This is a genomic window from Flavobacterium terrigena, assembly GCF_900108955.1.
Classification (GTDB): domain Bacteria; phylum Bacteroidota; class Bacteroidia; order Flavobacteriales; family Flavobacteriaceae; genus Flavobacterium; species Flavobacterium terrigena.
In genome coordinates, this window is record NZ_FNYA01000003.1 from 1 (window position 1) to 115,343 (window position 115,343).

The 115,343-nt window shown below is 32.1% G+C and carries 90 protein-coding genes and 1 tRNA gene (1 of these 91 running past the window's edge); 39 read left to right on the forward strand and 52 right to left on the reverse strand.

Going from position 1 to position 115,343, the window contains the following annotated elements; translation table 11 throughout:
• The 3 genes from BMX42_RS06630 to BMX42_RS06640 all read right to left on the reverse strand — a co-directional run.
• Positions 1–1,790, reverse strand: a 1,790-nt coding sequence (locus BMX42_RS06630) for an OmpA family protein (RefSeq protein WP_091310947.1), incomplete at its 3' end; no start/stop codon positions are given.
• Positions 1,791–1,814: 24 nt separating this feature from the next.
• Entirely contained in the window at positions 1,815–2,735 is a 921-nt protein-coding gene (locus BMX42_RS06635) for a PorP/SprF family type IX secretion system membrane protein (protein ID WP_091310950.1), read from the reverse strand.
• A gap of 66 nt (positions 2,736–2,801) precedes the next feature.
• A complete protein-coding gene (locus tag BMX42_RS06640; RefSeq protein WP_091310953.1) occupies positions 2,802–9,017 on the reverse strand; it encodes a choice-of-anchor L domain-containing protein in 6,216 nt (2,071 codons plus the stop codon).
• A gap of 160 nt (positions 9,018–9,177) precedes the next feature.
• On the opposite strand from BMX42_RS06640, the gene hflX reads away from it, so the two are divergent.
• Positions 9,178–10,431, forward strand: a complete 1,254-nt coding sequence (gene hflX, locus BMX42_RS06645; RefSeq protein ID WP_091310955.1) for a GTPase HflX — start codon at positions 9,178–9,180, stop codon at positions 10,429–10,431.
• A 59-nt stretch (positions 10,432–10,490) separates the two neighbouring features.
• Here the strand turns inward: hflX and BMX42_RS06650 are convergent, their stop codons facing one another.
• The 18 genes from BMX42_RS06650 to BMX42_RS06735 all read right to left on the reverse strand — a co-directional run bounded on the left by BMX42_RS06650 (position 10,491) and on the right by BMX42_RS06735 (position 34,543).
• The gene (locus tag BMX42_RS06650) at positions 10,491–10,994 is read right to left on the reverse strand and encodes a DUF2480 family protein (protein ID WP_091311735.1); all 504 of its coding nucleotides are present in this window, start codon (positions 10,992–10,994) and stop codon (positions 10,491–10,493) included.
• Between the two features lie 86 nt (positions 10,995–11,080).
• Positions 11,081–11,404 (reverse strand): SUF system Fe-S cluster assembly protein, encoded by a 324-nt coding sequence (locus tag BMX42_RS06655; RefSeq protein ID WP_091310958.1) that lies wholly within the window; start codon positions 11,402–11,404, stop codon positions 11,081–11,083.
• 50 nt (positions 11,405–11,454) lie between these two features.
• Positions 11,455–11,874: a SufE family protein gene (locus BMX42_RS06660; RefSeq protein ID WP_091310961.1), complete on the reverse strand. Its 420-nt coding sequence runs from the start codon at positions 11,872–11,874 to the stop codon at positions 11,455–11,457.
• Positions 11,874–12,374: an uL22 family ribosomal protein gene (locus BMX42_RS06665; RefSeq protein WP_143055611.1), complete on the reverse strand. Its 501-nt coding sequence runs from the start codon at positions 12,372–12,374 to the stop codon at positions 11,874–11,876. Before BMX42_RS06665 ends, BMX42_RS06660 begins: the two co-directional genes overlap by 1 nt.
• Positions 12,375–12,453: 79 nt before the next feature.
• Positions 12,454–13,674: an aminotransferase class V-fold PLP-dependent enzyme gene (locus BMX42_RS06670; protein WP_091310967.1), complete on the reverse strand. Its 1,221-nt coding sequence runs from the start codon at positions 13,672–13,674 to the stop codon at positions 12,454–12,456.
• A 270-nt stretch (positions 13,675–13,944) separates the two neighbouring features.
• Positions 13,945–14,544, reverse strand: coding sequence for a lipoprotein signal peptidase (locus tag BMX42_RS06675; RefSeq protein ID WP_091310969.1), 600 nt, complete (start codon positions 14,542–14,544; stop codon positions 13,945–13,947).
• Between the two features lie 82 nt (positions 14,545–14,626).
• A complete protein-coding gene (locus BMX42_RS06680) occupies positions 14,627–15,007 on the reverse strand; it encodes a TraR/DksA family transcriptional regulator (protein ID WP_091310973.1) in 381 nt (126 codons plus the stop codon).
• An 8-nt stretch (positions 15,008–15,015) separates the two neighbouring features.
• Entirely contained in the window at positions 15,016–18,417 is a 3,402-nt protein-coding gene (gene ileS, locus BMX42_RS06685; protein ID WP_091311739.1) for an isoleucine--tRNA ligase, read from the reverse strand.
• 170 nt (positions 18,418–18,587) lie between these two features.
• On the reverse strand, positions 18,588–19,202 hold the full coding sequence (locus tag BMX42_RS06690; protein WP_143055612.1) for a hypothetical protein: 615 nt from the start codon (positions 19,200–19,202) through the stop codon (positions 18,588–18,590).
• Positions 19,203–19,409: 207 nt separating this feature from the next.
• The gene (locus BMX42_RS06695; RefSeq protein ID WP_091310981.1) at positions 19,410–23,315 is read right to left on the reverse strand and encodes a PQQ-dependent sugar dehydrogenase; all 3,906 of its coding nucleotides are present in this window, start codon (positions 23,313–23,315) and stop codon (positions 19,410–19,412) included.
• A gap of 212 nt (positions 23,316–23,527) precedes the next feature.
• On the reverse strand, positions 23,528–24,241 hold the full coding sequence (gene recO, locus BMX42_RS06700) for a DNA repair protein RecO (RefSeq protein WP_091310984.1): 714 nt from the start codon (positions 24,239–24,241) through the stop codon (positions 23,528–23,530).
• The gene (porZ, locus tag BMX42_RS06705) at positions 24,241–26,502 is read right to left on the reverse strand and encodes a type IX secretion system anionic LPS delivery protein PorZ (RefSeq protein WP_091310988.1); all 2,262 of its coding nucleotides are present in this window, start codon (positions 26,500–26,502) and stop codon (positions 24,241–24,243) included. Before porZ ends, recO begins: the two co-directional genes overlap by 1 nt.
• Before the next feature lie 61 nt (positions 26,503–26,563).
• Positions 26,564–28,297 (reverse strand): BatD family protein, encoded by a 1,734-nt coding sequence (locus tag BMX42_RS06710; protein ID WP_091310991.1) that lies wholly within the window; start codon positions 28,295–28,297, stop codon positions 26,564–26,566.
• A gap of 1 nt (position 28,298) precedes the next feature.
• Positions 28,299–30,008, reverse strand: a complete 1,710-nt coding sequence (locus BMX42_RS06715; RefSeq protein WP_091310995.1) for a VWA domain-containing protein — start codon at positions 30,006–30,008, stop codon at positions 28,299–28,301.
• The gene (locus BMX42_RS06720; RefSeq protein WP_091310999.1) at positions 30,008–31,009 is read right to left on the reverse strand and encodes a vWA domain-containing protein; all 1,002 of its coding nucleotides are present in this window, start codon (positions 31,007–31,009) and stop codon (positions 30,008–30,010) included. The genes BMX42_RS06715 and BMX42_RS06720 overlap by 1 nt, the downstream gene beginning before the upstream one ends.
• Positions 31,002–32,600, reverse strand: a complete 1,599-nt coding sequence (locus tag BMX42_RS06725) for a BatD family protein (protein ID WP_091311003.1) — start codon at positions 32,598–32,600, stop codon at positions 31,002–31,004. The genes BMX42_RS06720 and BMX42_RS06725 overlap by 8 nt, the downstream gene beginning before the upstream one ends.
• On the reverse strand, positions 32,600–33,466 hold the full coding sequence (locus tag BMX42_RS06730; protein ID WP_091311006.1) for a DUF58 domain-containing protein: 867 nt from the start codon (positions 33,464–33,466) through the stop codon (positions 32,600–32,602). Before BMX42_RS06730 ends, BMX42_RS06725 begins: the two co-directional genes overlap by 1 nt.
• 72 nt (positions 33,467–33,538) lie before the next feature.
• A complete protein-coding gene (locus BMX42_RS06735) occupies positions 33,539–34,543 on the reverse strand; it encodes an AAA family ATPase (protein ID WP_091311011.1) in 1,005 nt (334 codons plus the stop codon).
• 167 nt (positions 34,544–34,710) lie between these two features.
• On the opposite strand from BMX42_RS06735, the gene BMX42_RS06740 reads away from it, so the two are divergent.
• Together BMX42_RS06740 and BMX42_RS06745 are read left to right on the forward strand one after the other, a co-directional pair.
• Complete coding sequence (locus BMX42_RS06740; RefSeq protein ID WP_091311015.1) at positions 34,711–35,580, forward strand: aldo/keto reductase; 870 nt, start codon at positions 34,711–34,713, stop codon at positions 35,578–35,580.
• 2 nt (positions 35,581–35,582) lie between these two features.
• Positions 35,583–36,713, forward strand: a complete 1,131-nt coding sequence (locus BMX42_RS06745; RefSeq protein ID WP_091311019.1) for an ATP-binding protein — start codon at positions 35,583–35,585, stop codon at positions 36,711–36,713.
• Here the strand turns inward: BMX42_RS06745 and BMX42_RS06750 are convergent.
• Complete coding sequence (locus BMX42_RS06750) at positions 36,710–37,384, reverse strand: SCO family protein (protein ID WP_091311023.1); 675 nt, start codon at positions 37,382–37,384, stop codon at positions 36,710–36,712. The genes BMX42_RS06745 and BMX42_RS06750 overlap by 4 nt on opposite strands.
• A 110-nt stretch (positions 37,385–37,494) precedes the next feature.
• Here BMX42_RS06750 and BMX42_RS06755 point away from each other — a divergent pair, with 110 nt between their 5' ends.
• From BMX42_RS06755 to BMX42_RS06775, 5 genes are all read left to right on the forward strand, one after another.
• Positions 37,495–40,869, forward strand: a complete 3,375-nt coding sequence (locus tag BMX42_RS06755; protein ID WP_091311027.1) for a T9SS type A sorting domain-containing protein — start codon at positions 37,495–37,497, stop codon at positions 40,867–40,869.
• Positions 40,870–40,954: 85 nt separating this feature from the next.
• Positions 40,955–43,042, forward strand: coding sequence for a M13 family metallopeptidase (locus tag BMX42_RS06760; protein WP_091311032.1), 2,088 nt, complete (start codon positions 40,955–40,957; stop codon positions 43,040–43,042).
• A gap of 57 nt (positions 43,043–43,099) precedes the next feature.
• Positions 43,100–43,474 carry a ribonuclease P protein component gene (gene rnpA, locus BMX42_RS06765; RefSeq protein WP_091311744.1) on the forward strand — a complete coding sequence of 125 codons (375 nt, stop codon included), beginning with the start codon at positions 43,100–43,102 and terminating at the stop codon, positions 43,472–43,474.
• Positions 43,475–43,538: 64 nt separating this feature from the next.
• The gene (locus BMX42_RS06770) at positions 43,539–45,173 is read left to right on the forward strand and encodes a S41 family peptidase (RefSeq protein ID WP_091311036.1); all 1,635 of its coding nucleotides are present in this window, start codon (positions 43,539–43,541) and stop codon (positions 45,171–45,173) included.
• Between the two features lies 1 nt (position 45,174).
• Complete coding sequence (locus BMX42_RS06775; RefSeq protein WP_091311039.1) at positions 45,175–45,996, forward strand: OmpA family protein; 822 nt, start codon at positions 45,175–45,177, stop codon at positions 45,994–45,996.
• Positions 45,997–46,037: 41 nt separating this feature from the next.
• Here the strand turns inward: BMX42_RS06775 and BMX42_RS06780 are convergent, their stop codons facing one another.
• From BMX42_RS06780 to BMX42_RS06795, 4 genes are all read right to left on the reverse strand, one after another.
• On the reverse strand, positions 46,038–46,481 hold the full coding sequence (locus tag BMX42_RS06780) for a GNAT family N-acetyltransferase (RefSeq protein ID WP_091311043.1): 444 nt from the start codon (positions 46,479–46,481) through the stop codon (positions 46,038–46,040).
• Entirely contained in the window at positions 46,482–47,459 is a 978-nt protein-coding gene (locus BMX42_RS06785; RefSeq protein ID WP_177169134.1) for a DUF4837 family protein, read from the reverse strand.
• Positions 47,460–47,546: 87 nt separating this feature from the next.
• Positions 47,547–49,274: a lytic transglycosylase domain-containing protein gene (locus tag BMX42_RS06790; protein WP_091311050.1), complete on the reverse strand. Its 1,728-nt coding sequence runs from the start codon at positions 49,272–49,274 to the stop codon at positions 47,547–47,549.
• A gap of 224 nt (positions 49,275–49,498) precedes the next feature.
• The gene (locus BMX42_RS06795) at positions 49,499–50,686 is read right to left on the reverse strand and encodes a phosphoglycerate kinase (RefSeq protein WP_091311054.1); all 1,188 of its coding nucleotides are present in this window, start codon (positions 50,684–50,686) and stop codon (positions 49,499–49,501) included.
• A gap of 102 nt (positions 50,687–50,788) precedes the next feature.
• On the opposite strand from BMX42_RS06795, the gene BMX42_RS06800 reads away from it, so the two are divergent.
• From BMX42_RS06800 to BMX42_RS06810, 3 genes are all read left to right on the forward strand, one after another.
• Positions 50,789–51,946 carry a DNA polymerase III subunit gene (locus tag BMX42_RS06800; RefSeq protein ID WP_091311059.1) on the forward strand — a complete coding sequence of 386 codons (1,158 nt, stop codon included), beginning with the start codon at positions 50,789–50,791 and terminating at the stop codon, positions 51,944–51,946.
• Between the two features lie 60 nt (positions 51,947–52,006).
• The gene (locus BMX42_RS06805) at positions 52,007–52,384 is read left to right on the forward strand and encodes a DoxX family membrane protein (protein WP_091311061.1); all 378 of its coding nucleotides are present in this window, start codon (positions 52,007–52,009) and stop codon (positions 52,382–52,384) included.
• A gap of 105 nt (positions 52,385–52,489) precedes the next feature.
• Entirely contained in the window at positions 52,490–52,996 is a 507-nt protein-coding gene (locus BMX42_RS06810; protein ID WP_091311064.1) for a hypothetical protein, read from the forward strand.
• On the opposite strand, the gene BMX42_RS06815 is transcribed toward BMX42_RS06810, so the two are convergent.
• The 6 genes from BMX42_RS06815 to BMX42_RS06840 form a co-directional block, all read right to left on the reverse strand.
• Positions 52,993–55,272 (reverse strand): helix-turn-helix domain-containing protein, encoded by a 2,280-nt coding sequence (locus tag BMX42_RS06815; protein WP_091311066.1) that lies wholly within the window; start codon positions 55,270–55,272, stop codon positions 52,993–52,995. The genes BMX42_RS06810 and BMX42_RS06815 overlap by 4 nt on opposite strands.
• 59 nt (positions 55,273–55,331) lie before the next feature.
• Positions 55,332–55,883 carry an OmpH/Skp family outer membrane protein gene (locus BMX42_RS06820; protein WP_091311748.1) on the reverse strand — a complete coding sequence of 184 codons (552 nt, stop codon included), beginning with the start codon at positions 55,881–55,883 and terminating at the stop codon, positions 55,332–55,334.
• Between the two features lie 297 nt (positions 55,884–56,180).
• Positions 56,181–57,029: a class I SAM-dependent methyltransferase gene (locus BMX42_RS06825; RefSeq protein ID WP_091311070.1), complete on the reverse strand. Its 849-nt coding sequence runs from the start codon at positions 57,027–57,029 to the stop codon at positions 56,181–56,183.
• 119 nt (positions 57,030–57,148) lie between these two features.
• Entirely contained in the window at positions 57,149–59,020 is a 1,872-nt protein-coding gene (gene mnmG / locus BMX42_RS06830) for a tRNA uridine-5-carboxymethylaminomethyl(34) synthesis enzyme MnmG (protein ID WP_091311752.1), read from the reverse strand.
• An 81-nt stretch (positions 59,021–59,101) separates the two neighbouring features.
• Positions 59,102–59,521 (reverse strand): rRNA maturation RNase YbeY, encoded by a 420-nt coding sequence (ybeY, locus tag BMX42_RS06835; RefSeq protein ID WP_091311073.1) that lies wholly within the window; start codon positions 59,519–59,521, stop codon positions 59,102–59,104.
• Positions 59,514–62,828, reverse strand: coding sequence for a DUF4175 family protein (locus BMX42_RS06840; RefSeq protein WP_091311077.1), 3,315 nt, complete (start codon positions 62,826–62,828; stop codon positions 59,514–59,516). The genes ybeY and BMX42_RS06840 overlap by 8 nt, the downstream gene beginning before the upstream one ends.
• 204 nt (positions 62,829–63,032) lie before the next feature.
• Between BMX42_RS06840 and gltX the strand changes: the two genes are divergently transcribed.
• On the forward strand, positions 63,033–64,535 hold the full coding sequence (gene gltX, locus BMX42_RS06845; RefSeq protein WP_091311081.1) for a glutamate--tRNA ligase: 1,503 nt from the start codon (positions 63,033–63,035) through the stop codon (positions 64,533–64,535).
• Between the two features lie 40 nt (positions 64,536–64,575).
• On the opposite strand, the gene BMX42_RS06850 is transcribed toward gltX, so the two are convergent.
• Both BMX42_RS06850 and BMX42_RS06855 read right to left on the reverse strand, forming a co-directional pair.
• Positions 64,576–65,097, reverse strand: coding sequence for a hypothetical protein (locus tag BMX42_RS06850; protein ID WP_091311085.1), 522 nt, complete (start codon positions 65,095–65,097; stop codon positions 64,576–64,578).
• 80 nt (positions 65,098–65,177) lie between these two features.
• Positions 65,178–65,828 (reverse strand): hypothetical protein, encoded by a 651-nt coding sequence (locus BMX42_RS06855; protein ID WP_091311088.1) that lies wholly within the window; start codon positions 65,826–65,828, stop codon positions 65,178–65,180.
• Between the two features lie 98 nt (positions 65,829–65,926).
• Here BMX42_RS06855 and BMX42_RS06860 point away from each other — a divergent pair, with 98 nt between their 5' ends.
• Complete coding sequence (locus BMX42_RS06860; protein ID WP_091311092.1) at positions 65,927–66,904, forward strand: SPFH domain-containing protein; 978 nt, start codon at positions 65,927–65,929, stop codon at positions 66,902–66,904.
• A 31-nt stretch (positions 66,905–66,935) separates the two neighbouring features.
• Here BMX42_RS06860 and BMX42_RS06865 read toward each other — a convergent pair whose 3' ends face one another.
• The 6 genes from BMX42_RS06865 to BMX42_RS06890 form a co-directional block, all read right to left on the reverse strand.
• Complete coding sequence (locus BMX42_RS06865; protein ID WP_091311095.1) at positions 66,936–67,190, reverse strand: DUF6327 family protein; 255 nt, start codon at positions 67,188–67,190, stop codon at positions 66,936–66,938.
• A gap of 3 nt (positions 67,191–67,193) precedes the next feature.
• Complete coding sequence (locus BMX42_RS06870; protein WP_091311099.1) at positions 67,194–67,544, reverse strand: competence protein; 351 nt, start codon at positions 67,542–67,544, stop codon at positions 67,194–67,196.
• Positions 67,544–67,873 (reverse strand): YtxH domain-containing protein, encoded by a 330-nt coding sequence (locus BMX42_RS06875; RefSeq protein WP_091311756.1) that lies wholly within the window; start codon positions 67,871–67,873, stop codon positions 67,544–67,546. The genes BMX42_RS06870 and BMX42_RS06875 overlap by 1 nt, the downstream gene beginning before the upstream one ends.
• A 419-nt stretch (positions 67,874–68,292) precedes the next feature.
• Positions 68,293–69,684 (reverse strand): RCC1 domain-containing protein, encoded by a 1,392-nt coding sequence (locus BMX42_RS06880; RefSeq protein WP_091311102.1) that lies wholly within the window; start codon positions 69,682–69,684, stop codon positions 68,293–68,295.
• Between the two features lie 108 nt (positions 69,685–69,792).
• Entirely contained in the window at positions 69,793–71,169 is a 1,377-nt protein-coding gene (locus BMX42_RS06885; protein ID WP_143055613.1) for a tetratricopeptide repeat protein, read from the reverse strand.
• A gap of 239 nt (positions 71,170–71,408) precedes the next feature.
• Positions 71,409–73,094, reverse strand: coding sequence for a glutamine--tRNA ligase/YqeY domain fusion protein (locus tag BMX42_RS06890; RefSeq protein WP_091311109.1), 1,686 nt, complete (start codon positions 73,092–73,094; stop codon positions 71,409–71,411).
• 108 nt (positions 73,095–73,202) lie between these two features.
• Here BMX42_RS06890 and folB point away from each other — a divergent pair, with 108 nt between their 5' ends.
• Positions 73,203–73,559, forward strand: coding sequence for a dihydroneopterin aldolase (gene folB / locus BMX42_RS06895; RefSeq protein ID WP_091311113.1), 357 nt, complete (start codon positions 73,203–73,205; stop codon positions 73,557–73,559).
• Positions 73,560–73,619: 60 nt separating this feature from the next.
• A tRNA-Cys gene (locus BMX42_RS06900) sits at positions 73,620–73,690 on the forward strand.
• A 212-nt stretch (positions 73,691–73,902) separates the two neighbouring features.
• Here BMX42_RS06900 and BMX42_RS06905 read toward each other — a convergent pair.
• From BMX42_RS06905 to BMX42_RS06930, 6 genes are all read right to left on the reverse strand, one after another.
• Positions 73,903–75,879, reverse strand: coding sequence for an LTA synthase family protein (locus tag BMX42_RS06905; RefSeq protein ID WP_091311119.1), 1,977 nt, complete (start codon positions 75,877–75,879; stop codon positions 73,903–73,905).
• Between the two features lie 118 nt (positions 75,880–75,997).
• Entirely contained in the window at positions 75,998–77,005 is a 1,008-nt protein-coding gene (locus BMX42_RS06910; protein WP_091311123.1) for a helix-turn-helix domain-containing protein, read from the reverse strand.
• A complete protein-coding gene (locus BMX42_RS06915; protein ID WP_091311127.1) occupies positions 77,005–77,691 on the reverse strand; it encodes a LysE family translocator in 687 nt (228 codons plus the stop codon). Before BMX42_RS06915 ends, BMX42_RS06910 begins: the two co-directional genes overlap by 1 nt.
• A gap of 105 nt (positions 77,692–77,796) precedes the next feature.
• Complete coding sequence (locus tag BMX42_RS06920) at positions 77,797–78,465, reverse strand: head GIN domain-containing protein (protein ID WP_091311131.1); 669 nt, start codon at positions 78,463–78,465, stop codon at positions 77,797–77,799.
• A 23-nt stretch (positions 78,466–78,488) separates the two neighbouring features.
• Positions 78,489–80,666, reverse strand: coding sequence for a ribonuclease R (rnr, locus tag BMX42_RS06925; protein ID WP_091311135.1), 2,178 nt, complete (start codon positions 80,664–80,666; stop codon positions 78,489–78,491).
• Positions 80,667–80,826: 160 nt separating this feature from the next.
• A complete protein-coding gene (locus tag BMX42_RS06930) occupies positions 80,827–82,089 on the reverse strand; it encodes a leucine-rich repeat domain-containing protein (RefSeq protein ID WP_091311139.1) in 1,263 nt (420 codons plus the stop codon).
• A gap of 658 nt (positions 82,090–82,747) precedes the next feature.
• Between BMX42_RS06930 and rpiB the strand changes: the two genes are divergently transcribed.
• The 5 genes from rpiB (at position 82,748) to BMX42_RS06955 (ending at position 89,194) form a co-directional block, all read left to right on the forward strand.
• Complete coding sequence (rpiB, locus tag BMX42_RS06935) at positions 82,748–83,179, forward strand: ribose 5-phosphate isomerase B (RefSeq protein WP_091311143.1); 432 nt, start codon at positions 82,748–82,750, stop codon at positions 83,177–83,179.
• Positions 83,180–83,527, forward strand: a complete 348-nt coding sequence (locus BMX42_RS06940) for a hypothetical protein (RefSeq protein WP_091311148.1) — start codon at positions 83,180–83,182, stop codon at positions 83,525–83,527. It abuts the gene before it with no gap.
• 2 nt (positions 83,528–83,529) lie between these two features.
• The gene (locus BMX42_RS06945; protein WP_091311151.1) at positions 83,530–84,438 is read left to right on the forward strand and encodes a cation diffusion facilitator family transporter; all 909 of its coding nucleotides are present in this window, start codon (positions 83,530–83,532) and stop codon (positions 84,436–84,438) included.
• A 164-nt stretch (positions 84,439–84,602) separates the two neighbouring features.
• Positions 84,603–88,049, forward strand: a complete 3,447-nt coding sequence (locus BMX42_RS06950; RefSeq protein WP_091311155.1) for a pyruvate carboxylase — start codon at positions 84,603–84,605, stop codon at positions 88,047–88,049.
• Between the two features lie 95 nt (positions 88,050–88,144).
• Complete coding sequence (locus BMX42_RS06955; protein WP_091311159.1) at positions 88,145–89,194, forward strand: hypothetical protein; 1,050 nt, start codon at positions 88,145–88,147, stop codon at positions 89,192–89,194.
• 14 nt (positions 89,195–89,208) lie between these two features.
• On the opposite strand, the gene BMX42_RS06960 is transcribed toward BMX42_RS06955, so the two are convergent.
• Positions 89,209–89,811 (reverse strand): trimeric intracellular cation channel family protein, encoded by a 603-nt coding sequence (locus BMX42_RS06960; protein ID WP_091311162.1) that lies wholly within the window; start codon positions 89,809–89,811, stop codon positions 89,209–89,211.
• Positions 89,812–89,861: 50 nt separating this feature from the next.
• Positions 89,862–90,122 carry a DUF1294 domain-containing protein gene (locus BMX42_RS06965; protein ID WP_091311166.1) on the reverse strand — a complete coding sequence of 87 codons (261 nt, stop codon included), beginning with the start codon at positions 90,120–90,122 and terminating at the stop codon, positions 89,862–89,864.
• A 55-nt stretch (positions 90,123–90,177) separates the two neighbouring features.
• Between BMX42_RS06965 and BMX42_RS06970 the strand changes: the two genes are divergently transcribed.
• The gene (locus tag BMX42_RS06970; protein WP_091311168.1) at positions 90,178–92,310 is read left to right on the forward strand and encodes a Tex family protein; all 2,133 of its coding nucleotides are present in this window, start codon (positions 90,178–90,180) and stop codon (positions 92,308–92,310) included.
• Positions 92,311–92,392: 82 nt separating this feature from the next.
• On the opposite strand, the gene BMX42_RS06975 is transcribed toward BMX42_RS06970, so the two are convergent.
• Positions 92,393–93,154, reverse strand: a complete 762-nt coding sequence (locus tag BMX42_RS06975) for a GLPGLI family protein (RefSeq protein WP_091311171.1) — start codon at positions 93,152–93,154, stop codon at positions 92,393–92,395.
• On the reverse strand, positions 93,154–95,943 hold the full coding sequence (locus tag BMX42_RS06980; RefSeq protein ID WP_177169135.1) for an outer membrane beta-barrel protein: 2,790 nt from the start codon (positions 95,941–95,943) through the stop codon (positions 93,154–93,156). The genes BMX42_RS06975 and BMX42_RS06980 overlap by 1 nt, the downstream gene beginning before the upstream one ends.
• 473 nt (positions 95,944–96,416) lie before the next feature.
• Between BMX42_RS06980 and BMX42_RS06985 the strand changes: the two genes are divergently transcribed.
• From BMX42_RS06985 to argH, 8 genes are read left to right on the forward strand one after another with little or no spacing between them, the layout of a single operon-like run.
• Positions 96,417–96,989 carry an N-acetyltransferase gene (locus BMX42_RS06985; RefSeq protein ID WP_218141442.1) on the forward strand — a complete coding sequence of 191 codons (573 nt, stop codon included), beginning with the start codon at positions 96,417–96,419 and terminating at the stop codon, positions 96,987–96,989.
• On the forward strand, positions 96,958–98,169 hold the full coding sequence (locus tag BMX42_RS06990; protein ID WP_091311178.1) for an argininosuccinate synthase: 1,212 nt from the start codon (positions 96,958–96,960) through the stop codon (positions 98,167–98,169). The genes BMX42_RS06985 and BMX42_RS06990 overlap by 32 nt, the downstream gene beginning before the upstream one ends.
• The gene (gene argC / locus BMX42_RS06995) at positions 98,156–99,121 is read left to right on the forward strand and encodes an N-acetyl-gamma-glutamyl-phosphate reductase (RefSeq protein WP_091311181.1); all 966 of its coding nucleotides are present in this window, start codon (positions 98,156–98,158) and stop codon (positions 99,119–99,121) included. The genes BMX42_RS06990 and argC overlap by 14 nt, the downstream gene beginning before the upstream one ends.
• Before the next feature lies 1 nt (position 99,122).
• Positions 99,123–100,271: an aspartate aminotransferase family protein gene (locus BMX42_RS07000; RefSeq protein WP_091311184.1), complete on the forward strand. Its 1,149-nt coding sequence runs from the start codon at positions 99,123–99,125 to the stop codon at positions 100,269–100,271.
• Entirely contained in the window at positions 100,268–101,215 is a 948-nt protein-coding gene (locus tag BMX42_RS07005; RefSeq protein WP_091311188.1) for a Rossmann-fold NAD(P)-binding domain-containing protein, read from the forward strand. The genes BMX42_RS07000 and BMX42_RS07005 overlap by 4 nt, the downstream gene beginning before the upstream one ends.
• Before the next feature lie 2 nt (positions 101,216–101,217).
• On the forward strand, positions 101,218–102,000 hold the full coding sequence (gene argB / locus BMX42_RS07010) for an acetylglutamate kinase (protein WP_091311191.1): 783 nt from the start codon (positions 101,218–101,220) through the stop codon (positions 101,998–102,000).
• Between the two features lie 4 nt (positions 102,001–102,004).
• Complete coding sequence (locus BMX42_RS07015) at positions 102,005–103,087, forward strand: M20 family metallo-hydrolase (RefSeq protein WP_091311763.1); 1,083 nt, start codon at positions 102,005–102,007, stop codon at positions 103,085–103,087.
• A complete protein-coding gene (gene argH / locus BMX42_RS07020; protein WP_091311195.1) occupies positions 103,068–104,378 on the forward strand; it encodes an argininosuccinate lyase in 1,311 nt (436 codons plus the stop codon). Before BMX42_RS07015 ends, argH begins: the two co-directional genes overlap by 20 nt.
• Before the next feature lie 4 nt (positions 104,379–104,382).
• Here argH and BMX42_RS07025 read toward each other — a convergent pair whose 3' ends face one another.
• Positions 104,383–104,844, reverse strand: a complete 462-nt coding sequence (locus BMX42_RS07025) for an Lrp/AsnC family transcriptional regulator (protein ID WP_091311198.1) — start codon at positions 104,842–104,844, stop codon at positions 104,383–104,385.
• Between the two features lie 35 nt (positions 104,845–104,879).
• The gene (locus BMX42_RS07030; RefSeq protein WP_091311201.1) at positions 104,880–105,083 is read right to left on the reverse strand and encodes a Sec-independent protein translocase subunit TatA/TatB; all 204 of its coding nucleotides are present in this window, start codon (positions 105,081–105,083) and stop codon (positions 104,880–104,882) included.
• 129 nt (positions 105,084–105,212) lie between these two features.
• Here BMX42_RS07030 and BMX42_RS07035 point away from each other — a divergent pair, with 129 nt between their 5' ends.
• The 10 genes from BMX42_RS07035 to BMX42_RS07080 form a co-directional block, all read left to right on the forward strand.
• Positions 105,213–106,070: a murein hydrolase activator EnvC family protein gene (locus BMX42_RS07035; RefSeq protein ID WP_091311205.1), complete on the forward strand. Its 858-nt coding sequence runs from the start codon at positions 105,213–105,215 to the stop codon at positions 106,068–106,070.
• A gap of 1 nt (position 106,071) precedes the next feature.
• Positions 106,072–107,556 carry a GH3 family acyl-acid amido synthetase gene (locus tag BMX42_RS07040; protein ID WP_091311208.1) on the forward strand — a complete coding sequence of 495 codons (1,485 nt, stop codon included), beginning with the start codon at positions 106,072–106,074 and terminating at the stop codon, positions 107,554–107,556.
• A gap of 93 nt (positions 107,557–107,649) precedes the next feature.
• The gene (locus tag BMX42_RS07045; protein WP_091311212.1) at positions 107,650–109,335 is read left to right on the forward strand and encodes a DUF6909 family protein; all 1,686 of its coding nucleotides are present in this window, start codon (positions 107,650–107,652) and stop codon (positions 109,333–109,335) included.
• A gap of 4 nt (positions 109,336–109,339) precedes the next feature.
• Positions 109,340–110,296: a hypothetical protein gene (locus BMX42_RS07050; protein WP_091311215.1), complete on the forward strand. Its 957-nt coding sequence runs from the start codon at positions 109,340–109,342 to the stop codon at positions 110,294–110,296.
• Complete coding sequence (gene rfbB / locus BMX42_RS07055) at positions 110,296–111,306, forward strand: dTDP-glucose 4,6-dehydratase (protein ID WP_091311219.1); 1,011 nt, start codon at positions 110,296–110,298, stop codon at positions 111,304–111,306. Before BMX42_RS07050 ends, rfbB begins: the two co-directional genes overlap by 1 nt.
• A 29-nt stretch (positions 111,307–111,335) precedes the next feature.
• Complete coding sequence (rfbA, locus tag BMX42_RS07060) at positions 111,336–112,193, forward strand: glucose-1-phosphate thymidylyltransferase RfbA (RefSeq protein WP_091311223.1); 858 nt, start codon at positions 111,336–111,338, stop codon at positions 112,191–112,193.
• A 43-nt stretch (positions 112,194–112,236) separates the two neighbouring features.
• Positions 112,237–112,788: a dTDP-4-dehydrorhamnose 3,5-epimerase gene (rfbC, locus tag BMX42_RS07065; protein WP_091311227.1), complete on the forward strand. Its 552-nt coding sequence runs from the start codon at positions 112,237–112,239 to the stop codon at positions 112,786–112,788.
• Positions 112,782–113,681 carry a dTDP-4-dehydrorhamnose reductase gene (gene rfbD / locus BMX42_RS07070; protein WP_091311231.1) on the forward strand — a complete coding sequence of 300 codons (900 nt, stop codon included), beginning with the start codon at positions 112,782–112,784 and terminating at the stop codon, positions 113,679–113,681. The genes rfbC and rfbD overlap by 7 nt, the downstream gene beginning before the upstream one ends.
• Positions 113,678–114,526, forward strand: coding sequence for an NAD-dependent epimerase/dehydratase family protein (locus BMX42_RS07075; RefSeq protein WP_177169136.1), 849 nt, complete (start codon positions 113,678–113,680; stop codon positions 114,524–114,526). Before rfbD ends, BMX42_RS07075 begins: the two co-directional genes overlap by 4 nt.
• Positions 114,505–115,343, forward strand: partial view of an ATP-grasp domain-containing protein gene (locus BMX42_RS07080; RefSeq protein WP_091311239.1) — the 5' portion only. 139 nt of this gene lie beyond the right edge of the window; only the first 839 of its 978 coding nucleotides appear in the window; it begins with the start codon at positions 114,505–114,507; the stop codon falls past the right edge of the window. The genes BMX42_RS07075 and BMX42_RS07080 overlap by 22 nt, the downstream gene beginning before the upstream one ends.

Genomic DNA, 115,343 nt, shown 5'->3' on the forward strand with positions numbered 1-115,343 from the left:
GGTTGCGTTTCTCCCATTCCGCTTCCTGTAATTCTGTTTTTAGCAATTCCTTTTGAAATGATGTATTGAACCGTAGATTTTGCTCTTCTGTCCGATAATCTTAAGTTATAGTTATCTGATCCACGACTATCCGTATGCGATTTCGCATCGATAACCATGTTTGGATGTTCGTTCATTACTCTTACCAATTTATCTAACTCTTCTGCACCTTGAGCCGTGATGTTAGATTTGTCGTATTCAAAGTAAATAGCTTGTAAAATAACTTCTCTTTCTGTAATGATTGGTTTGATTGGTGTTAAACTAACCACAATCGTTTTTGGTCCGTTTTGAGATTTCTCCATTGAAGCCGTTCCGTTTTCATATCCAGATCTTGAAGCATTGAAATTATAAACTTGCTCACAATCCATACCGAACTTCGTTTCTCCCATTTCGTTTGAAACTTGGTTTCCTTTTTCGATTCCTTTGTTGTTTACTAAAGTAACACTTGCTCCAGAAAGTAATTTTCCTGATTCAGCATCTTTTACAACAACTGTTCCATCTACTCCACAAACCGCGTTAGCTTGGAAAATATCATCATTTCCATCTCTGTTACTTGAGAAGTAACCTACATTCTTTTGTAAGTTATATGAAAACGCGAAATCATCTTTTTGTGAGTTAACTGGCGCACCAAGATTGCTCGCTTTTTCGTTTGTATTGGTGTTGTATTTGAACGTATCGTATCCACCAAAACCTTGTCTTCCGTTTGATGAGAAGAATAAAATGTTATCATCTTGGATCGATGGAAAACTCTCGTTTGCTTCTGTGTTTACATTTGCTCCTAAGTTTTCTGGTGTTCCATATGTATCACCATCCACGCTTACTTTCCAAATATCTTCTCCTCCTAATCCACCTGGCATATCAGAAGAAAAATATAATGTTTTTCCGTCTTTGCTGATACTTGGGTTTCTTACTGAATACTCTTTGCTGTTAAATGGTAATGGTTTTGAATTCCCCCATTTATCTCCTTCTGCTTTTGTTGCTTTATACAAATAAATTTGACCGAATTTTAACTTTTTTGCTTTGTCCTTTTGGAATTCACTTTCGTTAAAACTTTCGCTTCCGTAGTACATTGCTGTTCCATCTGAGGTGATAGCTGCTGGTCCGTCATGCCATTTTGTATTTAGTTCTGTAACTTCTGTAGCTTGACTTAATGTTCCGTCTGCGTTTCTTGTTGCTTTGTATAAATCTAAATACGGTTGGTCGTCCATACCACTTTCTCTTCTTGCTGTGTTTCTAGCACTGGCAAAAAACACTTCGTTATTATTCGTTAAAACCGCTCCAAAATCAGCTTTATCACTACTTACATCTGATTTCACAGCCTCGTATTGCTTACTCTGATTTTTTAATTGTGCTAAATAGTTCGGATTGTTTTTAAACGCTTTCGCTCTAGCATCGTTTGGTTGCATTTTTGCAAATTGCTCCATTTGTGCATCGGCTGCTTTAGTGTTCCCTTCTGCTTTTAGCATTTGAGCATATCTAAAGTGTGTTTCTGCATCTTGTTGTGTTTCTACAGCTTTTGCATACCACGTTACCGCTTCTTTTGTATTAAAAACATTGAAGTAACTATCTCCTAATTGTTTGTATATGTATCCATCGGCTTTGCCTTTCTCAACTAATTTCGAATAAGCCTTAGCTGCATCTACATACTCCAATCTGTCGTATAATTTGTCCGCTTCTTTAGTGTCTTTATTTTGTGCCATCAATCCTGTTGAAAGAAATAACGCACCTGCTAGTATATATATATTTTTCATATGTATTTTTCTTGGTTGGATAGATTAAAAATAACGTGGTGAACGTGATACTTTTTTACTAAAGTTAACATCAAACAACAAGATTACCTCGTGAGATGATGGTGTAGTTACTTTTAAATCTGAAACGATATGATCGTATGCGTAACCAATTTTTAATGATGGTGTGATGGCATAATTTACCATAGCTCCAAAACTGTCATCTAACCTATAAGTTGCGCCAATTTCGAATTTATCATAAAACATAAAGTTTGTTGAAACATCCCAAGAAGCTGGCGCTTCAAACGATGATTTTGCCATAAAAAATGGTTTGAATTTTATGTTCTGACTGATGTCAAACACATAACCTCCTGTGAAAAAGTAGTGGCTAGTTTCATTACCGTATGATCTACCTTTATAATCTAAATGGCTAGCTTTTAACATATTAGGAACTGATAATCCAAAATAGTATTTATTAGTATAATAAAAAGCTCCTGAACCAAAATTAAAATAACTATTGCTAATATTTGATAAAAAAGCATCATCCCCAGGATCTGGTAATGTACTTGCAATTTTTGTTTGAAAATCAACATTATGCAAAGTTAATCCGGCTTTTATCCCTAAGGCTAACTTGTGCTCGCCTCCTAATTTTAAAGTGTAAGAGAAATCACCGTAAATATTGTTTTCTTCAACTGGTCCAATCTTATCTGAAATTACAGACAATCCTAAACCTACATTCTTTCCTACTGGACTATGTCCGAAAAAAGTACTTGTTGTGGGTGCATCCTCTAATTCTATCCATTGTTTTCTGTGTAAAAGCCCTAATGATAAGCTTTCTTTACTACCAGCATATGCAGGATTCATTACACTCATATTATACATGTATTGTGTATAATGTGGATCTTGCTGCGCAGATACTTCTGAAAAGAATCCAATGCTCAACAATAAACCTAAATATATTTTTCTCATATTGATGTTGTTTAATAAAAACTACTCTTTTACCGCCTTGATAAAAGAGTAGAATTATTCTCTTTCTTATTTTTGCTCTCTATTAATGTAAATCCAACCCGTTCTCATATCTCCAGATGCTAACTCAATAACATAGTAGTATGTTCCGTCTGGCATCTCGCCTCCGCCCATAAACTGACCATGCCAATCGTTATTGTAATTCGTTTTACTATAAACTTCCTTACCATATCTGTTGAAAATCTCAACCTTATTAGCAACTAACTCTAAATAATCATTAGAACCATCACCATTTGGTGAAATACCTTTTTGGATGTCGCAAGTAACATTGTTAAATAACTTAGATACTTGTGTTGAACAAACAAAACCAGATAAATTAGTAATCGTACAAGAATAAGTATCAGGACTACTTATTGCAAGTGTGCTTGAATTTGTTCCAACCACTATGTTTGAACTATTCATCCATACGAAGCTATAGTTTTGAGGATTACTAATACTAACAGATAAAACATATTCATTTCCTTCACATTGTCCTGTTATATCAAAATCAGGAGAATTAACAATTGTTACATCGAAATCACTTTGATCTGTACAGTTTGGTGTAGTAGCAGTTTGAGCAAAGATATAAATAGTTTGAGAACTTGTAATAACATCACCAGCATTCAATTGAGTTCCTAATCCATTTGCAGCAGTATGATATGAATTTCCAGGACTTAATGCTGGTAATACATATTGATCACAATAATTTACATCTGATAAAACATCAGCAACAGGCATTGCGATAGAATTTACCACACAAGTTTGAGTACTAAAACAAGTTTGCGCAGTAGTTACAGTAACACCATAAGTACCCGATTGATTAACAACAATTGAAGAAGTAATATCTGGTAATGGGTTGTTATTAAATGTCCATGCATAAGTCACATCACTTAAATTAAAGTTAATAGGATTAACAGAAATTGTATTTGATGCTCCTGCACAAAATGTTAAATTAGCAGGAATAGTAAATTGTGGCAGTGGATTAATTGTAATAACTACAGTTCCAGTTAAAGCTTGTGTACAATTTCCTAAAATTACATTAACTAAAGAATATGTTTTAGTTCCACCAGTATGGTTAAATGTTGCATTACCAGTAGTGGCATCTAAAAATATAGTTTGATTTGAAGTCCCATCATTATAAGTTACAGTAGCACCAGGAGTACCAGAGAATGTAACCGCAATAGTACCAGAACTACCTTCACAAACAGTAACGTCACTACTTGTAAATGCCGCAGTTATTGGAGCATTTATGTTTATAGTAAATGAATCATTTGCAGAACATGCTCCAGAACCAATTGCATAATCAATTGTATATGATCCTGGGGTAACTTGGTCAGTCCAAGTTATTGTTCCATTACTATCAATTGAAATATTTAGTGGATTTCCAGCTATTGAAAAACTTCCACCAGCAGCACCAGTTAGTGTAACGTTTGCAACTCCATCATTAAAACAGTAAGGAGCACTATTGTAAGTAATATCAACTGTAGGAGGTGAAACAACTTCAATTTCGAAATTTTTAATTCCAGCACAAAACGTAATTGTGTTATAAATTCTCACCCAAATAGTTTGTGGGTTAGTTACATTAGTATATGTACTTGGGTTTGGAATTACGTTTGTTCCAGCAGCAGCATCTGCTTCAGTTAAATAATAAGTAACTTGATAATCTGACGGTGTAGTAAAATTAGCCGTAACAACAGCAGTATTTTGGGTTAAATCAAATACTGGGTTTGCCGTACAAATTGTCATGTCATTTGGTTCTGGTGTTAAAAGACCTAAATCTGGGTAAAATTCTACCACGATTGTATCCTCACCTACACAAGATGACCCTACGTATTGCGCTACTAATTTGTATTCTCCTGGTAACGTAACATTTAATGTTGGCCCTGTTTGACCAGTAAGTTCAACAAATGTTGAAGTAGAAGGAGCCATGTAATACCATGTAAATCCATATGGTGGTGCTGTTAATCCACTATTAATAGTATAAGATTGACCAGCACATAAAGCACTGTTTCCATTAACTGTTAAATCAGTTCCTAAATCAACACTTCCAATATCAAATTTACTTAAGAAAACCGCACTATCAAATAATCCATCATTTCTATCACCTACAACGAATTTCATATGATAAGTTTGACCTGGTATAACCGTTCCTGTCGCAGACATTGGTATTGTATAACCTTTAAAGTTAGTTGGGTCAATTACATCTGGTAAACCATCTTGTGGGTTTCCATCACCATAAAACTTATCAAAATAAGTAGGATTAGCAGAACCACAACCTGAGTTATAATCCGTATTTCTAATTGTTGTTACTGCCACTGGAACTGGTGGAGTTGTACCAGGAATAACAGCTAAATTAGTAGTTGTACCTGTTGTTGTATTTGTCAAGAAGAACGCAAAAGCATCAGAAAATGAACATTGGTAAGTTCCGTATTCATCAGAAGCAAAGATGAAATCAAATTTTATTTGATCAGCAATTGGCACAAAATCAAATTCTAAAATTGAAGAGTTGTTATAACTATTTAACCCTGGATCTATTCCTAAAGATTGCATATAAGAAAGTAACTGAGCGTCACCTGGCCATCCAGCAGGAGCATCATTATTTCCATCATTTGGTCCATCACATTTATTTGCTTCACGTGTTGCTAAAATAATACCCTCATCTAATCCGAATGATGAACCATTTTTATTAAAATATCCAATACCATTTTGTTGACCAAAATTTGAACCTGTAGAAGACGTAATGTTTGAAACAATTCCACATGGTGAAGTAACCAAGACATCCGTTACAAGCTGTGCCACTGTATATGTTGTAGGCGCGGCGACAGTTGATGAATTTTCTGCAAAAATTGGAGGTCCCACTCTATTAATACAAACATTGAAATTAACAACTTGATTTGGAGCTGTTGGTTCAGACCAAACTCTTATATAATAGGTTTGACCGATAACAAATGCATTGTTATAACTAAAATTATTTGTATCACAGTAGAATAATGTCAATGCACCACAAGAACCAGAATAAACAGCATGACTTAAATCTGTAGTTGTACCTACAATATCATTAAAGTTTATGATATGTGTTGCCGAAGTAGCTGTAAATGAGAACCAAGTATCATCATCAGTAGTACCTCCACATGTTGAAGTAGGTAAACCCGAATTTGTAGCTCCTGTAATTGTTCCAGCTGTAGCAACTGTACAAGCCATATCAGCATTTACTGGCACAGTTAATGGTGTAGCACAATTATCATTTGTTGGTCTAGTATAAAAATTGGCTCCATTTGACCAAAAACTTGCATCTGTTGGAGAACAAATTGCTCTAACAAAGAAAGTATATGCAGTACCTGGTGTTAATGGTGTCCAAGTAAAAGGATTCGTACTAACTAAAGTTCCTGGAGTTCCTGGAGCTGGTACAGGTGAACCTAATGGTAATACCAATATTTCCCATTGTGTTGCAGTTCCTGCTTCAGTCCAGTTTAATTGAACTGATGTAGTAGTAATATTTGTTACTGTTAAAGTAGTTGGTTTTGGACATGTGATTGGTGGTGTACAATAAATTGTAGCATCCCATCCAGGACTAACTATCGTAGCATTTGACGTAAATGTAAATGTTAAACACCCACTAGCATTAGTTGCCGTAAATGAAGGTGGTAAAGTAGTTCCTGTATAAGTACCAAGAACTGGTGAAGTTGGTAAATTACCATTTCTGATCACTAAAACATCTCCAGCAGCTACATTAAACTGATTGAAAATTACTGTTACAACATCTCCTGCATTATCAGGACAAACTGTTGTAGTAACGTTGTTCTGATTGTTTGTATAATCTCCTGCTGCTCCTCCATTGTCATAAAAATGATCTCCTGCACAAAAGTGTGGAGTTGTACAGAAAGTAGCAACTGTAGACCAGAAACTAACTTCTGTTGGAGAACATACTGCTCTTACATAAACATCATAACATGTTACAGAAGTTAATCCTGTAATTATAAATGGATTTGTTCCGGCTGGTACACCCACAGAACCTGCAGTTGGTGCTGGTGAACCTGTTGGTAAAACTATAACTTCCCATTGCGTTTCTGTGGCACCATTTGCCCAGTTAACTTGGGCGTTATTATAATTAATATTAGTAATTGTCGGATTCAATGGTTTCGGACAAGGAACTAAATTTAATTTTATATTATCAATTGCAGCTGGAGGTTGATTTCCAAGTGTATTATTATTTCTCCATTCAAAAACTACACGCATCGTACTGCCAGCATAAGGAACAGCATTAAGTGTATAGTTTTGTGTTGTAAAAGTTGAAGATGAAGCAAAATCATTACCAACCTTGATTTTATTTGGAGTTGCTGGAGCTGTTGTAATTTGAGTTCCGGCAGTAATCACTGTAGAAGTTGGAACAGTCCAAACTCTAAAATAATCTGCACCAGTTTCTCCATTTGAACGCCAATCAAAAGTAAAATCTAATTGAGTAGCTCCGGCAGGAATTATAAAATCTTTATAAGCATGAGCTGTAGATGTTGCGGTAATATTATAAGTGTTTGTTGTTCCATTGGTATCAGTAACATATAGTGAATGTGTTCCTCCATTATTAATACCAGTACCTACGGCCCATTTATTTGATTGAGTTCCGTTGTTTAATGTCCAACCTGTTAATGTTTCAAGGCCATCTGTAAAGTTTAAAGCAGTAGCAACTTGAGGTAAAACAAAAGTAAATGGTCCAGCCCATGGGCTAAAATTACCATCATTACAATCTGCTCTTACATAGTATTGATAAACAACACCTGGTACTAAACTTGTAGCTAAATATGGATTAGCAGCAGGTACTCCAGGTCCAGTTGGTACACCATAAGGCGCAGGTGCTAATGCTACTTGCCATGCTATAGTCCCTGGGTTATTTGCCCATGACAAATCTGCAGAGGTAGTAGTAATATTTGTAGCCGTTAAAGCAGTTGGTTGGTTACAAAAAACGCGTTCGATATTTAAAGTATATCCAACCGTTTGATTTGCCGAACTTGAAGATATAATGATATAATATGTAGTATTCGCTACTACTGGAAATGGAAGAATAGTTCTAGGATTAGAATTATTATTTGCAACTCCAGCTAAACAAGTTGCACCAGGAGATCCTGGACACGCACTGTAAACATGTATACTTGAACTGGTATTAGTTGGTGATAATGTTATAGCAATATTCCCTGTAAATGTTGGAGTAAATGAATAAAAAACATCATTTCCTTGCATGAAATTAAGTGCCGATCCACTACAAGTTAGTGGTTGCTGAATATCATTAGAATCGATATAATTCGCCGTGTTATCATTTGTTGCATAAGGTAATAATCCAGGAACAAATGTAGCTGGGTCTAGTGGATCTGTAAGACCTCCAACTATAATTGGACCCGCACAAGTATCTCCAAAAGATGCTGTTTGAAAACTTCTTGGTCCGAACCAATCACTTGGATAATTATTTAAAGCGCCTGTACAAACTGAACGAACTTGAAATTTATATAATGTATTTGGTAATAAACCCGTAGCTAAAAAGTTAACGTTAGTATTTGCTATTGGTTGATTCGGAATATTATCAAATGTATCTGCAAAAGGAACGATTTCAACTTCCCATTGTGTAATTCCAGGAGGTGTACCCCAACTTAAATTTGCTGTTGAAGTAGATTCATTCGCTGTAGTTAATGGCCCAATTGGAGCATTACATTTTTGTACAATGTTCATATTATCAATTAACCACCTGTCACCATTGTCATTTGTCATAACAAATGCAATATAAATTTGTTGTCCTGCATAAGCTACTAAGTCAACAACTTTTTCCTCATAAACATTGGCAGTTGAAGTTAACGAAGATTCGTCCCAAGAAATAACATTGGTAAAACTTGTAGGGTTAGTTTGAGAAGTAGTTGATACTTTTATATCAAATAAACTTAATTGATTTCCACTTTGGACCGTTTTTGTAAAAAAACGTAATTGTCCATTTGCAGGAACAGTAATTAGGTTAGTAACCAACCAGTCAATAGCAAATGTCCCATCAGTAACATTTTCTCTATTAAGATATGCCGATTTACCAACACCACCATAAGTTAATGTTGCTACACTTGTTTCTGCCCAACTTGGACCGGTAGGTGATCCTGCACCTGTTTCAAAAAATGTCCATCCAGTTGGCGGGAATGTTCCTCCTTCAAAATTTTCTTGACCGAAAACATTCAAACCAGCGAACATAAACAATAATAATAGTAGTACTTTTTTCATTATATTTGTGTTTGTTTAAGTTTATATATTCATTAACAAATGTAATGAGTATATGTCCCTAAGCTAAATTAATCGATAAAATACAGTAAAAATCGATAAAAAACAGCATTGTTATTTATTGAAAATTATCGACTATTTTTGTTAATATTTTATATTTTCTATGTTAGAAATCGAAAAACATACCTTTGAAAGGACCGCTATTGTTGGGATTGTTACACAAAACCAAAATGAAGAAAAACTAAACGAATACCTGGATGAGTTGGAATTTCTGACATTTACGGCTGGTGGAGAGGTCGTTAAACGGTTTTCTCAAAAAACCGATAAACCTCATCCAAAAACATTTGTTGGAACCGGAAAATTAGAAGAGATTAAAACATATATTAAAGAACACGATATTAATTCTGTGATTTTTGATGACGAATTAACGCCTTCACAACAAAAAAACATTACAAGAGAATTAGATTGTAAGGTTTTAGACCGAACGAATTTAATCTTAGATATTTTTGCACAACGTGCCGAAACTTCTTATGCAAGAACTCAAGTAGAATTGGCGCAATGTCAGTATTTATTACCTCGATTAACAGGAATGTGGACTCACTTAGAACGTCAACGAGGTGGAATTGGTATGCGTGGACCTGGGGAAACGGAAATTGAAACGGATAGACGTATTGTTCGTGATCGAATTTCGTTACTAAAAGAAAAAATTAAGGTTATCGATAAACAAATGTCAACGCAACGAGGCAATCGTGGTGCTATGGTTCGTGTGGCTTTGGTAGGTTATACGAATGTTGGAAAATCGACTTTGATGAATGCCGTTGGAAAAAGTGAAGTTTTTGTGGAAAACAAACTTTTCGCAACACTTGATACTACAGTTAGAAAAACGGTAATTAAAAATTTACCTTTCTTACTTTCGGATACGGTTGGATTCATTAGAAAATTACCAACGCAATTGGTAGACTCATTCAAAAGTACACTAGATGAAGTTAGAGAAGCCGATTTACTATTACATGTGGTTGATATTTCACATCCAGAATTTGAAGATCATATTGCTGCGGTAAATAAGATTTTACTAGACATAAAAAGCGCCGACAAGCCAACGATAATGGTTTTCAATAAGATTGATGCTTATAAGTATGTAAAGATTGATGAAAACGATGAAACTATTGAAAAAACCACTAAGAATTTCTCACTTCAAGATTGGGAAAGAACGTGGATGAGTAATTTAGGAGAAAACAATACATTATTTATTTCTGCAACAGATAAATTAAACTTTGAAGCTTTTAGAGAAAAAATTTATAGTGCAGTAAGAGAAATTCACATCAGTCGTTTTCCTTATAATAAATTTTTATATCCAGATTATAAAGATGTTATTGAAAATGAAGACGATGAAGACGAAAATGAAGATATCGAATAAAATAAAAAAAACCAGTCAAATACTAAAATTGACTGGTTTCTTTATTTTATCCTTTAGAATTATTTCTTCTTATATAATGGAACCGCTGAACACGCTTCGCCAAACATAATACTTTTAGATACTTTCATTAGTTTTTGAATCGCTAAAGTGTAGATTTCATTTGGTACATCTTTCTTCGAACAACCTTTTAAAATTAATGGTTTCTCGAAAAATTCTGTGTAATCTAATTTGTTTAAAATGTCTTGATACCAATCGATAACCGCTATTTTCTTATCACCATGAATGACTTTTAAAGCAAAAGGCGCTAAATGAACCGCAACTAAAGTATATGCCCAAGCTGGTAATATCGCATCTTCCGAACAATATAAAGCTACATATTTATCTTCGTACAAAGACCAATCTGTATTTTTCAATTGTTCTCTAAATTCCGTTTCTTTTAAAATAAAACCACCAAACAACCATTGCGAAATGTCTAATGCAATCACATGATCATCTGGATAATAATCTTCTAAATCGAAAACTATTAACTTACTATTGGCAACTTTATTTACTATTTCACTCATTTTAGTCTCAGTTTTAACTTCGTTCCGTTCGCATTTGCTTGGGTCAGTTACAGTTTGCAATTAATTACTGCTTACCGTAAACTGATTTAAAGCATTCCTAATTCTAATTTTGCTTCTTCACTCATTAAATCTTTGCTCCAAGGCGGATCAAAAGTAATTTCTACTTCACAAGATTTAATTGTATCAATTTTTTGCACCTTTTCTTCCACTTCTTTTGGTAAAGATTCGGCAACAGGGCAATTTGGAGAAGTTAATGTCATTAAAATTTTAACTTCATTGTCTTCGTTAATCATTACATCATAAATTAAACCTAGTTCGTAAATATCAACAGGAATTTCTGGATCATAGATTCCTTTTAATGCTTGTACAACGCTTTCGCCTAAGTTTATTTCGTCTTTAAATTCTTCCATTTTTATTTTATTTTGCCACAAAGGCACGAAGGCACTATGTGTTTGTTGTTTTAATTTTTTGCTTCGAATGCCAAAGCGTACATTTTTATTTTTTTAATCATCGAAACCAAACCGTTGGCACGAGTGGCAGAAAGATGTTCTTTTAATCCAATTTCATCCACGAAATCAGTATTTGCTTCTAAAATTGCGGCTGGAGTTTGGTTGGAAAAAGCACGAATTAATATCGCAATAATTCCTTTCGTTAAAATAGCATCACTATCAGCTGAAAAAACAACCTTTCCATCCTTTTCTTCAGCATGAACCCAAACTTTAGATTGACAACCTTTAATAATATTATCTTCTGTTTTGTACTGCTCTTCAATTATGGGTAAGCCCTTACCTAATTCAATAATGTATTCGTAACGTTCCATCCAATCGTCGAACATTGAAAATTCGTCAACAATTTCGTTTTGTATTTCTTTAATATTCATTACTTATCTTGAACTAAACTTAAAATTTTATTAACTAACTTCTCCACTTCTACTGGCGGATAACCATGATCAAAACCATTGGCTGGATATTTTACACCTTTAGATTCAAAAATAATATTAGCATGTGGCGCACCATCATAATATCTTTTTTCTGTTGGCCATTTCATGTCTTTTACTTTTTCTAAATCAACAGCATTCGCTAAAGCAGAAATTTCCTTCCAATCTGCATCTGAAATTTTCATTTCACTTGAATAGGCTTTAAAATCTCTTTCTTTAGAGGTGTATAACAATTGATTTTCTACCTTAACAGCCATAAAAAACCCTCTAGTGTTTGCTTCGTAATAAATAGTTGGCACAGTGCTTTGTGTTTTGTTGTTTATAACTGCGTTTTTTACCTCTGAGCTATTTGTCGCAACACCAGAAGAATCTGTTGCTTTTTTTTGACAGTTGCAACTCGTAATTGTAATGGCGATAGTTGCTAATATTGTAAATACTTTCATATCTGTAATTTTTTTAAACATATAAGTCATATAAGTTTTTCTTTTACGAAAAGTATATGTTATGTGTTGATTAGTTCATTTAAGACAACATCATTTTTGCTTTTTTAACGGCTTCTACAAATATATCAATTTCTTCTTTAGTATTATAAAAAGCAAAACTAGCTCTTATCGTACCAGGAATTTTGAAAAAGTCCATAATTGGTTGCGCACAATGATGTCCGGTACGCACCGCTATACCTAGTTTATCTATAATCGTGCCAATATCATATGGATGAATATTTTCGATATTGAAAGAAATAACCGAAGCTTTTTTATTTAAATCCGTTGGACCATAAATCGTTACACCTTCAATTTCTTGTAATCTTTTTGTGCCGTAAATCAATAATTCGTGTTCATGTTTAGCGATATTATCAAAACCTACTTCATTCATATAATCAATCGCCGCTCCGAAAGCAATTCCACCACAAATATTTGGTGTTCCGGCTTCAAATTTATGAGGCAAATCAGCATACGTCGTTTTTTCGAAAGTCACAGTAGCAATCATTTCTCCACCGCCTTTGTATGGTGGTAATTTTCGTAACCATTCTTCTTTTCCGTACAACATTCCAACTCCAGTTGGACCACACATTTTGTGTGCAGAAGTCGCATAAAAATCAACATCCAATGCTTGAACATCTGGTTTAATATGTGGACAAGATTGCGCACCATCAATTAGAACTGCTGCTCCAACTGCATGCGCTTTTGAAATAATTTCTTCAATAGGATTTAGAACACCTAAAGCATTTGAAATATGATTGCAACAAACTAATTTGGTTTTGTTTGATAATAATTTATCGTATTCTTCCATAATTAATTCACCATGAATACTCATAGGAATTACTTTTAAAGTTGCACCAGTGTGTTCACATAACATTTGCCAAGGCACAATATTACTGTGATGTTCTAATGCCGAAACAATAATTTCATCTCCTTTTTGTAATAAAGAAGCAAAACCATTCGCAACTAAATTGATACTTTCTGTTGTTCCAGAAGTCAAAATAATCTCGTAAGAGTGTTTCGCATTAAAATGTCTTTGAATTTTGAAACGCGCTTCTTCATAAGCATCCGTTGCTAATTGACTCAACGTGTGAACTCCACGATGAATATTAGCGTTATATTTTGAATAATAATCGACAATACTATCAATTACTACTTGAGGTTTTTGCGAAGTCGCACCGTTATCAAAATACACTAATGGTTTTCCGTTTACGGTTTGTGACAATATTGGAAATTGTGCTCTTATTTTCTGAACATCGAACATATCATAACTATTTGTGGCAAATTTACGATATGATTATTTAAAATAGGAATAAATAAAGATTAAAATCTAGTTAAAAATGCAATTTTTGAATTTACTTAAACAAACTAAACGCACAGTTTGTCATTTCGCCGTAAAGGAGAAACGTAAGTTCAGCGAAGCTAAATCTCATAAAGTATTTAGATTGTGTGATTTCTCCTTAGTCGAAATGAAAAAACAAAAAAACCAGTTAAACACTTAAATTTAACTGGTTCTATTACTATTATATTGTTCTTATGCTTCTTTAAAACATCTTTTATTAAATACGATCAAAATACCAAATCCTGTTGAAATGGCTACATCGGCAATGTTAAAAATGGCATTGAAAAAAGTAAATGGTTTTCCTCCAATAAGCGGCACCCATTCTGGCATTGGAATATCTTTAATAATTGGAAAATATAACATATCTACTACTTCACCGTGAAACCAAGTTCCGTAAGGTTCGTTCGAAAACATTGTCGCAACTTGACTAGAACTATCGTTAAAAATTACTCCGTAAAATACCGAATCGATAATATTTCCAACAGCTCCCGCTAAAATTAAAGTAATCGCGAAAGTTAAATAATTAGATAGACCTTTTTTGATAGAATCATTTAACCACCAAGAAATTCCTCCGACAGCAAAAATTCTAAAAACAGTTAAAAACAATTTTCCATATTCACCTGGAATTTCTGCACCCCAAGCCATACCTTCGTTTTCCACAAAGTAAATTCTGAACCAATCGAACACCTTTACTTGTTCGTTAAGATAGAAATTCGTTTTTATATATAATTTACTTACTTGATCAATTAATAAGATTAGAAATACAAATAAATAGGCTTTTTTTAAGTTCATTTTTTTATGGTTTGTGCAAAAGTAGGAATTTTAACTAATAAAAAACGCCCCATAAGGAGCGTTTATATATTTATTAACGTTTTTAACGCTGTAAATTTTTGGCTTCGATGCTCATAGTGGCGTGAGGAACAATTTTTAATCTTTCTTTATTGATCAATTTTCCTGTTACTTTACACAAGCCATACGTTTTGTTTTCAATACGTATTAAAGCGTTTTTTAAATCGCGAATGAATTTTTCCTGACGAATAGCTAATTGCGAGTTCGCTTCTTTACTCATTGTTTCACTTCCTTCTTCGAAAGCTTTAAACGTTGGCGAAGTATCGTCAGTTCCATTATTTGAATCATTTAAATAAGCACTCTTTATCAAATCTAAATCGATTTTAGCTTTATCTAATTTTGAATTGATTAGCTCTCTAAATTCTGCTAATTCTGCATCTGAGAATCGTATTTTTTCATCTACCATAATTTCGATTATTTTGAAATTAATATTATTGTTTTTAGCTCATCAAACTCAATTTCCGTACCATTATTGATTTCTGATACAAAAATTAGTTCATTTGTAAGTGTTTCTGATTTTATGTACGATAAATTTGCGGTTACGGCTTGTTCAATGATATCATTATTTTGAATCTGAACTTTAATCTTATCTGTAACTTCAAAACCAGAATCCTTACGGATATTTTGAATTCTATTGACTAACTCTCTCGCTATCCCTTCTTTACGTAATTCATCAGAAATTGTAATATCTAATGCAACTGTAATTCCGTTCGAATTGGCTACTAACCAACCTGGGATATCTTGAGACGAAATCTCTACATCTTCGATTGTTAAAGTAATACTTTTTTCTGAACTAACAATTGTTATTTCGCCCGTTTTATCTAATTCATTTATCTGTTCTTGCGAAAAAGCTTGTATCTCTTTGGCAATCAAGCCCATGTCTTTACCAAAACGTGGTCCTAAAGCTTTAAAATTTGGCTTAATTTGCTTCACTAAAACGCCAGAAGCGTCTTCTAATAATTCTATTTCTTTAACGTTAACTTCCGCCTTAATTAAGTCTTCAATCGCTAAAATTTCCGCTTTGAAAGTCTCATCAAGTACTGGAATCATTACTCTTTGTAAAGGTTGACGTACTTTAATCATTTCCTTCTTACGTAATGATAAAACTAATGAAGAAATCGTTTGCGCCTTCTGCATTCTGCTTTCTAGTGATTTATCAACAAAGTTTTCAACTGAAATAGGGAAGTTTGCCAAGTGAATACTTTCAAAACTTTCCTTGTTAGTCGTGGCATTCAGGTCTTTATATAGCCTATCCATAAAGAATGGCGCAACTGGTGCCGATAATTTAGCAACCGTTTCTAAACAGGTATAAAGCGTCTGATAAGCTGCAATCTTGTCTTGTGCGTACTCACCTTTCCAGAATCTACGGCGACATAAACGAACATACCAGTTACTTAAATTCTCTTGTACGAAGTCGGAAATAGCTCTTGTTGCACGTGTTGGTTCATAGTCGGCATACGCTTCATCCACAAGTTGAATTAAAGTATGTAATTCCGATAAAATCCAACGGTCAATTTCTGGTCTTTCTGCTAATGGAACTTCCGCTTCACTATACGTAAAACCGTCAATATTCGCATATAAACCAAAGAAAGAATACGTATTATACAAAGTTCCGAAGAATTTTCTACGAACCTCAGCAATTCCTTCTAAATCGAATTTTAAGTTATCCCACGGATTGGCATTTGAAATCATGTACCAACGTGTGGCATCTGGACCATATTCTGCTAAAGTATCAAACGGATCGGCAGCATTACCTAAACGTTTCGACATCTTTTGTCCGTTTTTATCTAACACTAAACCATTAGATACTACATTTTTATACGCTACTTTATCGAAAACTAATGTCGAAATAGCGTGTAACGTATAAAACCAACCACGAGTTTGGTCTACTCCTTCTGCAATAAAATCGGCAGGAAAATCTTTGTTTTCGTCAATTTTATCTTTGTTTTCGAAAGGATAATGCCATTGTGCATAAGGCATCGAACCAGAATCAAACCAAACATCAATTAAGTCGCTTTCACGGTTCATTGGTTTGCCTGAAGCGGATACTAATACGATTTCATCAACTACATTTTTATGTAAATCAACCAAATCGTAATTTGATTCTGCCATGTTTCCAATTTCGAATCCTTTGAATGGATTTTCGGTCATGAAACCAGCGGCAATTGCTTTTTCAATTTCGTTATATAACTCTTCTACAGAACCGACACAGATAGTTTCCGTTCCTTCTTCATTTCTCCATAACGGTAATGGAATTCCCCAATATCTTGAACGAGATAAGTTCCAATCGTTTGCGTTTTTCAACCAATTTCCGAAACGACCTTCACCAGTTGCTTTTGGCTTCCAGTTGATGGTTTCGTTTAAGTCGAACATTCTATCTTTAACCTCAGTTACTTTAATAAACCAAGAATCTAACGGATAATATAAAATTGGCTTGTCTGTTCTCCAACAATGTGGATAACTGTGCACATATTTCTCCACCTTAAAGGCTTTATTTTCTTCTTTTAATTGGATGGCGATTTCAACATCAACTGAACGTTCTGGCGCTTCTCCATCATTATAATATTCGTTCTTTACGTATTTTCCAGAATATTCACCTAAATTTTGGATAAATCTTCCTTGTAAATCCACTAAAGGAACTGCATTTCCATTTTCGTCTAAAACCAACATTGGTGGTACTTCTGGTGTAGCTTCTTTAGCTACTTTCGCATCATCAGCTCCGAAAGTTGGGGCAGTGTGAACTACTCCAGTTCCATCTTCCGTAGTAACGAAATCTCCAGAAATTACTCTAAATGCATTTTCAGGCGTTTGATATGGTAACGCTAATGGCAATAATTGTTCGTAACGAATTCCAACTAAATCAGCACCTTTTGCTTCAGCTAAGATTTGATATGGAATGTTTTTATCACCTTCTTTGAAATTTTCGAAATCAGAAGCTTCAATTGAAGCAAAAAATCCTTTTCCGAATTGTTTTCCAATTAAATTCTTCGCTAAAATTACTTTTACTGGTCGGAATGTATATTGATTGAAGGTTTCAACTAAAACGTAATCGATTTTTGGTCCAACCGTTAAAGCCGTATTACTTGGCAATGTCCAAGGTGTTGTTGTCCAAGCTAAGATATGAACCTCTCCAAAATTCTGTAAGAAACTTGGAAGCGTTTCATTTTTGGTTTTAAATTGCGCTACAACAGTCGTATCCGTAACATCACGATAAGAACCTGGTTGATTGACTTCGTGAGAAGACAAGCCTGTTCCTGCTTTTGGTGAATACGGTTGGATAGTGTAACCTTTGTACAACAAATCTTTATTATAAATTTGTTTTAGCAACCACCAAACCGATTCCATGTATTTAGATTTGTAAGTCACATACGGATCTTCCATATCGACCCAATAACCCATTTTTTCGGTCAAGTCATTCCACACGTCTGTATAACGCATAACGGTTTTTTTACACGCTTCGTTATATTCTGTAATGGAAATGGTTTTTCCGATATCTTCTTTGGTGATGCCTAATTCTTTTTCGGTACCTAATTCTACAGGTAAACCGTGAGTATCCCAACCTGCTTTACGCTTTACTTGGAATCCTTTTTGAGTTTTATAACGACAAAAAATATCTTTAATCGCACGCGCCATCACGTGGTGAATTCCAGGTAATCCGTTTGCCGAAGGTGGTCCTTCAAAAAACACATACGGTTGGTTTCCTTCACGAGTAGTTACACTTTTTTCAAAGATGTTATTTTTTTTCCAAAAATCAAGAACTTCTGATGCTACTGTTGGCAAGTCAAGTCCTTTGTATTCAGTAAATTTTGTGCTCATTTTGTCGCTTTCTAAAATCAATCTGCGAAAGTAATGATTTAAAGATAAAAGGCAAAAGGTAAACGATAAAAGTTGCTTATACAGGAATAAAAAAAACCATCACTTTTGAGACAAGTAATGGTTTTTAAAAAATTTGTTCGATAAAATAGTTCTTCTTGACTAATTCCATTTTAATTTCTGATGTTAATTACAATCCATTTTGCTAAAGTTCCATCATATACTAACTCCAATGTACCTACTCCAGAAGTGGCTGTTGCAGAACCTAAGGTATCAATAGTATTTGCAGGTATTGAAGAACTCATACTGTTGATGGTAAGATTTACGGGGTTGGAATTATAAATTATAATATGTCTTCCGTCTGTTCCACCTGAAATGCCTGAAATCGTAAAATTATGAGCAGCGGCTAATCTGAAAATAACCACATCAGCATTTGCGCCATTTAAGTCATAATTCATGTTGTCAAAATTTTGATTGGGAGCAGTTGTTGTGATTGGAATGTTGGCAATTTTATATCTTGTTGGGGATCCAGCTCCAGTAGCAGATAACTCATTGTCTTTTAATAACAATCCGTCTCCGACTTTTATTGAAGTGACATCGCCTTGAGCACAATTTCCCAATAACTGAGTTGAAGTAGTGGTGTTGTTAGTATTTGTGACACGTAAATTTCCTTGTACGTGTAAAGTTGCTTGAGGATTAGTAGTTCCAATACCAACTTGTGCAAAATTGAATTGTGTGAAAAGTAATAAAATGATGCAAGGGGCTGTTAGGGGGAGTTTTTTTATCATAATCATTATTTTTTAACGTTTATGATATGAAATTAATAATATTATGTTAAAAAAACATTAATTGTTCGGTACAAAGCATTTAAAATAGTTAAATGTCAACAAACAGAGTTAAACGTTAATAAAAAATCGACAAATAGCACACAATCATCTGTTTTACAGTATTTTAATAAAAATAAAATCCCCCAATTGTAATTGAGGGATTTAAAATTATTGAACATGTTTTTTTGTGAGCACTTTTCCAGAACTTAAAACGACCCTAATTAGTAGGGTTTGAGTTTGAGTAGTTAATTTATTGATCTGAAAAGTATTTAGGTTAATGTTTTGAAAATCGTATAGTTTCCTTCCTAAAACATCAAATACCAATATTTCTTTAATGTTTTCATGGGAAGATTTTATAACGGTTTCATTTGAATTGGAATACACTAAAATATCACTTTCATCATTAATTGATAATAAGTCATTTTTATAAACAACTTGAAATCTATCTGAAAAATCTCCAGATTGAGAAGTAAAACTATAAGGGCTTTGTTTCAAATCATGAATTGTTGCTGTATAATTGTCTTTTAAGTAGATGTTTTGGGATGTGAAGATTCCATCTGCATTTTCAAACGATATAGAATATGTTCCGCTTTGATTAATTTTCAAACCTAAAGGAACCACATCAGTATCTATAAAAGGCAATTCTCGACCTTGAATAACATATTTCAGATTATTAATAAGATTATATAGTAGCGACTGAGATGCATCCAAAATCAAACCATCTGAAGCATCAATGGCGTTTGTAGCACCGTCAATATAACCCAACAAAATTTGGTTGTAATTATTGTTTTCATCGTTTAGATTTAACCAAATTCTATGTTTCTCTTCAGCAGTATTTGTTTTAAAAAATTGTGGACTTGCAGAACCAAAAGTGCGCTGACTGTTATTAAAATTTGCTGTTCCACCAGTCGCGGTGTTTACAAAAAATCCTTGTCCAACTTGAATATAATCTAAAGGAATGGCGCCTCCAGCTGCTGATGCAACTCCTCCTAAAACAGTAAAAGCTGCGTAATTATTAACTAAATATAAACCTCCAACCGCTGCCGCTGTATGTGTCCAATAGTAAAGTGTATTGATATTTGAATTGTTTGATAAAAATACTCTCGCATTTAAAGGTGAAGGATACGGATTTCCTAATAAATTATAACCTATTCCAAGTGTTTGTGAAACATTGCCGTTAAACGGAACGCCATTAAATTCTCCATTGTAAACAGTTGGAATTATTGACGACCAATTGTTATCTACACGAATCATATAGCCTTTTCCTTGCACAAAATTATTTGTTGGTACAATGGATTGATAAGCAGTTGCAGTGGTCATACCTGTTGAAAGATATTCGTAAAATCGTGTTGGCAATGTGTTTGGAGAAAACGCTAGTAATTGTTGGTTTATAACTGGAGATGACCAAGCGGTATAATCTTGTCGGATTTGCGGTGTAGAATTTCTCTTAATTTTAATATTTCCTGTATTGGCACTCGAATTAATTTGAAGTAAACTCGCATTGTTTTCAAAAGTTAAACTCGCACCAGGAGCAACCACTACGGCATTAGTGACTTCCAATGTGTGATTGGTTCTAAAAACCACATTAGCGGTTCCGCTTACATTCACACTACAAGCTTCCACAATTCCGTTTGAAGAATAATCACCTGTAAAATTTACTTCTTTATTGCTTGATGGTAATCCGTTACTCCAAGTAGTTCCGTTCCAAGTAGTTGATAAATTTCCGCAAGGTAAAACCAAATTAATGGTATAATCTTCTGCTTCTGACGGATTTGAAGCATGAATTGCTCCACAAAAAACAGTTGGAGTTCCGGTTTGCATACATTCCACTCGCATTCTAGTAGCCCCAATTGTGATGGTATTTGGAACTGTAAAATTGAGTACACAAGTTGTTGCACTTGCTGCTATTAAAGAGGAAGTAAATGCTACTCTTTCACCCGAATCAGCAAAATCACCATCTCTATTATAATCTATCCAAACAGAAAAACCACAAGTTCTTGCCCCATTTCCAATAGAAGGTTTTGTAAAAGTGATATTATATGAAGTTCCTGCTGAAAGTGAAGTTGAAATTCCTGTAAAATCGGAATACGAATTATTTCCTGAAGCGTTGTTAATTGTATTTAATAAAACATTAGAAATATAATTATGTCCGGCTGTACTAATTCCACTGACTGCACAATAGGAATTGGAAGCCGTCGTAAAATTTACAAGTAAGGAATAAAGCGAAACATTTTCTAAACACACTCTTCGTATTTGGGTTTCATAGTTTGTGCCTGGTAATAAATCGGTAATAACAATGGTATTAGAAAGACTTGTAACATGTGTCCAATTTAAAGTTCCAATTGGTCTGTATCTAATTTCAACTGTAGCTAAAGTTGGATTGTTCCATTGCAAAGTTGCTGTTGTATTTGTTACTGTTGGAACCGACAATCCAGTTGGCGTTATAAATGCAGGATTGTTATTTACGGTAACGGTTGCCGAACAACAACTTTCTCCACCTTGGTTGTCAACTACAGTTAAATAGACCGTTTGAGGTGAGCCAACATGCGAACAATTAAACGTATTTTTATCTAAAGTGTATGAAACAATTGTACCATCATCTGTAGAATTATTATTGACTTGACTTGGTAATATTGCAACCGAACCGTTTACATCTAAAACCGCATTTACATTCTGACAATTCGCAATTGGTGGACTTGTAACGGTTGGTCCGGTATACTGAATTTTTACAATAACACCAGGATTTACAATAGTTACAGCTGTTGAGCCGGAAGGTCCAGAAGTGCTACCAGAATTATCAGTTATTGCATAAAAAGTTACGCCATCTGGATCAAGTGCTACATCTCTGTATCTATCATTGGAAGAATGGAAAATTTCATACGTATCACCAACAACAGAATTACCATCTGGTGCTAATTTTGCTCTATAAATTGTTCCTTTCTTTAAGGTCGGAATTAATAATGATCTTCCCCAATTTGGGATTTTATTTAATTCGTAAATATCAATACTTGCTGGTGCAACAGTTGGCCAACCCAAAAAACCACCAGTAGGAACAACCGAAACGGTGCTATTATAGGTTCCAATTGGAGGCATAAAATTAGCTGACGGTCCATTTGGATAGGAATTATATTCCGTAAGTGGAGTGACACCAGCCGCACAAACATCATCTGAAAAACTTCCAGCATTACATGGTGAAGCGGTGCTCCAATTGCAATAGGTATAAGCCATATTATCATAATAACCTGCAATTTGTGGCCATCCATAATTTTTTGCTGGAATAATTTTATTCAATTCGTCATCAACTTTTGCCCCGTGTTCAGAAGAAAATAAAGTTCCGTCTTGCGCAAAAACAAGTCCTTGCGGATTTCTATGTCCATAAGTATACACGTGACTTTTAACACCTGCTAAAGTTGGATTATCTGTAGGAATAGTTCCATCTGTATTTATTCGTAAAATTTTACCCGGATAATTGGCATAATCAGTAGTAGATGTAGGTAGGTTTTGAGCTAAAATAGGCGAACATGCATTGGCAAATTGATTGTTTCCCTGATCTCCAATAGAGTAGTATAATTTTAAATCGGGTCCAAAAATTAATCTTCCCGAATTATGATCATTACTGGCTGGCATTCCTTGTAATAATGTCAATTCACTTCCCAATGTTTTTGTCGCATTATTAAAGGTAAATCTAGAAATTCGCAATTTTCTTCCACCACTGTTATAAGTGTAAGCAATAAAAACATAGTTATTGGTTGTAGTGGCAATATTGGTGTAGAGTTCTGGATGAATAGCAAAACCTAAAAGCCCATCTTGACCACCCGCTTGATATACTTGAGCCGACAAATCTATCATAGTAAAAATGGCGCCAGTAGTTTTATTCACCCGAACCATTTTTTTTCCAACTCTTTCCGTAATCCACAAAAAACCATCTGGTCCGTAGGTAATTTCTGTTGGAAAATTCAGAGCATTGTTTGGTGTTAAATTTGAAACTGACCAATTTGAACCACTAGTAACTGGCGGTTGAGCAAAATTGTAACTTGTGACAAACACAAATAAAAAGAAGTAGATTTTTCTCATAGATTTAGGATTTATGAAGAAAAGCGGGGCTGATTTAAACTATAAAAAATCCCATAGCTTAAACTTTGAAATAAAGTTACTTCTTTTTTTTAATTTATCAACAAAAATTTAGTTTACTTGAAATTATTTCACAAATAACCTATAAAATATGATTTTTATTTAAGTTTTTAAGTTTTTGTTAAGAAATAACATTTTAAGAATTTAGAGTGTTTTTAACTGAAAATTTCCTTTAATACTTCTAATGAATTTGGTCTTTTAAAACCCTGTAAATGAATCGAATAGTAATCTAATAATATCTTTAAAAGCACTTGTCTTTCTTCTTTATGAAAGTTCTTTTGTGTGTCTTCAAACCTTAAATTGATCAATTTCTTCAATAAAAGCGTTTCGTGCTCGTTTAAACAACTTGTGCCTTGAAATGGTGAAAAAACACCATCAATCATTTCAAAATAAGCCGCTTCGGTTTCTTGCATTTGAGGATAGAAACCTAAAAACTTAGTTAATTGCAACAGAAAAATAAGGTGAAAATTTGAAATGGTATCGTGCGTATCTAACCACATTAAAGAGGTTTCTATGAAAGAGAATAGGTTTTCATTTTTCTCTTCTTCAAAAATACTATTATGTAAGACTTCCGACAGAAAAAGAACCATCGAACTTTTAACAATATCTGTATTTATATTTTGATAATTGTAAGCGAGTTTAACTTCTTTAAAATGTTCTAAAGTGCCTTTATTTTTATGATTGGCTTCTATTTCTAGAATATTTAAAGGTTGGAAATAAGCTATTTTTTGATTCGATTTTTTAGAAGAAAAAGCACTTGGAATGAAGTACGATTTTAAGCCATCAGATTGGGTAAAGCATTTTACAATTAAACTTTTTTCTTGATACTTAATCGCGCTTAAAACAATGGCTTGCGTTTTAATTTGCATTATCTAATTACCATTATTTTTTTCACGGTCGTTTCTGCAGCATCACTAGAAGTAACAAAAACCATGTAGACACCAGAAGCCACTTTATATTTCCCGAAAGCCGTTGTATCCCACTCTACAGTTCCGCCAGAAGAAGTGGTTTCGAAAACTAAATTTCCCTCAATATCTGTGATTTTTAGATTGACTTTATCCATCAATCCTGATATTTTCACTGTTCCTGAATATCCTGGACGAACTGGGTTTGGATAAGCATAAACATTTTGTAGATCGTCATCCCCTTTTGTAGAAGTACCTAAAAAGGAAACCAAACCTTTATCTGTAGCGAAAAATACTTCTCCAGAAACCTCATCAATTTCAATATCTAAAACATTATTACTAGGCAATGGCGAATTATCTTTCGTAAATCTTCGCAATGTAGTTTGTCCGTTTGGACTCACTTGAAACACTCCAGCATCGGCAATGGAAACCCATTTATTATTTGAACCATCCACTTTAATATCTTGAATTACTTGCTGATAAAATAATTCTTGAGCTAAATCGCCTTCTTGAATTACAATATTCGTTGTTGTGAGTTCACTTTCAGAAATAAATCTATCTACACTATTTAAAATTCGTAAACCTGTAAAAGTACCAATCCATAATTGGTTTCTGTTATCCACAGCCACACAACGCACGTCATTACTTGGTAAATTGCTTTCTTCTTGGTTAATTACAATGTACTTATTGTTATATTTTTCGTTAAAAGCGATGACACCACGACCATAAGTTGCTACCCATTTTGTGCTATTTTTGTCGATATCAATATTTCCATATTGAACATATTCTGGACTTTGTACAATTGTGCTTAAATCAAACGATTGCCAAGTATTATTACTTTTTAAAACCTTGATACCTTTATTGACTAAGGCGTTTGTAAGCCATAAATTTCCGTCTTTATCATATTTCATTCCGTTTATTCGAACTGAAATATAACCCGGAGCCCAACCAACTGATTCTAAAAAATTAGTTTGGTTATATAGAAAAGCATTGGCTTTATTTGTAAACTTTAACATACCGCTATGACCAGAAGCTACAAAAACTTCATTCAAATTTCTAGGATTTTGGGCAACAGCTGCTAAAGAAACAGCACCTTGAAGTTCTGTCGTTGGTATTTTTCCCCAACCATTGTTTTTATTGAAAATACTAATGCCTTGAAATTTATAATTTGGATCATAAGTTCTATCATATGCCCCATGAGTTAGCCACAAATCATTAGAGGTTTTTGTGACTTTAAAAGCATAATCTTCAATAGGTCCGTTTGGTGAAATATTTGTAAAAACGGTTGGATTAACAACAGTAGTTTCAAACAATCCGCTTTTTTTTGTGCCAATATATAATTTATCGTTTTTAGTAATAGCACAAGTAAATGAATCAGGGAAATTAGGAATTTGATACACAATACTAACTAAAGCAAAACTCTGATTATAAACCAAAATTTGCCATTGATTACTAATAGTTAAATAAGTGTTATCCGTTCTTAATTTTAAACCTGAAGCAACCTGATTTGAAAATTGTTGTGGCGTGTTTCCTAAAAATCTGTAGGTGTATCCATCCGTATTCATAGCTGCTAATTGATTGTTAAACGTAACAATACTTAGCCAATTTGATGAGTTAAAAACAGACCATTGCGAAAAATTATATAAAAAAGGATTGCTCAAAGTGGCTTTTTTAATTCCTTGATTTCTAGTCACGGCATAAATTTCGCCGTTAAGAATAGTGGTTTGCAAAACGTCAATATTCTCACCCGTATTACCAATGTAAAAACTAACTTCTATTTCGAAATTAGACAGTTTAATCACGGTAATTCCGTACTGTGTTGAAACGTATACTTTCCCATTAAACTCGTAAAAATCATTTATTCTTTTACTGTTGGCCGAAACTTGTACTTCTGAAATAATATCTACTTTGTTTAAAGTTGTCCCATCCGGTTTAATGATAATTATTAAACCGTTTTTATTACCAACTAAAGTATACTTGTTTGAAGTTTGAAAAACGGCCGTAATTTCATCTGGTTTTACATCATTTACCGAAGTAAAAGTGGTTAAAATATTAGTAGAAACATCTTTGTTGAAAACCGAATTTTTAGTACTAGAATGCACTTTACTAGGCGAAATACAGACATCTGTAATTTCATTATACGAAAAATAACCTTTCCATAGTTTCTGTTGTGAAAAAGAAAATAGCGTAACGCTTAAAAAAAAATAGGAAAGTAATTTTTTCATTTTTAATAATAATTTGAACTACAAATATACAATAAACGTAAATATCTGAATTATATTGGATTTACACACCAATAACTTTTACTAAATGTTGTAGCTTTTCAAAATCTAATTGCATGTTAGCGTCAGAAGTTGGCATATATCTTGCCTTTTCACAGCTTTGCAACAAACCAATGAAATCCGTAGTGTTTTCAGGAGATACGTTATGTTCTTGAAACTTTTGAATGATATTTTCCTTATTGAAATCGGCTTTTTCCAATGAAAATTTATGTTGTAAAAATTCCGCTATTTTTACTTCCATTTTCTGATAAAACAATTCTTTATTCGAAATAAAATCTTGAATTTCAGTTACAGAAAAATCTTTTTTTACCGGTTTTACTTCCGTTACAACTTCTTCTTCTACAGTTTTCTTATTTCTCTTTAAAGCAAAAAATAATAACGCAAATCCAGCTAAAGATACAGCACCAATAAAATGCATAAATGTAAATTCAAAACCAGATTTTGCTTCTTCTTTCTGTGCTGCAACTACCGATTTTGATTTTGATGTAGCTGCAATATTCGCCTGATTTTCGCCTTGTAAAACATTCAAATCAACAGCATCCGAAGAAATCGTTTTATACGATTTTGATTGCACATCAAAAAAAGAAAACTGCTGAGGTTTAAGTTTGAAAACGCCTTTTTCTTGTGGGATTACGGTATAACTATCCATAATTTTACCTGAAATTCCTTTCATGTTTTCACTAATAAATTCTTGGTGTTTTGGTTCGAAAATTTCAAAATTGGATGGTAAGCTTGGCTTCGGGATTTCGAATAATTTTAAATTTCCATTTCCAGAAACAATTAAATCCAATTGTAGAGATTCTCCCGATTTCAATTCGCTTTTTTGAACGTTTACATTGAATTCGAATTTACCAACAGCTCCTGTGAAATTATCTGGTTTTCCTTTTTCAGGCAATGGGTTGACTTGAATGTGTTTAGTGTTCGAAACCACTTCTCTTCTCGCCATGCTATATTCTGGTTGTCCAAAAAAATCGTAATCACCTGTTGGATAATTGATGTTTAAATCGAGTGTAATAGGTGTAATTTCTAATTTTCCTGTTTTTTGTGGATACAGAATAGCTTTCTTGAAAACCTTCGATTTAAATACATGATTATTTACAACAGAACGTTCCCAACCGCCTTGTATGTCTTCGGTTTGACTCCAGAAATTATTGAATTTTGTAGCAATTTTTTTGTTCAATTCTACATCTAAATTTGGTGCCAAATAAATTCTGTAATACACCTCAACTGGTTCGTTTACAAATGCCGAAGTTTTATTTACTTCAACATCAACAAACAATAAATTATTAGAACCGGCAATTGTTTTACTAGTAGCCGTTTGCTTTGGAATTGGTGGTGGATTTTGATTTCGTTGTATAACTTCAGAAACTTTTTCTTTAGAAACTGAAACCAAAACTGGTTTGGAAGAATAGACTTTCCCGTCGAATCTAATATTCGCTGGTGAAATAGTTACTTTTCCAGCTTTTACCGCTTGAATTACAAAAGTATAAACTTGTTGAATTGAATAAACGCCATTATCATACACTTCGTTAGACGAAACATAAGAACCGCCTTTGTTAAAGCCAGCAAAACTTGGTGGCACAAAGTTTTTCCCTTCTTCATTAAAAACATAATTAACCTGAGTAACTTCACCTAATTTTAAGTTTGTTTTCTCTATTTTAACTTCTAATTTAACTTGACTCAAAGCTAAAAAAGGAAGCAATATAGCGGTTAATACTATTTTAATTATCATTTTCATTTTACCAGTCTTTTTCTGTAACTTTTGTATTTGTTTTGGTTTTGTTTGCGTTTATTTTTTCTTGAACTTTCTTCTCGTCATTTCCAATGGCTTTTAACACATTGTCCATTCGTTGTTTGTTCGCATTTGGTTTCTTTTGTTGTTCTTTATTTTTGTCTTTATCCTTCTTTTCTTTGTCGCCGTTTTTATCTTTATTCTTCTTGTCTTTATTATCTTGATCTTTGTTTTTCTGATCGTCTTTTTTGTCTTTATTCTTGTCTTTATTTTTGTTTTTAGGCTTAGGTTTTGGTGGATTTTTTTCCAACATTTTTTTCGCTAAAGCTAAATTATATCTTGTTTGTTCGTCTTTAGAATTCGCTTTCAATGCGTTTTTATACGATTCTACAGCCGATTTATAATTTTTATCTTGCATGTATGCATTTCCTAAATTGTGGAATGCTTTGTGCTTTTCAACGTTTGTTTTAGCCAATTGCGAAGCGTTTTTATAATTCGTAATTGCTTCACTATATTTCTTGTTTTTATAAATCGTGTTTCCTAAATTATATTCTGCTTTTACTTTTTGGTCTTTTTCTTTAGATTTTACGATACGTAACTGCTTTTCTTTTTGCTGAGAATTGCTTGTTTTCTCTTGTGCAAAATTAGTTGCCGAAACAAAAAGAAATACTAAAACCAAGTTAAATCTTTTAGAAATCAACCATTTTTTAGCGTGAAACCCTTTGAAACTCTGATTCACCATGAAGAAATCAATCAACAACAACAAAAAGGCAATTCCTAAAAACCACTGAAATTGCGATTGTTTTTGAGCCAATTGTTGGGCTTTAAATTCTTGTTGTTCCACGTTGGATAAAGCGCTTTTTATACTAGAAACCGCTTTTGAAATCTGGTTTTCGTAAACATAAGTTCCTTTAGATTCTGAAGCTATTTTTTGTAAAACTTCGTCGTTTAATTTTGTAATTACAACTTGTCCGTTTTGGTCTTTTTTAACTTGTTGAAAGCCGAATTCGTCCACAAATTCAATGTTTCCACCGTTTGGAGTTCCAATTCCGACTGTTATAATTTTTACGTTTTTCTCTTTGGTTAATTTCGACACATCAAAATTGGCATTTTCATGATCTTCACCGTCTGAAAACAACACAATTGCTTTTCCAGAAGTTGGATTGTCAAAGAAATCCACACTCGTTTGAACCGCGCCTTCAATGGCAGTTCCTTGTGAAGAAATTAAATCGGTATTGACGCTTTGCGTGAACATTTTTGCCAATTCGTAATCGGTTGTCATCGGTAAAACTGGATAAGCACTTCCAGCATAAGCCACAATTCCGATTCTATCACTTCCAATAGAATTGATGATTTGCGTGATAATTTGCTTGGTTTTTTCTAATCGATTTGGAGCAACGTCTTTACACAACATACTTTTCGAGACATCGATAGCGAAAACAATTTCAACACCTTTTGCATTTACGGTTTCTAGTTTTGAACCTAATTTCGGATTCACTAATGCTAAAACAATGAAGAAAACCGCCATTAATTGCAGCATAAATTTCAACCTTTGTTTGTTATTGGAAGCGTTAACAATTAGTTTTTGAACGGCTTTTTCGTTACCAAATTCAGCTTGTTTTTCCGTTTGCCATTTGACATACTTATTCTGTGCTACTAAACCAATTGGAATCAGCAACAGCAAAATAAAATAATATGGATTCTCAAATTCAAACATTAAATAAAACTTTTAAAAATGGTGCGGCTTAAAATCATTTCTAAAGCCAATAAAAACAAACCAATTAACAACCAAGGACGAAATTGCTCGTCGAACATCATGAATCTGTTTTCTGTAATTTTAGATTTTTCTAATCTATCAATTTCATCGTAAATTGCTTCAAGCTTCTTATTATCAGTCGCTCTAAAATATTTTCCGTTGGTTGTTGCCGCGATTTCTTGCATTAATTTTTCGTCAATTTCTACTTTTTGAGGTTGAAAAACGATATTTCCGTTGGCATCTTTTGCTACTGGGAAATTCGCCATTCCGTTTGTTCCTACTCCAACTGTATAGACTTTTATACCATACGCTTTGGCAATTTCAGCTGCAGAAATCGGATCTAAACTTCCCACATTATTCACACCATCAGTCAATAAAATAATAATTTTAGATTTCGTTTTGCTGTCTTTTAATCGGTTAATTGCTGTGGCCAAACCTATACCAATTGCGGTTCCGTCTTGCAAAACCATTCCGTTATATTGTATTTCTTTTAACGAATTCAACAACATCGCTTTATCCGAAGTGACTGGTGTTCTGGTATAACTTTCACCAGCGTAAACCACCAAACCAATTCTATCGTTGACTCTTTTTTGAATAAAAGAGTGCGCTACTTCTTTTATCGCTTCTAGCCTATTTGGTTTAAAATCTGTTGCCAACATACTTCCCGAAACATCCGTCGCAATCACAATGTCTATTCCACTTGTGTTGTCGGTATAACTCGATTTTTGCGTATTTCTTGGTCGAGCTAAAGCAATAATAATAAAACATAAAGCCAATAATTTCAAGACATACAAAAACGGTCGTAACTTAATTAAAAGCGTTTTTTTGGTTGACAAACCTTCTGTTGTGCTCATTTTTAAAGCGACATCTTGTTGGTTTTTGATAAAATAATGCCAAAACAACGCTATCGGAATCACCAATAACAACCATAAAAAGTGCGGATGCATAAACGAACTATTCATCTTCTTCTTGGTTTATTTGTTCGAGACTATTGGTAACGCGTTCAATGAAATTTTTCGCGAATTTATCTTTGGATTCGTGCGTAATTCGAATCGTTTGCAAACCATAACTATCCGAAATAAACACGGTTAAAAAGCGCATTGGTTTGGTTTCAGAACCGTCGTTGATTTCGTAAGTTCCTTCTAAAATATCGCCAGAAAGATCTTTTACGTTTTTGAATTTTCTTGCTGTTGTTTTGATTTTTTTGGCTTGCAATTGCATTAAGTTTCCTAATTCGTCATTAAAAATTTCTTTTAAATCGGGTTTGATAGAATCTTTATACGCAACCGTTTGTATAGAAATTGACAATTTATCCGACACTTTTTGCCAAGAAAATTGAGAAATGTTTTTAATGTTTGGATTTTTCGATGTTACCGAATCACGAACTAAAATTTCAGGCGTTTCAATTTGTAAAATTGGCAAACCGTATTCGGAAACCATCCATTCTTTTTTTAAGTAATAATCGGCATCTTTTCCGTTGATTTTCGCATTGAAATAATTTGTTACATTTTCCCATCCGAAAAAGAAAACTACAGACACAATTGAGACTAAAAACGTCACAATAAAAGCCGTTTGTCTGATGTTTTTATATTTATGTTGTTTTTGTTCTTCGACTAATTTAGCTAAAGCGAAACGTTGCTCTTCGGCTGAAGTTGGTAAGGTTTTATGAAATACACTGATTATGTTTTCTGACACTAATTTATCAGCATTTTGTTCTTCTTCCGAAACAGAAATCTTCGCAAATTTTACCAAATCGGCCTTCGTAAATAGTTTTTCAATTTGAGAAATGGTGGTTTCTGAAATTTCAAATTTCTTTTCCGCAACGGCGTTTTTCAACTTGAGAATAAATTGTTCTGTTGTACTTTCTAAAGCAGAAAATTCTAATGTTTTTTCAAAATACGATTTAATAATTTCGGTTAAACCCGAATAATATTCTTTAGAATTCGAATGCTTGTTTACTTCTGAAAAGCGTAAAAAAGCTTTGTTATAAGGCGAAATATATTGTTCCGCTTTCTTTTTATTGCGATGTTTTAGTCTTAGAATAAGATAAAATATAGCTCCTAAAACCAAGGCAAAAAGAAAACCTAAAATAACATCTTTATCTGTTAATTCATTACTTTTTTCTTCGTTTTTAAAGTTGACAACCTCATCTTCTTTGATGTCGTGCATTTTTTGTTTCGTGGTATCAATAGCTACATCAACTACTGAAATTTCTATGCTTTCAGAATTAATTTTCTTTTTGTTTACGACAACTTCTAATGACGGAATTTTATATTTTCCAGCATCAAATTGCGTTAAATTATATTTTTTAATCCATTCAATTTGATTGGCTTTTTTTGTTTTTTTTGGCGGAAATGATTCCACAACTTCTAATTTTCCAATAGAATCTAAATCAGGGAAAACTACCAAATCTTTTTCGTTCACTTTTGTTTTTAAAGTCAACTGAATTTGTTCTCCAATTTTAATTTCATTTTTAGAAACAGTCGTTCCAACCGTTTGAGAAAATCCAACGGAAATCGAAAAAATAAGTAGAAATAAGAATCTAAATTTCATTACGTTCTACTTTTAAAATAGGTTAATAATTTCGTTACGTAACTTTCGTTCGTTTCTGTTTCTACTAATCCTGCGGCGCATTTGCTAAACATATTTTGGCAGTTTTCCACTTTCGATTTGTAGTTTCTTTCGTATGCCATTCTTGTCGATTGTGTTTGCGTATCAATCCAAACCAATTCACCTGTTTCGGCATCTTGCATTTGAATAATTCCCACATTTGGAAGGTTTTTTTCACGAGCATCGTAAATTCTAATTCCAGTAACATCATGCTTTTTTGATGCGATTTGTAACGGCTTTTGGAAATCGGATGTCATGAAATCGGAAATTAAAAACACAATGGCGCGTTTTTTAATAACGCTTGATAAGAATTCTAAAGCGCCAGAAACGTTGGTTTTTTGACTTTTCGGTTGAAATTCAATCAATTCACGAATGATTCGTAACACGTGAGATTTTCCTTTTTTAGGCGGAATGAATAATTCGATTTCGTCTGTAAATAAAATCAAACCAATTTTATCGTTGTTTTGTGTCGCTGAAAAAGCCAAAGTTGCAGCAATTTCAGTCACAATATCTTTTTTATTTTGTTCCGAAGTTCCGAAATTTTGAGAACCCGAACAATCCACCATCAACATCATGGTTAATTCGCGTTCTTCTTCAAATATTTTTACGAAAGCATCGTTATTTCTTGCGGAAACATTCCAATCAATTGCTCTAAAATCGTCGCCGTATTGGTATTGTCGTACTTCGGAGAAAGTCATACCGCGTCCTTTAAAAGACGTGTGATATTGGCCCGAGAAAATATGATTGCTCAATCTTCGGGTTTTGATTTCAATTTTCTTGACTTTCTTAAGTAACTCTTTGGTTTCCATTTATCTTTCAGTCGCAGTATTCAGTCGCAGTATTCAGTCATAAAAAACTGAGAACTGAGACTGAGAACTGAATTACGGTACTTGAACCTGATTTAAAACTTTATTGATAATGTCTTCTGAAGTAATATTTTCGGCTTCAGCTTCATAAGTAATTCCAATTCTGTGACGCAACACATCGTGAACCACGGCGCGAACATCTTCAGGAATGACATAACCTCTACGTTTTATGAAAGCGTAACATTTCGCTGCTAACGCTAAATTAATACTTCCACGAGGCGAAGCTCCGAAACTAATTAAGGGTTTTAAACTGTCTAAACGGTATTTTTCTGGATAACGAGTGGCAAAAACAATATCTAAAATATATTTCTCTATCTTCTCATCCATGTAAACTTCTTTTACCGTTTCCTGAGCTTTGATAATTTGAGCAATACTCACAACAGGATTTATGGTTTCCGCACTTCCTTTTAAACTATTACGAATAATCAATTGCTCTTCTTCCATTTTCGGATAATCAACAATAGTTTTTAGCATAAACCTGTCCACTTGCGCTTCTGGTAACGGGTACGTTCCCTCCTGCTCTACAGGATTTTGCGTTGCTAAAACTAAAAATGGATTGTCTAATTTGTATGTCGTTTCACCAATGGTAACTTGTTTTTCTTGCATCGCTTCTAACAACGCCGATTGCACTTTGGCTGGCGCTCTGTTTATCTCATCTGCTAAAACAAAATTGGCGAAAATTGGTCCTTTTTTTACGGTAAATTCGTTTTCTTTGAAATTATAAACCATTGTTCCTACAACATCTGCAGGAAGTAAATCTGGTGTAAACTGAATTCTATGAAAACTTCCATGAACCGCTTTTGAAAGTGTATTAATCACTAAGGTTTTGGCTAAACCAGGCATTCCTTCTAACAAAACGTGACCTTGTCCTAATAAACCAATTAGTAATCTTTCAATCATTGATTTTTGACCAACGATGACTTTGCTTAATTCTGAAGTTAGTAGGTCGATAAAAGCACTTTCTCTTTCAATCTTTTCATTGATAGCACTAATGTCGATGCTTGTATTATTTTCTTGCATTTTGTTTGGAATTATTTGGGTGTAAATTTTAAAAAAATACTTTAACAATGCAAGATGGTTTATAAAAATATTTTTTGTTGTTAATTGTCCGTTAAATTATAAGCAAATCGTGAAATTTTAGTGAATAATTAAGAAATACTTATTATTTTTAATAAAAATTTATAATTATGTCTATTCAAACATCATCGATTATTGCCGGAACCATGAATTGGGGTGTTTGGGGAAAAAGCTTCAATCAAGCGGAAATTCAACAACTCATTGCCACTTGTTTGGAAGAAAAAATCTGTTCTTTTGATCATGCTGATATTTATGGTGGTTATACTACGGAAGCAGATTTTGGAAAGGCTTGGGCTGCGATGAATGTGGACAGAGAAAGCGTTCAATTTATTACGAAATGCGGCATCAAATACGTTTGTGATAAAAAAGAGTATGGCATAAAACATTACGATTATAGCAAAAAATATATTATTTCGAACGTTGAAGATTCGCTAAAAAATCTAAAAACAGAATATATTGATGTGTTATTGTTGCACCGACCAAGTCCGTTAATGCAAACAGAAGTCATTGCTGATGCGATAACAGAACTTAAAATTTCTGGAAAAATAGTACATTTTGGTTTATCGAACTTCACACCAGCACAAACCGATTTAATCCGAAAATTTACAGCGGTTACGTATAATCAAATTCAATTTTCGGCTACACATTTGCAGCCGATGGTGAATGGCGAATTGGATTATATGCAATTACACGGCATCAAACCGATGGCTTGGAATCCGTTAGGTTCAATTTATAAAGAAGAAGTTCCGCAAACTATTCGGTTAAAAGAATTATTAAAAAAACTAACTTTAAAATATAATTTACCTGAAGATATTTTGCTTTTAGCTTGGATTTTAAAACATCCTGCGCAAATTAAACCTGTAGTCGGAACAACAAGTGTGGAACGCATCAAAACCTTGCAAAAACTAGAAAATTTCGAGTTAGATTTAGAAGATTGGTTTGCGATTTGGACAGAAAGTATTGGAACTAAAATTCCTTAAAAATGATTAATAAACGACTCCTTATTAAAAATTTATTGGCTCATAATAACGAAAACAGTTTTTATGATAAAAAGCGCCAATTAAATTTGCATTCCAAAGAAGGAAAAGGGAAGTTTTTAAAACATATTTGCGCGTTATCCAATTCCAATCCGTTTAACAATTCGTACATTGTGGTTGGTGTGGAAGATGATGATAATGAAATTGTTGGTGATGATTTTTTTGATGATAGTCGCATTCAAAATTTAGTCAACGCCTATTTAGAAAATCCACCAAAAATAACCTACGACAACATTCCGTTTCCTAATTTACCTAAGGAAAAAGTGGTTGGTTTGGTAACTATAAAACCTAAAAACAAGGTTTCTTTTTTTAAGAAAAACATCTACACTATTTACACGGGAAACACTTTTATTCGAATTGGGAGCAATACTTCGCCTACAGAAGAAAAAATTTCTGCTTCGAAATCCAATGTGGAAACGGTAATTAGTATTGAAAATAATTCGAGAAACAGTATTCAACATACGTTAGATGGTGTGTTGGATTTTATCACGGTTCGACACAAAGATTTAGACAATCAATACCAAGTTTTTAAAGAAAATTTTGTGGTGTGTTGGGCTGGAAAAAAGAATATGGTTCGAAATGAAACCTATTATTCTCGTGTTGATATTGAATTAGTAAACGAACAAATTAAATTGTTTTATTCCAATCAAGATGAAGTGATTGTAAGCTTTGATGAAGATAGTTTTACGATTACCGAATATGTGAAATTAGGCTTAAATGACAAAACCAGTTATTATCCTTTAGAAAAAATAACCTTCTATTTTTACGATAATGGCTATTATAAAATGGAAACCCAAATGTTGTTCGAACCACCACAATACAATAAGAAATTACTACATCATATTTATAATTCGGTGTTAATTACGATTCAGAAATTACACAAAAACAAAGACGTTTCAGAAATAGAAGTGTTGAGAATTCCGCACACTTTAATGATTTGCTATTTGAATGATTTTAGAGACGCCAAACACAGACTTATTGAAGCCAAAAGCGTTTTAAAAGCGTATAAAAATCCGTTGGCGTATATTTATTTTAAAGACAGTTTGCGAATTTTGAGGAAGATGAAATACAACTAATCTTTTTCAGAAAGAAACTCAATATCTTCAACTAATTGCGTCAAGTTTTTCTCGTCTTTCACATTTTTATCGATGTTTAATCCGTTGTAAAAACCTCTAATTCTTCCTTTTTGATCGACTAAAACAAAATTCTCGGTATGCACCATATCGTACATTTCTTCTGGTTTTCCTGTTTTCACTACCAAATAGGATTGACGTGCAATTTTATAAATCTCCTTCTGATTTCCGGTAACTAAATTCCATTTTGAATCGATAACTCCGCGTTCTTTCGCATATCTTTTCAAAACGGCAACCGTATCTTCATCAGGAAAAACAGTATGAGAAAGTAATTTCACTTTCGGATTGTCTTTAATTTTATCTTGTAACCAAACCATATTATCGGTCATTTTCGGACAAATCGTTTGACAAGTTGTAAAAAAGAAATCGACCACATAAATTTTACCTTCATAATCTTTATTCGTAACTGTTTTGCCATTCTGATTTACAAATGAAAAAGGCGCAATCTTATGATTATAACCAATGTGTTGTACCAAAGTATCAACCAATTCAGGATTTACATCTCTTGGCTCAATAACGGGTAAATTTTTTCTATTAATTAAAGTATAAATAGAAAAAAAAATAGCTATCAATAAACTTATAAAGAAAACGGTAAAGATTTTACTTTTGAACATCTTGGAAATTTTGTTGCAAAAGTATAAAAACTTGCTGTTAGAATTAAAGTTTTTAACAATTCATAAGAAAAAATTACTATGTTTGTGTAACCAAACAAATAACTAACACAATGAAAAACACCTACTTATCATTGTTTTTGCTTTTTTCTGTTATTGGATTTTCACAATACAATAATAATTCCCCATGGAAAAGCAAAAACCCAAATTCAAAAAACAATAGTTTTCAAAATGATGTTGATGCTTTTAACGAGTATTGGAGAACACATGACAAAAACAAAAAAGGAAGTGGTTACAAACCCTTTAAACGTTGGGAAAACAAATATGAAAATCAGTTAAATCCTGATGGAACTCTTATGACACCTCAACAGCTTTGGTCGGCTTGGCAAGAAAAAAACAATGCCAAAGCCAACAAAAACAATTTACAATTTTCTTTACCGCCGAGTAACTGGCAACCCGTTGGTCCATTTACACATACCAACACAGGTTCTTGGTCATCTGGACAAGGAAGAACGAGTGCGGTTGCTGTAGATCCATTCAATACAAATATTATTTATGTGGGTACGCCAGCAGGAGGAATTTGGAAATCTACCAATTCTGGTTCTACTTGGACGCCACTATCCGATCAATTGCCTCAAATTGGTGTTACAGGAATTGCCATTGACCACACCAACTCTAACAACATTTTTATTGCAATTGGAGATAAAGATTCTTCTGATTCTTATTCAATTGGTGTTTTAAAATCTACAGATGGTGGCTTAAATTGGGTTACAACCGGATTAACTTTTACTGGAACTGGAAATCAGACTGGTGATTTAATCATGCATCCAACAAATAATCAAATCATAGTATGTGCTACTTCATCTGGTTTATATCGAACTACGAATGGAGGAACAACATGGGTAGTTGAACTAGTTGGTGATTTTTCTCAAGGATCAGTGCGTTTTAAACCAAATGACCCAACAGTAGTATACGCAACCACAAATAGTAGTTTTTATAAATCGACAAACACAGGAGATACATTTTCAAATATTATAGACGGATTATCAGCTTCTGGATCAACAAGTAGAATGATTTTAGACGTAACGCCAGCTGATAATACTTATGTTTATGTTTTAAGTATAAATAACAGTAGTGCATTAAACGGAATTTATCGTTCTACTGATAGTGGTACTAGTTTTAGCATCACTTCTGGCACTACAGATTTTTTAGAATCTACACAAGGCTGGTATGATTTGGCTTTTGCTGTATCAAACACCAATAAAGATTTACTTTTTACAGGTTGTTTAAATGTTTGGAAATCTACAAATGGTGGAGCTGCAGTTTCAAAAGTAAACAACTGGAGTAGTCCAGCTTCTGTAGCCTATACACATGCAGATATTCATCATTTACAATATCTTAATGGTAAACTATATTGTTTAAGTGACGGAGGAATTTATGTGAGCACGAACGACGGTGCTAGTTTTACGGATTTAACTGCAGGACTTCAAATTAGTCAATTTTATAAAATATCTGTTTCAAAATCAACTGCAAGTAAAATGGTTGGTGGATTACAGGATAATGGTGGACACGCGTTTAGTGGTGGAGCTTGGAAAAATTATTATGGTGCAGACGGAATGGATGCAGCTGTGAGTCAAGCAAATAGTAATTTATACTATGGTTTTATTCAAAACGGTTCATCATTATATATTTCTAATAATGGAGGAAATGGAATTACAGGAAGTGTTGGCTCACCTAATGCAATAGATGGAAATTGGGTAACGCCTTTAAGAGGTGATAGCCAAGGAAATATGTATGCAGGTTATGATGGATTATATAAGTTAGTTAATGGAGCTTGGGTACAACAAAATACAAATTCTGTTGGATCTGGAAACTTAGAACTAATTTCTATTGACCCATCTAACGATAATATAATTTATGTTGGAAATGGTACTTCTTTATACAAAAGTATAGATGCTGGAATAACTTTTTCTCTGGCTTCAACACTAACATCAACAATTACTAGTATTACTGTTCATTCTTCAAATAGCAATATTGTTTATATTACTAGAAGTGGAACTAGCGGTCAGGCTATGGTTTCAACAAATGGCGGAACATCATTTACAAATATTGCATCTGGTTTACCATCGATTTCGAAAAACTGTATTGTTCATCAAGGTAGAAATACGGATAATCCTTTATATGTTGGAACATCATTAGGGGTTTATTACAAAGATGATACGATGACAACATGGCAACCATTTGATACAAACTTGCCAAATGTTTCTGTTTCAGATTTAGAAATCAATTTAGAAGATTCAAAAATTATTGCAGCTACTTATGGTCGTGGTATTTGGCAATCGGATATTCCAATTCAAATTCCTCCAACAGATTTAAAATTTGTATCTATAAATAATCCTACACTTAACATTAATTGTGGCACTTCAGTTACACCGCAAATAGTTGTAAAAAATGGTGGTATAAACGCCATAACAAATGTTACGGTAAATTATACCGTTGACGCCACTCCATATGTTTACAATTGGTCAGGAAACATCGCAGCTTCACAAAATCAAACAATAGATTTACCAGCTGTTACTGCTTCAAGAGGTGCTCATACTTTAATTTTTAACACCACTACAACGGGTGATGCTTATTCAGACAATAATACTGGAGCAGCTACTTTTTACAATAATGATAATGGTGCAATTGGATCCGTTAATAATTTTACTGCTGCTTCAGACGAATTAATAGTAATAGGCGCGGGCTGGGTAAGAGGTAACAGAACTGGTGATGCCTTACAAACTTCTGGAAATTCGGCATATTTAACCAGTTTATCTGGTAATTATTCAAATTCTGTGCAATCTTATTTAGTTTCACAATGTTATAATTTATCAAACGTTTCAAATCCACAAATTAGTTTCAAAATGGCTTTTGATTTAGAACTAAATTGGGATATTGCTTATGTGGAATATTCTACAAACTTCGGGGCAACTTGGAGTGTTTTGGGAACAATGGGAACAGGTTGGTATAACAGCAACAGAACGCCATTAACAAGTGGAACAGATTGTGATAATTGTGTTGGAGCGCAATGGACTGGAATCAATACAACATTTTTAACAAAGTCATATAGTTTAGCTGCTTTAAATACAGAAACAAATGTAATTTTCAGAATTGTGTTCATTTCTGATGGTGGTGTAACTAAATTAGGAATAAAAGTAGATGATTTTGTAATTAACGGTGTGTTATCTGCTGAAAGCTTTGAAGCCAATCAAATAAATGTTTTCCCAAATCCTTCAACTGGAATTTTCAATATTGGCTTTGGTAACTTAAATCCAAATAAAATTGAAGTTTACGACATTAGCGGAAAACTAATCATGCAAAAAAACAAACTACAAGTGAGTGATAATCAAACTAATATTGATTTATCCAACGCTTCAAATGGTGTATATTTTGTGAAAATTTCAACAGAAAACAATACCATTACAAAAAGAATAATCAAAAATTAAATTTATAAAATCGTTTTATCTGAATTCATATTTGTCGTATGTTTGAAGATAAAACGATTTTTTTATTCAAAAAACATTAAAAATTATGAAAAAAAACATTCTACTTGGTAGTTTCTTGCTGCTTTCTTTATCCACATTAATCCATTCTTGTAAAACCAAATCGGTTAGTACATCAAATAAAAATGAAGTAGTTAGCACAAAAAAATACGGAATTCATCCAGAATACATGGATACTTCAGTGAAGCCAAATGAAGATTTTTTTAGATATGTAAATGGAACTTGGTTAGACAACACTGAAATTCCTGCTGATAGAACACGATGGGGAAGTTTTGATGAATTAAGAAAAAACACAGACGATGATGTAATGGCTATTTTGAACGAAGCTGTTGCGAACAAAAAATTAGACCCAAAATCGGATCAAGCAAAAGCCGTAAACTTATACAAATCTATTTTAGATACAGTTTCTAGAAATAAATTAGGAATTACTCCTATTCAACCCTATTTAACAAAGATAAACGCGGTTAAAAATAGCACAGATTTAATGAATCTTTTAGTAGATGTAAAAGCAGAAGCAAGCTTAGGTTTCTTTGGAGCTTTTGTTGGAGCTGATGCTAAAAACAGTAATAAAAATGTAGTTTATGTAGGAACTGGAAGTTTAGGTTTACCAGATAAGGATTACTACATGTCTGACAAACCAGACACTAAAGAAAAAAGAGAAAAATACGTTGTACATATTACTAAAATGTTTGGTTATTTGGGAATGGACGCTAAAACTGCTTCTGAAAAAGCAGCTAGAGTTTTGGCTTTCGAAACTTCATTATCTGAACCAACTTTAGATAGAGTGGAAAGACGTGATCGTCGTAAAACTTACAATCCAATGTCGGTTACCGATTTACAAAAAATCGCACCTTCAAACAATTGGGCAAACTATTTTACAAAATCTGGATTTATAAGTTTAGATTCTGTTGTGGTTTCGCAACCAAAATACATGACGAAATTAGATGAAATTCTTAAAGAAAATAAAGTTGAGGATTGGAAAGCTTACATGACTTGGACGCTTTTACGCACAAATGCCGATGAATTAACAACTGATATTGAAAAAACAGATTGGGATTTTTATAGCAAAACATTATCAGGCGCTTTAAAACAAAGACCTGCAACAGAAAGAGCTTTAGCAACCGTAAATGGTGTTTTAGGTGAAGCTTTAGGAAAATTATACGTAGAGAAAAAATTTCCAGCAGAAGCAAAAGCAAAAGCAGAAGCTATGATAGCTAATGTGTTTAAAGCGTATGAAAATCGTATTAATAAATTACCTTGGATGACTCCAGAAACTAGAGCCAATGCTATTTTGAAACTAAAAAAATTCAGAGTAAAAATTGGATATCCTGATACTTGGAAAGATTACAGCGGTTTACAAATTAAAAGCCCAGAACAAGGTGGAACTTTACAAGAAAACTCATTAGCCATTAGCAGATGGAGTAATGCAGAAAACGTGGCAAAACTTGGAAAACCAGTAAATAAAGAAGAATGGGGAATGTCGCCTCAAACGGTAAATGCTTACTATAGTCCAACTAACAACGAAATTGTATTTCCTGCAGCCATCTTACAACCTCCATTTTATGATTACAGAGCTGATGAAGCGGTGAATTATGGTGGAATTGGTGGTGTTATTGGTCATGAAATTTCTCATGGTTTTGACGATTCAGGTTCAAGATATAATGCAGAAGGAAACTTAATCAACTGGTGGAGTGATGAAGATTTAAAACAATTTACCACTTTAGGAACAGCTTTAGCAGATCAATATTCTGCTTTACAACCTTTACCAGGAATTTATGTTGATGGAAAATTTACTTTAGGAGAAAATATTGGTGATTTAGGTGGAGTAAACGCAGCTTATGACGGTTTACAAATCTATTTGAAAGAAAAAGGAAATCCCGGATTAATTGATGGATTTACTCCAGAACAACGTTTCTTCCTTTCATGGGCAACCATTTGGAGAAGTAAAATGCGTGATGAAGCTATTAAAAATCAAGTGAAAACAGATACACATTCACCTGGACAATACAGAGCGTATGTGCCACTTCAAAATATTGAATCTTTCTACAAAGCATTTAGCATTAAAGAAGGAGACAAAATGTATATCGCTCCAGAAAAAAGAGTAAAAATTTGGTAAAAAATCTAAAGCCGTCTTGCTAAAAACAAGATGGCTTTTTTTTTATACATTTGCGTTATGCAATTTTCTTATCCCAAAAACGAAAAACTTAAAAGCCATAAAACAATAGACCGCTTGTTTTCTGAAGGAAAATCCGTGTCTAAATATCCGTTACGTTTGGTTTATGTAGAAAATACCGATGAAAATAATTCGGAAAAAATAGTAATGGGTGTTTCTGTTTCAAAGAAATATTTTAAAAAAGCTGTTGACCGAAATTATTTTAAACGCGTTTTAAGAGAATGTTACCGTTTAAACCAACATTTATTGAAAGAAAACCTGCAGAAACCTTATGCATTCATGTTTTTTTATCAAACCAAAGAAAAACTTTCGTACCAAGAAATTGAAGAAAAAACCATTCAACTATTTCAAAAATTTAATGAAACCGTTAAGTAAATTATAACTTTGGATTGGTTTTTGAAGATTTTAATTAAATTCGTAAAAAATTAAACAACAACTCATGAGTTTTCTAAATAAAAAAAAGGTAATTATTCCAACACTTGTGGCTGGATTTTTATTTATCGCAGTAAGTTTTCAAAACGATTTTTTTGCCTTAGCGAAACAAATTGAAATTTTCACCAGTTTATATAAAACTGTAAATCAGAACTATGTAGACGAAACTAACGCTGGAAATTTAATGGACGTGGCCATAAAAAGCATGTTAACGGAGTTAGATCCGTACACGGTTTATTTTGACGAGCAAGATGTATTGAAATTTAAAATCAACAACACAGGAGAATACACGGGAATCGGAGCCATTATCACTCGAAAAGACGATAAAATAATCTTAAAAGAAGTGTACCAAAATATGCCTGCCGACAAAGCGGGTTTCCGAGCTGGAGATATTATCACTCAAATTGGCGATGTGCTTTTAAAAGATTTTAAAGACGATGCTTCTCAACTACTAAAAGGCGCAAAAAACACCAAAATTGATATCGTGTATTTCAGACAAGGTGTGGAGAAAAAAGGGCAAATTGTTTTAGATGAAGTGGAAATAAAAGCCGTTCCTTATTTTAAATTATTAAGCGATAAAACAGGTTATATCGTGTTACAAAAGTTTAACGAAAAAGCTTCTACTGAAACTAAAGCGGCTTTATTGACTTTGAAAGAACAAGGTGCTACAAAAATCATCTTAGATTTAAGAGATAATCCGGGTGGTTTATTACACGAAGCGGTAAATATTTGTAACTTATTTGTGGCAAAAGACGAAGTAATTACAACTACAAAATCTAAAAATACGGCTCACAATCATACCTACAAAACGAAAAACGAACCAGTTGATACGGAAATTCCTTTAGCAATTATAGTAAACGACAGAAGTGCTTCTGCTTCAGAAATTGTTTCTGGTGCCTTACAAGATTTAGACCGTGCGGTAATTGTTGGAAACAGAAGTTTCGGAAAAGGATTGGTGCAACGTCCGTTTAATTTATCTTACGGAACGCAAGTAAAAGTGACCATTTCAAAATATTACACACCTTCTGGAAGATGTATTCAAGCTACAGATTATAGCAAAAAAGATGCGAACGGAAAAGCTATTAAAACTTCTGAAAAAGAATTTAATGCGTTTAAAACCAAAGGCGGAAGAACAGTTTATGATGGTGGCGGTGTTTTACCAGATGTTGAAATTGCCGACATGAAAAAAAGCAATATCAGTTTAAGTATTGCGAATTCTGATGCGGTTTTTGAATTTGCGAACATTCTATTTTACAGAAATCCGAATGCAAAAAGTGTTTCTAGTGTTTCTGATGCGGATTACAATGAATTTAAAGCGTATTTAAAGAAAGAAAAAGTGGAAATAAATACAAATATTGATAAGTCTTTAAAAAACCTGTTAGAAGCTGCTAAAAAAGATAAAATTGATGGCGATTTAACTGTCGAAATTAAACAACTGGAAACGGCTATAGAAAAATCAAAAGACAAAGAATTAGATAAAAATAAAGAAGAAATTAAACGTTTGCTTTTACAAGAATTATTGTTGAGATATGGTTACCGAACAGCGTTTTACGATTATGTTTCAACAAAATATTCTGATGTTTTAAAAGCACAACAAATTGTAAACAACCCAACTGAATATAATAAAATCCTAAAAAAATAAAATGAAGAAGTTAGTATTTGCCCTATTATTACTTTCAACATTTCTTGGTTTTTCTCAAGAGCAAACTGTTCACTCTATTTATTTCGATACCGATGTTCGCGAAATAAAACAACTACAATCAGATGCAGTTGTTCATTTTTTAAGCTTAATTGACACCACTCGTTTAGAAAGTGTTTCCATTTACGGATATTGTGACGATGTGGGAAAAGTAGATTACAACTACAAATTATCGCAAGACAGAGCCAATAGTGTCAAAAACATGTTGGTTAAAAAAGGCGTAAAATATAAAATCATCGTTAAAATTGAAGGAAAAGGAAAAGTCATGATCGACGAAGATTTGGAAGAAAATGTTCCAGAAGCGCGTTCAAAAAACCGTAGAGTAGATGTGGTTTTAAATTTTAAACCTTTCGTGGTGGAAGATTTAAACATTCCTGGTTTATATTCTACCATTAGAAAAGATGCTCAAGAAGGTGATCGTGTGTATTTAGACAAACTTTTATTTGATGCTGGAAGTAGTAAACTAAAAGAAAGCGCTAAAAAAGAACTAGATAAAATTACCATTCTTTTAAAAAGATATCCAAAAATAAACATTGAAATTCAAGGTCACGTTTGTTGTACACCCACTTTTCATAAAGAAGCGATTGATAGCGGCACTCGAAAAAGAGAACTTTCTAAAAACAGAGCAGAGCGAGTTTATAAATATTTGCTAAGCCGTGGAATTGGTAAAGCCAGACTAACTTTCAAAGGTTACGGAAACACACAACCTCTTGGAAAAGGTTCAGAATATGACCGAAGAGTAGAATTAGTGATTACGAAGATTTAATAAAAAACCCAGTCAATTTGATTTGACTGGGTTTTTCTTTTTTATGCTTTTCGCATTTCAATATGCGGAATATCGTCTTCTAAATAACTTTCACCAACGATAACAAAACCATGACTTTCGTAAAATTTTTGCAAATACAATTGTGCAGAAATGGTAATGTTAGTTTCATGAAATAAGTCTTTTACGGCATCAATTGAAGCTTTCATTAAATCGTGACCTAATTTTTTATCTCGGTGAGATGGTTTTACAATCACCCGACCAATAGAACTTTGGGTAAAATAATCATTGGGTTTAAAAAGTCGAGAATACGCCGCCAAAACGCCTTCGTAATAGCCTAAAACGTGAATTGCTTTCTCGTCTTTGCCATCAACGTCTTGATAAACGCAATTTTGCTCCACTACAAACACTTCTGAACGCAATTGTAGTATTTGATATAGTTCTGTTGTAGAAAGTTCGTTAAAACGCTTTATTTTGAATTGTAACATCTATAATATTTTCGTTGATTTAATAATCGCTTCCATTTCGAACAATAAATTCTTTTTGGAATGAACCGGATTGTAGGCAAAACCATCAATAATGATAAACCTTTTACGTTTGTTATCTCTAATTGCGAAATTCACATAAGGTCCGGTCATGAAATCATTATGAAATTCCCAATTTCCACGCATTTCGTATGCTAAATTTTTTTGAATTTCTGTCGTATGAAAACTTGGATAATAGGCTTGTTCGGTAATCATATAACTTCCGTTGGTTTTTCCTAAAACGTATTTTTTAGCCACTTGATTTCGCATAAACATACTATTTGTTACTAGAGCTTTTTGGTTATATAAAGCTGAAAAACTAGCGGTATAAATTAGCATGTTGTTAAAACCTGAGCCTACTTCTTTTCGCAACCATAAAAAATTTTCGCCTTGTAAGCCTTTTTTATATTCTGATGGAATTTGAATATCAACCGAAAATTGTTTTGCAACCTGTTTTTTTAAATTGGAATTAACGTTGATTTTTTGCAAAACCAAATTGATCTCCGAATTGTAAAACGTATTCATAATTTCTTTACCAGAATTTTGCAGTTGATTTAACAACATGTCTTCGTTTTTTCCTTGAATCGTAAAAACATTCTGATTGTTAGCGAATTTATTTTTTACGAGAGTCGTTTGGTTTTTAAAGTTAGAAGAAACAATCAAAATATTTCTCGAAGCTTTTGCATCTGAAGGTAAATAGTTCGTGTGAATTGGCATTAATGTAAAAACCGATTCACATTCATGTAAACCCGTAATTGGTGCCGCAAATTTTTCTCTGATTTTTTCGCCAATTTTTCCGTTCCAAAGAGAAATAGGAATGACAACAGTGACTGAATTCTGATTGAGATATTGGTTTTTTTCAACAACATCTTTTTTTTCTTGTTCTTCATCAAAACAAGAAAACAAACTAAAAGAGAAAAGTAATAGAAGTATTTTTTTCAATTGGGGTGTTTTTAATAATGCGAAATTAAAACAAAAAACCACAATATTGATGTGAACATTGTGGTTTTAAGAACTTTATTTTTGTTTTTAACCCTGAATTTTCAATTTCATTCCTGGTTGAATATTATCTGATTTTAAATCGTTTTTCTTTTTTAAATCCTCAGCTGTTAAATTCGGAAACTTTTTAGTAATTGAAAAAATAGAATCTCCTTTTTGTACGATGTAATAATCTTCTTTAATTTCAATTTTGCTTTTCGCTGAAGCATATTTGTTTTCCGTTGCTTTTGGTTTTGCTACTTCACCTGTATTTGGTTCTGTATTTTCAGCAACAGCAGTTTCAACAACTGGTTCTAATATTTCCGTTTTCTTCTTCGGTTTCTTGATTACTTCATTAACCGTAACTTTTTTCGTAGTTTGAATTACTAAACTTTGACCGGCATTGATTTTGCTTCCTTTGATTTTATTCCATTTTCTTAAATCAGAAATCGAAACATTATTTTTATCTGCAATTACACCAAGAGATTCACCTGATTTAACTTTATGATAGTTTTTACTAACGACTTCTTTCGTGCGTTTTTTGATAACTTCTTCGTATTCTGTAGTATCGTCATTTTTCATTTTGAAATTGGAAGCAACTGCTATTGAATCTTGTTTGGCAATACTATCACGTTTTCTAACTTGAGCCAATTGAATCGTATTAATTTTCTCTTGCTCTAAATATGTTAAATAGCCGTAAATCTTTTCTTCGTTTGATACAAAAATTCCGATTTTGTTTTTCGGCAAACGCAAGTAAAAATGTTCATCTCCAATTGACGGAATGTATTTCGATTTATAAATTGGATTCAAATATTCCAATTGTTCTTCAGAAATATCTAATAAATCAGACAATTGTTTGAATGTCATCGCATGTTTCACCATAACAGTATCCGTTTCCGCATACTTCATTTCTGCTTTGTGCGCCACTAAACCGTGTTCTTTTTTGAACTCGTAAATGTACATCGTAGCTAAAAACGCTGGTAAATAATTCGCAGTTTCTCTTGGTAAGAATTTTCTAATTTCCCAATAATCTGTTTTTCCACCAGAACGTCTGATCGCTTTAGAAACATTACCTGGACCGCAATTGTACGAAGCTAAAACCAAACTCCAATCGCCAAAAATAGCATACATGTTCATCATATAATGACAAGCCGCTTCTGTTGATTTGATTGGATCGTGACGCTCATCAACGTAAGTTGTGATGTCTAATTTATATTGTTTTCCAGTTGCTGGCATAAATTGCCATAAACCACCAGCACCAACTTTAGATTTTGCTTTTGGTTGTAAAGCCGATTCAACAATGGCTAAATATTTGATTTCTAATGGTAAATTGTATTTTGATAATTTTTCTTCGAATAATGGAAAATAATATTCCGCGATGGCCATTTGTCTTTCGAAACTTTTCGCTCTGTTTTTTAAGAACGATTTGATTACGTTTTCCAATGCTGGATTGTACTCAATTACGAAAGGCGATTGCACATCTAATTTGTGTAAACGTTTTTTAAGTAATTCTGTATCTAAATCGTAAGACACTTTTTCGTCGATGTTCATGTTTTCAATATCGAAAAACATTTCGTTTGACAAACTCGCATCCGATAATTCTTTCATCCATCTTTGGTCGATACAAGCACTTGTTTCGTGATTGTTAAACGTCGCTTTAAGCGAATCTAAATAAGATACTTTTGGAGTAAAAAGAGTGGGTGTGATCTCTTGGTTATCTTGCGCAAACAATCCATTCGACAGGAAAAGACCAAAAGCTAGTATTACAAATTTCTTCATTCTTTATATATGTTTTTTCTCCATAAATTTCGGAGCGTTATTTCTAAATCATTAGTATACAATTACTTGTAGAAACGCAAATATATTTTATTTATTGTTTAGAACCCAACTTTTAACGATTAAATTTCCGTTTTAACGTTTTTTTTGGAATTTTGGCGATAAATTTAAAAACCCTTCAAGAGTTTTGAGCTCTTGAAGGGTAATGTTATTAATAGAATTATTTTTTACTTCAAAATAGCCGCAATTCCTGGTAATGTTTTTCCTTCTAACATTTCTAACATCGCACCACCACCAGTAGAAACGTAACTCATTTTGTTTTCTAAACCAAATTGTTTTACCGCAGCAACACTATCACCACCACCAACTAATGAGAAACATCCGTTTTGAGTAGATTCTGCAATGAAATCTCCTAAAGTAATTGTTCCGTTCGCAAAAGCTGGTAATTCAAACACACCAATTGGTCCGTTCCAAAGTATTGTTTTTGAATTTAAAATCACGTCTTTTAATTGTTCTAATGTTTTCGGACCTGCATCTAAACCTTGCCATCCAGCAGGAATTTCTGCTACATTCACCACTTGCGTATTTGCATCATTTGAAAATGCATCGGCTGCTACAACATCAATTGGTAAGTGAATTTTCACACCTTTTTCTGTTGCTTGTTTCATGATGTCTAAAGCCAATTCCATTTTATCATCTTCACAAATAGAATTTCCGATATTTCCGCCCATCGCTTTGATGAACGTAAACGTCATTCCACCACCAATAATCATGTGATCTACTTTATCTAAAATGTTTTCGATAATCGTAATTTTAGAAGAAACTTTACTTCCTCCAAGTATTGCTGTAACTGGTTTTTCAGAGTTTTTCAATACTTTATTGATGCTTTCAATTTCTTTCGCTAATAAAGCTCCAAAACATTTATCATTCGGGAATTCGTTCGCAATAATTGTAGTTGAAGCATGCGCTCTGTGCGCCGTTCCGAAAGCGTCATTCACATACACATCACCTAAACTTGCTAATTCTTTAGAAAAATCAATATCTCCAGCTTCTTCTTCGGCATAAAAACGTAAATTTTCTAATAATAAAATTTCACCATTTTGTAAGTTCGAAGCCGCATCTTTCGCGATTTCTCCTCTACAATCTGATGCAAATTTTACTTTTTTTCCTAAAACTTCTTCCACTTTAGAAACAATATGTTGTAAAGAATATTTCTCTTCTTTTCCTTTTGGTCTTCCTAAATGCGACATTAAAATTACTGAACCACCATCGTTTAAAATTTTATCAATTGTTGGCTTTGCGGCTTCAATACGATTCGCATCTGTAACTTTAAAATTTTCATCTAAAGGCACATTAAAATCTACACGGATTAAAGCTTTTTTGTTGTTAAAATTGATGTCGAAAATAGTTTTCATAATTTTATTTTTTATTGTTGTTGTTTATTTTTTCACTTAAAAAGAACTGCAAATATAAAAGTTTGATTTTAAACGAAGATAAAAATCTCTTATATTTGCTCGATGCTTTTTAACGACATACTTGGTCAAGACCACATTAAAAACTTTTTAATTACTACTGCCAACGCAGGAAGAATTCCACATGCCCAATTGTTTATTGGTCCGGAAGGTTCTGGAACGTTGCCAATGGCGATTGCTTATGCGCAATATGTTTTGTGCGGCAATGTTGATGGTGAAAACACGACTGGAAATGCGGCTTGTAATTTAAAATTCGATCATTATTCGCATCCAGATATGCATTTTGTATATCCAATTACGGCGACTGATGATGTAAAAGGCGATAATGTCGTAAGTGCAAATTTCTTAGAACATTGGAGAAGTTTCTTAAAGGAAAATCCGTATGCGAGTTTATTCGATTGGTATAAAAAATTAGAAATCCCGAAAAAACAAGGAATTATTAGCGTTAAAGAATCGGCGGCGATTAATAAAAATTTATCCTTGAAAGCTTACGAAGGCGGTTACAAAGTGATGATTATTTGGATGGCCGATAAAATGAGAGTCGACGCAGCGAATAAATTACTGAAATTACTAGAAGAACCGCCAGAAAAAACGGTTTTCATTTTAATTTCTGAAAGTATTGACGATTTGTTACAAACGATTATTTCTCGTTGTCAAGTAGTTGATTTTTTAGCGTTGCCGGAACAAGTGATTACTGATAAATTAATTTCTGCACATCAAGTTGAGGCGAATGTAGCTAAAAAAATCGCACATCAAAGTGAAGGAAATTATAATAAAGCGTTGCATTTATTGCACAAAGACGACGATGATAGCATTTTTGAAGAATGGTTTATCAACTGGGTTCGAGCGGCGTTTAAAGCGAAAGGAAACGCAAGTGTAATTGCCGATTTGATTTCTTGGAGCACCACAATTGCCAAAGAAGGACGAGAAACGCAGAAGAATTTTTTACAATTTTGTATTCAGTTTTTCCGACAAGCCTTGTTGTTGAATTATCAAACGAAAGATTTGGTGTATTTAGAACCAAATTTTGAGAATTTTAAACTAGAAAAATTTGCGCCTTTTATTCACGGAAATAACATTGTAGATATTTTTAAAGAATTGGAAGATGCGATTTATCATATTGAAAGAAACGGAAACAGTAATGTGATTTTAACCGATTTATCGATAAAACTAACACGATTGTTGCATAAAAAAGAGATTTAAAAGTACGATTTGAAATTTACGATTTACGAACTAAAAACATAAACCAAAAAACAATAAACTATGAATGCATTTGCCCTTATTTTACTAGCTTTTTTAGCTATTACATTTTTACAATCTGGATACGATAAAATTGCCGATTGGAACGGAAACGTAAGTTGGTTAAAAGGTCATTTTTCTCAAACTTTCCTAAAAAACCAAGTTCCTTTTGCGTTGTTAACTGTTTTAGCTTTAGAAATTGTAGCTGGAGTTTTAGCGATTATGGGAATTGCTGAAAACATTATGAGCGGTGCTACAATCATGGGAAATTATGCTTGTGTGGTTTCTTGTGTAACTTTATTGATGTTACTTTTCGGACAACGAATTGCAAAAGATTATGATGGTGCCAGAACTATTGTGATTTACTTAATTCCTGCTTTGATTGGCGTGTATTGGTTGTAAGAACGATTTACGAATTTTGATTTACGAAGTACAAAATGTCAAACTTTGCCTGTACAGTTTGTCATGCTGTAAGCATCTCATACAGATCAATTTAAAATTTTTATTTTGGAAAAAGAAGAACTTAATAAATTAATCGATAAAATTGAATCTGAAAACCCTGTAGAAAAAGCTTTTTTTGGGTTACATAGTTCTGATTATGGTGAATCTTCATATATAAAAGCAAACAAATATGGTCTTGAATTATTCGCAAGAGAATTATTAATTGCTTCATCCAAATCCGAAGAAAATTTAAATGAATATAAAGATAATGTTATAGAATTTTCTTTAAACGAAAAATGGTTAACAAGCGACATTTGGATTAATCATATTGAACTAAAAAAAGAAGATAGAATCGATTTAATAAAAGAAGAAATACCAAAAATTACTTGGAAAGATAAATTCATCCTTGTTGGTTGTTTTTTTACTATTGCTCTTTTAATAATAATTTTTATTGTTGGTCTTTTTAGTGTTTTTAATTGGTATAATGAAGATAAAGAAACTAAACAAAATAAAAATTTGGAACTAAAAAAGTTTGTTGACGAAATAAGCGTTATTAACTTATATAAAATTTAATTTTCCAATCCCACTTTAAACAAACGCAATTCTTCCCAAGAGAACGCGTCGCCGTTTTTTTCTTTCAAAAGGCCTAAACCTTCGCCGTTATAATCCTTGAAAACTTCCTGCAACGCTGCAATTTTTTCATCGGACATAATATCAGAAATGGTTAACGCTTCCATTTGAATTAGTTTAGTAAAGTGTGAATAAATGGAACTTACGGTTAATTTTCGTTTGGCAGCAATTTCTTCAATCGATAGATTTTCTTTCCAAAGATCTAAAGTGATTTCAATCGTAGCTTTTTTCGGTTCTGTAGATTTTGCCTTTTTTGCTTTGGTTTTCTTACTGAACGTTTCCGAATGATCTTTCTCCACAAATCCATCAATTTGCTTGAATTGTTCAGATAATGAACCAATTTTATTGATTTTATAATACTTCATTTCGTCCGAAGACATCGTTTTTTTATTGAATTCAATTCCGTTCACAAGATTCTTAATCAACAACATCGATTTTTTCAATTGTAAAACCGTTTTCACTTGAATTTCTTCCAATTCTAAAAGTTCGTCGTGGAACGTTTTGACTTTTTTCAAGTTGCTGACTTCTGCAATTTTCAGCAATAAATCCGTAACCTGATAATCTAAGGTTTTAAAATAATAATTATAAGCGGCTTCACATCTTTCGGCCAAAAATGGAATATCTATCGTTTCTTGGTAACAAATTTTTTGAATTTGATTGATGAATTTCTGCGATGTATCAAACAAAGCGGCAATGATACTTTCGTTTTGTTGAGCCCAAATTCGGTATTTCGATTTGGTCGAATTCGAAACTTCATCGTTATACGAAAACAAATGATTGCGCCATTCTTGAGCCAATTGTCTGAAATCAAAACTTTTACACAATTCTACACGTAAAAAATGCTTGGTTTCTAGTTCTAATGATTTTTCTAAAAGCGTCTCATCGGCTTTGTTATTGGCGTAATTCAGCACTTCCGTATCGGAAGAAATGCCGTTTAATTGTATCGGAGAAAGCAAAATTAACCCTTTTAACGAACGAAGTCGTGATAAAGCCACATACGCTTGTCCGGGCGCAAAAACACGCGAAACATCCAACGCAGCGTTGTCAAAAGTTAAACCTTGACTCTTATGCACCGTAATCGCCCACGCTAATTTTAACGGATAATGACTAAAAGTTCCTACTACAGTTTCTTCAATCTCTTTCGTATCAGGGTTTACGGTGTATTTTATGTTTTCCCAAGTGTATAAATCGACTTCAATAGTTTTTTTTTCTTCTGCGAAATGCACTAAAATTTCTTTTTCGGCTAAAGAAGTAATTGTTCCCATTTTTCCGTTGAAGTAATTTTTTTCGAAAGAAGAGTCGTTTTTTATAAACATCACTTGCGCACCGACTTTTAAATCCATTTTAGGCTCAATCGGGTAAATTTTTTCTGGAAAATCTTCTACCAATTCTGGGAAGTAAGAAAAGGTTTTGGTTTTTAATTCCGCTAAAGCTTCTTTGTTGATTTCATCCGCTTTGGCGTTGTGAGTCGTAACGATAATACAACCGTTATGGTTTTTTATATTGAAATCGGGTTTTACGTATTGATTTAAAACCGCGATATTTTCGTTCGTAATTTTATTGTTTCGAAGATTGTTTAAAATCGAAATAAACGTTTCATCATCTTGGCGATAAATTTTATCTAATTCGATATACAAAGGCGGATTCTGACGAATGACTTGCGAATGAAAGAAGAACATGCCTTGATAATATTTCTTCAATTCGTACCATTCTTCTTGTTTGATGACTGGTGGTAGTTGTAGTAAATCTCCTATAAAAAGAACTTGTACACCCCCAAAAGGTGCATCAACTCTACGAACTTTTTGTAGCATAAAATCGATCGCATCCAAAACATCTGGGCGAAGCATAGAAACTTCATCGATGATTAATAATTCTACATTTAAAAGCACTTGTTTTTTAGTAGCATTCATTCGGAAATGCTTGCTAATTGTACTTTTTGTTTCAAATTTATATTGATTCGAATCGGCATTAACCACTTTAAAATCAGGAATAAAAGCCGAAAAAGGCAATTGAAACATGGAATGAATCGTAACGCCACCAGCATTTAGCGCAGCAATTCCAGTAGGAGCGACTACGATAGTGTTTTTGTGCGATGTAGCAATAATTTCTTTAAGAAGGGTAGTTTTCCCAGTTCCTGCTTTACCTGTTAAGAATACAGATTTGTTGGTCTGGTTGATAAATTGAAGGGTGTATTGAGCGGCTTTAGATAAATGTTCCACGTGGCGTATAGTTTAGATGGCAAATATAAAAAAAGCCTTGATTTCTCAAGGCTTTCTTATTATTTTTTTTCTTTAGTTGCTTTATATTCTTCATTTAATTGTTTCAGTAACTTGTCTGTTAAATTATATGAATCTTTAGCATAAATTACGTTTGGCGCAGCATCTGAAGTTGTGAAAATATAATCGAAACCTTCTTTTTTACCATAAGCTTGAATATATTTTTTAACATCATTCACTAATGAATCCTTTAAAGCACCACCTTCAGTTTCAATTTGTGCCATAATTTGGTTTCTTTCTTGAACTAAAACTTGCTCTCTTTGTTGTAATTGAGCAGCTTTTTGTTGCGCCCATGCTTGACCGTTAGCTTGTGCCGCTTTTTCGAAACTTGCCATTTCCGCTTGTAATTGCTTTCCTTTAGCTTCAATTGGACGACCTAATTCTTCCGTTTTTACTTTAAACTTTTCGTTTTCATCAGTAAATTTTTCATATTTTTCTAATAAAACAGAAGTATCAATATAACCTGTTTTAAAATCGTCTTTTTTTGCAGTTGCAGTTTCTTGGCAAGAAATCATAGCTACACCTAATGCAACTAGTACTAATAATTTTTTCATTTTTCTTTTGTTAATTTTTATTGAAATGAAATCCACTTAGGAAATCGGTTTTTTAATTTTGGTAAAAATAATAGGTTTCTTTTTAATTTTAATTCTTTTTTGAAATTTTCTTTAAATATTGAAAAAAACGAAAGAAAAAACAACTATAATAAAACCTTATGTCTTTTTAAAATAACGATAAATAATTACTATTAAAAACCATTTATTTAAACAACACTTATATAAAACATCTTTTTTGGCTAATATATTTCGATGTTTTTATACAAAATCGACTTTAAAATCGCTTTATTTTACGTTTTACTTGTTTTTTATAATGTAAATGTGCGAAGAAAACTCTTTTTTGAACAATCCTGACACATTTGAAACAAATCCTATAAAAAATCCTTTTACGAAACTCATTTTTCCGTTTTTGTATTTTTCAGATAAAAGCGACACATAAAAACTATCAAACCACATCGGTTTTACTTTTTTCAATTCCATATCCACATCTGAAAATAATCTTTTGATACTGGTTTTTGAGAAATGCCATAAATGTCGAGGCACATCATAAGCTGCCCAAAATTGTTTGTAATAAATCGCATCGTAGGATTTATAATTTGGCACCGCAATAATTATCGTTCCAGTTGGTTTTACAATTCGTTTTAAATTAGCGATGTATTCTTCTAAATTCGGAACGTGTTCTAAAACGTGCCACATCGTAACTACGTCAAAAGAATTTTCTGGTAATGCAAAAATATCTTCTGTGAAAATTACACCTTTATTAAGGGCAAGATTTTTTGCATCTGAATTGGGTTCGTATCCCAAAATATCCCAACCTTGATTTTTGGCTTCTACTAAAAAATCTCCGGTTCCTGATCCAATGTCTAAAAGTTTTCCTTTTTGATTTTGCTCAGAAGTAATTAAAGAAACTTTCCCTTTAATCGCATTTCTTTTTACAATGTGATAAATTTTTTCAAACAATGTACGTTTTCCATCAGTGTGAGATATATAATCTTCGCTTTCGTAGTATTTTGGTAAAACGTCTAACGATGGAGTAGGTGTTGTTTTTAATAAATCATATTCCTTGTTATGTAACAAAGAAAAGGTTTCTTTTGAAACCGAATGATCTTTAACTATAATAAATTGGTTTTCTTCTAAAAAATTCATTTTCTATTTTGGTCTTTATTTATAGGCTTTGACAAGGTTGTTTCACGTGGAACTTTTTTTAGTATTCAGTCGCAGTTTGCAGTCACGGTCAAAAAACTGAAAACTGTGACTGCAAACTTTTAACGACCCATATGAATTAACAACACAGAAATATCACTTGGAGAAACTCCGCTGATACGTGATGCTTGTGCAATTGTTGTTGGACGTATTTTTGTTAGTTTCTGACGCGCTTCAATGGATATTGCTTTAATTCTATCAAAATCGTAATTATCTGGAATGCGAACATCTTCTAAACGATTCACTTTATCTGCGTGTACTTTTTCTTTTTCGATATAACCAGAATATTTCACTTGAATTTCTGCTTGCTCGATAACTTCTAAATCTAAATCATGTTCGGAAATATAATCGGTAACAGCTTCAAATTTTAAAATATCTTCTAAATCAATTTGCGGACGAGAAAATACTTTAAACATTTTATCACCTTGTGTCATCGGACTAGAACCTTTCGCTTCTAAAATCGGATTCGCTACTGCGGCTTTTACACTTGTTTCTTTAAAGAAATTTACAAACTTTTCTGAAGCGTCTAATTTATATTCCATTCTTTTTAAACGATCTGCTTTTGCTAAACCAATTGCATGACCTTTCGGAGTCAAACGCAAATCGGCATTATCTTGTCGCAATAACGTTCTATATTCGGCACGAGAAGTAAACATACGATATGGTTCTTCTGTTCCTTTCGTAATTAAATCGTCAATTAAAACTCCAATATAAGCTTCGTCACGTTTTAAAATTAGAGGTTCTTTTTCTTGCACTTTTAACGCAGCATTTATTCCAGCCATCAAACCTTGAGAAGCAGCTTCTTCATAACCTGTAGTTCCATTAATTTGTCCAGCGAAATATAAACCGTTAATTAATTTCGTTTCTAAAGTATGTTTCAATTGCGTAGGAGGGAAGTAATCGTATTCAATTGCATATCCAGGACGGAAGAATTTTACATTTTCAAATCCTTCTACAGAACGCAATGCTTTAAACTGAACATCTTCAGGTAGCGATGTTGAAAATCCATTCACATACACTTCACAAGTTTTCCAACCTTCAGGTTCAATAAACAATTGATGACGTTCTTTATCTGCGAAACGATTAATCTTATCTTCAATAGAAGGACAATATCTTGGACCGATTGATTTTATTCTACCGTTGAACATTGGACTTCTATCGAAACCTTCACGTAATAAATCGTGAACCGTTTCTGAAGTGTAGGTCATAAAACAAGAACGTTGTTCTGTTAATGGTTTAGTGATATCTGAATAAGAAAATTTTGAAGGATTAACATCGCCAGGTTGTTCAATCATTTTAGAATAATCTAATGAACGACCATCTACACGAGGCGGTGTTCCTGTTTTCATTCTTCCTGATTCAAAACCTAATTTCAATAAATCTTCTGTGATTCCAAAAGAAGCACTTTCACCAGCACGACCACCACCAAATTGTTTGTCACCAATATGAATTAATCCATTCAAGAAAGTTCCATTCGTTAACACAACTGTTTTAGCTTTAATCTCCAAACCAAGTGAAGTCCTGATTCCGACAATTTCGTTTCCTTCTGACAAAATTCCAGAAACCATTTCTTGGTAAAAATCTAAATTTGGAGTTCCTTCTAACATCATTCTCCATTCTTCAGCGAAACGCATTCTGTCTGATTGACATCTTGGCGACCACATTGCTGGACCTTTTGAAAGATTCAACATCTTGAATTGAATTGCCGTCAAATCGGAAACAATTCCAGAATAACCGCCCAACGCATCAATTTCACGCACAATTTGTCCTTTTGCAATTCCTCCCATAGCAGGATTGCAAGACATCTGCGCAATGTTTTGAAGATTCATTGTTACCAATAAAGTCGAGCATCCCATGTTTGCAGCAGCAGCAGCAGCTTCACAACCAGCGTGACCTGCGCCAACTACAATTACATCATATTTTTCTTGAAACATATTTTTTGTTCCACGTGAAACACATGGATAAATTTTAAAAATTTTTTGTTCCACGTGGAACAAAAAACTTAAGTTATTGTATTAAAGTTCCACGTGGAACATTTTTATTTTTTCTTCTTCTTTAGCGCGCATAATTAAAGCGTCACTATCTGATTTGTCTTTATAGCCACAATAGTGTAAAATACCGTGAGCTAAAACGCGTTTTAATTCTTCATCAAAAGACACATTAAAATCATTAGCGTTGTCTTCAACTCTTTCAACAGATATAAAAATATCACCGCTAATCACATTGCCTTCTGTATAATCGAAACTAATTATATCAGTTAATGTGTCGTGATTTAAATATTGCATATTGATATTATGTAAAAAATCATCGTCACAAAAGATATAAGAAATTTCGCCTAAAACTTTATTCTCAGATTCAATGATGTTTTCTATCCAAGAAGCGTAAACCTCTTCTTGGTCTAAAGTAAAATCTAATTCGTAATTAAAACTAATCATTGCCTTTGAAATATTGTTGCACTTTGTTATTAAAATTGGGTTGCAAAGGTAGGCTTTGTCTGTTTAATATTTCAACACTTTTTAAATAATTTAAAAGAGCAGGAGGCAAGGGTTTGTTCGTGCCAAGGAAATCTTTTTTATTTGTATTTGATTCTCTTTTGGTGTCTTGACCTTGTTGTTTTAATGCTGTTTCTAGTTTTAATAGTTCGTGGTTGATTTGCAAAGCACGATTAATATTATCTTGTGTCAAACCTTTATTGATTAATTGCTTTTCTAAATCCTTCATTTGCTTCACGGCATTTTGTCCGTTTCCACCCATTCCGTTTTTCTCTAATTCATTTTGAAGTGACTCGCGTAACTCTTGTTGTTCCTTGATAATTTCTAATAATTTACCAGCATCACCTTCACCGTCTTTTCCTTCATTTCCTTGCGAACCACCTTCGCCTTCTTGACCTGGTTTCTTACCTTGTCCTGGTTTATCGACCTCACCAGGTTTTTTACCCTCACCAGGTTTCGGCATTCCATCTTTCATTTTATCACCTAAACCTTTTTGTTTCGAAATGATATCACCTAATTGTTTACCTTGACCTTTACCTGGTTTTGGTTTACCAGCGCCAGATGCAGACATGCTCATGTTCATGTCGTTTTGCACATTACTTAAAAAGTCGGCTAAAGCATTCGCAGATGATAACGTAAATTGTTGATGAGAAATTCCTTTTCCACGATTGGTAGAAACTAAATTCTCTATAGATTTATCTAGATTATAATGTATTTCTTCTACTTCTTTTAAAACCAAATCCGATAATTTTGGTTGTCGTAAAGACAAGGCAAACAAACTATCATCCACATGTTTGAACTGCGTTTTTAAATCTTGCTGGTTTTTCAACAATACACTAACATTAGCTTTTGAATTTGCAACGGTTTTAAATTGCTTCATCAATTTTTCTTGATCGAAAGAAAACGACAATAAATTATCCAAGATTTGACGTAACACCTTAGCGTCTTCTTGATTCTCTTCCTTTTCTCCAGAAGACATCGATTGAGACATTTTCTGACTCATTTGTTTCATTTTTTGGGCAGCAGCTTTCTGATTCTTTTTAGCAGATTTACTGTCTTTCTTTTCTAAATTATCTTCTGCTTTTTGTTGTTCCTGATCAACATCTTTTTGATCACCTTTGTCATTTGGAATATCCATAGGCGATTTTAATTCCTTATTTTCTTTTTCTAAATCATCCAATTCTTTTTTCAAATCTTCGAATTCCTTAGACAGTTTTTCTTGTTCTTCTTTAGTTGAATTTTCTTTCTCTGAAAGCTTATCTTGTTTGTCAGCAAGCTTGTCTAATTTATCTGCAAGTTGTTCTGCTTTTTGTTCCACATAATAACGCTTAGTTAATTCTACCAATTGCTCTAAAGATTTCTGTTGCGTTTTCGCTTGCTGTTTTAATTTATCAGCTTTGTCGAACAATTCTTCTTTCTCTAATTTCTTAGTCAGCTCTTCTAATTCTTTTAAAAGTTTTTCGTTTTTAGCTGCTTCTTTCTCGTTTTTTTCTAAACGATTTAAAAGCTCTTGCTTCATTTCGTCTTTTTGTTCTGGTTTAAATTGCTCCAGATTTTCTTTCATCTTTTCAGAAAATTCCTTCATCATTTCATCTTGTTGTTTCTGACGATTAATGAAGTCTTGAATCTTCTTTTGGTCTTTATAATCTAAGTTGTCTTTTTGTTTATCTAGTTTTTTTAATTTCTCCAATTCATCAAACTGCTTGTCTTGATTATCCAATGCTTTTTGTAAACTATTGATATTAGATTGCTGTTCTTGTAGAGATTTTTGCTCTTTTTGTTCCTGAGTTAACTCAGAATGAGAAAAAACAGAAGATTTTGATGATTTTAAACCATTAACTACATCATTATCAAACACTTCGAAGTAAAAATCGTAATTTATACCTTGTTGTAACGGAATTCCATCAGGAAACGAATACACAAACTGGTCAACAACTTTACTTTTTAAAACTAAACCTTTTCTATACACTACATTTGGTTTGTTTCTATCATAATACACGACTTGTAATTTAGACAAACCATAATCATCCGAAACTTGTCCGATAATAACTTTTTGTTTTAATTTTAAACTATCTGGCGTTTCTGTAGCAGAAATACTTGGAAACTGATCTTTTAAAATCGTTAGTTTATATTGTAAGTTTTCGTGGTTCTTTAATTGTTTGTTTGAAATGGAGATTTGATAATCGGTGTTATTCACAATTCGTTTAGAAAGAGAAAACTGATTGTCGCTTTTCAAAAATGAAGTTGCCAAAGAATCTTTCTTGAATTTCACTTCAGTTGTTGCTAACGTATTTAATTTCCATGTTACAATTGTTCCTTCAGGAATTACTGCATTTCCTGTTCCTTGAATAACTTCAGGTTTTTTACCTAAATATTTTGGGAAATTCAATTGCATTGTGAATGAAGAAATCGTTGGAACGTTTACCACATTCAACACATAATCATTAGAAGTAATTTCATTCGATTTAAAATGAAAAGAAATATCATTTTGAACATTATCAAATTGGTACGTGAATTTTCCTGGAGTTGTGTTTTCTAAAAAATATTCTTCATTATTGATAATTATCGAAGCATTTTCAGGAATCACAGTTCCAACCGTTTTGACTTCAAGTTTAAACGATTTGTTTTGTTCCACGTTTAAATTATCCGAAATAATCTCAAATTTAAAAGCGGCTGGTTTTTCGAAATTCTTATCGTATTGAACTACTCGTGCAAAACTTTTAGAAATCACATCCGAATTTCCAGAGATAAAAAAGAACAAAATGAACAATAACGGAATTAACGCAAATGGTAAATACTTTTTGTTTTTATTGAAATTAATCGCGTTCGAAAACGGAATTGGTTGTAAACTATTTGCTTTTTGTTCGATAGAAGCTAAAACCAATTCTGTTGGAGTTGCCGTGTTGGCTAATTGTAAAAAATTTAGCAATTTATCTTTTACTTCATCGAAATGTGTTCCGATAATTTTTGAAGCTTCGGTATAATCTAAACCTTTCTGAATTTTAAATAATTTGAAAAGAGGAAATAGGATGAATTTGGATAGCAAGAAAACTTGCACCGCAATAAACAACCAAAACAAAATAGTTCGTCCTTGAGTGGAAAACCAAAGAAAATATTCAATTAAAAACGTGAAAATAAAATACAACAAACCTATAGCGATAAAAAGAATAATCCCTTTTATCAACTCATTGGTGTAAAACTTCTTGATAAAACCTTCCAGTTTATCGTAAATAAGTGCTTTCTTTTCCAAAATTGTTAATCAATTGTTTATAACTGATAAAATTACAAAAATTTTAAGCAATTAGTCAAGAGTAAAAAGTTAATAGTTGTATAATATTGTTAATAATGCAATTAAACAGAAAAAAACTTCCAACTTCTGACTTCTAACTTTTATCTTTGCCAAACACTTCGACAAGCTCAGTGTGACAAAATGTATAAATAAAATAAATTTTCAATGTCAAAACCAGTTAGAGTAAGATTTGCTCCTAGTCCGACAGGACCATTACATATTGGTGGTGTAAGAACCGCACTTTTTAATTATTTATTTGCCAAAAAACACGGTGGAACTTTCTATATTAGAATTGAAGATACCGACCAAACCAGATTTGTAGCAGAAGCGGAAGATTATATTTTTGAAGCTTTAGAATGGTTAGGAATTTCTCCAGATGAAACGATTGGAAAAAATGAAAAATTTGGACCTTATCGTCAATCGGATAGAAAAGCGATGTACAAACAATATGCGGATGAGTTAATCAATTCTGGTTGGGCGTATTATGCTTTTGATTCTTCTGAAAAGTTGGATGAATTACGTAAACAAGCAGAAACAAATGGTAAAACATTTATTTACAATCATACCGTAAGAGAAACATTGGATACTTCTTTAAATGTTTCACGTGAAATTGTAGAATCAAGAATTGCGAATGGTGAACATTATGTAATTCGTTTTAAAACTCCAGTAAACGAGACATTACATTTACATGATATCATTCGTGGTGATGTAAATTTCGAAACGAGTTTATTAGACGATAAAGTTTTATTCAAATCAGACGGAATGCCAACGTATCATTTAGCGAACATTGTGGATGATCATTTAATGGAAACTTCGCACGTGATTAGAGGTGAAGAATGGTTGCCATCAATGCCATTACACGTAATGTTATACAGAGCATTTGGTTGGGAAGCACCAGAATTTGCACATTTACCATTGATTTTAAAACCTGTTGGAAACGGGAAATTAAGCAAGCGTGATGGCGATAAATTAGGTTTCCCAGTATTTCCATTACAATGGACAACGGCTGAAGGAACTTCAAAAGGTTACAAAGAAGCTGGATTTTTCCCAGAAGCGGTAATTAACTTTTTAGCTTTATTAGGTTGGAATGATGGAACAGAACAAGAAATCTTTTCGTTAGCAGAATTGGTTGAAAAGTTCGATTTAAAACGAATTCATAAAGCAGGAGCGAAGTTTGATCCAGAGAAAAACAAATGGTTCAATCATAAATATTTACAAAAACAAACGGATGCCACTTTAGCTGAATTGTTTAAAGCAGAATTGAATACAAAAGGAATTTCAACTTCTCTTGACATTGAAAAAGTAGTTTCATTAGTAAAAGAACGTGCGAATTTCGTAACAGAACTTTGGGATTTATCAGATTACTTTTTTGAAGCGCCAGCGTCTTATGATGAAAAAGCGGCTAAAAACTGGAAAGACGAAACACCAGAATTAATGAAGCAAGTTTCAGAAGTTTTAAATGGAATTGAAGATTTCACTTCAGCAAACATTGAAACACTTTTAAAAGAATGGATGACAACAAACGAAATTGGAATGGGTAAAGTTATGCAGCCGTTACGATTGAGTCTGGTAGGCGCTTTAAAAGGACCACATTTGTTTGATATAATTGAAATGATTGGTAAAGCAGAAACGAAGAGTAGAATAGAAAAAGCGATACATACTTTATAAAAAAAGCCCTGATAATTCAGGGCTTTTTTGTGTTTATTATTTAAGGAATTAAATAATTTCCATTATAATGTCCGGAAATAATTTCTCCATCCGTTCTAGTGAAACTAAATGAAATATCTACTGTTGTAGATGTAATATTGTTAATCGTAAAAGAAATATTTGACGCTTGTAAACTAATTACATTATCATCTAAAATTGGTGTTCCTGCAGAAGTTACACCACTTACTCTGTTTTTATTAATACTTCCGTTATAATCACCAACATTTGTAAAAGTCCCTTGTTGAACATTTACAGCAGTATAATCGAAATTAATTGTAGCCATTTGAGTTAAATCAGTTGATCCACTAATTTCAGCATTAGTCTTATTGACAAAACTGAAACCTATATCGCTTGGATTACTATCTGAGGTATTTTCATCATTTATATAAACCGTTTTAATTTGATAAAAACTACCATCATAATTAAAACCATTTTGTTGTGGTGTTTCTATAATTTCTGCTGTATCATCTGAACCACATGAAAATAATAAAAACGAAGCGAGAATAATTGCAATCTTCTTCATAATAAATGAGTTAGGTTTAAACTAAGAAAGGATAAATATAAGAATATTTACCCTTTCGTTATTGTTTTTTTGTAAGGTTTTTACAAATAAAAAGTCAAATGCGCACTTGCCATTCCGATATTACCTTTGAATTTTTCACCAATATTTGGAACTTGGTCATTATTATTTAGGCTTCCGAAAAAGTTATTCACTCCATATTGGTAACCCAAACGTAATCTGACGTTTTTAATTCCAAAATTTACACCTGCATAAATATTCGCATTAATTTTAGAAACATCAGTAATATCTTTTGCTGTTAACAAGGGTTGATCAACTAAAATATTGTTTTCTTGTTCTTTATCTATTACTAATTTGTCATTGATTTGAATAACGGGACCAAATTCAATATTAAAATGATTTTGACTTACGACATAACCTGGCATAATATAAATTTGAACCGCAGATAATTTATAATTCGTATCAACAACAGAAACAACTTTTTTGGTTTGAACAGAGAAATTACTATCGGTAAAAAACATACCAAAACTCATTTGCCAATTGTTATAAAAGTTTCCACGAACGTGAAATCCACCTGTCCAACCTTGCTTTGGTGTCACATTAAAATTATCAGTGAAAATATTCATTTGGGTTAATCCACCACTAATACCAATTCTATTACTGTCTTTGTGTCCTCTTTGTGCAACTATACCAATTGAAAATAGGGCACATACTACAATTAAAACTTTTTTCATTACTTTAAATTAAAGGGTAAAAGTAGTATAATAATTTAATTATTGTAACTTTTACCAGAAACAAACGTATAATTAGTATAACTAAAAAATTATTCACTATGTCACCATTTTTAATCATTGTCCTAGTCTTAGGATTATTTATTTTATTAAGTTCTTTTTTTACTGTAAAACAACAAACTGCTGTAGTAATTGAGCGTTTTGGGAAGTTTACAAGCATTAGAAGTTCGGGTTTACAACTAAAAATTCCTGTTATCGACAGAATTGCTGGAAGAGTAAACTTAAGAATTCAACAATTAGATGTTATTATTGAAACGAAAACAAAAGACAACGTTTTTATTAAAATGAAAGTTTCGGTTCAGTTTAATGTAATTCAAACTAAAGTGTACGAAGCATTTTACAAATTGGAATATCCGCATGACCAAATTACAGCATATGTATTTGATGTGGTTCGTGCCGAAGTTCCGAAATTAATTTTGGATGATGTGTTTTTAAGAAAAGACGATATTGCTATTGCTGTAAAACGTGAATTGAACGAATCGATGACCACTTATGGTTACGATATTATCAATACTTTGGTGACAGATATTGATCCAGATATTCAAGTGAAAAATGCGATGAACCGTATTAATGCTGCTGATAGAGAAAAAACTGCTGCAGAATTTGAAAGTGAAGCACAACGTATTAGAATTGTAGCTAAAGCCAAAGCGGAAGCAGAAAGTAAAAAACTACAAGGTCAAGGTATTGCTGATCAAAGACGTGAAATTGCTCGTGGATTAGTGGAAAGTGTAGAAGTATTAAATAATGTTGGGATTAATTCTCAAGAAGCTTCGGCATTAATTGTAGTAACTCAACATTATGATACATTACAAGCGATTGGAGCTGATACAAATTCTAATTTAATTTTATTGCCAAACTCGCCACAAGCTGGAAGTGATATGTTAAATAATATGGTAGCAAGTTTTACTGCAAGTAACCAAATTGGTGAAACCATGAAGAACCAACCAAAACGCGCTAAGAAAAAAGACGATCATACTTCAACGGATTATAATCCAAGTGATACGACTCCAGGAGTATAATTTACAATATATTTTAAATAAAAAAAGAGGCTTAATTGCCTCTTTTTTTATTTAAATACCAATTAAATATATAAGGAATAATCATTTTTAAAATCGTTCCATAGGTTCCAGAAAACACTTTTTGATATACATTACCAATTAGTGTAACTGATTTAGATGGTAAAATACTTTCTTTTGTTTTATCAATACTTAAAAGCATTTTCTGATAATAGATTTCTTTTTCTACTTTAAGAATTTCTAAATCACGTTCAATCTCAGCATATGAGGAATATTTTTTCTTCTCCATAATTTAATCGTTAAAAAATATTTCTGAGAATTTCTCTAAAATGGTTCCTTCCACAATTTTATCTTTTACTAAAAATAAAAGTAAGGCAAAAACCAAATACACACCAGCCACACATAAAAAACCTAAAGGATAACTACCCCATAAATTTCCCAAAGTAAAAGCCGCAGCTATAGAAACGAAAAGCAATACTATAGAAAGACAAATGGTAATCAAAAAAAACTTTAGCATTAAAGTAGTTGATTTCATCGCCACTTTAAAACCCCAAAGTTTATAGTACGCAATGCTACTTTCTAAATATGCTTTAGAATTCTCTTGAATTGCTTCAGTGTTTTCTTTTAAATCTTCAAAAGCCATTATTTTTGAAGTTTAGCGTTTTGCTTTTTTAACTCTGCTAATTTTTCTTCCAAAAACGAAATCGCTTCTTCAGCTTTATAACTAGAATTAGAAAGTAGATTTTCTACAGTTTCTTTTAATTCATCTTTAGAACCAGAAAGTTTGGCTCTAATATCTTCTTCGTAATCTGCTAATTTATTATTGACGTCAATTTTCCAATCATCCAAATTGCCTTTTATTTTTTCTCTCGTTTTTGAACCTTTATCTGGAGCAAATAAAATTCCTATTCCAACTCCAATTGCTGCACCAACTAAAAGTGCTAATGCGTTACTTCCATTTTTGTTTGCCATAACTTTTTTTTTAATCATTATAAAGTTACAAAATTCATTTTGATGTGGTGTTAAATAGTCGTTAAACATCAAAATTATGATATTTGTATCTAAATTACATCAAAAATTAAAATAAAGCGATTTAAGAAAACTTTTTAAATAGAGATGTGAAAACACTTTAAGAAAAAATAATTTTTAAACAGAATTAATTTATGGAGGTTACTTTTTTAAGTTTTTAATTATAAATTTTTGTTTTTTGATAGATTTATCATATAATAAACATAATTAATTATTTTTATGTTTTTAATTGATAAATACTATTTTTAGATTGTTTTCTACAAAAAATAGACAAATAAAAAAACCCACCTAAAAAGATGGGCTTAAAACCAAACATTAAAAAAGTTTTATAAAATATAGTAGTATTGATTGGTAAACTTAAATTATCTTTTTATGAATTTGTTTTGGTAATTTTTCCCTTCTGAAGAAATTTGAATAATATATAATCCGCTTTCTAATTGTTGTACATTAATTGAAGAAGTATTTTCTTTTTGTTCGAAAACTTTCTTTCCTGTTAAATCTATAATTGAAATGAATTCAATTGATAAATTCATGTCGTTTTTTATAGAAATATAATCGTTTGCAGGGTTTGGATATACAGAAAAAGTAGTTACATCTGAAAAATCTTCCGATGAAAGTGTTACTGGACAAGCAATTGCTGTTGGAGTGTTTTTATGTGTTGTAGTTGCGTCTCCTAATTGACCATAACTATTATAACCCCAACCATAAAAACTTCCATCAGTTTTAATTGCAACAGATAATTGACCTCTAGAAAAAGTTTCTGACCAGTTTGTATCAGTACCAATTTGAGTTGGTGAAGTTCTAGTAACAGTAGTTCCGTCACCTACTTGACCATAGTTGTTATTTCCCCAAGACCATAAAGTACCATCGCTTTTTATAGCTAAACTGTGTGAAGTTGTAGCAGAAACTTTATTCCAATCTGTTCCTGTTCCAATTTGAGTTGGTACATTTTTTAAAGTCGTAGTACCATCACCTAATTGCCCTTTATCATTACTTCCCCAAGCCCATAAAGTACCGTCTATTTTTTGTGCAAGAGTATGGTAATTTCCTGTTGAAATTTTTTGCCAATCGGAAGCTGTTCCAATTTGAGTTAATGCAAGTATTAAAGGATTTACTAAACTGTTGTTTCCACTCAATCCGTTACCCAATTGTCCGTAATCATTATCACCACAAGCCCATAAAGTACCATTGTTTTTTAAAGCAATTGTTGCATCAGATCCTGCACAAGCAGCTGACCAGTTCGTATCTGAACCAACTTGACCTGGTGTTGTTCCATAAACAGTATTAGAAGAAGTACCATTACCCAATTGACCTGTAGAATTGAATCCCCAAACCCATAATGTACCATCAGTTTTAACCGCAACAGTATGATTTTTTGAATCTACAGAAAGCCAATTTGTTGCTGTTCCAATTTGAACAGGAGCAGTTCTGTTTGTAGTAGTTCCATCACCAATTCTAGCAAATGTATTTTCTCCCCAACCCCAAAGTGTACCGTCAGTTTTAATTGCAAAAGAAGTATCATAACTTGCACTTACGTATGCCCAATTTGATCCAGTTCCAACTCTAGTGGGTGTAGTTTTGTTAGTAGTATTACCTATTCCTAATTGTCCATAAGTATTATTTCCCCAAGCCCATAACGTTCCGTCAGCTTTTAACCCTAATGTATGTGCGCTTCCTGCAGAAATTTTTTGCCAACATTGCGCATTCATTTGAAATGCAAATAATAAAACTAGTAGAGTAATTGTTTTTTTCATTCTTGTGTATTTTATTGTTATGATTTATTTGCCAAATGTATTGGTAACAAGACATAAAACATAAAAAAACACTACTCAAAAACTACTCAATCATTAAAAATCAATGAGTTACAAGTTTTGTAAAACAACGGAAAGATTTTCATTTGCGTCTAAATCCATCTTTTTTCTGATTCGGTAACGGCAGTTTTCCACACTTCTTAAAGATAAATTTTGAATAACTGCTATATCTTTATTTTTTAAATCAAGATAAATAAGAATGCAAATTTTTTGTTCTTCTTCGGTTAAGGAAGGATATTTTTTATTCAATTTATATGAAAATTGTGCATCTACCTCATTGAATAATTCTTCTTTGGTATCATTAATCAGTTTAAAATTTTGAAATTCTATAAGGAGTTTACCCAATTCTGTTTTACTTTCTGAATCATTTGTGTTTTTTTGAACCTTTTTTAAATCTTCTTTAAAACGTTCAATAAAGTCACTATTCTTTACAAAATTCATCACCATTTTTTCAGTTTTGGTTTGAGTAAACTCTAATTTATCCTCCGTTTGGTGGATAACATGACTCAGATTTTTTACCTTACTTCTTTGCTTTTTAATCAGATAATAGGATAAAAATAGAATTCCAATTATTAGTAAAATCAGAAAAGTAATTTTGGTTCGAGTAGCAAATTTCTCGTTTTCTAATAATATGATTTTTTGTTCTTTAATTTGTAAATCTAACTTTTGATTTTCTAATTTATTGAGTGTTTCAATGTTTTCAAATTTTAAAATAGCTTTGGCGTTGTCTGATAATTCCTTATATTTTAGATGTAATTGAAGATATTTAAGAGCTTCTTTAGGCATCAATTTCCCTTCATATATTTCAGAATAAAGCATATATAAATTAGCATACAATTCATTACTATCTATGTTTTTTAGCATCGCTTGACTTTTTTGGTTGTAGAAAAGCGCGGTATCAAATTGCTTCATTTTAGTGAAACTTTCAGCTAAATTTTGATATAACATCAATTCATATCTTTCCATATTCTTTTCAGATTTAATTATGGAAAGTGCTTCAAGATAATACTTTACAGCTGTTTTATATGTAGGCGCTTCTGAATAAATTGCACCCAAATTAATAAGCAATGCTGCCTTCATATTGGGTTTAATGTTCTTATCATTTATAATAGGAACAAGTATTTCAATAGCTTCCTTTTCACGACCAATAGAAATATAAACTGCTGCGATATTCCCATTTAGTGACGCTAATCCTTTGTAGTTTTTAGATTTTTCATAATGTTTTTTTGCCTCAGCAAACAATTCCAAGCTTTTTTTAAAGTTTCCAAGTTCCCGCTGAAGATTTCCTAAATCGATAATACGACCACCAATTTTTTTATCAAGCTTATTTTTTTTAGCTATAAAAAGTGCTTTTTGATAAAATTGATTGGCTTTGTCATACACTTCAAGATCTCTATAAGTATCGCCCAAAAGTTTATAGGCTTTCATGTTTATAGTATCAACTTCAGATTTGGTAATCAAAGTTTCGATTTCTAAAATGTTTTTAGGAGTAATTTTAGTTTCTTTCGCATCAATAATTAACTTCTCCAGTTTGCTTTCCTGAGCGGAAACAAACGAAAAAATGAAAAGTAAAAACAAACAAAAATGAAGTTTTCTGAACATATTACAATTCTTGAATTTTAAAATAAAAATGCGCCAAATAGCGCATTTTTAATATAAAATATATGTTATTCTTTGTTTTCTACTTTAGCCCAAGTATCTCTTAGTCCAACTGTTTTATTGAAAACTAATTTTTCAGCTGATGAATCTCTATCTACACAGAAATAGCCTAAACGTTGGAATTGGAAATGATCTAATTCTTTTGAAGTTTGTAAACTTGGTTCCACATAACCTGTAATCACTTTTAACGACTCAGGATTGATGTATTCTTTAAAGTCGACCTCTTTGTTTCCATCCGGATTTTCATGAGTAAATAAACGGTCATAAATACGAACTTCAGCTTCTTTAGCATGCGCAATAGAAACCCAGTGAATCACACCTTTTACTTTTCTGTTACTCGCTTCTGTTCCGCTTCCTGATTTAGAATCAACGTCATATGTACAGTGAATTTCAGTAATATTTCCGTCAGCATCTTTTACAACTGATTCACCTTTAATGATGTACGCATTTTTCAAACGCACTTCAGTTCCTAAAGTCAAACGGAAAAATTTCTTGTGTGCTTCTTCTTGAAAATCTTCTCTTTCGATATATAATTCTTTAGAAAAAGGCACTTCTCTATACGTCATTACTTCTTCTTCCGGATTATTTTCGGCTGTTAACCATTCTTCTTTTCCTTCAGGATAATTTGTAATTACCAATTTGATCGGATTTAAAACTGCCATAACACGTGGTGCAATTTTGTTTAAATCTTCACGAACACAGAAATCTAAAAGTGAAACGTCAATTAAATTAGAACGTTTTGCAATACCAATTGTATTCGCAAAATTACGAATTGCTGTTGCTGTAATTCCTCTTCTTCTCATTCCAGAAATCGTACTCATACGAGGATCATCCCAAGAAGTAACGTGCTTTTCTTCCACTAATTGTAACAATTTACGTTTAGAAACAACAGTGTGTGATAAATTTCTACGAGCAAATTCTCTTTGTTTTGGTCGTACTTTGGTTTCATCATAAATTTGATTTAAAAACCAATCGTATAATTCTCTATGAGGTAAAAATTCTAAGGTACAAAATGAGTGCGAAATTTGTTCTAAATAATCACTTTCGCCATGCGCCCAATCGTACATTGGATAAATACACCAATCGTTTCCAGTACGATGATGATGCGCATGCATGATACGATAAATAATAGGATCACGCATTAACATATTGTTCGCATTCATAGAAATTTTAGCACGTAAAACATGAGTTCCTTTTTCGAATTCACCGTTTTTCATGCGTGTAAATAAATCTAAATTCTCTTCTATAGAACGAGTTCTATAAGGAGAATCTGTTCCTGGAGTAGTTGGAGTTCCTTTTTGAATGGCCATATCTTCAGAAGATTGACTATCTACATAGGCTTTATCTTTTTTGATTAGCTCGATTGCCCAATCGTATAATTGTTGGAAATAATCCGATGCATAACATTCTTTATCCCAAGAATAACCTAGCCATTCTACGTCTTTTTTAATCGCATCCACAAATTCTTGCTCTTCTTTTGAAGGATTGGTATCATCGAAACGTAAATTAACTGGTGCTTTATAATCAATTCCTAAACCAAAATTAAGGCAAATCGCACTGGCATGACCAATGTGTAAATATCCGTTTGGTTCTGGTGGAAAACGGAAACGTAATTTATCATTAGATAAACCGTTTTTTAAATCGTCTTCTATAATTTGTTCTATAAAATTTAAAGATTTTTCTTCTGTAGACATAAGAATTTGTAATTTTGACAAAGATAGAAAAAAGGTTTCAAGTTTCAAGTTTAACGTTATTGAACTTGAAACAAAAAAAACGTTAAACCTGAAACAAAAATTAAACAAATGGGAATTATAAAATTAACCAACATACGAACGTTTTCTTTTCATGGATGTTTAGTAGAAGAAAGTAAAATTGGAAGTGATTATAGTGTGAATTTAACCATAAAAACGAATTTAGAACCTTCGGCACAAACAGATGAATTGACTGATACAGTGGATTATGTAGATTTAAACCGAATTGTGGTAGAAGAAATGGCGATTAGAGCTAAACTTTTAGAGCATGTTGCCAAAAGAATTATGGATAGAGTTCTAAAAGAATTACAAATGGTGACAAAAATTGAAGTGGAAGTAACGAAATTGAATCCACCAATTGGAGGTGATGTTGAGGGAGTTACCATCGTAATGAAGAAAAAACGTTAATTTTTAGCCTTTAAACTTTAATTTTTTAAACTTTTTATTATATTTGCACCCTAATACAATGGCGTCTTGGCCGAGCGGCTAGGCACCGGTCTGCAAAACCGTCTACCCCGGTTCGAATCCGGGAGATGCCTCAGAAAACCTTCAATGAAAATTGAGGGTTTTTTTTATGATAAATTTTTAGAAAAAATTAATTAAAATATATTGCAAAACCTTCAAATAGGTTCTCCCGAAGTTTCGGGACGGAAATTGATTATGAAAACCTTCAATGAAAATTGAGGTTTTTTAACGGTAATTTTTAGAAAAGAAAACCCTCCAAGAGTTTTGAACTCTTGGAGGGTTAATATTAATTAGAATAAACCTTTAATTTGGCTTTCATTTTCCCTGTTTTAAAACGGTAACTTGCGGTTTGATAATTTGCAATTGTTAAGTTTTCTAACGCAATATTTTGATGTTTTAGAGCTTTCATTTCTTTCGTGTCAGCCTTCCAAAGATATTGATTAAATTCTTTTCTATCATTAATTTCGGTGAAAATTGAATTTTTAAGCAACCCTAAAGTTCTATAATTTCCTAGAAAAGCACGTTCTTCATTGGGTTGCATTAATCGAATATCTTTTCCGTATAAAGACGTGTTGTAATTCCAATTTAAATAACCAAAAAGTGTTGGCATAATATCTATTTGAGAAACTAATTTTTCAACTTTTTCTGGTTTGGTGTTTAAATTATAAATCAGGGCTGGAATGTGATGTTTGTCGATATTTAATTCCCATTTTCCAGCGCTACTTGCACAATGATCTGCAACAATTACAAAAACTGTATTTTTAAACCAAGGTTTTGATTTCGCTTTTTCTATAAATTTTCCAATAGCAAAATCAGTATATTTTACCACAGATTCTCTTGTTCCTTGTGGCATATCAATAGTATTTTTAGGAAAAGAGTAAGGTTTGTGATTAGAAGTGGTCATGATAAAATTAAAGAAAGGTTGCTTTGTAACATAATTCGCATCGGCAATTTTCAAGGTTTTATTATAAATATCTTCATCACAAATTCCCCAAGCATTTTCAAAAGTAACTTCATTGTCTTCAATATTGATTCGTTGCGTTTTTACATCATCAGAAAGTGGATTTCCTCTGTTTCTATCTACGATATTAAAGCCTTGTCCACCAAAAAAAGTGTTCATATTATCAAAATATCCATCGCCACCATAAATGAAGTTTAAATTGTATTTTTTTTGTTTTAAAACTGTCGCAATCGAATATAAATTCGCATTATTTGGTCGGCGAACAATACTATTTCCTGGAGTTGGTGGAACAGAAAGCGTTAAAGCTTCCATACCGCGAATGGTTCGAGTTCCAGTTGCGTAAAGATTCGTGAAAAAGACACTTTCATTTGCTAATTTATCCAAGTTTGGGGTAAGGTTTTGTTTGTTTCCAAAAGCGGTCATAAATTCGGCACTAAAACTCTCCACACAAATTAAAATAACGTTGGGTTTGTTTTCAGTTCCTGTATTACTTACTTTTCTTTCTAAATTAGCTAATTCATTAGAAAGATACACTTGATCATTTTGTTGAATATCACTTCTAATAATTGCAAATGCTTCTTTTTCTGATAATTTTTTATAGAACGTATCGTAATCTAATTCGTTAGAACGAAAAGCTGCAAAAAAGGAATAAACGCCGTTTTTAGACAATTCATTAACATATAGATTTTTACTTGTTTCCGCTTGTTTATTAGTGATAAACTCAATGTAAACTAAACTTATTGAAATAATTGTTATCATATAAATCAATCTATTTTTAAGCTTCATTTTATCAGAAAATACCATTTCAAGTTTCTTTGTTTTCTTAAAATAGAAGAAAAACAAACCTGTTAAAAGTAATAATGAAAAAATTAAAACTGGTAGTGGATACGATTGATTAATGTTTTCGATAACTTCATACGTGTAAATTAGATAATCAACAGCAATGAAATTAAAACGAGTATTGAACTCGCTCCAAAAAGGAAATTCTGCTAAAAAGGAGAAAACAGTAATAAAAAAAGTAAAGAATAAAATGAAGTAAGTTAGAGATTTATCAAGAATTGAACCTATAAATTTTGAAGGAAAAATTAATAAATATAATCCATAAATAAGACTAAAAAATACAGCAGTTCCAAAATCGAAAACTAAACCTTGCCCGAATATTTTAAATAAATTTAAAAAAGAAAAATCAATTGAATTATAAGATAAAATGAATAAAACAATTCGAATTGAAAATCCTAAAAGGCAATAAATTAAAATAAAATTTAATAAAATAGAGAAACGATTGTTAGCGATTATTTTCATGATTTTGTAGGTTTTAAAAATATACTACAAAAATAACCTTACCTATAAATTACTACTAAAAAAAGAAGTCTATCCTAATTAGAATAGACTTATAAAACAGGCAATTACAGCGTTTTTACTACAAATGTGTTTGTTTATATTCTGTTGGAGAAATTCCTTTAAATTTCTTGAAATTTGAATTGAAAGTTGCTTTGTTTTTAAAGCCTACAGAAGTTGCAATTCCTAAAATAGAGAAATGATCATTTTCTGGATTTGAATATTGTTTTATAAATTCATCTACACGATATTCATTGATAAAATCTTGAAAATTGGTTTGTAAATGAATGTTTAAAATTTCAGAAATGTAATGTTTTGGAATATGAATAGTATCACTAAAAGTTTGTAAAGATAAATTTTCGTTAGTAAAAATTTTATCCACTTCCATTGCTGCTATTATTCTTGTTTTATAGTTTTCAATATCATTACTATTCAAGGATGAATTTTTATATTTCGAATTGATAATAGGTAAATCGAAAAAATTATGATTGAATACAAATATGTAAGTTAGGTAATAAAAAAGTACAGAAATTTCAAAAATCAAAATAGAATTTAAAGTTACTATTATTTCTTTATCTAATAAAAAATCAATGATAAGTAAAGAGTAAGTTATTAATAATGAAATTAATAAAAAATAAAAAGGTGTTTTTATAAACTTAGCAATTTTAATTTTTTTAAGAAAAAACAATGAAAAAATTAGGTAGGTTACACAAACTACATAAATAAAATGTTCAAAAAATTCGATCCAAAAAGTTTCTATAAATTGCGTTTCATATAGTTCAATTAAAATAAAAATAGCTGTTGGAATAAAATAACAAATTACAGAAATATTGATTTTTTTAGAAGTCTCAAAATACTTTAAAAAAAGAAATAACAGCGTTACAAATAGGGTTTTATCTACGAAAAAGAAGTCGTAATTTGATAAAAACAAATTGTTATTATCATCGCCAATAATGTAAGATAAGAGTGAAACTAATAAAGCTGAAAGAAACCAAAAATTATAGGTTTGATATTTATTTTTATTCTTGAACAAGTACAATAATAAAAATATTCCTTGAAGCACCGCAATTATTTGAATAGTTTGTAACATTATTCTATTGCTCTTTCAATACCCAATTTGTTTTCTACCATTTGTTTTCCATTTGGAAAAATACCTTGAAGTATTAAAAATACACCAAAAATCAAGATAACTACATTTATAATTCTTTTAATTTTATAAATATTTGTGGGTGTTAATTTGTGTTTTAATTGTTTCGCTAATAGAATTTTAAACACATCTATACTTAAATAAAAAACAAGTATTGAAGTAAAAAATATAAAAATTCTTAAAGGTTTCATTTCCAATTGTGGTGCTTGCGTAATGATTACCATCATCCAAAAAGCTAATATTCCTATGTTGATTATATTTAAAAAGAAACCTTTAAAAAATAAGCCTAAATAATTATTCTTTTTAATATCTTCTTCATCATCTTTATCTTCTTGTTCGTTATATTTTTTCTTCAAAGAAGTGTTTGAAACAATTCCATAAATAGACATAATTAATCCGCCAATAATGTATAAATTGGGATTGTCTTTAAATTGTGCTAAAATCTGATTCGTAGCAAAATAGGCAATTAGTATCCAAATGATATCACTAGCCACAATTCCTAAATCGAAAATCATAGCGGCTCTAAATCCTTTAGTGATACTGGTTTCTAATAAGATAAAAAAACCTGGACCAATAGAAAATGCCAATAAAAATCCCCAAGGAAGAGCTGATAAAATATCTTGAAACATGTATAAATACGAAATTTGAAGTTTGAAGTACGAAGTTAGTAAAAATTAAATAAAAAAAACCTACAAGAATGAACTTATAGGTTTTTAAAATATGTAATTACTTCTTTATTTTGCTTGAACAATTTTTCCGCCAGCAATTTTCTTTTCATTGATTTGTTTTGGTTTTCCGAAAATAGTAATCGTTCCACCAGCTCTTGTTTTAGCTTCGACTAAATCAGTAGCATAAACATTAGCTAAACCTCCAGCGTTTACTGTAACTACAGTTTGTTGTGAGATACAATATTCACCATCGTATTTTGCACCAGAATTAGATAAAACATCCTGATTTTTCACTGTTCCTTTAATCGTAACAATACTTCCAGCTCCGCAACGAACGGTTAACTTATCTGCTATTAAATTTTTTAAAACCACCTCTGAGCCTTCTTTTGTAATAATATCGAAACCAATGGCTTTAATTTCCTTTTCAGAAGATATTCTACTTCCTTCGTTGGCTTCTACAGCATCTAATTTTTTAAAATAGACCGTTGCAGAAATATCATCACCTTTTAACATTTTTCCTAAAGGTAATCGTAATTTTAATTCGCCATTATTATTGATTAATTCTACTTCTTCAGAATTGGCTCCTTTTAAAATAACTTTGTTTTCAGTTCCAGGAAGTAACAACACATCAATTTTATCAAAAGCGGTTACTTTATTGAAATCTCCAACAGATTTTTCCGTTTGTGCAAAAGCTATTGAGCTTAAAAATAGTATTGAATAAATTATTTTTTTCATGTTTTTTATTTTAACTAAACAGTTTATTTATTTTCTCTAACAAAATGAAAATCCAATTGTTTCTTCACTAAATCGGCGTTCTTTACTTTAACGTAAACTTCGTCTCCTAATTGTATTAAATTTTTAGAAACTTCACCAACTAAAGCATATTGTTTGTCGTCAAATGTGTAATAATCGTCTTTAATTTCTCTTATACGAACCATTCCTTCACATTTGTTTTCGATAATTTCTACATAAATTCCCCATTCGGTAACTCCAGAAACAACTCCTAAAAACTCTTGATCTTTATGGTCTTGCATGTATTTCACTTGCATATATTTAATAGAATCTCTTTCCGCTTTAGCAGCTAAATTTTCTCTATCAGATGAGTGAACACATTTTTCTTCAAATAATTCTTCACTTACACTTTTTCCACCATCTAAATAAAATTGTAACAAACGGTGTGCCATAACATCAGGATAACGACGAATTGGCGAGGTAAAATGTGAATAATAATCAAACGCTAATCCGTAATGACCAATATTATGTGTTGAATAGGCAGCCTTACTCATAGTACGAATGGTAAGCGTATCCACCATATTTTGTTCTTTTTTTCCTTGGACTTCTTCTAATAATTTATTCAAAGAGAAAGAAATATCTTGTTTCGATTTTAAATTTAAATTGTAACCAAATTTCGAAATCACATTTTGTAAACTAAATAATTTGTCTTCATTTAGTTCATCGTGAATTCTGTATACAAACGTTTTCTTTTGTTTTCCGATAAATTCAGCAACTTTTCTGTTTGCTAACAACATAAATTCTTCAATCAAATGATTGGCATCTTTACTTTGTTTAAAATAAACACCAACTGGTTCTGCATGTTCATTTAAATTGAATTTCACTTCTACTTTATCGAAAGAAATCGCACCAGCATTCATTCTTTTTCTACGAAGAATTTTTGCTAATTCGTCCATTTTTAAAGTTGCTTCTACAATTGGTTTTGGCGCATGATATTCTTTTCCAGTTAATGAAATATGAGCTGGAATAATATCTGATTTACTTTCTATAATTTCTTGAGCTTCTTCATACGCAAATCGTTGATCCGAATAAATTACAGTTCTTCCAAACCAAGAATCAATTACATCTGCTTTATTATTCAATTGGAAAATAGCAGAAAACGTATATTTTTCTTCATTTGGTCGAAGTGAACAAGCAAAATTAGATAACACTTCTGGTAGCATTGGAACCACTCGGTCAACTAAATATACAGAAGTGGCTCTTTCATACGCTTCATCATCTAAAATAGTTCCTTCTTGAAGGTAATGAGAAACATCGGCAATATGCACACCAATTTCATAATTTCCATTTGGTAAAACTTGAAATGATAAGGCATCATCAAAATCTTTCGCATCTTTTGGATCGATGGTAAACGTTAAGACTTTTCTCAAATCTTTTCGTTTCGCAATTTCTTCTTCCGTTATAGAAGTATCAATTTGATTGGCATAGGCTTCCACTTCAACAGGAAAATCGTATGGTAAACCATATTCTGCTAAAATCGCATGAATTTCTGTATCGTGTTCTCCAGGTTTTCCTAAAACTTTAATGACTTTTCCAAAAGGAGAATCAGCTTTTTTAGGCCAATCGACCATCGAAACTAAAACTACATCACCATGTTCTGCATTAAATATATCATTTTTTGGAATGAAAATATCCGTGTACATTTTCGCATTTGTTGTAGTTACGAAAGCAAAATTTTTCTGAATATCAATAACGCCAACAAATTCGGTTTTAGCTCTTTCTAAAATTTCTAAAACTTCCGCTTCTGGTTTACGGCTACTTCTTCTGTTGTAGATATAACATTTGACTTTATCACCATCTAAAGCATGATTTAAATTGATAAAAGGAATATAAACATCGTCTTCTAATTCTTTACAAACAAAATATCCCGATTTACGAGAAGTCATATCCACAGTTCCTTCGTAATATTCTGCTTTTGAAATTATTTTGAATTTACCGCGTTCGGTTTCTTCAATTTTTCCTGCTTTTTCTAAAATTTTTAATTCTTTGATAATTTCATTTCTACTTTGTGTATCATTGACTTCAATTATCGCAGCGATTTGTTTATAGTTAAAGGCTTTATTGGGTTCTTTCGATAGTATTTTATATACGTGAGCCGAAAAATCTTTGGCTTTTTTTGTCATTTTTCTAAAATTCTTTTTCATATTATCATTCTATTATGGATTAAAAGTACAAAGAAGTATTAATAAAATAGAATTAAGAAGTAAGATTTAATAAAATATTAATTTTTCTAAAATCTAAAATAAAATAAAAAAGGTTGTCTAAATAATTTCAAACAACCTTTTTTAAAAACGAAATATTTATTTATTCAACTATAATCGTTTTAGTAGCTTTACCTTGATTAGTAATTACTTCTACAAAATAATTTCCTTTTGCTAAAGATTTAACATCGATAGTTTTACTTTTTTCTGATTTTATAAATTGACCTAAAGTGTTATAAATGTTTACTTTTTCTAAAGTTAAATTATTTTCTAAAGTAATATTTAAAATTTCAGAAGTTGGGTTTGGATAAATTGAAAAGTTATTTAAAATAAAAGAATCTGAAGCTAAAACACCATTAATAGGGTTAAAATTTGTCCAAACAGGAGCTGCTTCATAAGCAGTTTCACTACCAATTGGAACATTTAACGCACATGCTGATTGATTTACGTTTAAAAAAACATTATCAAGAATTGCTAAAGGTATTGAAATAGCACAATTTACCGTTGTTAAACTAGTACAATCTTGAAAAGATCTAAAACCAATAGAAGTCAAAGAATTTGGAATAGTTACTGATGTTAAAGCTGTACATGAACGAAAGGAATCAGATCCAATAGAAGTTAAAGAATTTGGTAAAGTTATTGATGTTAAACTTGTACATAAACGAAATGCTTCAAGTCCAATAGAAGTTACTGAATTTGGAATAGTTACTGAAGGTAAACTAGTACAACGATAAAAAGCATACATTCCAAAAGAAGTTATTGTATTTGGAATAGTTACTGAAGTTAAATTAATACAATTACTAAAAGTACCATGTTCGATAGTAGTTAAAGAGTTTGGAATAATTACTGAAGTTAAACTTTCACAACTTTGAAAAGCATATTGTCCAATTGAAGTTATAGAATTTGGAAGAGTTACAGAAGCTAAATTAGTACAAAGAGTAAAAGCATGTGGTCCAATAGAAGTTACAGAACTTGGAAAAACTATCGAAGTTAAATTAGAACTGCTTTCAAAAGCTTGTTGTCCAATAGAAGTTACAGAATTCGGAATAATTATAGAAGTTAAACCAGGACAACCACGCAAAGCACTAAATCCAATAGAAGTTACAGAATTTGGAATAGTAATTGAAGTTAAACCAGAACAATTAAAAAAAGCAGTACTTCCAATAGAAGAAACATCATAATTTTGGCTATTATACACAACGGTAGCAGGTATATTAGCAGCGCCATTAAAACTGGTGTGAGTAGCAACGGCTACTTTAAAAGTAACAGCATCAGTAATTGTATAATTTATACCATTATAAGTAAAATTTTGAGACATTGAAATTGTACTTACTAGTATAAGTACTAAAAAAAGTAATTTTTTCATTTTAAATTTATTTTTCACAAATGTAGAATTTAAAATTTTTAATTTTCTAAAATCTGAAAGTTTTCAACATATATTAAAAACAACAAAAATATTTTTTAATTAAATTTAAATTATTGATGGTTATTATAGCGTGTTAATATGTACTATAAATTTATTTTCAAATGTTGTTTTTTAAACTTATAGTTAGTTATACAAAGTAATAAACAATGTTAATTTTACGTAAAGTCTTAGTTTTCAATTTGATTGAATTTTAAAAAGAAATCTTATTAACAACTGTTAAAATCTAAAAGTAGTTCTCCTTTGTATAAAACTAAGTTTTCCAATTTTGTTAATAACCACTCAAAAACTATTAATAAAAAAACAATAAGATGTAACAACTAAATTAGGATTTGAAGTTTAAGATTTGGATTACAATTTTAAATCAGATAACCAAAAAAAACTTCTTACATTCTATCTTTAGTTATTAACATGTTTTGTTAAATTAAGATTAACTGATTATCAAGCAATTGCGATTTTCTATTAACAATGCACTTTTTTTGTTAAAATTTTTCAGAATTCTTACATTTATTATAACGTAATAATAATTACAAATTTACTTCTTGATACAGTGGATATTGATTATTTTTGTAAAACTATATTAACAACACAATTCACAACTATGACAATCTCAATTGGTAACGACCACGCAGGTCCAGACTACAAAAAAGCAATTGTTGACTATTTAGAAAACAACAAATACGAAGTTATTAACCACGGAACAGATTCTTTAGAAAGTGTAGATTATCCAGATTTCGGACACGCTGTAGCCTATGATGTGGAAAGCAAAAAAGCACATTTAGGAATCGTAATTTGTGGTTCTGGAAACGGAATTGCAATGTCTGCTAACAAACACCAAGAAATTCGTGCGGCTTTATGTTGGACCAAAGAAATTGCAGAATTAGCACGTCAGCATAATGATGCTAATATTATTTCTATTCCGGCACGTTTTACTTCTATTCAACAAGCTGTTGAAATGGTTGACGTTTTTTTAAATACAGAATTTGAAGGCGGAAGACATGCAAATAGAGTAAATAAAATTGCTTGTAAATAAATGAATAACATTGAAAAATTAACTGATGAACAATTGGTCAATTTATTTCAAAACCCAAATATTGATATTGAATTAAAGAAATCAATTATCAATGAAATTGACAGAAGGGATTTGGAAAAATTAATTCCAAAAAATGAATCAATTGATTTTAAGACAAAAATTGAAATTCTTTTTACAAGTTCTTTTTTATACAAAACACATTTAAAAAATTCGTCACAATTATTAAGTGACGGAAATAAAAAAGAATACAAACAATATTGGAGATTTTTTATTTATGGAATAATCTTTTATACAGTTGTTTTGCTAGTAATAGCAAAGTATTTCATTAAACCTTATTTTATTAAATAATAATGAGCCATAATCACGTCCACATTGCTAAAAATAATGTAAAAGCAAACAATTTAGTGTATTCTATTTTATTGAATTTACTTATTACTCTTGCGCAAGTTGTGGGCGGAATTATCTCAGGAAGTTTAGCTTTAATTTCCGATGCCTTACATAACTTTTCCGATGTATTATCACTCGTTTTTAGTTTATTCGCACACAAACTTTCCAGAAAAAAAGCCTCAATTGAACAAACTTTCGGATATAAACGCGCCGAAATATTAGCCGCTTTTATTAATGCTTCAACATTAATTATAGTAGCCCTTATTTTAATTTATGGCGCCATTGAGCGTTTCGTTCATCCTCAACCCATTCAATCCAACACCGTTATTTGGTTGGCCATTTTAGGAATTCTTGTCAATGGTTTTTCGGTATTATTATTAAAAAGTGATGCCAATCATAATTTGAATATGAAATCGGCTTACTTACACTTATTAACAGACATGATGGCTTCCGTTGCTGTTTTAGTTGGTGGTTTGTTAATGAAATTTTACGGTTGGTATTGGGTAGATAGTGTAATGACTATTTTAATTGCCCTTTATTTAATTGCGGTTGGATTTGATTTGGTGAAAAAATCTACAAAAATATTGATGCTTTTCACACCAGAACATATTGATATTAAAGAGATCGTAAGAGAAGTGCATAAAGTGGAAGGTGTTGGGAAACTACACCACATTCACGTGTGGTATTTAAATGAAGAAGAAATTCATTTAGAAGCGCATTTAGATTGTCCAGAAGATTTTACTTTAACCCAATTTGACGAAGTTTTAAATCGCATCGAAATGGTTTTATTTGAACAATTCGGAATCAATCATACCAACATTCAACCTGAATTTAAAAAAGAAGACCCAAAAGATTTTATCGTACAAGATTAGTAAATTGCGAAATTTTTAATAAAAACGCAAAAATCATAGTTAAAATTACATCATTATTGCGATTACTTAATTTTTGGTGTAAAATGTTTAATTTTTTTACCGTATTTCTGTTTTTTTTGTATTTTTGGTAGGTAACATACACACAACTTTATCTACTAAACAAAATGTCTGAAAACCTAACTATTAAAAAACTACTTGTAGCGAACCGAGGCGAAATTGCCATCCGTGTTTTTAGAGCAGCTACAGAATTAAAAATCAGTACAGTAGCCATTTACACGTACGAAGACCGTTATTCCTTACACAGGTACAAAGCCGATCAAAGTTTTCAAATTGGAGACGACTCGGAATCCTTAAAACCTTATCTAGACATTGAGGCAATTATTAAAGTTGCCAAAGAAAACCAAGTGGACGCCATTCATCCAGGTTATGGATTTTTGTCTGAAAACGTCGATTTTGTTAGAAGATGTCAAGAAGAGAACATTATTTTCGTCGGACCAAGAGCCGAAGTAATGCTACAATTGGGAGACAAAGTTGCCGCTAAAAAAGTAGCGATGGCTATTGGAGTGCCACTTATCAAAGATTCAAAAATTAATTTAGAAACCGTTGAAGACGCCTTATCTCAAGCGAATGAAATTGGTTTTCCAATTATGCTAAAAGCAGCAGCTGGCGGAGGCGGAAGAGGAATGCGCGTTGTTCAAAATGAAGAACAAATGAAAATGGCTTTTTTTAATGCGAAAAGTGAAGCCTTAAAAGCATTTGGAAATGATACAGTTTTTATCGAAAAATTTATAGATAATCCAAAGCACATTGAAGTTCAGATTTTAGGAGATAACCATGGAAATGTAGTGCATTTATATGAAAGAGATTGTTCTGTTCAAAGACGTTTCCAAAAAGTAATTGAAATTGCACCTTCGATTTTAAAACAAGAAACAAAAGATAAACTTTATCAATATGCGATTAACATTGCGAAATATGTCAATTATAATAACGCAGGAACGGTTGAGTTTTTAGTGGATAAAGAAGAAAATATCTATTTTATTGAGGTTAATCCAAGAATTCAAGTAGAACACACTATAACTGAAGAAATTACCGGAATTGATTTGGTGCGATCTCAAATTATTATCGCGGCCGGACATCCATTAACACACAGTCAGATATTTATTCACCAACAAGAAGATATTAAATGTAACGGTTGGGCGATTCAATGTAGAATCACCACAGAAGATCCAGAAAACGATTTCAAACCAGATCACGGAACCATAATTGCCTACAGAAATGCTGGCGGTTACGGAATTCGTTTAGATGAAGGAAGTTGTTATTCTGGTGTAACGATTTCGCCATTTTTCGATTCGATGTTAGTAAAAGTATCTTCAAGCGGTCGAACTTTAAAAGGCGCTTCTGACAGATTAAAAAGAACCTTACAAGAATTTAAAATTAGAGGTGTAAAAACCAATATTCCGTTTTTAATTAATGTTATGGAAAATGACATTTTTAGAAGCGGTGAAACAACCGTAAATTTTATTCCTAATAATCCACATTTATTAGTTCCGAAATACGAATATTCTAAAGATAGAGGTACAAAATTGTTGAAATATTTGGCCGAATTAAAAGTAAACGGACATCCAGATGTGAAAACGTATGATGCAGATAAAGTTTTTAGAAAAGCATTAATTCCTTCAGAAACTACAACGGAATATCCAAAAGGAACTAAGGATTTACTTAACGAATTAGGTAGAGATAAATTTATCGAATACATCAAAAACGAAAAGAAAATATTTTATACTGATACGACACTTCGTGATGCACACCAGTCGCTTTTTGCAACACGTTTGCGTAATCACGATATTTTAAAAGTAGTGGAAGGTATGGCTAAAAATGTTCCTCAATTATTTTCATTGGAAGTTTGGGGTGGCGCTACATTTGATGTTACGATGCGTTTTCTCCACGAAGATCCATGGGAACGTTTGCGCATGATTAGAAAAGCCGCTCCAAATGTTTTACTTCAAATGCTTTTTAGAGGAAGTAATGCCGTTGGTTATGCTGCTTACCCTGATAATGTTTTAGAACAATTTATCATCAAAAGTGCCGAAAATGGAATAGATGTTTTTAGAATTTTCGATTCTCTAAACTGGATTGAAGGCATGACGCACAGTATTAAAGTGGTTAGAGAAAAAACCAATTCAATAGCCGAAGCGTGTATTTGTTATACTGGAGATATTTTAAATCCAAACCGACAAAAATTTAACCTTCAGTATTATATTGATTTAGCTAAAGAACTAGAAGCTGCTGGTGCGCACATGATTGCGATTAAAGACATGGCTGGATTGTTAAAACCTTATGCTGCCGAAATTTTAATTAAAGAATTGAAGAAAAATATCTCAATTCCAATTCACTTACACACGCACGATACATCTTCGATTCAGTCAACGACATACGTTAAAGCAATTGAAGCAGGTGTTGATGTGGTTGATGTGGCGTTGGCTTCGATGAGCGGACTTACATCGCAACCAAATTTCAATTCGCTTGTTGCGGCGCTACAAGGAACGGAAAGAGAAAATCCAATTAATTTGAAAAAATTAAACGAGTATTCTAATTATTTTGAAGTCGTTAGAGAATTCTATTATCCTTTTGAAAGCGAACTAAAAGCAGGAACAGCTGAGGTGTATGATCATGAAATTCCAGGCGGACAATATTCTAATCTTTTACCGCAAGCTCGTGGTTTAGGTCTAGAAGATAAATTCGAAACAATAAAGGAAAATTATGTTGTGGTGAATGAATTGTTCGGAGATATTGTAAAAGTAACGCCGTCTTCAAAAGTGGTGGGCGATATGGCTTTGTTCATGACATCCAACAATTTAACCGCACAAGATGTGATGGAAAAAGGCGATACTTTGGCTTTCCCAGAATCGGTAAAACAATTGTTTAGAGGCGATTTAGGTCAGCCTTTTGGTGGTTTTCCGAAAGAACTTCAAAAAATGGTTTTGAAAAACGAAAAACCGTACACCGAAAAACCAAACACACATATAAAACCAGTTGATTTTGATTTAGAATTAAAGAAACTTCACGAAAAATTCGACGACAAACTAACCACGGAAGATTTGTTGTCATACATTATGTTTCCAAAAGTTTTTGAAGATTTTTATACGTTTAGAAAATACTTCGGTCGTGTAGAAAAATTACCTACACCAAGTTTCTATTATCCGATGAAACCTAATGAAGAAATCATTGTGAATATCGATTCAGGTAAAAACATTTTGGTTAAGTTCAGATATATGGGCGAACCAAATGAAGATGGATTCCGAGAAGTATTCTTCCAAATCAATGGTCAAACGCGAAATATTGTGGTTAAAGATAAAGCTGTAAAATCATTAAAAGCGGCTCATGTCAAAATTTCTGGACCGAATGATGTTGGCGCTCCATTACAAGGAAGTTTGCTTAAAATACTAGTCAAAGAAGGTGAAGAAGTTGAAAAAGACACACCTTTATTTGTCATAGAAGCCATGAAAATGGAAACTACGGTTTGTGCTCCTAAAAAAGGAGTGGTTTCTAAAATTTTATTGAACGAAAAATCAATGGTAGAACAAGACGATTGCATTATTCAATTGAAATAATTGGCGACTGATTAAGAATAAAAAAAGCTGTTTCAAACGTTGAAACAGCTTTTTTCTTTACATTTATACCATTGTAAACACAGCTATTTCTTTTTATGGATAATAATGCGCCTATTTTCAAAAAACAATATTATCCCATAAACGACATTTTGTACGGTTATCTTGAAAAATATAAAAGATTAACCAAAACAAATGTTTTTTATGACGATTTGTTGCGTTTTCAAGGTTCGGTTGTGGTGTACGATAAAGAAGGAGAAGACACACTTTGGGTAAGAACCTATTATAACGAATATGAAACTATTGAAATAAACAATAGTTTAAAAAGAATCTACACGCTTTTACATTCCGATGGTGATGAACGTAATTTACAATTCTTAAATGTCGATCATATTGATTTTTGCACTTTTGGTAATTCGAAACCTTTCCGAATCAAAATCAGAAATATTCTGAATGATAATTACACGCATTTTTACATCAAAAAAGCCGACGCTTCGCGAATATTTGGACTAGAATTAGAAGATATTTTATCGCCAAATAGAATTAATTATCTGGTTTTTAAAGACACACTTATTGAAGAACATATTGTTGGAATTCCAGGCGACGTTTTTCTAGATAAACACCTAAAAAATTGTACCGAATCTGAAAAAGCTCAAATTGCCAAAGAATTTGTGAAGTTTAACGAAAGGTGTATGATTGGCCTTTTAGGCGACATGCGTTCCTATAATTTTGTGGTGATTCCTATTTACGATTACGATCATATCGTGTTTAAAATTCGCGCTATCGATTTTGATCAACAATGTTATGAAGGCAATTTCAAGCTATACAAACCACATCTTTTCAAAGAAAATTTTCCTTTTTATCAATTGGTAAACGACAAATTAAAAGAAAACTCGATTGAACAATATCAAAACGAAGAACGTTCCATTTTAGTAAAACGATTGGTGGGTTCAGAAGAACGTTTAAATGATTTATTGACTGCCATGAAATCTATGGAATTATCGCCAAAAGAAAAATTAGAGCAACTTAAAATGGACACGTATAAATTCACTTTGGATATCAATTTTAAAAAAGCAAAATCAATGGGAGAAATTATTGAAGCGGCTTTAAATTTTATGAAAAGAAATTACAAAAGTGATAATCAATAATACCAAATTCAACTCTAAACAACGGGCAATTGTAACTTCTTTCGTATCGAATAAATTCGAATCGTAGCCGTTACCAACACACAAATAATCATACTAATTTCGTGATTGATTTTGAAAAATTCCATTGCTAAATATAAAGCACCACCAATTAAACAAGCTGTGGCATAAAGTTCTCCTGGTTTCAATAAATTCGGTACAGAATTACATAAAATATCGGCCAATAATCCACCAAAAGTTGCCGTAATTACACCCATTATCAACGCATAACCTTCGCTAATTCCAGCTTGAAGTGCGACTTGTAAACCTACAATTGTAAAAAATCCAATTCCAAACGCATCGGTCCAAAAAAGTAATTTTTTTATCACTTTGAAGTCTAACTTGAAGAAAAAAGTTACGATGGTTGCAATCAAAACTAAAATGATGGCAAAATTATCATTAATCCAGCTCACAGGCCGAATTCCAATTAATAAATCGCGTGTAGTTCCGCCGCCATACGCCATTACGAAAGACAAAATTACCGCGCCAATTAAATCGAAACGTTGGGTTCTCGCTTTTAAAACGCCAGTCACCGCAAAAACAAATATTCCTAAGTAAGATAAAATCGGTAAAATTTCCACAGCAAAAAATAAAAGGGATTAATACGTAAACAAAAATAGAGATTTTAATACTATCTCAATAAAAAATAAATTCCAATAATGTTTATAATAAAAATGAACATAAAACGCCACATAAAAGTAGCTTTTGAAATTTTATGTTTAAAAACTAAAACAGCAAACATTCCTCCAACTGCACCACCAATTGTTGAAACTGTAAAAAGCTCTTTTTCAGGAATTCGTCTCTTGTTTTTTATTGCTAAAAATTTATCAAACCCAAAAAGAAAAAAACTGACGACATTAATAGATAAAAGATAAAGTAAAAAGAGTTTCATTTATGATTTAATTATTCGCACAAAGATAGTATTTTAGCATCTTTATTTATACAAAATGACTACAATTCAATTCATACAAACTCAAACCAACATTGCTGTAAAAAGCATTGAAAGTACACTTCAATTATTAAATGAAGATTGTACGATTCCGTTTATTTCTCGTTACCGAAAAGACCAAACAGGAAATTTAGATGAGGTTCAAATTGAGCAAATTGCCAAACTAAATAAGCAATTTATCGAAATCGTAAAAAGAAAAGAAAGCATCTTAAAATCTATAGAAGAACAAAATGCACTTACGCCAGAATTGAAACAAAAAATTGATAATTCTTTCGATTTACAAGAATTGGAAGATTTCTATTTACCTTATAAAAAGAAGAAAAAAACCAAAGCCGACACCGCTCGTGAAAACGGATTGGAACCTTTGGCGAAAATCATTATGAGTCAAAAATCTGATGATATTGAGTTTTTAGCTTCGAAGTATTTAAACGATAAAGTTGTCAATGAAGATGAAGCTTTACAAGGCGCTCGCGACATTATTGCCGAATGGATTAATGAAAATATTTTCATTAGAAAATCGTTACGAAGAACATTTCAGCGTAAAGCAGAAATCACGACTAAAGTCGTAAAAACCAAAAAAGATGACGAAGCCGCTCAAAAATTTAATCAATATTTCGATTGGTCTGAAAACGCAGCCAAAACGCCATCACATAGATTATTAGCGATGTTGCGTGCCGAAGCCGAAGGTTTTATCAAGTTAAATGTAGGTTTAAATGACGATGATAAAGCTGAAGTGATTCGTTTTATGGAAGATAATTTAATAAAAACCAATAACGATTGTGCGCCACAAATTGAAAAAGCAATTAAAGACAGTTATAAAAGATTGTTAGAACCTGCGATTTCAAATGAAACCTTACAAGAAGCGAAAACTAAAGCCGACATCAAAGCAATTGATGTTTTTGCAGAAAATTTACGTCAGTTATTATTGGCACCACCTTTGGGTGAAAAACGAATTTTAGCGATCGATCCAGGTTATAAAAGTGGTTGTAAATTGGTTTGTTTAGACGAAAAAGGCGATTTATTAAATAACGAAACGGTTTATCCACACGCGCCACAAAACGACAGCGCGATGGCGATGAAAAAAATCCGTTCTATGGTGAATGCCTATAATATTGAAGCCATTTCTATTGGTAACGGAACGGCGTCTCGTGAAACCGAATTTTTCATTAAGAAAATTGCTTTTGATAAACCACTTCAAGTATTTGTGGTTTCTGAAGCCGGAGCTTCTGTTTATTCGGCGAGTAAAATTGCGCGTGACGAATTTCCAAATTATGACGTAACGGTTCGTGGTTCGGTTTCTATTGGAAGACGATTGTCGGATCCGTTAGCGGAATTGGTGAAAATCGATCCAAAGTCAATTGGAGTCGGACAATACCAACACGATGTCGATCAAAATAAATTAAAAGACCAATTAGATGCTGTGGTGATGAGTTGCGTAAACGCGGTCGGAATTAACGTGAATACAGCAAGTAAATCGTTGTTGAGTTATGTTTCTGGAATTGGTGAAAAAATGGCAGAAAATATTGTCGCTTTTCGTTCTGAAAATGGTCCGTTTGAAGACAGAAAACAACTGAAAAAAGTACCGCGTTTGGGTGAAAAAGCGTACCAACAAGCGGCGGCTTTTATCCGAATTAAAGATGGAAAAAACCCGTTAGATAATTCGGCTGTTCACCCTGAAGCGTATGCGATTGTTGAAAAAATGGCGAAAGATTTAGGAATTAAAACTCATGAATTAGTCGCAAATAAAGAAAAAATTACGCAGATTTCACCTGAAAATTACATCACTCCAGAAATCGGAATTCTAACTTTAAAAGACATTTTAAAAGAATTAGAAAAACCGGGATTAGATCCAAGAAAAGCGGCAAAAGTTTTCGAATTTGATCCGAATGTTCGCACGATAAAAGATTTAAAAACCGGAATGATTTTACCAGGAATTGTGAATAACATTACCGCATTTGGCTGTTTCGTTGATATCGGAACAAAAGAAAGTGGTTTGGTACATATTTCACAATTAAAGGCAGGTTTCGTTTCTGATGTGAATGAAGTCGTAAAACTACACCAACACGTTCAAGTCAAAGTCGTTGAGGTTGATGAAGCTAGAAAAAGAATTCAGTTGACGATGGTACTATAGAAATTCCAAAAAACAGAAAATCCCAAATCCCAAGGTACTTCGACATGCTCAGTATGACATTGGAATTTGGGATTTTATAGTTTTATAAAAAAGCTTCCCACATAAACATATTTTTTTGGCGAGTATTTTCTTCTTTATCATCGCCGTAAGTCCACCAATCTTTTGTTTTTTCAGTAATTAACGTTTTTAATTCGGTGATTGTGTATGTTTTTTTGGCTTCTAGAGGTTTAATTTCAGTAGCTTTCTCTCTATTTAATGTAACTTTAGTTGCCATGTAAGAAGTGTATAATCTTGGAATAGTTATACCTAAAATCATACCTGGTAACCCATTTACAGAACAAGGTCCACCAGTAATAGTAATTTCATCTGTATAAAAAGCAAAAACATATACATCGTTCATGATTTTACCTACTGCTTTACGGCAATTATATCCTGCAATTTCTCGGTTTTCGTTGGTTAATCGCCATTCTATATTGGCTATACTATCGTTAATAATAATTTTTGTACCAAAAATTTGTTTTTGAATGTTCATTTTATTGCTAGTAAAATCGAAATACCAAATACTTTCCTCGTCATCTTCTTTTTCATAATTAGGAATTCTTGTTTTTTCACTCCATCTATCAAATTTAAAAATACTTTTATTGTCTTCAAAAGTATAGATATAGTAAGATGTTTTAAGATCAGATATATTTTCTTTAATCTGTTCTGTCCAACTATCATTACTCATTTTCTTTTTTAAATTGGTATTTACTTCAAATTCTATAACAGCTTTATCTATAAATTGTTGTGCATAAGAATTCGCTGTGAATAGTAAAGCACTGATGTATACAACTATATTTTTCATTAATTTTCAGGTTGAGGTTTGATTTCGTTTTTGTTTTTAAAATTCCAAGTAAAACCAATCATAGCATATCTTTTTAATCGGTCATTTTGTTCTTCGCTAATTACATTTCCGTTGTTATAACGTTCTATTCCAATGTTTTGGTTTAATATATCGCGAACCATAATGTATGCTGTAAACTCATCATTTTTAAACGTGCGTTGAAATCTTGCGTTCCATAACTGATTGGTTAAATTGTTTTGAAAATCTTCCGTTTTTTGTCTGGTAAATAAATTATAATCACTAGATAACTTCCATTTTTCAGTAAAATAAACACTAAAATTAAAACTTAAATTATTGGTGTTAAATGATTTTATTTCACTGTTTATAGTTGTACTATTTCTATTGTTTGAAAATCTGTTTCCTATTGAAATATCATACTTTTTTTCTTTATTTCTAGAAAAATTAATATCAAAACTTGAACCTAAATTTTTAGTATCATTTTCTATATTATTAATACTAATAACTGATTTTCTGTAGTTTATAGAAGGTGATACGTTTATATTTAAGTCTATTTTTTTAATTTTAAAACCTAAGCCTAAGTAATAGTTACCAGAATAGTTTCCGTTGGTATTTATTGCTTTAGTTGTTGTTTTTGCATCATCAGGATTAATATCTCTATTATTAGAGATTTGATTAGTAACTGTTCTAAAACTTATTCCTTGATACATGTAAATTTCAGACATCATGTTATAGCTATTTTGGTTTAAATTAAAACTATTTGTAAAGGATTGTTTTAAATCTGGATTTCCAATTACTTGATTAAAAAAATCTTGATTATTAAGTACTGGTTGTAATTGATCAATAGTAGGTTGTGTTGTAAAACCGTTATATGATAAACGGATACTTGAATTACTCTTGTATTTATATGTAAAATTTGCAGAAGGAAAAAAGTTAGTGAAACTTTGGTTGTATTGTTTATTTAAAGTTTGATCTAACAAATCAAAAGTTGTAAATCCAAAACCACTACCAAAACCATAGTTAATTTTTTTAGAATTATAGCTTAATTTTAAACTTGGCCTATTTGTTATGATTTTTTGTTTAAAATTATTTGATAAGGAATTTACAAACACATCATAATTATCTGTAGTAGAGTTAAATTCAAAGGTAGATTGTTTGTTTATACCTGAATTTAAATTTATTTGATACCCAAATTCTAAAGCAAATTTTTTGCTTAAAGGTTCCGTATAACTAAATTTTGTAGTTAAACCTTGTGTTGTCCTTTCGCCAATTTTATTTTGATTTATATTAATATTTGAAGTCAATATTCCTGAAGTATAACTTTCGTTATCAGATAATAAATAATTATTTGAATTACTGTTTAATTTATTCCAGTTTATATTTATAGAAAACGTACGTCTAGCTTTTGCAAATTTATGTTTAAACAAAACATTTGCGGTTAATGCATTTTTATCCGAATCGGTATTTAAATTTACTTTACTTTTATTTTTTAAAACACCGTTTTCATCTGTTGTATTTCCGTTCGTAAAATCATAGCTATTTGTGTTGTAAAAATTGGTTTTTGTAGAAAACTTAATCGTGTTCATAGAATCTATTTTTACATCATACGAAACGTTTAGTTTATAATTGGTTCTATCAACATAACTAGATGTTTCTGAATTTTCATTTAATTGCGATGCGCCAATTTGTCTTTTATTTGATCTAATTCTTTTGTTGTTATAGATTTGATTGTTAAATTTTGGTGATAAATTTAAGGTTTGCTTGTCGTTCCATTTATTACTGTATTGCATACCAGCATTAGTGTTTTTAATGTATCCATTTTGAGTATCAACAAAAGGTTCATCATCATCATTTCCTCCGCTCCACATATAATTCATATTGCCGTCATCATCCATGTTTACAGACATACCATCATTATCTCCATATTTATCTCTATCTTCCCAACTTAAGCCATCTTGACCTGTATTTCCGTTTAATAAAAAAGCTGAAATTTTTCGTTTACTTTTAAATGAACTTAATAAAACGTTACTATTATATCTTGAATCAATATCTTTAATTGGTCCACCAGCAGCATCAATTTTACCAAAAAAACCTTTTTTGGCTTCTTCTTTAAGTTTAAGATTTATGGTTTTTTGAGTATTACCATCATCAATTCCAGTAAATTCTGCCTGATCACTTTTTTTATTAAAAACCTGTACTTCTTTAACTGCATCGGCTCGTAAGTTTTTTACTGCCATACCTGGATCGTCTCCAAAAAACTCTTCGCCATCGACTAAAACTTTTTGAACTGTTTCACCCATAGCTTTTATATTTCCGTTTTTGTCAACTTGAATACCAGGTAGTTTTTTAAGCAATTCTTCAACATTCGCATTTTCACCAACTTTAAAGTCGCTTGCTTTGTAACTTGTGGTATCTCCTTTTATCCGTATAGAACCTACTTTACCTTTCACCAACACTTCTTGAATGACTTTACTTTTGCTTAAAAGTGATATGTTTCCGAAATTATTTTCTCCATCTTTTAGAATTACTTCATCAACATAATCGGCATATTGATTATGAAAAGTCATTAATATGTACTTTTTAGTAGTAATATTTTTAAGTTGAAAATTCCCATCTTTATCAGATCTCGTAAAACGATGTAAAACCGAATCTTTTTCAGTTAATAGGGCAACTACAGAATTTTGAACAGGATGTTTATCTTCATCAATTACAACACCTTTTAGAGTTGATTTTTGGGAAAAACTAAAGAGAATAAAAAACAAGGCAAGGAAAGAGAATTCTTTTTTTAACATAAAAAGTTTTAATAATTGTTTTGGTAAAGGTTGATAACGTAGTTTTTTGATTAAACGTATATTTTTAAAGAATATTTTAGTCATATTTTTTGATAGATAAAAAACAATTGTTGTTATATAATGGTTAGACAGTACTAACAGGTTTAATATAAAGTAGTTTTCAGAAAACACATTCAGTTGACGATGATTATAAAATTTATCTGTTTTACCACTTAAAAACAGATATATTAACCCAAAATTTCCCCGTGAGATTTTGGGTTTTTTGTTTTTCATAAAAATGAAGAATGCGTTTTCAGCAAAAATTTACTCCAAATCCTGAAAATCAATCTTTTAAAACGTTAATTTCCTTCAATTTATTTAAAAATTACATTATTTGTCTTTCAAAACAATATAAATCAGATATAATATCTTTTTTAATTCATTAAAACAATACAAAATATCTTTATTTGTATATATTTGCAAAAAAATTACAAATGTTTACTATTCAGGTTGCTACGAAACATCACTTTGATTGGGCTGCAAAAATTTGCGAAGAAATGGAATCCTCTGCTAAAATTAGAGGAACAGGAATTGCAAAACGGTCGCCCGATTATATCAAGCAAAAGATGGAAGAAGGAAAAGCGATAATTGCTTTAACCGAAGACCATCGATGGGCTGGGTTTTGTTATATCGAAACGTGGCAAAATGAAGAATATGTGGCGAATTCCGGTTTAATTGTAGATCCAAAATTCCGTCAAGGCGGATTAGCAAAAATGATAAAAGCTAAAATTTTTGAATTGTCGAGAACCAAATTTCCGAATTCTAAAATTTTCGGACTAACAACAGGCTTGGCGGTCATGAAAATCAATTCGGAATTAGGGTATCAACCGGTTACGTATTCGGAATTAACAAATGATGAACAATTTTGGAATGGTTGTAAAAGCTGTGTCAATTATGAAATATTAAAAAGTAAAGATTTCAAAAATTGCCTTTGTACAGCCATGTTATATGTAAATAATAATAAAGAAAAAGAAGATGCAAAAAGAGAAGATAGTATTAGCATATAGTGGTGGTTTAGATACCACGTATTGTGCGGTGTATTTGAGTAAAATTAAAAAATACGAAGTACATGCCGTAACCATAAATACAGGAGCTTTTTCAGAAAATGAAATCCTAGAATTAGAACAAAAAGCCAAACAATTGGGTGTGGCTTCCTATAAATGTATTGATGTTCGTGAAGCATATTATAACGAATCTATAAAATATCTAGTTTTTGGAAACGTCTTAAAAAATGGCGTTTATCCTTTATCTGTGAGTGCTGAAAGAGTTATTCAAGCGCAAAGTGTGGCAAAATATGCACTTTCTTTAGGAATTAAAACGCTGGCTCACGGAAGTACTGGAGCTGGAAATGATCAGGTGAGATTTGATATGATTTTCAACCATCTTATTCCAGATGTGACGATAATTACACCTATTAGAGATAATAAATTAAGTAGAGAAACGGAAATAGAATTTTTAAAATCTCACGGAGTGGAATTCAATTTTGTTAAAGCGAAATACAGCATTAATAAGGGAATTTGGGGAACTTCTGTTGGAGGAAAAGAGACGTTAAATTCACAAGAAAATTTACCAGAAGAGGCTTGGCCAACTCAAGTAACTGAAAAAGAATCTAAAGAAGTTACGCTTGGTTTTAAAAATGGCGAATTGATTTCGGTTAATAACGAAACATTTGTGCATCCGGTTCAAGCGATAGAATATTTACAAGAATTGGCGCAACCTTTTGGAATTGGAAGACATATTCATGTGGGCGATACGATTATTGGAATTAAAGGAAGAGTTGGTTTTGAAGCCGCAGCGCCAGAATTGATTATCAAAGCACATCATTTGTTAGAGAAACACACGTTAACAAAATGGCAATTATTTTGGAAAGAGCAATTGTCAAGTTGGTACGGAAACTGGCTTCATGAAGGACAAATGCTCGATCCAACGATGCGTGATATTGAGGTTTTTTTAAATAATACACAAAAAACAGTAACAGGAGAAGTGTATATCACTTTGTTGCCTTACAGATATGTTTTGAACGGAATAAAAAGTAACCACGATTTAATGTCGGATGCTTTCGGTTCTTACGGAGAAATGAATAATTCTTGGTCAGGTGAAGATGTAAAAGGGTTTACCAAAATTTTTGGAAATCAAACTTCTATCTACCATAAGGTAAATCAAACAGTACAACATGAACAAAATTAAAATAGGAATTATTGGAGGTGCCGGTTATACGGCGGGTGAATTATTGAGAATTTTAATTCATCATCCGATGGCTGAAATTGTATTTGTACACAGTAAAAGCAATTCTGGTAATAAGATTTATGATGTTCACGACGATTTATTTGGCGATACGAATTTGGTGTTTAGCAACCATTTTCACAACGAAGTGGATGTAGTTTTTTTATGTGTCGCTCACGGCGAATCAAAAGAGCTGGTGAAACAATTCGATAATTCGATAAAAATTATTGATTTGAGTCAAGATTTCAGATTGATTTCTGACGGAAATTCTTTTGTTTATGGCTTACCAGAATTAAATAGAGAAGTAATTAAAATAGCACAACATGTAGCAAATCCAGGGTGTTTCGCAACAGCAATTCAATTGGCATTATTGCCTTTGGCGGAAAAAAAGCTGTTGCAAAGTGATGTTCATATTACTTGTATAACGGGTTCAACGGGAGCAGGACAATCTTTAAGTGAAACGTCTCATTTTAGTTGGAGACAAAATAATTTATCGGTGTATAAAGCTTTCACACATCAGCATTTAGCAGAAATCGGACAAAGTATTGTTTTTGCACAACCTGATTTTCATCACAGTATTAACATGATTCCACAAAGAGGTTCATTTACAAGAGGAATTATGGCTAGTATGTATTTGACTTGCGAAAAATCATTAGATGATATTCAGAACATATTTGAAAAGAAGTATGAAAAGCATCCTTTTGTATTTGTTTCGAAAAAGAATATTCACTTGAAACAGGTAGTAAACACGAACAAATGTTTGTTGTATTTAGAAAAACAAGACGATAAATTATTGATTGTAAGCATCATCGATAATTTACTAAAAGGAGCTTCAGGACAAGCAGTACAAAACATGAATTTGCTTTTTGGTTTGGAAGAAACCATGGGCTTAAAATTAAAACCAAGCGCATTTTAAAATGGAAAATATAGTAGAAGAAAAAACGAGTCTTTTTGATGTATATTCAATTTTTCCGATTGAAATTCAAAAAGCATTGGGTTCTAAATTATGGGATAATAAAGGAACTGAATACCTAGATTTATATGGTGGTCATGCGGTAATTTCTATCGGACATAGTCATCCAGAATATGTTACTGCGATTACCAAACAGTTGAAAAACATTGGTTTTTATTCGAATTCAATCGAAATCAAATTGCAAAATCAACTCGCACAAAAACTTGGAGAACTTTCAGGATACACAGATTACAATTTATTTCTATGTAATTCTGGAGCTGAAGCGAATGAAAACGCATTCAAACTAGCTTCGTTTTATAATGGAAGAAAAAAAATAATCGCTTTTAAACAAGGCTTTCATGGAAGAACTTCTTTGGCAGTTGCGGCTACAGATAATCCAAAAATTGTCGCACCAATTAACGAAAATCAAAACATTATTTTTCTGCCATTAAACGATATTGAAGCTTTTGATAATGCTTTTGATGAAGAAATATCTTGCGTGATTATCGAAGGAATTCAAGGTGTTGGAGGTATCAACATTCCGGATGCAGAATTTTTACAACATTTAGAAAAAAGATGTAATGAAAAAAACAGTATTCTAATTCTGGATGAGGTACAATCGGGTTACGGAAGAACTGGGAAATTTTTCGCACACCAACATGCCAATATCAAACCTCATATTATTACCATGGCGAAAGGAATGGGTAATGGTTTCCCAGTTGGAGGTTTGTTGATAAGTCCAACCATTGAAGCTCAAAAGGAAATGTTGGGCACGACTTTCGGCGGAAACTATTTGGCTTGTGCTGCAGCAATTTCAGTACTAAATGTGTTGGAAAAAGAACACCTGATTGAAAACGCTTTAGTCTTAGGAGATTATTTGAAAGAAGCTTTTTTAGATATTCCTCAAATTAAAGAAGTTAGAGGTTTAGGATTAATGATTGGAATTGAGTTGGATCAACCGTGTGCGGAAATTCGAAACACATTATTATCAGATTTCAAAATATTTACGGGCTCTTCCAGTAACAAAAATACGTTGCGTATTTTACCTTCTTTAGCTGTAACTATAGAGGAAATTGACCAATTTATTCATGCATTAAAAGACATTCTAAAATGAAACAATTTATATCCGTTAAAGATGTTGAAAACCCCAAACAACTGTTAGAAGATGTTATAAATTTAAAAAATAACGAAAAATTTTCCACAATTGGAAATAATAAAACAATTGGTTTAATTTTTTTCAACTCCAGTTTACGTACTCGTATGAGCACTCAAAAAGCAGCGCAGAATTTAGGCATGCAAGTCATGATGATTAATGTGAGTAGCGACAGTTGGAAGTTAGAATTTCAAGATGGTTCTGTGATGAGTGGAGATTCGGTGGAACATATAAAAGAAGCGGCAGCCGTAATGGGTTTGTACTGCGACATTTTAGCGATTCGTAGTTTTCCTTCATTAGTAAATAAGCAAGAAGATTATTCGGAAGAAATACTAAATAAGTTCATCAAATATTGCAAAGTTCCAGTAGTGAGTTTGGAATCGGCGACTTTACATCCGTTGCAAAGTTTAGCGGATATGGTTACGATTAAAGAACATCAAAAACAAAGCAAACCGAAAATTGTTCTGACTTGGGCGCCGCATGTAAAACCGATTCCACAAGTTGTGGCTAATTCGTTTGCACAATGGGCATTGGCTTGTGAACACGATTTAACGATTACGCATCCAGAAGGCTATGAACTGAGTGAAGAATTTACAAATGGCGCAACCATAGAATACGACCAACAAAAAGCGCTTGCAGAAGCCGATTTTGTGTACGTAAAAAACTGGTCGTCTTTTACAGATTACGGAAAAGTATTAGATGTGAAAGATGATTGGTTGCTTAACGAAGAAAAAATGAAGGAAACAAACAGTGCTAAAATTATGCATTGTTTGCCTGTTAGAAGAAATTTGGAATTATCCGATGAATTAATCGATGGTGAAAATTCGTTGATTTTGGCTCAAGCCGAAAACAGAGTGTTTGCCACTCAAACTGTATTAAAAAAAATAATAGAAAATATAATGTAATCATGCAAAGCTTACAAATCATAAAAATAGGAGGAAATGTTGTTGATGACGCGGTTTTATTAGACCAGTTTTTATATGATTTTGCGCAAATAAAAACACCAAAAATCTTAATTCATGGCGGCGGAAAAATCGCTACTGAGTTGGCTCAAAAACTGAACATTGCACAAACGATGATTGAAGGAAGAAGAGTTACAGATTCAGAAACTTTAAAAATTGCAACAATGGTGTATGCTGGTTTAGTAAATAAAAACATTGTGGCTAAACTTCAATCGAAACAATGCAATGCGATTGGATTGAGTGGCGCTGATGCGAATGTAATTTCTGGAAAAAAAAGAAATCATCCAACAATAGATTTTGGATTTGTAGGCGAAATCGTTACGATAAATACCAAGCAAATTATCCGTTTCATTCAGCAAGGAATAACTCCTGTTTTTTGTCCGATTATTCACGATTCGGAAGGCACATTATTGAACACGAATGCGGATACAATTGCGACTCAAATTGCAATCGATTTATCCAAAACTTATCAAGTAGATCTTAGTTTTTGCTTTGAGAAAAAAGGTGTATTACAAAATCCAGATGATGACGAATCGTATATTCCAGTGATAAACCGACCCGAATATGAACAATTAAAAACGAGTAAAATTATTTCTAACGGAATGATTCCAAAATTAGACAACGCCTTCGAAGCCATCAACAACGGAGTCAACAAAGTTTTACTTTATCACGCCAATCAACTAGCCACATTAGAAACAAATTTAATTGGTACACAATTACAACAATAAACAAATGGAACAACTTAAAAACGAAGTTATCGTCTTATTACAACAATTAATTTCCATTTCTTCTTTCAGTAAAGAGGAAGATAAAACGGCGGAATTAATCGAGCAATTTTTTACACAAAAAGGAATAAAAACCAACAGATTGTTAAATAATATTTGGACTAAAAATAAATTTTTCGATGCGAGTAAACCCACCATTTTACTGAATTCTCATCACGATACGGTTAAACCGAACAAGCAATATACTCGAGATCCATTCAGTCCAAATATTGAAGATGGTATTTTATACGGTTTAGGCAGTAACGATGCGGGCGGACCATTAATTTCATTAGCAGCGTGTTTTTTACATTTTTACGACAATCCGAATTTGAACTTTAATTTAATCTACGCCGCTACAGCTGAAGAAGAAATTTCAGGGAACAACGGAGTGGAAATTCTATTGCCTGAATTAGGAGAAATTTATTTTGGAATTGTAGGCGAACCGACGAAAATGGATATTGCCATCGCCGAAAAAGGTTTGTTTGTTATTGATTGCATCGTACACGGAAAATCGGGTCATGCTGCAAGAGAAGAAGGTGAAAATGCGATTTATAAAGCGCTAAAAGACATTGAATGGTTTAAGAATTACGAGTTTCCAAATGAATCGGAGATGCTTGGAAAAGTAAAAATGACTGTTAGTATTATCAATGCTGGAAGTCAACACAATGTGGTTCCTGGAACGTGTCAATTTACTGTAGATATTCGAACCACAGATAAATATAACAATCAAGAAGTGTTAGAAATTATTAAGAAACATGTTTCGTGTGAAGTCATTCCGCGTTCCACCCGATTAAATCCTTCTTATGTGTCTGAAGACCATCCTTTGGTACAAGCCGGAATTAAAATTGGAAAAGAAACTTATGCTTCGCCAACGACTTCTGATCAAGCTTTGATGCCTTTTAAAACGTTCAAAATGGGACCTGGTGATTCTGCTCGTTCACATACAGCTGATGAATTTATCCACATCAGTGAAATTAAAGAAGGAATCGATTTATACATTCAATTATTACACACATTTAACCAACAATTCGATGAAACTTTGGCAAAATAATAACGAAAAAACAGATACAACCATCCAAAAATTGGTAGAGGATTTTACGATTGGTGAAGATAAAATATGGGATTTGTATTTAGCAGAATCAGATGTTAAAGGATCGATAGCACACACCACAATGTTGAAAGATATTGGTTTAATTAGCGAGAAAGATTTAGCGACAATTCATGAAGGCTTAAACGACATTTTAATTTCGATTCAAAAAGGAGAATTTAAAATCGATGAAAGTGTGGAAGATGTGCATTCTCAAATTGAAATTATGTTGACGGAAAAAATCGGCGACATAGGTAAAAAAATTCACGCTGGCCGTTCTCGTAACGATCAATCTTTGTTAGATATTAAGCTGTTTATTAAGGAAGAAATTAAAACTATTGTTAAAAAAATCGAACCCGTTTTTGAAAAATTATTGTTTCTAAGTGAAAAGCACAAAGCTGATTTATTACCAGGATATACGCATTTTCAATTGGCCATGCCTTCTTCTTTTGGACTTTGGTTTGGCGCTTACGCGGAGAGTTTAAGTGATGATTTAGAATTGTTAACCGCAGCGTACAATGTTGCTGATAAAAACCCGTTAGGTTCAGGAGCAGGTTATGGTTCTTCTTTTCCTTTAAACAGAGCACAAACTACCGATTTATTAGATTTTAAAACGATGAATTATAATGTGGTTTACGCGCAAATGACCAGAGGAAAAGTGGAGAAAGTTACCGCCATGGGTTTGTCGGGGATTGCTAGCACGCTAACAAAATTAGCAACAGATGTGTGTTTGTATATGAACCAAAATTTCGGATTTATTAGTTTTCCTGATGAATTGACAACAGGAAGTAGCATCATGCCACACAAGAAAAACCCAGATATTTTCGAGTTAATAAGAGCCAAATGTAACAGAATTCAAGCACTTCCGAATGAACTAACCATTCTTACGAATAACTTGCCATCGGGTTATCACAGAGACATGCAATTGACTAAAGAATGTTTGTTTCCAGCGATAATTACGTTAAAAGAATGTTTGGACATGTTGTTGGTAATGCTTGAAAACATCGTTATTAAAAAAGATATTTTACAAGATGAAAAATACCTAAACTTGTTTACTGTGGAAGAAGTAAATAAATTGGTGCTTCAAGGAATTCCTTTTAGAGATGCATATTTAGAAATTTCAAAAAGAGTGAAAAACAATACTTTTGAAACCAATGTTTTAGAAGTAAATCACACTCACGAAGGAAGTATGGGTAATTTATGCAATACTGAAATTTCTGAATTATTTAAGGAGCAATTAAAACGATTTAAATAACAATTTAATCTTCAGATAAAGGATAAATCGTTTCATTTTTTATCATGCTCATCACAATATTACTGTGGTATTGACCAATATTAGGAATATTTGCCAGTTTATTAATGATAAAGTCATTATAAGATTCAATGTCTCGGGTTGCGATTTTCAACATATAATCGTAAACCCCAGACAAACTGGTAATTTCCATAATTTCAGGAATGTCAATAATAATATTTTCGAATGCTAATAAATGTTCCTTAGATTGCATTTTTAGCGTAATGTTACAATAGGCAAATAATTTTATTCCCACTTTATATGGATCTAAAATTGCAGCTCTTTTTTTAATAACACCTAAATCTTCAAGATGTCGTATTCTTTCATAGGTAGGCGAATATGACAAACCAACTAACGCAGCCACATCTTTAACAGAAATGGTACAATCTTTTTGTAAAACATTAAGTATTCTTGCGTCAATTTTATCCATACATATGTTGTTAAATAGAAAAAAGAGTAATAAAATTACTCTTTAGTTTCTTCTTCTTTTTTAGTAACAGGTGCTTCATCTTCACCTTTAGCAGCTTTTTTAAATTCCTTGATTCCACCACCAAGTCCTTTCATTAATTCTGGAATTTTTTTACCTCCAAAAAGTAATAAAACAACTGCGATAATGATAATCCATTCAGTACCACCAATTGTACCTAAAGTCATATATAAAGAATTCATTTTCTTTGAGTTTAATATATTAATACTGCAAATGTACTACAAAAAAATAAATTTTAAATTAATTTAACTTAATTTTCTATTCCTCTCTAAACCTAACAAAATTGCTATATTTGTATAAAATCAGGTTATATGTCTCAAAAAAGACTAAAATTTCAAGCGCTCAAGCAAAAATTATTAAGTAAAAGACGTTTCATTATCTATAATGAAGACACGTTAGCAGAATCTTTTTCGTTAAAATTAACCATAATGAATGTATTTGTCGTAGCCACTTTAGGCGCGATTTTAATCATTTTTGTAACCACTTTTATTATTGCTTTCACTCCTTTGAGAGAATATATTCCAGGTTATGCTTCTACAAAATTGAAAGAACAAGCGACTTTATTAACCATAAAATCCGATTCACTTTTAAAAGTGACGAAAGAAAATAACGCGTATATCAATTCGGTAAAAGCCGTTTTAAATGGCGATTTGGAATATGCGAAATTGAATAAAGATTCCATTCAAGTTGCTGAAAATCTTAATGAAGAGATTAACACATCCATTTCAGAAAAAGAAAAAGAACTGAGAAATGAAGTCGCTAACGACGATAAATACAACGTGTTCGACAAATCAGAATCCAAAGTTTCTTATGTGTTGTTTGCTCCCGTTTCTGGGAAAATCACAAAAAGTTATAATGTAGCTTCTAAAAATTTAGGTGTAAATATCGCCGTAGCGAAAGGAACACCAGTTAAGTCAATCGCTCCTGGAACCATCATTTTTTCGGAATGGACACCGTCAAGCGGATTTGTAGTAATCATTCGTCATCAAGATGAAGTTTTATCGGTTTACAAGAATCTTTCTTCGGTAACGAAATCTTCTGGAAGTAGTGTAAAGTCTAGTGAAGTGATAGCAATTTCTGGTGATAATGCTTCGCAAAACCAAATCCATTTTCAATTATGGAAAAACGGAATTCCAATAAATCCTATTCAATTTATCAATTTCGAATAACATGTCAATAAAAGCAATTGCCGCCAAAATATTAGCCAAAAAAACACACGCTCAAACTCAAAAATGGGTCAATAATCCTGTTGCAACTCAGCAAAAAGTTTTCGCAAATTTAATCCGTCAAGCGGAAAAAACACAGTTTGGAAAGGATCATAATTTTTCGAATATCAAATCATTTCAAGATTTTGCCAAGCATGTTCCAGTGCGAGATTATGAACAATTGAAATCGTATGTAGAGAAAGTTGTCGCTGGAGAATCAGACATTTTATGGAAAGGCAAACCTTTATATTTTGCTAAAACATCAGGAACAACTTCAGGTGCGAAATACATTCCGCTAACGGCAGCATCGATGCCGTTTCATATTCAAGCTGCCAAAAACGCTATTTTGAGTTACATTCACGAAACGGGTAAAGCCGATTTTGTAGATGGAAAAATGATTTTCTTACAAGGAAGTCCAGAAATGGAGGAAAAAAACGGAATCAAATTAGGTCGACTTTCTGGAATTGTAGCGCATTATGTTCCAAAATATTTACAAAAAAACCGCTTGCCAAGTTGGGAAACTAATTGTATTGACGATTGGGAAACTAAAGTCGACGCGATCGTTGAAGAAACCTTTCATCAAAATATGTCGGTGATTTCAGGTATTCCAAGTTGGGTGCAAATGTATTTCGAAAAGTTAAAAACGAAAGCAAATAAACCAGTTGGTGACTTGTTTAAAAACTTCAATTTGTTCATTTATGGTGGTGTAAATTATGAACCGTATCGCGCCAAGTTTGAACAATTAATCGGCAGAAAAGTCGATTCAATTGAATTGTTTCCAGCATCCGAAGGTTTTTTCGCCTATCAAGATTCTCAGAAAGAAAAAGGCATGTTGTTATTATTAAATTCAGGTATCTTTTATGAGTTTATAAAAGCAGATGAATTTTTTACAGAAAACCCTAAAAGACTGACAATTAAAGAAGTAGAAATTGGTGTAAATTATGTTTTGATTATTTCTACCAACGCCGGACTTTGGGCATACAATATTGGTGATACTATTGCGTTTACCTCTACAAAACCATATCGAATTATCGTCACAGGAAGAATCAAACATTATATTTCCGCTTTTGGCGAACATGTTATTGGTAAAGAAGTGGAAACCGCTTTGCAAAATGCGATTTTTGGAACAAATATTAGTGTTAACGAATTTACAGTTGCGCCACAAATTAATCCAAAAAACGGTTTACCTTATCACGAATGGTTGATAGAATTTGATTCGGAACCAGAAGATTTAGAAGCTTTTGCATTAAAAATTGACGGAGAAATGCGCCAACAAAATGTGTATTACGACGATTTGATAAAAGGTCATGTGTTGCGAACGCTTGTGATTACAAAAGTGACAAAAAATGGCTTTCAAGACTATATGAAATCGATAGGAAAATTAGGCGGACAAAACAAATTACCACGATTGAGCAACGATAGAAAAATTGCCGATTTTTTTGAAGTGTAAATGAAGAAATTATTAATTTTCAGTAATAGAAATCGGTCTAAAACTAACTAAAAAATAAATTTATTACCTTTGTTGGTTATAAAATAGAAATTAATGAAAGACATTAAGAACATTTCGCGCTCAAGAGCGCAAGAATCGTCGGCAGCTATCGAACGATTGTACATTACCATGCGTCACTTATTTAACAGAGGTTTTTACAAACCAATGGGAGTTTCAGGAGAAACTTTACGTGAAGCTTTATTATCATTACGACCAGAAATTTATGGTTCCATTGCAGAAGAAAAAGTGGAGTTAAACGGATTGTTATACGTAATTGAGCGTTTACCAGTTGGTATCGAGCAATGCCGTTATATCAATTTAACGTCGGATGAAGGCTATGCCAATTCGCACTTTAAAGCGATTGTTCCACCAAAAAGAAGAAGAAATTGTTATCGTATTGACGATGAGCAAATGAACATTGAAATTACACGTGGTCGTTCAGATATTTATGATATTCTAACGCACTTAACGTTCATTTTCATCGAATCACACAAAATTAAAAACAGAGTTTTAATTGACGATGAAGGTTTGGTTTCTCGCGATTGGCAAAAACTAGAACAATTTGCCCTTCAAACAAAAAAATTCACACAGGTAGAAAGAGAAGTTGCGATGTCGCACGTGTCTAGCGTGTTGGGAAGAACATTTGCAGAAGTTCAAGATATTTATGACGGATTTGCTACTACTGAAGCACCAGAACGTTTTTTACAAATTGTATATTGGTTAGGAAAAATTGCTATCGAAGAAATTGTAGATAACAACAAACGTACGATTACATTTAGTCCCATTTTAAGAGAAAGATTAGGACATCATATTTATGGTGAAATTTGGGCAAACAATATTAAAGAAACGCTTAGCGCGAACAATTTATTAGAAAGACCCATTCATATTATTAGTGCGAACATGCATAGTGTAATGAATTCGGTTTTTGCACCAGCAGTTTTAGCTACGAAATATAAAGGAAAAGAAGCCTTTCAAATTTACGAAGATTTAAGCGGTTCCAACAACAAAGATTTGCGTAAAAAAGTAGAAGATGTTGCGTTACAACACGGAATGATTTCACTACCTGACACTTCAGGAACAAACATTGACGTACAAATTTTTGATACCGCAAAATTCGATTGGAAAAAAACAGCATTTCCATCAGCAGCTATAAAAGATAAACCAGTACTTATTGTAATGGATTATGCTTTTGGTGAGCAAGCGTACGAAACTATTGACGAGTTATTAAAACCATATAAAGTAGGAAAAACAAAAACATTATTAAATGTAGAATCAGTTTCTATAATGGGTAAAGCTGGAATTTTAGAAGGTGGAAAAGGAGATATTATGATCCCTAACGCCCACGTGAATGAAGGAACAGCTGATAACTATCCGTTTGAAAACGAATTAACCAAAGAAATGTTCGAAGGAAACGGAATTCCTGTTTTTGCTGGACCAATGATTACAGTTTTAGGAACGTCTTTACAAAACAGAGAATTACTGAAGTTTTTCTACGAATCTACTTGGGAAGCCATTGGTTTAGAAATGGAAGGTTCGTATTATCAAAAAGCCATTCAATCGGCATCAAGAATTAGAAGAAGCATCAACCCGAATGTAAAAGTAAGATATGCTTATTATGCTTCGGATAATCCTTTAGAAACAGGAAGTACATTAGCTTCTGGAGGTTTAGGAACAACAGGTGTAAAACCAACTTATTTGATTACTATTAAAATACTAGAACAAATTTTTAACGTAAAATAAAAAAATGAGCACAAATTCTCAAGAGCAAGAAATTGATTTAAGCCAAATCGGAAAAAGTATTTCAAAAGCATTTCAAAACGTTATTAATAAATGTTTCGATTTGTTATTTTTCATTCAAAAGAAAGTAATAATAATTGGCGCTTTATTTATTTTAGGTATTGGTTTAGGGTTTTATTTAGATAAAGAACCAAACTATACAAGTGATGTTGTTGTTATTCCAAATTTCGGAAGTAATGAATATTTATACGATAAAGTAAATTTAATCTCTTTAAAATTAATTGAAAAAGACGAAGCTTTCTTTAAAGCTATTGGAATTTCTAATATTAAAGATATCAATTCAATTGATATTCAACCTATAACTGGAATTTATAATTTTATTAATTCGGAAAACCAAAAAGAAAATTTTGAATTAATCAAATTAATGGCTGAAGATGGAGATATTGAAAAAATCATTAAAGATGATGTAACTAGTAGAAATTACTATTTGCACAATATAAATATCAAAACAACTATTGCTTACGAAAAGAAAGATTTGGTTGAACCACTTTTAAAATATTTACAACAAACAGATTATTTTACAAAACTTCAAAAAGTCTATCAAAATAATTTAGTTGAAAAAATTGAGGCAAATAAACTTTTAATTACTCAAATAGATCAAATTATTTTAAACTTAACTCAGAATAAAACAACAGGCGGAGTTTCTATTTCAGAAAACACAGGATTAAATGATTTAATTCAAAAGAAAGATGAATTAATTTCTGAAAATCAAAGATTAGCTATCCATAATTTGGAATACGATAAGATAGTAAAAGATCAAAATATTTCTTTGAACCAAATGAATACAAAAGGTGTAAACAATAAGATGAAATTAATTTTACCATTTTTATTTGTACTATTGTATTTATTAGGATATACATTTACTCAATTATATAAAAAACAAAAACAACGCGTTCAATCATAATGAAAAATATTTTAGTAACAGGCGGAGCAGGCTTTATTGGAGCTAATTTTGTTCCTTATTTTATAGAAAATAATCCAGAATATCATTTAGTAAATTTAGATGCATTAACCTATGCAGGAAATTTAGAAAATGTTTCGGAAGTGGAAAATCATGAACGTTACACTTTTGTAAAAGGTGATATTGTTGACGGGGATTTTGTTAGAAATTTATTCGACAAATACCAATTTCACGATGTCATTCACTTTGCTGCGGAAAGTCATGTTGATAATTCTATTTCTGGTCCAGAAGCTTTTATCAAAACGAATGTTTTAGGAACGTTTAATTTATTAGACACGGCTAGAAAATTATGGATGTCGGCTCCAAATCAGTATAATGAAGCATTCAAAAACGCTCGTTTTCACCACGTTTCTACAGATGAGGTTTACGGAACATTAGGCGAAACCGGTTTGTTTGAAGAAACAACACCATATGCGCCAAATAGTCCTTATTCTGCTTCTAAAGCAGGTTCAGATATGATTGTAAGAAGTTATTTTCATACGTATGGAATGAATGTAGTGACTACAAATTGTTCTAACAATTACGGACCAAAACAACATAACGAGAAGTTAATCCCAACCATTATTCGTAAAGCAATAACTGGAGAAAACATCCCAATTTATGGCGATGGGAAAAACGTACGCGATTGGTTATATGTTTTAGATCACTGTAAAGGAATTGAACTGGCTTTCAAAAAAGGAGTTTCTGGTGAAACGTATAATATTGGTGGAAGAAACGAACGTAATAATTTACAAATTGTAGATAGAGTTTGTGCCATTTTAGATGAATTAAAACCAAAAGAATCTGGAAGTTATAAAGACCAAATTACATTTGTAAAAGACAGACCTGGTCACGATTTACGTTACGCCATTGATGCCACAAAAATTGAAAATGAATTAGGTTGGAAAGCCGATGAAAATTTCGACACAGGAATTGTAAAAACCATCGAGTGGTATTTAAAAAAGTTCAATTAATAAACAATTGATTAGCTAAACAAGAATATATGAAAGGAATTATATTAGCCGGTGGCTCAGGAACACGTTTACATCCATTAACTTTAGCAGTTAGTAAGCAATTGATGCCTATTTACGATAAACCAATGATTTACTATCCCTTATCAACTTTGATGTGGGCTGGAATTAGCGAAATATTAATCATTTCTACACCACACGATTTACCATTATTTCAACATTTGTTGGGAGACGGAAGCAGCTTAGGTTGTCGTTTTGAATATGCCGTACAAGAACATCCAAACGGATTAGCGGAAGCGTTCATTATTGGGAAAGAATTTGTTGGTGATGATAAAGTGGCGCTAGTTTTAGGAGATAATATTTTCTACGGAACAGGTTTAGCAGAATTGCTTCAAGCGAACAATAATCCAGATGGTGGAATTGTTTATGCGTATCACGTGCATGACCCAGAACGTTATGGTGTAGTAGAATTTGATAACAGCGGAAAAGTACTTTCTATTGAAGAAAAACCAGCTGAACCAAAATCAAATTACGCGGTTCCAGGAATTTATTTCTATGATAATTCTGTGTTAGAAATTGCAGCGAATATTAAACCAAGTCACCGTGGTGAATTGGAAATTACGGATATCAATAAAGCCTATTTAGAACAAGGAAAATTAAAAGTGAGTATTTTAGATAGAGGAACAGCTTGGTTAGACACAGGAACGTTTCAATCATTAATGCAAGCAGGACAATTTGTTCAAGTAATTGAAGAACGTCAAGGATTAAAAATTGGAGCAATTGAAGAAGCCGCATATAAAATGGGATTCATTAATGCGGAACAATTGAAAAAATTAGCCCAACCTCTATTAAAAAGCGGTTACGGAACTCATTTGATGAGTATTATATAAATAAATGTCATGCTGAGCTTGTCGAAGCATTTTATGAAATAGAATGAAATTTACAGAAACTAAATTAAAAGGATGTTTCATCCTTGAACCAAAAATAATAAAAGACGAACGTGGCTACTTCATGGAAAGTTTCAATGAGAAAACTTTTGCTGAAGGCGTAGGTCAAAAAGTAACTTTTGTACAAGACAATCAGTCGTTTTCTACAAAAGGTGTGTTGCGTGGTTTACATTACCAAACTGGCGAATATGCTCAAGCCAAATTAGTGCGAGTTTTACATGGTGAAGTTTTAGATGTGGCGGTCGATTTAAGACCCAACTCTCCAACTTTCGGACAATATGAAACCGCATTTTTATCAGCAGAAAATCAAACGCAATTTTTTATTCCTAGAGGTTTTGCTCATGGTTTTTTAGTGTTGAGTGAAACCGCGACTTTCTTTTACAAGTGCGATAATTTCTATAACAAAGAATCAGAAGGCGGTTTGTTATTTAACGATTCAACCGTAAATATCGATTGGAATTTTCCAATTGAAGAACTGATTATTTCAGAAAAAGACACCATTTTACCCACTTTAGAAAAAGCAAAAAAAGTATGGTAGTTTTAGTAACTGGCGCGAACGGACAATTAGGACAAGCTATTCAGTCGATTGTGGGAAATTATCCTTCAATCGATTTTGTGTTTTGTTCCTCATCAGAATTAAACATAACTGATAAAAGTAATTGTGAAACCGTTTTCGAAAAATACAAACCTAATTTTTGCATAAACGCAGCCGCTTACACAGCCGTTGATAAAGCAGAATCGGAACCAGAAAAAGCATTTTCTATAAATGTAACAGGCGCACAAAATATCGCTGAGGTTTGTAAAATCCATGATACCATATTATTACACGTTTCAACAGATTTCGTTTTTGATGCCAAATTCGTAGATGGAATTGCTTATTACGATAGAGAATTAAGATTACCACTTAAAAGCGAAAAGGGATTAACAGAAACTGATGTGCCTTTTCCAGCAGGAGTTTACGGATTAACCAAATTACAGGGTGAACAAGCCATAGAAAGTACTTGGGAAAAGCATTTTATTGTTCGAACTTCTTGGGTTTATTCACAATTTGCCAATAACTTCATGAAGACTATGTTACGATTGGCTTCTGAAAGAGACAGTTTATCTGTTGTTGCAGACCAAATCGGAACACCAACAAACGCAGTAGATTTAGCAGAGGCATTATTAAAAATAATAACTTCTTCTCAGAATGAGCCTATCGAAGTCTATGGTATTTACAATTTCAGCAACGAAGGACAATGTTCTTGGTACGATTTTGCCGCAGAAATATTCAGAGTAAATAACGTTTCCATAAATTTACAACCTATTCCAACATCTGCTTATCCAACTCCAGCTAAAAGACCAGCATATAGTGTTTTGGATAAAAGTAAAATAAAAAAAGTTTTTGGTATTGAGATTAAGAATTGGGAAGATAGTCTAAAAAAATTTTGAAAAAAATAGCAATCATTGGTGCAAATAGTATTTTAGCACAAGCCATATATAATAAGCTAAGCATTAATAATGATGTCTTACAGGTTTATAATACAAGAAAAGATAGAATAAAAAATCAAAACAATCTTGAGACGATTTCCGATTTCTTATCAAAAAAGGAAAAATTTCACACCATTTATTTTTTGAGTTCAGTTATCGATTTTAATGAATCTAGAGAAAGTATTCAAAACATATTTGAAACCAACGTTAATCTTTTAGCGCAGATTTCAGAAAATTTTCCAGAATCAAAAATAATACACGCTTCATCAGTTTCGGTTTATAAAAACAATCAAAAAGAAATAACTGAAAACAGTGAATTAAACCCACAAAGCAGTTATTCCATATCAAAAATTTGGGCAGAAAAAATAACAAATAACCATGTTGGAGGCGGTATAAACATTAGAATATCATCATTATTTGGTGAAAACATGAACCAGACTACTTTCTTACCAAAAGTAATTCAGAACGCTATTAATACTAAAGAAATTATTATTTTTGGAGACGGTTCAAGAAAACAGAATTATATTTCAGAAACCGAAGCAGCAGAATACTTTTGTGCTGCATTAGATTATAAAGAAAATGGAACCTTTTTGGCTGTAAACTCAAAATCGTATTCTAATTTAGAAGTAGCGCAAATCATACAACAAAAATTAAAAGGAACAACGTTGAAATTTACTGGAATTGATGAATCTCCAAGTTTTATTTACGACAACAACCAAACCAAAACAGAATTAAAAATTACAGAAGAATATCCTTTTAGCAATTCTTTATCAACTTTAATAGAATGGACACAAAAACAGTTTTAGTAACAGGAATAGGTGGTAATGTAGGGCAAGGAATTCTTAGAAATATAGATTCATTGAACTTGCCAATTAACATCATTGGTTGTGATATTGCCAGTTTTACTCCTGGAAACCATTTATGTCATAAAACCTATAAAGTTCCCTATTCATACGATGAAAATTACATTTCAGAAATAAATAAAATTATTGAAGCAGAAAAAATTGATCTTATAATTCCATCAACGGATTATGAGGTTTATTATTTAGCATTAAATAAATCAGAGTTAAAAACTAAAATAATTACTTGCGATAAAGAAGTCACAAAATTATTTTTAGACAAATATTTGACCTATAATTATTTTTCAGAAAACAATATCCCGTTTTCAAAGTCATGGTTACCAAAAGACTATGATTTTTCTTGTGAAAGTATCATTGCGAAACCAAGAGAAGGTAGAGGATCAAGAGGGATTGTAAAAAACCCAAAAGACCTTTCTGTTTTTGGAGACGATTATATGATTCAGCCGCTCCATGAAGGAATTGAAATTACAACAGCAGTTTACGTTAACAAACACGGAAAACTACATGGTATTTTCTCCATGGAACGTAAATTAGAAAACGGAACAACTTCACAGACTATCGTAAATGATACTTACGATGAAAAATTTAAAGAAATAATTCAAAAAATTATAGATTTAGGTGGAATTCGTGGTAGTATAAACTTACAAAGTATCGTTGATGAAGAAGGAAATATTTATCCTTTTGAAGTAAACTGTAGAATATCTGGAACAAATTCTATCCGTCACCAATTTGGTTTTCAAGATGTAAAATATACCATTCAGGA

What these genes read in the sequence shown, in the direction of transcription:
- BMX42_RS06635 (WP_091310950.1), bottom strand. Translation starts at nt 2,735, where the DNA reads ATGAGAAAAATATATTTAGGTTTATTGTTGAGCATTGGATTCTTTTCA.
- BMX42_RS06640 (WP_091310953.1), bottom strand. Translation starts at nt 9,017, where the DNA reads ATGAAAAAAGTACTACTATTATTATTGTTTATGTTCGCTGGTTTGAAT.
- hflX (WP_091310955.1), top strand. Translation starts at nt 9,178, where the DNA reads ATGTTAGAAATCGAAAAACATACCTTTGAAAGGACCGCTATTGTTGGG.
- BMX42_RS06650 (WP_091311735.1), bottom strand. Translation starts at nt 10,994, where the DNA reads ATGAGTGAAATAGTAAATAAAGTTGCCAATAGTAAGTTAATAGTTTTC.
- BMX42_RS06655 (WP_091310958.1), bottom strand. Translation starts at nt 11,404, where the DNA reads ATGGAAGAATTTAAAGACGAAATAAACTTAGGCGAAAGCGTTGTACAA.
- BMX42_RS06660 (WP_091310961.1), bottom strand. Translation starts at nt 11,874, where the DNA reads ATGAATATTAAAGAAATACAAAACGAAATTGTTGACGAATTTTCAATG.
- BMX42_RS06665 (WP_143055611.1), bottom strand. Translation starts at nt 12,374, where the DNA reads ATGAAAGTATTTACAATATTAGCAACTATCGCCATTACAATTACGAGT.
- BMX42_RS06670 (WP_091310967.1), bottom strand. Translation starts at nt 13,674, where the DNA reads ATGTTCGATGTTCAGAAAATAAGAGCACAATTTCCAATATTGTCACAA.
- BMX42_RS06675 (WP_091310969.1), bottom strand. Translation starts at nt 14,544, where the DNA reads ATGAACTTAAAAAAAGCCTATTTATTTGTATTTCTAATCTTATTAATT.
- BMX42_RS06680 (WP_091310973.1), bottom strand. Translation starts at nt 15,007, where the DNA reads ATGGTAGATGAAAAAATACGATTCTCAGATGCAGAATTAGCAGAATTT.
- ileS (WP_091311739.1), bottom strand. Translation starts at nt 18,417, where the DNA reads ATGAGCACAAAATTTACTGAATACAAAGGACTTGACTTGCCAACAGTA.
- BMX42_RS06690 (WP_143055612.1), bottom strand. Translation starts at nt 19,202, where the DNA reads ATGATAAAAAAACTCCCCCTAACAGCCCCTTGCATCATTTTATTACTT.
- BMX42_RS06695 (WP_091310981.1), bottom strand. Translation starts at nt 23,315, where the DNA reads ATGAGAAAAATCTACTTCTTTTTATTTGTGTTTGTCACAAGTTACAAT.
- recO (WP_091310984.1), bottom strand. Translation starts at nt 24,241, where the DNA reads ATGCAAATTAAAACGCAAGCCATTGTTTTAAGCGCGATTAAGTATCAA.
- porZ (WP_091310988.1), bottom strand. Translation starts at nt 26,502, where the DNA reads ATGAAAAAATTACTTTCCTATTTTTTTTTAAGCGTTACGCTATTTTCT.
- BMX42_RS06710 (WP_091310991.1), bottom strand. Translation starts at nt 28,297, where the DNA reads ATGAAAATGATAATTAAAATAGTATTAACCGCTATATTGCTTCCTTTT.
- BMX42_RS06715 (WP_091310995.1), bottom strand. Translation starts at nt 30,008, where the DNA reads ATGTTTGAATTTGAGAATCCATATTATTTTATTTTGCTGTTGCTGATT.
- BMX42_RS06720 (WP_091310999.1), bottom strand. Translation starts at nt 31,009, where the DNA reads ATGAATAGTTCGTTTATGCATCCGCACTTTTTATGGTTGTTATTGGTG.
- BMX42_RS06725 (WP_091311003.1), bottom strand. Translation starts at nt 32,600, where the DNA reads ATGAAATTTAGATTCTTATTTCTACTTATTTTTTCGATTTCCGTTGGA.
- BMX42_RS06730 (WP_091311006.1), bottom strand. Translation starts at nt 33,466, where the DNA reads ATGGAAACCAAAGAGTTACTTAAGAAAGTCAAGAAAATTGAAATCAAA.
- BMX42_RS06735 (WP_091311011.1), bottom strand. Translation starts at nt 34,543, where the DNA reads ATGCAAGAAAATAATACAAGCATCGACATTAGTGCTATCAATGAAAAG.
- BMX42_RS06740 (WP_091311015.1), top strand. Translation starts at nt 34,711, where the DNA reads ATGTCTATTCAAACATCATCGATTATTGCCGGAACCATGAATTGGGGT.
- BMX42_RS06745 (WP_091311019.1), top strand. Translation starts at nt 35,583, where the DNA reads ATGATTAATAAACGACTCCTTATTAAAAATTTATTGGCTCATAATAAC.
- BMX42_RS06750 (WP_091311023.1), bottom strand. Translation starts at nt 37,384, where the DNA reads ATGTTCAAAAGTAAAATCTTTACCGTTTTCTTTATAAGTTTATTGATA.
- BMX42_RS06755 (WP_091311027.1), top strand. Translation starts at nt 37,495, where the DNA reads ATGAAAAACACCTACTTATCATTGTTTTTGCTTTTTTCTGTTATTGGA.
- BMX42_RS06760 (WP_091311032.1), top strand. Translation starts at nt 40,955, where the DNA reads ATGAAAAAAAACATTCTACTTGGTAGTTTCTTGCTGCTTTCTTTATCC.
- rnpA (WP_091311744.1), top strand. Translation starts at nt 43,100, where the DNA reads ATGCAATTTTCTTATCCCAAAAACGAAAAACTTAAAAGCCATAAAACA.
- BMX42_RS06770 (WP_091311036.1), top strand. Translation starts at nt 43,539, where the DNA reads ATGAGTTTTCTAAATAAAAAAAAGGTAATTATTCCAACACTTGTGGCT.
- BMX42_RS06775 (WP_091311039.1), top strand. Translation starts at nt 45,175, where the DNA reads ATGAAGAAGTTAGTATTTGCCCTATTATTACTTTCAACATTTCTTGGT.
- BMX42_RS06780 (WP_091311043.1), bottom strand. Translation starts at nt 46,481, where the DNA reads ATGTTACAATTCAAAATAAAGCGTTTTAACGAACTTTCTACAACAGAA.
- BMX42_RS06790 (WP_091311050.1), bottom strand. Translation starts at nt 49,274, where the DNA reads ATGAAGAAATTTGTAATACTAGCTTTTGGTCTTTTCCTGTCGAATGGA.
- BMX42_RS06795 (WP_091311054.1), bottom strand. Translation starts at nt 50,686, where the DNA reads ATGAAAACTATTTTCGACATCAATTTTAACAACAAAAAAGCTTTAATC.
- BMX42_RS06800 (WP_091311059.1), top strand. Translation starts at nt 50,789, where the DNA reads ATGCTTTTTAACGACATACTTGGTCAAGACCACATTAAAAACTTTTTA.
- BMX42_RS06805 (WP_091311061.1), top strand. Translation starts at nt 52,007, where the DNA reads ATGAATGCATTTGCCCTTATTTTACTAGCTTTTTTAGCTATTACATTT.
- BMX42_RS06820 (WP_091311748.1), bottom strand. Translation starts at nt 55,883, where the DNA reads ATGAAAAAATTATTAGTACTAGTTGCATTAGGTGTAGCTATGATTTCT.
- BMX42_RS06825 (WP_091311070.1), bottom strand. Translation starts at nt 57,029, where the DNA reads ATGAATTTTTTAGAAGAAAACCAATTTATTATAGTTAAAGATCATTCG.
- mnmG (WP_091311752.1), bottom strand. Translation starts at nt 59,020, where the DNA reads ATGTTTCAAGAAAAATATGATGTAATTGTAGTTGGCGCAGGTCACGCT.
- ybeY (WP_091311073.1), bottom strand. Translation starts at nt 59,521, where the DNA reads ATGATTAGTTTTAATTACGAATTAGATTTTACTTTAGACCAAGAAGAG.
- gltX (WP_091311081.1), top strand. Translation starts at nt 63,033, where the DNA reads ATGTCAAAACCAGTTAGAGTAAGATTTGCTCCTAGTCCGACAGGACCA.
- BMX42_RS06850 (WP_091311085.1), bottom strand. Translation starts at nt 65,097, where the DNA reads ATGAAGAAGATTGCAATTATTCTCGCTTCGTTTTTATTATTTTCATGT.
- BMX42_RS06855 (WP_091311088.1), bottom strand. Translation starts at nt 65,828, where the DNA reads ATGAAAAAAGTTTTAATTGTAGTATGTGCCCTATTTTCAATTGGTATA.
- BMX42_RS06860 (WP_091311092.1), top strand. Translation starts at nt 65,927, where the DNA reads ATGTCACCATTTTTAATCATTGTCCTAGTCTTAGGATTATTTATTTTA.
- BMX42_RS06865 (WP_091311095.1), bottom strand. Translation starts at nt 67,190, where the DNA reads ATGGAGAAGAAAAAATATTCCTCATATGCTGAGATTGAACGTGATTTA.
- BMX42_RS06870 (WP_091311099.1), bottom strand. Translation starts at nt 67,544, where the DNA reads ATGGCTTTTGAAGATTTAAAAGAAAACACTGAAGCAATTCAAGAGAAT.
- BMX42_RS06875 (WP_091311756.1), bottom strand. Translation starts at nt 67,873, where the DNA reads ATGGCAAACAAAAATGGAAGTAACGCATTAGCACTTTTAGTTGGTGCA.
- BMX42_RS06880 (WP_091311102.1), bottom strand. Translation starts at nt 69,684, where the DNA reads ATGAAAAAAACAATTACTCTACTAGTTTTATTATTTGCATTTCAAATG.
- BMX42_RS06885 (WP_143055613.1), bottom strand. Translation starts at nt 71,169, where the DNA reads ATGAAAGCCTATAAACTTTTGGGCGATACTTATAGAGATCTTGAAGTG.
- BMX42_RS06890 (WP_091311109.1), bottom strand. Translation starts at nt 73,094, where the DNA reads ATGTCTACAGAAGAAAAATCTTTAAATTTTATAGAACAAATTATAGAA.
- folB (WP_091311113.1), top strand. Translation starts at nt 73,203, where the DNA reads ATGGGAATTATAAAATTAACCAACATACGAACGTTTTCTTTTCATGGA.
- BMX42_RS06905 (WP_091311119.1), bottom strand. Translation starts at nt 75,879, where the DNA reads ATGAAAATAATCGCTAACAATCGTTTCTCTATTTTATTAAATTTTATT.
- BMX42_RS06910 (WP_091311123.1), bottom strand. Translation starts at nt 77,005, where the DNA reads ATGTTACAAACTATTCAAATAATTGCGGTGCTTCAAGGAATATTTTTA.
- BMX42_RS06915 (WP_091311127.1), bottom strand. Translation starts at nt 77,691, where the DNA reads ATGTTTCAAGATATTTTATCAGCTCTTCCTTGGGGATTTTTATTGGCA.
- BMX42_RS06920 (WP_091311131.1), bottom strand. Translation starts at nt 78,465, where the DNA reads ATGAAAAAAATAATTTATTCAATACTATTTTTAAGCTCAATAGCTTTT.
- rnr (WP_091311135.1), bottom strand. Translation starts at nt 80,666, where the DNA reads ATGAAAAAGAATTTTAGAAAAATGACAAAAAAAGCCAAAGATTTTTCG.
- BMX42_RS06930 (WP_091311139.1), bottom strand. Translation starts at nt 82,089, where the DNA reads ATGAAAAAATTACTTTTTTTAGTACTTATACTAGTAAGTACAATTTCA.
- rpiB (WP_091311143.1), top strand. Translation starts at nt 82,748, where the DNA reads ATGACAATCTCAATTGGTAACGACCACGCAGGTCCAGACTACAAAAAA.
- BMX42_RS06940 (WP_091311148.1), top strand. Translation starts at nt 83,180, where the DNA reads ATGAATAACATTGAAAAATTAACTGATGAACAATTGGTCAATTTATTT.
- BMX42_RS06945 (WP_091311151.1), top strand. Translation starts at nt 83,530, where the DNA reads ATGAGCCATAATCACGTCCACATTGCTAAAAATAATGTAAAAGCAAAC.
- BMX42_RS06950 (WP_091311155.1), top strand. Translation starts at nt 84,603, where the DNA reads ATGTCTGAAAACCTAACTATTAAAAAACTACTTGTAGCGAACCGAGGC.
- BMX42_RS06955 (WP_091311159.1), top strand. Translation starts at nt 88,145, where the DNA reads ATGGATAATAATGCGCCTATTTTCAAAAAACAATATTATCCCATAAAC.
- BMX42_RS06965 (WP_091311166.1), bottom strand. Translation starts at nt 90,122, where the DNA reads ATGAAACTCTTTTTACTTTATCTTTTATCTATTAATGTCGTCAGTTTT.
- BMX42_RS06970 (WP_091311168.1), top strand. Translation starts at nt 90,178, where the DNA reads ATGACTACAATTCAATTCATACAAACTCAAACCAACATTGCTGTAAAA.
- BMX42_RS06975 (WP_091311171.1), bottom strand. Translation starts at nt 93,154, where the DNA reads ATGAAAAATATAGTTGTATACATCAGTGCTTTACTATTCACAGCGAAT.
- BMX42_RS06980 (WP_177169135.1), bottom strand. Translation starts at nt 95,943, where the DNA reads ATGTTAAAAAAAGAATTCTCTTTCCTTGCCTTGTTTTTTATTCTCTTT.
- BMX42_RS06985 (WP_218141442.1), top strand. Translation starts at nt 96,417, where the DNA reads ATGTTTACTATTCAGGTTGCTACGAAACATCACTTTGATTGGGCTGCA.
- BMX42_RS06990 (WP_091311178.1), top strand. Translation starts at nt 96,958, where the DNA reads ATGCAAAAAGAGAAGATAGTATTAGCATATAGTGGTGGTTTAGATACC.
- argC (WP_091311181.1), top strand. Translation starts at nt 98,156, where the DNA reads ATGAACAAAATTAAAATAGGAATTATTGGAGGTGCCGGTTATACGGCG.
- BMX42_RS07000 (WP_091311184.1), top strand. Translation starts at nt 99,123, where the DNA reads ATGGAAAATATAGTAGAAGAAAAAACGAGTCTTTTTGATGTATATTCA.
- BMX42_RS07005 (WP_091311188.1), top strand. Translation starts at nt 100,268, where the DNA reads ATGAAACAATTTATATCCGTTAAAGATGTTGAAAACCCCAAACAACTG.
- argB (WP_091311191.1), top strand. Translation starts at nt 101,218, where the DNA reads ATGCAAAGCTTACAAATCATAAAAATAGGAGGAAATGTTGTTGATGAC.
- BMX42_RS07015 (WP_091311763.1), top strand. Translation starts at nt 102,005, where the DNA reads ATGGAACAACTTAAAAACGAAGTTATCGTCTTATTACAACAATTAATT.
- argH (WP_091311195.1), top strand. Translation starts at nt 103,068, where the DNA reads ATGAAACTTTGGCAAAATAATAACGAAAAAACAGATACAACCATCCAA.
- BMX42_RS07025 (WP_091311198.1), bottom strand. Translation starts at nt 104,844, where the DNA reads ATGGATAAAATTGACGCAAGAATACTTAATGTTTTACAAAAAGATTGT.
- BMX42_RS07030 (WP_091311201.1), bottom strand. Translation starts at nt 105,083, where the DNA reads ATGAATTCTTTATATATGACTTTAGGTACAATTGGTGGTACTGAATGG.
- BMX42_RS07035 (WP_091311205.1), top strand. Translation starts at nt 105,213, where the DNA reads ATGTCTCAAAAAAGACTAAAATTTCAAGCGCTCAAGCAAAAATTATTA.
- BMX42_RS07040 (WP_091311208.1), top strand. Translation starts at nt 106,072, where the DNA reads ATGTCAATAAAAGCAATTGCCGCCAAAATATTAGCCAAAAAAACACAC.
- BMX42_RS07045 (WP_091311212.1), top strand. Translation starts at nt 107,650, where the DNA reads ATGAAAGACATTAAGAACATTTCGCGCTCAAGAGCGCAAGAATCGTCG.
- BMX42_RS07050 (WP_091311215.1), top strand. Translation starts at nt 109,340, where the DNA reads ATGAGCACAAATTCTCAAGAGCAAGAAATTGATTTAAGCCAAATCGGA.
- rfbB (WP_091311219.1), top strand. Translation starts at nt 110,296, where the DNA reads ATGAAAAATATTTTAGTAACAGGCGGAGCAGGCTTTATTGGAGCTAAT.
- rfbA (WP_091311223.1), top strand. Translation starts at nt 111,336, where the DNA reads ATGAAAGGAATTATATTAGCCGGTGGCTCAGGAACACGTTTACATCCA.
- rfbC (WP_091311227.1), top strand. Translation starts at nt 112,237, where the DNA reads ATGAAATTTACAGAAACTAAATTAAAAGGATGTTTCATCCTTGAACCA.
- rfbD (WP_091311231.1), top strand. Translation starts at nt 112,782, where the DNA reads ATGGTAGTTTTAGTAACTGGCGCGAACGGACAATTAGGACAAGCTATT.